An 88,385-nucleotide genomic window follows, 5' to 3' on the forward strand; every position below is an offset into this window, starting at 1 on the left:
TCTGCGGCGCAGGTGTCGACCGTCTTGTAGACCGGATGCACACCGAGCTCGGTACGCAGCGCACGCACACCGTCCTCACCGCCGAGTTCGGGACGCAGAGCGGCGATCTGGCGGTCGGACAGTCCGTGGTACTTCGCCTGACGCAGCAGCGCCTCGTCGAATTCGGCCGCCTCGCGGACCTGGACGCCGAGTTCGTGGATCTGCTGGAACTGATCGAGGAACCAGGGGTCGATCTTGGTGGCCTCGAAGAGCTGCTCGAGGGTGGCGCCCATCGCGAAGGCCTTCTCGATCCCGTACATCCGACCGTCCTGAGGAACGGACAGGTCCTTCAGCAGAGCGTCGAGGCTCTCGGCCTCGACCTCGGGGCCGGTCCAGTACCCCGCGCGCTTGGTTTCGAGCGAGCGCATCACCTTGCCGAATGCCTCGGTGAAGTTGCGGCCGATGGACATCGCCTCACCGACGGACTTCATCGTCGTGGTCAGCGTGCCGTCGGCACCGGGGAACTTCTCGAACGCGAACCGCGGTGCCTTGACGACCACGTAGTCCAGGGTCGGCTCGAAGCAGGCCGGGGTCTCGCGGGTGATGTCGTTGACGATCTCGTCGAGGGTGTAGCCGATGGCCAGCTTGGCGGCCATCTTCGCGATCGGGTAACCGGTTGCCTTCGATGCCAGTGCCGACGAGCGCGACACGCGGGGGTTCATCTCGATGACGACGAGGCGGCCGTCCGCAGGATCCATCGCGAACTGGATGTTGCAGCCACCGGTGTCGACGCCCACCTCACGCAGGATGTCGATGGAGAGGTCGCGCATCTTCTGGTACTCGCGGTCGGTCAGCGTCATGGCCGGGGCGACGGTCACCGAGTCGCCGGTGTGCACGCCAACTGGGTCCACGTTCTCGATGGAGCACACGATGACCACATTGTCGCGGCCGTCGCGCATGAGCTCGAGCTCGTATTCCTTCCAGCCGAGGATGGACTCCTCGATGAGGACGTTCGCCGTGGGCGAGGCGGCCAGCCCGCCGCCGGCGATCCGGGTCAGATCCTCGTCGTTGTATGCCAGTCCCGAACCCAGACCACCCATCGTGAACGACGGCCGGACGACAACCGGGAAGCCGAGCTCGGCAACGGTCGCACGGACCTCGTCCATCGTGTAGCAGACGGCCGACTTGGCGGATTCGCCACCGACCTTGGCCACGATGTCCTTGAACTTCTGGCGATCCTCGCCGCGCTGGATGGCGTCGAAGTCGGCACCGATCAGCTCGACGCCGTACTTGGTGAGAATGCCCTGATCGTGCAGTGCGACAGCGGCATTGAGTGCTGTCTGCCCACCGAGCGTGGCGAGCACGGCCTGGATGGGGTGACCCTGATCGGCCTCGCGGGCGAAGATCTTCTCGATGAATTCCGCGGTGATCGGCTCGACGTAGGTGGCGTCGGCGAACTCGGGGTCGGTCATGATCGTCGCGGGGTTGGAGTTGACGAGGCTGACGCGCAGTCCCTCCTCGCGCAGCACTCGGCAGGCCTGGGTGCCGGAGTAGTCGAACTCACAGGCCTGACCGATGACGATCGGGCCGGATCCGATGACCAGGACGTGGTTCAGGTCTGTGCGGCGTGGCATTACTTCTTCTCCTGAAGGACGCTGGTGAAACGGTCGAAGAGGTAGGCGGCGTCGTGTGGACCGGCCGCGGCCTCGGGGTGGTACTGCACGGAGAAGGCGCTTCCACTGATCAGTTCGACGCCTTCGACGGTGCCGTCGTTGGCGCAGGTGTGGCTGATCCGGGCGCGGCCGAAGTCGGTGTCGAACTCCTCGCCCGCTTCGCCCTCGAGTGCGAATCCGTGGTTCTGCGCGGTGATCGCGATGCGTCCGGTGGTGTGCTCGATGACCGGGATGTTGATGCCGCGGTGTCCGAACTTCATCTTGTAGGTGCCACGGCCCAGTGCCCGCCCGAAGATCTGATTTCCGAAGCAGATACCGAACAGCGGCAGCTCACGTTCGAGTACCTGCCTGGTCAACGCGACGCTGGTGTCCGCCGTGGCCGGGTCGCCCGGTCCGTTGGAGAGGAAGACACCGTCCGGGTTCAGTTCCAGAACCTGCTCGATGGTGGTGTTCGACGGCACCACGTGCACGCGGATACCGCGCTCGGCGAACATCCGCGGAGTGTTGGTCTTGATACCGAGATCGACTGCGACGACGGTGAACCGAGCATCACCGGACGGCTCGATGGTGTAGCCGGCTCCGGTGGTCACTTCACCGGCGAGGTCGGCACCGAGCATGGACGGCTGACCGACCACCTGCTCTAGCATCTCCTCCGAGGTGCCGAGCGCGTCGCCGGAGAACACTCCCGCTCGCATCGAGCCGCGGGTGCGCAGGTGCCGTACCAGGGCGCGTGTGTCGATTCCGGCGATGCCCACCACGTTCTGGGCCTCGAGCTGATCCTGCAGAGTTCCGGTCGAGCGCCAACTCGAGGTGCGGCGCGCCGGATCTCGCACGACGTAGCCGGCGACCCAGATCTTGTTCGGATCCTGGGCGCTGGCGGCTTCACCGTCCTCTTGGTTCCAGCCGGTGTTACCGATCTGCGGCGCGGTCGCGACGACGATCTGTCGGTGATAGCTCGGGTCGGTGAGGGTCTCCTGGTACCCGGTCATTCCGGTGCAGAACACGGCCTCCCCGAGGGTGCGCCCCTGTGCGCCGAAAGTGGTGCCGCGGAATGTCCGGCCGTCCTCCAGAACAAGAACTGCGCTGCTCACGCGGTTTCCTCCTTGGTTTCTCCGGTGGAACTCGCTGTCCACACCGGGTAGATCTGCTTGTCGTCGGCCCGGAAGCCGGTGTCTATCTCGGTCCCCGTCGGGAGCTCCCAGCGAATGACCAGGAGCCCGTCCTTGGTCATGACCTTGCCCGCCAACCCGCGTTCGGTGCGAATCGCGCGGATCGATTCCGCCGGAATCCAGATGGGAGATTCACCGTCTCGATCGAGCAGAATGCCCTTCTCGTATCGCGACAGTTCACCGGTGGCGCGGTGGCCGATGTCGCCGACGGCGATGCGGTCCTGCCAGCTCGGCGCGATGGTGCTGCCGACGTACAGGCCGGTGCTGGGCTCGATGTGAGTGGCACCCAGGTTCTCGGGCACGGCGGGGAAGTCACCGATTCGCTCTTCCTGGCGCTTCTGCCGTCCTCGCCAACCCCAGAAGATCAGCGCGATCATCAGCGCCCAGAACAGGATGAACCCGATGACGATGAGAACTCTGTCCACGGCTCTACTCCCCTGCCCTGTTCGCCACTGAACCTCTGTTTGCTACTGCGCCGTCGCGGACGGTGATTCGTCCGCGCAACACGGTCGTGGTCACCCTCGAGGAGAAGGTCATGTCCTCGAACGGCGTGTTGTGCGCGACGCTGGCCAGCTTCTTGCCCGAGACGGTCCAACTCGCATTCGGGTCCACCAGCGTGAGGTTGGCGATCTCGCCGACCTCGATGGGCCGTCCCTGATCGGCCAATCCGACGATCTGGGCGGGACGCTCGCTCATCACCCGCGCCACGCCGCGCCAATCGAGCAGTCCAGGAGTCACCATCGTGTCGACGACGATGGACAGTGCGGTTTCCAGCCCGAGCATCCCGGGACGGGCTATCGAGAACTCACAGCACTTGTCCTGTTCGGCATGCGGAGCATGATCGGTTGCCACACAATCGATCACACCGTCCGCGAGCCCTCGACGGAGGGCGTCGACATCGGACTTCTCGCGCAGTGGTGGATTCACTTTGTTGATCGCGTCGTACGTTTCCAGACGCGAATCGTCCAGCAACAGATGATGCGGGGTGACCTCGGCAGTGATCGAAATGCCCTGTCCACGAGCCCACTTCATCAACTCGACGGTGCCCGCGGTGGACGCATGGCAGATGTGCACCCGTGCACCCGCGTCTCGGGCGAGCAGGGCGTCGCGAGCGACGATCGATTCCTCGGCCGCGCGTGGCCAACCGGCCAGTCCGAGCCGCGCCGCGGTGGGCCCCTCGTGTGCGACGGCACCGACGGTGAGCCTGGGCTCCTCGGCGTGCTGAGCGATGAGAACACCGAGCGAACTGGAATACTCCAACGCCCGACGCATGATCAGTGGATCGTCGACGCAGTGGCCGTCGTCCGAGAACATCTTCACCCGGCCGATTCCCGCTGCCATCGTGGCCATCTCGGCGAGCTGCTTGCCCTTCAGACCGACGGTGATCGCACCGACCGGGTGGACGTCGACGAGGCCGACTTCCTGTCCCCGACGCCAGACGTGATCGGTGACCACCACCGAGTCGGCAACCGGATCGGTGTTCGCCATCGCGAACACCGCGGTGTAGCCGCCGAGAGCCGCTGCTGCCGAACCGGATTCGATCGTTTCGGTGTCCTCGCGGCCGGGCTCGCGCAGGTGCGTGTGCATGTCGACGAATCCGGGCAGCAGAATCTGGCCGCGGGCATCGACCACTTCGGCACCGTCGGCGTCGAGGTCCGAACCGATTCCGGCGATCTCTTCGCCGGTGATCAGAACGTCGGTTTCGGGGCCCTCGCCGAACAGCAGCACGCCGCGGAGTAGGACGGAGGTCGCAGGTGCGTTCACGACGCACCCCCGTCCGAACCGACCAGCAATCGGAACAGCACCGCCATCCGCACGTGAACTCCATTCGTAACCTGTTGCAGGACTGCAGTTTTCGGAGAATCGGCCACCGAGGACGCGATCTCCATACCGCGAAGCATCGGGCCCGGGTGCAGGACGACGGCGTGCTCGGGCAGCAGGTCGAGCCGGCGCTGCGAGAGCCCGTATGTGATCGAGTACTCACGAGCGGAGGGGAAGAACCCGCCGTTCATTCGCTCGGCCTGCACTCTGAGCATCAGCACCGCGTCCAGACCGGGCAGTTCGGCGTCGATGTCGTGCGAGACCCGCACCGGCCAGCCGGTCACTCCGACGGGCAGCAGGGTCGGTGGTGCGATCAGCACCACCTCGGCACCGAGCTTGGCCAGCAGGATCGCATTCGAGCGCGCCACCCGGCTGTGCAGGATGTCGCCGACGATCGCCACCCGACGGCCGGCGATGTCGCCGAGTCGTTGCCGAACCGTCAAGGCGTCGAGCAGGGCCTGGGTGGGGTGTTCGTGCGTACCGTCGCCGGCATTGATCACCGCAGGACCCCCTCCAGGAGTGGAGCCCGCGGAACCACCGTCGAGGCCGGCTCCTTGATCGGCGGTCCACTGGGCGATCTGGTGTGCAGCACCCGATGCCGGGTGTCGGACGATGAGGGCGTCGGCACCGGCAGCGCGCAACGTCATCGCGGTGTCGCGGAGCGACTCCCCCTTCGACACCGACGAGCTGCTGGCGCTGACGTTGATGACATCGGCGCTCATCCACTTGCCTGCGACCTCGAACGAGACGCGGGTGCGCGTCGAGTTCTCGAAGAACACCGTCATGATGGTGCGTCCGCGCAGTGTCGGTAGTTTCTTGACCTCGCGGCCGAGAAGCGCCTGCTCGAATCGTTCGGCTTCGTCGAGTATCTCGGTGGCCGATTCGGCCGTCAGGTCGGCGACCGAGAGCAAGTGCTTCATCGAGCGGATCCTCCCTCGGACAGGCTGACGCCGTCGCGGCCGTCGTGTTCGGAGAGCAGCACCGACACGTCCTCGGTGCGCGCTGTGGGGACGTTCTTGCCGACGTAGTCCGCACGAAGCGGAAGTTCGCGATGGCCGCGGTCTATGAGGACCGCCAGCTGCACCGCACGGGGGCGACCGAGGTCACGCAGTGCGTCGAGCGCGGACCGTACGGTTCGCCCGGAGAACAGTACGTCGTCGACGAGTACGACCAGTGCGTCGTCGACGCCGCCTGTGGGCACCGAGGTGCGCTCGAGTGGTCGGTGCGGCTTGTTCCGTAGATCGTCGCGGTAGAGAGTGATGTCGAGGGACCCGAGCGGAGGCCGCACGCCCGAAAATGCCTCGATACGTTCTGCGAGTCGTTCTGCCAGCGTGGTCCCACGCGTGGGGATACCCAGTAGCACCACCCGCGGCGAGTCCGCGGCGTCGAGGGCCGTCTTCTCGATGATCTGATGGGCCATGCGGGAGATGGTGCGTCCCACATCGGCCGAGGACAGCAATTCGCGAACGGCGGGGTTCGCGGACGAGCTTTCGGGCGCAGGCAAACTACGACCTCCTTCTCCGCCTCTCTGGACGGATCGTTAAAGGATGTCTGACAAGAACTGCGTAGAGCCTAGCAACGCTCTGCGAACCGAGACCAGCAGGCTCGCAGAGCGTTCGGTCACACGTGCGTCGACCGTGCGCTCACTGCTCGGCGTCGACCGACGCTTCACCGGACGCATCGGACTGCGTACGACTCGAGACGGCCGCGGCCGCGGCGCGTACCTGGGGCGCGACCAGGACGATCTGACCCAGCACGCCGTTGACGAAGCCGGGCGAATCGTCGGTGGACAGCTGTTTGGCCAGCTCGACGGCTTCGTCGACGGCGACGACCGGTGGGACGTCGGTGGCGTGGAACAACTCCCACACCGCAACGCGCAGGATGGCCCTGTCCACTGCAGGCAGACGAGTGAGCGTCCAGTCCTTGAGGTGATCGGCGATCACGCCGTCGAGGCGATCGAGATTCTCGGCTACGCCCTCGACCAAGGTCGAGGTGTATTCACTGACGGGAGCAATCGTGTCGTCGCCGCGTGCGAGTTCGATGCGCTCGGTGGTCAGGTTCACCGGGTCGACGTTGCGCGCCTCCGCCTCGAACAAGAAATCCACCGCCCGCTTGCGGGCCTTGTGACGCGCACCCAGCTTCTTCGCACCGGGAGCACCGTTCTGCGAGGCGGAGGATGTCGACTTCTTCGATGACACGTTAGGAGTTCACACGCCCGAGGTAGTTTCCGTCACGTGAGTCGACCTTGAGCTTGTCGCCGGTGTTGATGAACAGCGGCACCGAGATCTCGGCTCCGGTCTCGAGGGTCGCCGGCTTGGTGCCGCCGGTGGAGCGATCGCCCTGCAGGCCGGGATCGGTGTGCTTGACCTCGAGCTCGACGGTGACGGGGAGCTCGACGTACAGCGGAACGCCCTCGTGCATGGCGACCTGAACGCGCAGGTTCTCGAGCAGGAAGCGTGCGCCGTCACCGACGGTGGCCTCACCGATCGAGAGCTGGTCGTATGTGTCGGCGTCCATGAACACGTAGTCGCTGCCGTCGTGGTAGAGGTACGTCATGTCGCGGCGGTCGACCGTTGCGGTCTCGACCTTCACACCGGCGTTGAACGTCTTGTCGACGACCTTGCCCGAGAGCACGTTCTTGAGCTTGGTCCGCACGAATGCGGGTCCCTTACCGGGCTTGACGTGCTGGAATTCGATGATCGACCACAGCTGGTTCTCCAGGTTGAGAACCAGTCCGTTCTTGAAATCGCTGGTGGAAGCCACTTGCTTCGCGTCTCCTCAATCGTTTGTGCGCGTGACGCGCCGTCGGTCACGTGCGGGATTCGCTCCCGCCCGTGCGCTAGACGGACGTGAGTTCCTTGCTTGTCAGGGTGAGCAGTTCCGGACCCCCGTCGCGAACGACGAGTGTGTCCTCGATCCGAACGCCGCCGCGACCGGAGAAGTAGACACCCGGCTCGACGGTGACCGCTGCACCGCTCAGCAGTGTACCGGTGCTCGTCTTCGCGATTCCCGGCGCTTCGTGGATTTCCAGGCCGACGCCATGGCCGAGCCCGTGGAGGAAGTACTCCCCGTACCCTGCGTCCTCGATCACCGAGCGTGACGCGGCGTCGACCGAGGCGGTGGTCACTCCCGGTGCCAGGGCTTCGCGACCGGCAGTCTGCGACCGCTGCACCAGCTCGTACAGATCGCGCTGCCACTGCGCGGGAGTGCCGATGACGAAGGTTCGAGTCATGTCCGAGTGGTAGCCGCCGACGAGTGCACCGAAGTCGAGCTTGACGAAGTCGCCGTCGGCCAACACCGCATCGGTGGGCCGGTGGTGCGGGACCGCCGAGTTGGCACCCGCCGCAACGATGGTCTCGAACGAGATGGCATCGGCACCGTGGTCGAGCATCGCCGATTCCAGCTCGCGGGCGACCTCACGCTCGGTCCGGCCTGCCCGGATACCGCCCCCATCGATCAATCGAGCCAGGGCCTCGTCGGCGGCGCGGTAGGCGTCCCGGAGCAACCCCACCTCGAACTCGTCCTTGACCATGCGCAACGACTCCACGACACCCGGTGCACGCACCAACTCCGCAGCACCGTCGAGCTCGGACCACGCGCGATGGGCGTCGACGGTCACCACATGACTCTCGAAACCGATCCGGCCGCCGCTACCCGACACGCCCGATCGAAGCAGGTGTATCGCCGACGCCCGGTCGATCTCGGCCCGAAGATCCGGCACCTGCTCGGCCACCTGGGTGACGTACCGACCGTCTGTGCAGATGACCGTCCGATCCTCGTCACCGGCCGAATCGGCCACCGAGACCAGTAGCGCGGCGTTGGACCCGGTGAATCCAGTCAGATATCGCACGTTGAGAAGATCGGTGATCAGCATCGAATCGAGTCCGTCGGCGGCCAACAGTTCTCGTAGGGCACCACGACGGGCACCGAAATCGGCAGGCATGAGCCCGACATTACCGGTCGCCCCACAGGCTCCCCCTCCCTCGACCGGCTCGTCGAACTTGTGGGCCCCGACACACAAACTTCGACGTGCGGATATGCTGTGCCGCATGACTGGGTGGGCAGTGCGTGGCATAAGTATGGGATTGGTCAACGTCGTCGTTCGACTGCTGCTGGGGGCAGCAGTGTCGATGTGGCCGCTGAGCGGATCGGCACTGCGCTGGGTGGCATACGCCCTCGTGCTGCTCGTCATCATCGTGTGGGCCGGCATCGATGGAATCCGCGACCGGCGCAAGCATCCCGACCCCGAGGAGGGCGAGGACCTCACCATGGTCTGGCTCAAAGCCGCTGTGGTCGGTGGACTCCTCGGTGGTCTCCTGAGCTGGATCGTCGACTTCTTCGTCGATTTCAGCCTGGGTCAGAACGGTCTGGTCTTCGAGCTCACGTCCGGAGCCGCGTTCACGATTCTCACCATCTTCATCGGCGCGAGCGTCGCGGTGTTCGTGGGACGACAGATCGTCAACCGCGAGGCCAAGAAGAAGTTGGCCACCTCGGACGCCGAACGCGCGCACGACCGCCAGCTGGTCAACGCCGGCCAGGAGAACCGTTCGGGTCAGGCAGAGGCGACGCGGACCGAACCCACTCGGACCGAAACGCAGTGGGCTCCCGAGCACGGCGACGCCGACACCGAGGTGTTCTCGGCAGTGGACGCGGACGGCAAGCCGCGGCTGGACAAACGCGGCCGCCACGGCAGCGCCGACGGTTCCTGACTCCCCTACATCGACCTACGGGCGGTGATCGACGCTGTACGCGTCGATCACCGCCCGTTGTCGTCAGGCCCCGAGACGGGCCGACGGCGTCACAACATGATGGCCGACCCACCTGCGGCCGGGGCCTCGCGGCCGACCGCGGAGAATGCGGCGACGAGCAGTGCCGGATCCGGCCCCTCGAGACGGCCGGGCTTGGCCAGACCGTCCAGAACCACGAACCGCAGCAACCCGGCCCGGTTCTTCTTGTCCGTCTGCATGCCCTTCAGCAGATCCGAGAACGCGTGCTCGTCGTAGGTGACCGGCAAGCCGACCGATTCGAGAATCGAACGGTGGCGGTCGGCAGTGGCGTCGTCCAGGCGTCCGGCCAGACGTCCCAGCTCGGCCGCGAACACCAGACCGACCGACACCGCGGCGCCGTGACGCCAGCGGTACTGTTCCCGCCGCTCGATAGCGTGCGCAAGCGTGTGCCCGTAGTTGAGAATCTCGCGCAGGTTCGACTCACGCAGATCGGCCGCCACGACCTTCGCCTTGACCTCGACGGAGCGCCGAATCAACTCCGGTAGCACGTCGCCGGTCGGATCCAGCGCCGCGGCAGGATCGGCTTCGATGATGTCCAGAATCTTCGGATCGGCGATGAAACCGGTCTTGATCACCTCGGCCAGGCCCGAGACGATCTCGTTCTTCGGGACGGTCTCGAGCGTGGCCAGATCGATCAACACGGCGGCCGGTTCGTGGAAGGAGCCGACGAGGTTCTTGCCGGCATCGGTGTTGATGCCGGTCTTGCCGCCCACGGCCGCGTCGACCATGGCCAGCAGCGTCGTTGGGACGTGGACGATACGAACTCCGCGCATCCAGGTCGCGGCCACGAATCCGGCCAGGTCCGTCGCCGCTCCGCCGCCCAGACTGACGATGGCGTCGCTGCGAGTGAGACCGATTCGGCCGAGAACCTCCCAGCAGAACCCGGCCACGGCCAGATCCTTGCCGTCCTCGGCGTCCGGAATCTCGATGCGATGAGCGTCGATTCCCTTGTCCGCCAACGCCGCTCGCACTGCTTCCGCGGTCTCTGCCAGCGGAGGCTGGTGGAAGATCGCCACGGTGGCCGTTCCGGCGAGCTGGTCGACGAGATCCGTCAACAGACCTCGGCCGATGATCACCGGATACGGGTTGGCAGTCTCGACCTGGACGCGCACTGGCTCTGTCATCGAATCACCTTCATCTACTGGGGGTTTTTCTCGTTCGCACCGCGCCCGGGAACAGGGGCGATGGCGGTCAGCTTGGACACCAACTGGCCCACGACCCGAGCGGGGCTGCGACTGTCGGTACGCACGCGCACCGTGGCCACCGATCGATAGAGAGGTCGCCGATGGCGCATCAGTTCCTGGTACTTCGCACGCGGATCAGGACCGGCGAGCAACGGCCGAACCGTGTTCGCACCGGTACGCCGAAGCCCTTCGGCCACACTGATTTCCAGATACACCACGGTGTGCCCGGACAGTAGGGCGCGGGTCGCGGGCGACAGCACAGCACCACCACCGAGGGAGACGATCCCGTCGTGCGAGGCCAGAGCACCCGCGACTATCCGCTCCTCGATCTGCCGAAAGGCCGGCTCTCCGTCGTGCGAGAAGATATCGGCGATCGTACGACCGGTGTCTCGCTCGATGGCCACATCGGTGTCGAACAGGTCCAGGTCGAGAGCCTGTGCCAGCCGCCGACCGATCGTCGACTTGCCTGCTCCCGGCGGTCCGACGAGGACCGCGTACGGGGTCATCGTGGAGGTCGGGCGGCGGTGCCCTTCACGTAGTGGTCGACGTTGCTCGTCGTCTCCGCCAGCGAGTCCCCACCGAACTTCTCCAACGCTGCCTGCGCGACGACCAGGGCGACCATCGTCTCGGCCACGACACCGGCAGCCGGAACAGCGCAGACATCCGAGCGCTGATGAATGGCCACGGCCTCGTCGCCGGTCGTCATGTCGACCGTTGCCAACGCGCGCGGAACCGTCGAGATGGGCTTCATCGCCGCCCGCACTCGCAGTGCCTCACCGTTGGTCATACCGCCCTCGATGCCGCCTGCCCGGTTGGTCGAGCGCAACACACCGTCCGGACCGGGCTTGATCTCGTCGTGAGCGACGCTTCCGCGTCGACGCGCGGTCTCGAAGCCGTCCCCGATCTCGACCCCCTTGATGGCCTGGATTCCCATCAGTGCCGCGGCGAGTCTTGCGTCGAGCTTGCGTTCTCCGGAGACGAACGACCCGAGCCCGACGGGCAGACCGTGGACCACGACCTCGACGACGCCGCCGAGGGTGTCACCGTCCTTCTTCGCTGCTTCGATCTCGGCGATCATCGATTCTTCGGCGGCCTTGTCGAAGGCGCGCACCGGAGATGCGTCGATGGCGTCGAGGTCCGCGCCAGCGGGCGGCGGTCCGACATAGGGGTCGGATGCCCCGATGGAGATCACGTGGGAGACGACATCCACTCCGAACGCCTGCTTCAGGAACAGGCGGGCGACGGTGCCGATGGCGACCCGGGCGGCTGTCTCACGCGCGCTGGCGCGTTCGAGCACCGGGCGAGCGTCGTCGAAGCCGTACTTGAGCATCCCGGAGAAGTCGGCGTGGCCGGGCCGCGGCCGCGTCAACGGGGAGTTGCGCGCGAGATCCGCGAGCACTGCCTCGTCGACGGGATCGGCCGACATCACCTGCTCCCACTTGGGCCACTCGGTGTTGCCGACCTCGATCGCGACCGGACCACCCATCGTGCGTCCGTGTCGGACACCGCCGGTGAGGGTCACTTTGTCGGCCTCGAACTTCATGCGGGCACCTCGGCCGTAGCCGAGGCGACGGCGAGCGAGTTGAGAGGCAATGTCGTCCGAGGTCACCTCTACTCCCGCGACCATTCCTTCGAGAATGGCGACGAGAGCGGGTCCGTGGGATTCTCCGGCAGTTATCCAGCGCAGCACTCGAACATCTTTTCACGCCAGGGACGCCGCGGATGCCAGCAGGGTGGCCGCGCACATGGACGGGCCGTGCGGGATGCGGGCTCGCCTGTGCCCCAACGCCGCGGCGATCGACCCCACCACGGCAGTTGCCACCGGTGCCGACAGCGCGGCGATCGCCCATCCTCCCCCGCCGCCGACGCACGCGATCGAGCCGACCGACCAGGCGAGTTTGACGTCCCCCGCTCCGAACGCCGCGGGCGCGAGAAGGTGAACGACGAGGTAGATCGCGAACAACAGAGCACCGCCCAGCAGTGCCCTCGGCGAGCCGGTGAGAACGAGCGCGATCGTCACCACGAGCGCCCCGGGGACGGTCAAGGCGTTCGGCAACCGGCGTCGCTGCAGGTCGACCGCGCTGAGTGCGGCGAACCACCACGTCGTCACGCACAACGGAACCGCGTATTCGGTACCGCCGAATCGCCACCAGACCCATCCGGTACCGATCGCAGACAGCAGCGGCAGGAGCCGAGGGCTCCATCGGACCAAACATCGGCGCATCGCCAGCCCCACAACGGCACCGACCACGACCGCACCACACACGACAATCATGAGCGAAGGGTGGCACCACGGCAGCGATCGACTGTGACGAAAGCCCAGGTGGGAGATTGCCCTGTGGACAACTCGAACCCTGTGGACAATTCGCGGCCCGTGGACTACTCCGGCCCGTGGACTACTGCCGGCTCGAACTCACAACGCGGTGAACAGTGCGTTCCGCATGATCGCTCGCGGTGCGGGCCTGCCGGTGAACTGCTCCACCTGCCCGTACGCCTGATTGAGCAGCATCGACAATCCGCTGATGACGGTTCCACCGGCTGCGTCCACGGCAGTTGCGAGGGGCGTCGGCCACGGATCGTAGATGGCGTCGAGGACCAGGGGCGCCTGGGCGAGATCCGACGCGATGTCCGCGGCCCCGGCCGCGGGCACGGTGCTGACGAGCACAGCGGACTCCGCTGCGACGGTGGCGAGCCGAGGGTCGGTCATGTCCACGAACTCCGCGCGCATCCCCGCGGCGACGGCGCAGTCCAGTGTGTCTCGGGCGCGGTCGGCCGACCGCGCGACGACAGTGACCGCAGTTGCTCCGAGTCCGGCCAGCGCCACGATCGCCGGCCTCGACGTTCCTCCTGCGCCGACCACCGTCACGGTGCGACCGGACAGGGTCTCGATCCCGGCGTCGCGCAGTGCGCCCACGATTCCGTCGACGTCCGTGCAATCGGCGCGCCAGCCCGACTCGGTGCGGACCAGGGTGTTCGCCGAGCCGGCCAGAACTGCCCGCGCGGTGCGCTCGGTCGCGTACGCCAGAGCCGCGACCTTGCCCGGCATGGTGACCGACACGCCGACCCATTCGGGGCCGAAACCGTCGAGCAGGCCGGGCAGCTGCTCACCGGTGCAGTCGATGCGCTCGTAGGTCCAGTCGGCGAGGCCGAGCGCGCGGTACGCGGCACAGTGAAGCACCGGCGACTTCGAGTGTTCGACAGGGCTTCCGAGTACAGCGGCGCGCACGTCAGCGGCCGCTGTCGAGGAAGCCACCCTCGACCTTGGTGATGTTCGCCAAGTGTTCCTCGTAGCTGCGGGTGAACAGGGTTTCACCCGCCTGGTTGATGGTCACGAAGTACAGCCAGTCACCGTCGGCGGGCATCTCGACCGCCTGCACCGCACCGATACTGGGCGAGGAGATAGGAGTTGCCGGCAGCCCTTCGCTGGCATAGGTGTTCCACGGGGTGACGCGGGCGCGGTCGGCGTCGGTGGTGGCCACCTCGGTCGTGTCGAGCGAATAGTTGACCGTCGAGTCGAACTCGAGCTTCTGCGGCACCGCGAGGCGATTGAGGATCACCCGGGCCACCTTGCTGAAATCCTGCGGCAGCGACTCCCGCTCGACGAGCGACGCGGCGACGAGGGTGTCGTACGGAGTCAGCCCGGAGTTGGCACCTGCGGTGAGGATTCCGGTGTCCTCGTAGCGGGTCGCGCTCTCGGACACCAGCTGCTTCAGAATGTCGGTCGGAGCCGCGCTGGGATCGAAGTCCCAGGTTCCTGCGGCGATCAGGCCTTCGAGCTGGCGATCGCGGTCCGGGACTCCCTCGACGCGATCGGTGGCCCAGTCGGGCACGCCCAAGGCGGCCGGGTCGTCCACGGCTCCGGCCACATTGAGGTCGTCGTAGCTCACGCAGGTGGGGGTTCCACTGCCGGTTCGGTCCACGCAGCTGGCCTCGGAGATCAGGGTGTAGATGCCCTTCTTGACGGCACCGGTGTTCACGTCGCGCGCGTCGTGCAGCTGACGGCCCTCCGAGATCACCATGTTGCCCACCCGGGAGGCGGGGTCGACGAGTTCGTTCACGGCCTGCGAGGCAGGCACGTTGCTGGCGAGCAGATAGAAACCGGGTTGAACCGAAGTGATGGCATTGTTCAGGAGCGCCGCTTCGAGGAAGGCTCCCGAACTGGCGACCACACCCTTGTCCGCTGTCTGGGTACCGATCTGTTGCGCGGTGTCGTTGGGATGAACCTGAATCACCACGCCGTCCCCCGGTGAGCCCGCGGTGAAGTCGGCGTTCGGTGTCGTGCGATTGCCGAACTTGTTCACTGCGAAATACGCTCCTCCCGCAACGGCCACGACCAGTACGAGCCCGAGCACCAGAGCGACCAGGCGGCCGCGGCGCTTGCGGCTGGAGGCAGCTCGGTCCTTCCGGGTCGCGGCGCGGCTGCGGCCGACCTCCTGTGGCAACGCTCCGCGCTCGGCCTCGTGCTCGGGCTCCCGATCTGCGTCACGAGAGGACCGGGGATGCGGCTCCTGACGCTGCGGCGGGCCGTGCACAGTGCGGTGGAACTCGCTGCCCTCGTCCACGCGATAGCCGATCGGGTCGGTGTGCGCCTCGTCCGAGCGCGCATCTCGCCGGTCCCGATCGGACCCTTCGTAGTTCACTCGTCGACCTCCGTCGATCCTGAATTGTTCGCTGCACGATCCGATACGGCACGGCGCTCGTCGAGCCAGCCCTGCAGTATCGCGACCGCCGCAGCCTGATCGATCACCGATCGTTGGTTCTTGGCCCGCACTCCACTCTCCCGTAGCGCGCGCGATGCACTCACGGTAGTCAGTCGCTCGTCGGCCATCCGAATCGGCACATCACCCAATCGCCGGTGCAGGGAGCGGCCGAATTTCTCGGCTGCGTCGACGGCATTGCCGCGCTCTCCGCGCAGCGTCCGAGGAAGCCCGATGACGATCTCGACGGCCTCGTATTCGGCGACGATCTCCGCCACCCGCGCCACGTCCGGGGCGTCGGGACCCTTGATCTTCGATCGCGGCACGGTCTCGACCGGCGTGGCGAGTACACCGTCGGGATCACTCGAGGCGATACCGATGCGCACACTGCCGACGTCGATGCCGATACGACGGCCGCGGCCGGGATCGTCGACTCCTGGCCGATCGGGGCCGCGCCCCTGAGCTACCACGATCGTCAGTGGGTGGTGAGTTCGGTCAATCGAGCCCGGGCTGCGTCGATACCGGCTGGAATCCCGGCGACGTCCGATCCCGACCCCTGAGCCAGCTCGGGCTTGCCGCCGCCCCGCCCACCGATGCTCGGACCGAAGGCCCCCACCAGATCGCCTGCGGCAATACCGGCGTCCTGAGCTGCCTTGTTGGTCGAGACCACGAACGGGACCTTGCCGCTCACGGTGCCGAACAGCACCACCACGGCCGGATCCGCGCCCAGCCGTCCTCGGATGTCTGTGACCAAGGTGCGCAAGTCGTTGCCGCCGACGCCGTCCGGTGCCTGCGCGATGACCGCTCGCACGTCGCCGAATCGCTCGGCCTTGCCGACGAACTCCCCTGCCGAGGCCAGCACTGCGGCGGCCTTGACGGCGTCGAGTTCCTTCTCCGCGGCGCGCAGACGCTCGACCAGGGTCTCGATGCGGGCCGGAACCTCCTCGGACGGCACCTTGAGCGAGGACGCGATGCCGGCCAGCAGCGCGCGTTCCTTGGCGAGATAGCGGTACGAGTCGAGGCCGACGAAGGCTTCGACTCGGCGCACTCCCGAGCCCACGGACGATTCACCGAGAATGGTGACCGGGCCGATCTGCGACGAGTGCTGCACGTGTGTACCACCGCACAGTTCCATCGAGAACGGTCCGCCGATCTCGACGACGCGCACTTCGTCGCCGTAGTTCTCACCGAACAGGGCCATGGCGCCCATCTTCTTGGCACTGTCGAGGTCGGTGACCATGGTGTTGACCGCGAAGTCCGAGCCCACCGCGTCGTTGGCGACGTTCTCGATGTCGTCGCGCTGCGCGTCGGACAGCGCACCCTGCCACGAGAAATCGAAGCGCAGGTAACCGGGCTTGTTGAGCGATCCGGCCTGTGTCGCGTTGGGCCCTAGCACCTGTCGCAGTGCCGCGTGCACCATGTGGGTACCCGAGTGGCCTTGAGTCGCGCCCTTGCGCCACGCGTGGTCGACGTCGACGTGCACGGTGTCGCCCTCGGTGATCTGACCCGACTCGACCACCGACTTGTGCGTCCAGAGCTTCTTGGCGATCTTCTGCACGTCGTTGACCTTGACGCCGAGGCCGGGTGCGGTGATCGTGCCGATGTCGGCGATCTGGCCACCGGACTCGGCGTAGAGCGGGCTGCGGTCGAGGATGATCTCCACCGAGTCTCCCGCAACCGCGGTCGGAACGCGGACGCCGTTGGAGATCAGGGCCAATACCGTTGCCTCGGAACCGAGTTCGTCGAATCCGGTGAACTCGGTCGGCGAACCGTCGACGAAATCCTTGTAGACCGTGAGGTCTGCGTGTGCGTGCTTGCGGGCACGGGCGTCGTCCTTGGCCCGGTTGCGCTGCTCGGCCATCAGCGAGCGGAAACCGTCCTCGTCCACCGACAGGCCGGCCTCGGCGGCCATCTCGAGCGTCAGATCGATCGGGAAACCGTAGGTGTCGTGCAGCGCGAATGCCTCGGCACCGCCGATCTTCTTCGCACCCGACGCCTTGACTGCCTCCGCCGCTCCCTCGAACAGCCGCGAACCCGAGGTGAGGGTCTTGAGGAACGCCGTTTCCTCCCCCACTGCGACGGTCAGAATGCGATCGAAGTCGGTGACCAGATTCGGGTACGACTCGGCCATCGTGTCTCGTACGACGGTGACGAACTGCGCCATGGTCTCGTCGGGTGCGCCGAGCAGGCGTGCCGATCGGACGATGCGGCGCAGCAATCGGCGCAGCACGTAGCCGCGACCGTCGTTGCCGGGATTGACTCCGTCGGAGATCAGCAGCGCGGCGGTGCGGGCGTGATCGGCGATGACTCGGAAACGCACGTCGTCGTCGTGGTTGGCACCGTAGGCACGTCCCGAAAGTTCCTCGGCCTTGGCGATCACCGGTCGGACGAGGTCGGTCTCGTAGACGTTGTCCACGCCCTGCAGCAGGAAGGCGACACGCTCGACGCCCATGCCGGTGTCGATGTTCTGCTTCGGCAGCGGACCGAGGATCTCGAAGTCGTCCTTGCTGATTCCCTTGCCGCGTTCGTTCTGCATGAACACGAGGTTCCAGATTTCGATGTACCGATCCTCGTCGGCTTCGGGACCGCCCTCGGCACCGAACTCGGGTCCTCGGTCGTAGTAGATCTCCGAGCACGGGCCACAGGGTCCGGGAATGCCCATGGACCAGTAGTTGTCGGCCATTCCTCGACGCTGAATTCGCTCGTCGGGCAGACCTGCGATCTCCTTCCAGAGCTCGATCGCCTCGTCGTCGTCGAGATACGCGGTGGCCCAGATCCGCTCGGGATCGAACCCGTATCCGCCGTCCTCGACGCTGTCGGTCAACAGAGACCAGGCATGCCGGATGGCGTCCCGCTTGAAGTAGTCGCCGAACGAGAAGTTTCCTGCCATCTGGAAGAACGTGTTGTGCCGGGTGGTGATGCCGACGTTCTCGATGTCGAGGGTGCGCACGCACTTCTGGACGCTCGTCGCCGTCTTGTACGGCGGTGTCTGCTGACCGAGGAAGAACGGCACGAAGGGAACCATGCCCGCATTGACGAACAGCAGATTCGGGTCGTCGAGGATCAACGACGCACTGGGCACTTCGGTGTGTCCCGCCTTCACGAAATGGTCGAGGAAACGCCTGCGGATCTCATGGGTCTGCACGGATACAGGTTAGCGTCGTCGGACCCCGCACCGACTCGAGGGCCTATCGGCCTCGGATGATGCGGCGCAGTTTCCCCACCCTGGTCGCGATTTCCCGCTCGGCACCGTGCTCGGTGGGCTCGTAATAGTTCACGCCCACCAGTTCGTCCGGTGGATACTGCTGCCCCAGTACGCCGCCGGGACTGCTGTGCGGGTACCGATACCCGACGGCGTTCCCCAACCCTTGCGCTCCCTTGTAGTGGCCGTCGCGTAGATGCGGCGGCACCGATCCCGACTTGCCTGCAGCCACGTCGGCCATGGCAGCACCGAGTGCGCCGATCACGGCACCGGACTTGGGCGCAGTCGCCAGATGGATCGTGGCCTGCGCCAGCGCCAACCGCGCCTCGGGCATCCCGATCATCTGCACGGCGCTGGCAGCGGCGGTCGCCGTCTGCAATGCCGTGGGATCGGCCATCCCGATGTCCTCGCTGGCGTGCACCACGAGACGTCGCGCGATGAACCGCGCGTCCTCGCCTGCCGTGATCATCCGCGCCAGATAGTGCAGGGCTGCGTCGACGTCGGACCCTCTGATCGACTTGATGAACGCGCTGATGACGTCGTAGTGCTGATCTCCGTCGCGGTCGTAGCGCACGGCGGCCTTGTCGACACTGGCCTCGACCGTCGCGAGATCGAGCATCCCGTCGCTCGCGGCGCCCGCTGCCGCCTCGAGTGCCGTCAACGCCCGTCGGGCGTCGCCGGCCGCGAGACGCACCAGGTGATCCATCGCGTCCTCGGCGATGGTCACTGCACCGTCCAGGCCGCGTGGATCGTTCGCGGCGCGAGTGAGCAACAACTCGATGTCCTCGGATCCCAGCGGCTGCAACTGCAGAACCAACGACCGGGACAGCAGCGGCGACACCACCGAGAACGACGGGTTCTCCGTGGTCGCAGCCACCAACAACACGATCCGATTCTCGACGGCAGCGAGCAGTGCATCCTGCTGCGTCTTGGAGAATCGGTGCACCTCGTCGATGAACAACACCGTCTGCTCGCCCGAGAGCAGTCGGCGACGCGCGAGTTCGATGACGTTGCGTACTTCCTTGACACCGGCCGAGAGGGCCGACAGCGCCTCGAACTTGCGTCCGGTCGCTCCCGAGATCAGCGACGCCAGCGTCGTCTTGCCGGTTCCCGGTGGACCGTAGAGCATCACCGAGGACGCACCGGAGCCCTCTACGAGCCGGCGCAGCGGTGCGCCCGGAGCCAACAGATGAGACTGCCCCACCACCTCGTCGAGGCTCGTCGGACGCATACGCACCGCCAGAGGTGCGTCGGGCCTGACGTAGGTGGACGCCGGACGGGACTCGGCGATCATCGCCTCCGGGGGCGCGGGCGCGTCGAACAGTCCGTCGTCGCCCAACTCGTCGCTTCCCGAGATGTCCCCGCCGGATAAGTCACTACCGATGCCGCCGCTCACCCGTCGAACGCTACCGATGCGACCGGCGGATGCGCGAACGACGTCTTCCTCAGCGCTCCCACTTGGTGCGCAGAGCGGTGGCGACCGACGTCGCGTAGTCGGCGATATCGGTCTCACCGACGCGCGCGGCACTGTCTGCCAGCGCCGTCCACCGCGAGATCAGTGCCTGCGACCGCGGAACCGACAGGTGGTGAGCACGCGCCGCGGCGATGCGAGTGTGGTCGTCGGGCAGGAACCAGTAGGTGCTGAGCCACACCCAGATCAGACGTGCGTCGAGAATCTTGCTCGCCAGCGTGGTGTCGTCGGCCAACGCGGGCCATATGCCCACCACTTCCGAGCGCCACGCGTCGATCATCGCCTGCTCGCGAGCATGCGAGAGGTCGAAGCTGCACAGGCAACCGGGGAACGACGCCAACGCGTAGGTGATGTCGAGGGTGGCGTCACGAAATCCGCCCCACTCGTAATCGAGGAACCGCACGCCTTCGTCGTTGACGATGATGTTGTCGGGACACAGGTCGGACGGGCTGAAGGCGCGGAAGGCGCCATGCGCGAACAGCCGTCCGCTGCGAGAGACGCGATCGAGAATTGCATCCGGGGTCGTTCCGACGTCCAGAAGATCGGTCAGCAGCCCGGGGACCTCGGCGAGAGCGTCGGGTAACTGGGCGGAGATCCCGTCGGTGGAGTCGGGTTGTCCCACCCGTCGCAGCAGAGCGGCGAAGTCGTCCTCACGGCCGACGGTGGCGGCGTGCATGCGGCCGAGCGCCTGCGCCATGGCCATCAAGGAATTGGTCACCGCGGCTTCGTCCGAGTTGCGCAGCAGAGTGGTGATGGGACTGGCGTCGCCGAGATCGCTGAGCACCAGCAGTCTCGCGTCGAGGTCGTACGCATGCAGCTCGGGTCCGGGCCTGCTGTCCGTGGCCAGAGCGTTGGCGAACTGATACGACGCTGCCTCGCGCAGGAAGGCGCTGGAACCGGAGATGTCGGCGAGCTCGGCATGCAGTTCCGATTCGGCGGGCAGGTCCCGGACCTGCTTGATCACCAGGGTGCGGGGCAGCTGAAACGGGTTCTCGGACACTCGGACTCGCAACACGATCGCTTGGCCGCTACCCCCCAGATTCACCGGGTCGATCAACGTCACCGGAGCTCCGGTGCGTTTGGTGAGGAGTCGCTGGGCTGCTGCTACTACCTCTGATACAGGGTCTGCCAGTGTTGCGGTCATCGATATCCAAGCTACCCGTTCGGTGTGTTCTGCTGTGCCGTCTCGGTGACTACGAATGGAAAACGATTGTCCGTTTTGCGGCTTTTCGCACGTTGCATTCGTAGATTCGACCAGATGGTCGGTTACCCCCGAGCCACCGAAGTATGCCGGGTTCGCTACTGCGGTGCAACGTCCACCGATACGGCGATGGTGCTCTCCTCCGCTTCGGTGTAGATCACTCCGCGCAGGGGAGGCACGTCGGCGTAGTCGCGTCCCCACGCCACGGTCGCGTATCGCTCGTCGACCAGCTGATCGTTGGTGGGATCGAAGGCGAGCCACCGATCGTTCGGCATCCACACCGCAGCCCACGCGTGGGTCGCGTCGACACCGATCATCCGCTCCTTGCCGGGCGGAGGCTCGGTTGCGAGGTATCCCGACACGTACCGGGCCGCCAGACCCTGGGACCGCAAGCACGCGATCGCAAGGCGAGCGAAGTCCTGGCACACTCCCGATCTCGCGGCGAGGACGTCGACAACGGTGGTCGAGACCGTCGTCGAGCCGGAGAGATAGCGAAAATCGGTGAAGATCCGATGTGTCAGATCCACGACGACGTCCGCGAGGGGACGACCGGGCCAGAAGCTGGGGGCCGCGTAGGCGCGCACCTCGTCGGTGATCTCCGGAGTCGGCAGATCGAGAGCGAACTCCACGGCCGACGCACGGGCCGGATCCGCAGGCACGTTCGCACCGAACAGCGCCATCCGAGCCGACTCCCAGGATGCCGTCGCCGGCCACGAGGTCGTCTCGTCCGCCGGACGGGGATAGACCTCCACCAGCGAATCCGCCGTGACCACCAGCTTCTCGTGGTCGTGCGTGACGTGGAAGTACACGTCCTCGTTGCCGTAGACGTCCACGCCGAAGGATTGATCGGTGGGAGCCGGCTCCACCGTGACCGACTTCTCCAGACAGTGCTGCCCGTCCATGTCGCGCGGCGCGAGGAATCCGCGCCCGTAGGACGAGGTGACCCGGTCGGAATACGTGTAGGTGGTGATGTGCTTGATTCGGTACCGACGACTCATCACCGCACCCCGTTCGCAGTTCGGATGTTCGCGCTGCCCCACAGCGGCTGCGTGCCACCGGGCAACGACATGTGCGTGGCGAGGACGACGCGGGACAATTCCTCGAGCGAGTCGTGGATGCCGTCCACCAGCTCGAGCAACTCCACCCGCCTGCCGTTCGCATCGACCGATTCCAGATCGCCCGGGTCAACGCGCCGCAACCGCACCCGCATCTGCTCAACGAGCTGCTCGGGCCGCGACGTACCCGAGGCATCGGGCAACGAACCCAGGTCGTCCCGAAGCCGATCGAGCTGGTAGACCAACGCTCGCGGGTTGCCCTCGTCGAACAACAACAGTTGCGCGACGGCCGCCGGACGTGCGCGCCCGCTGTTGCGTCTGCGGTAGATCACCGAGGACTCGGCCGCGGAAAGCACCGAATCGATGACCGCTTGTTCGGTGGAGGGCGTGAGAGCGTGGCTCAGCGTGGCCGAGAGCAGCGCAGTCAGCTGCAGACCACGCTCGATCCGTTTGCCAGCATCCATCAGGTACCAGCCCGCATCTCGCACCATCGATTCCGATGCCAGGCCGGCCAGCGCAAGCAAGCCGCGCAACACACTCGACTGCGACGACGCCAATTGCGCACCGTTGTGAACCGGCGACTCGGCCAGCTCCTCGAGCGCGGTGTCGATGCGGTTCAGCACCGCCCAGGTGTCGTTCGAGAGCTGGTCGCGCACCGCGCGCGCCGCTTGCTGCATCCGATCCACCGATTGGGCCAGCGAACCCAGACGTCCCGTCGAGAGCATCAGCGAGCGCATTTCCACGCTCGCATCACTGCGGTTCTTCTCGTCGAGGAACCCCGGCCAGGTCCGCGAGACCTTCGTGACCGCTTCGAGAAGGATCGGCAGACTCTCGCTGCCTTCGAGCCACGGCATCGAGCGATAGTCCTGATTGCGTTCGCGCGCGGCGATGAGCAATCGAGTCATGTCCTCGGCACGCTCGCTGTAGCGGCCGAACCAGAACAGGTCGCCGAGCACACGCGGGGAACTGACGACATCGACGTTGGACGCGGCGTACTGCGGCAACTCCTCCACCGTGGCGGGCGGGGTGTGCGGAGCGGAGTCCGCCGGGGTGACCCGTTCCACCGACTTGACCCACACGTCCTTCGACGCCACCGTGATGAGCGGTTCGGTGACCGGTGCGGTGAGCACCACCTGCCCCAGGCCGCCGCGCATCGGCGTGTACCCGCCCCGCTGCGCAACCGTGAACAGCCGCATTCCCACCTGCGCCGGCGCCACCGACAACTGCGAACCCGAGCCACCGTCGATCGACGAACCGACCGGAGCCAACGAGAACTCGGGGACTTCCTGCCCTGTCCACTTCCACGGCTCGGCGAGAATTCGCTTCCACAGCTCCTCCGCGGCGACGTCGGTGAGATCGTGCCCCACCACCGTGCGACGTGAGGTGGTCGAGCGCAGCACCAGCGAACGCATCCGGCTTCCGAGGTGCGAGAGCTGATCCGGGTCGGCACCCCAGTAGGTCTGTACCGAACCGAGAATCAGATCCTCGTCCAGCAGGGCACGGCTCAACGCCGGAAGCAACGGAAGCAGAGCCGGGTTCTCGAGCACACCGCTACCGAGCGTGTTCACCACGCTCACGGCCCCGCGCCGCAGCACTTCGACCAGACCGACGACTCCCAGATGCGAATCCGGGCGCAGATCGAGTGGGTCGGCGAACTCGGCGTCGACCCGGCGCAGCACCACATCGACCCGCCGCAGCTTGCCGAGCGACCGCATCCACAGACAGCCGTCGCGGACCACGAGATCGGCATTCTCCACGAGCGGAAAGCCGAGAACCGTTGCGAGATAGGCCTGATCGAATGCCGTCTCGGAATGCGAACCGGGACTGAGCACCACCACGACCGGATTCTCCGCCGATGCGGGTGCCGCATCGCGAAGCGCCAGACGAACCGCCCGAGCGAACGTGGACAGCGGCCTGGGATTGCTGGCCTGGAACAACTCCGGCATCGCGCGCGACATCACCCGCCGATCGGCGAGCGCGTAGCCCACTCCCGACGGTGCCTGCGTGCGGTCGGCGACGACCCGGAATTCGCCGTCGGAACCTCGGGCGACATCGGCGGCATGCATGAACAGCTGATGCGGCCCCGGAACGGTGATCGCATGCGCCGTCCGCAGATAACCCGGGTTGCCGAAGACCAACTCCGGCGGAATCAACCCCCGACGAACGGTTTCCTGAGCACCGTAGATGTCGGTGAGCATCGCATCGAGCAACATCGACCGCTGAACCAAACCTGCTTCCAGACGGTCCCACTCGTCGGCCGCGACGACCAACGGAACACTGTCCAACCCCCACCGAACAGCACTGGGCAACGCCTCGCTGCCACCCGACGGAATCGGGTTGTAGGTGATGCCGTGGTCGTCGACCAAACGGCTCACCCGCGACTGCAACGTCTGCATGGCACCCGAGCCGGCCTCGCGCATACCGTCGACCAACTCCGCCCAGTGCGGACGGACGGAGTCGTCGGAATCGAGCATCTCGTCGAACCGATCGGCACGACCGGTCACGGCCTCACGCCGACCGCGATACGCGAGCCACGGCGACCCAGCACCACTCGAAACGTCTTCGTTCCTGCCGGCTCCACCCGAAACATCGTCGTTCCTGCCGGCTCCACTCAGGGTGGTATCCACGGGCACCATCGAGCCGTTGTTCCTTCCGTCGGTCGATCACACTCCGCCGCCGGGTGACTCCGCTGCCTGCGGAACCACCCGATACGCGTCGGACCGAGATCGCTACCGGTCGACTCGTTCTCCTGTGCAATCGCGCGTCAGGACGTGATGACTCCGGTCCGGCGCAGGTCGAGCATGCCGGGCGCGGACACATCGATCGCTTGGCGAGCGTGCATCTCGAGCAATCTTGCTACGTCCACCTTGCCCGAGGTGAACCCGCCCTCCTCGAAGCGGCCGTTGCGGCGTGCTTCGGCTTCCACCGAGTTGACCGGAGGCCCCTCGTACGAGCGACCGCCCGGGTGCACGACGTGGTACGAGCACCCGCCGACCGCACGTCCGGTCTGCATTTCCACCAGATCGAAACGCAGTGGACTCTGCACCTCGATCGTCGGGTGCAGAGCGCTCGGCGGCTGCCAAGCGCGATAACGCACGCCGGCGACCTGCACGTCCTGACGCTCGGTCCGCAACATCGGCACCGGCACCCCGTTGCACGTCACCATGTAGCGGCCCGCGTCGGCTCCGGCGACCTGAACTTGGATTCGTTCCACCGAAGAGTCCACGTACCGGGCGGTGCCCGAGGATGTCGATTCTTCGCCGAGGGTGTTCCATGGCTCGATCGCACCCCGCAGCTCGATCTCGGCGTCACCGACCACGGTGGTACCGATTCGAGGGAATCTGAACTCGGTGAACGGATCGAGCCAGCTGGTGTCGAAATCGATGCCGTGCTCGCGGAGGTCCTCGACGACACGACCGATATCGTTGATGACGAAGTGCGGCAACATGTACCGACCGTGCAGATTGGCACCGTGCCGGATGAGAGGTGCCTTCAGCGGGGTGTCCCAGAACCGCGAGACCATCGATCGCACGAGCAGCGACTGCACCATCGCCATCTGATGGTGCGGCGGCATCTCGAACCCGCGCAGTTCGAGCAGTCCCAGTCGTCCGCGAGTGGAATCGGGACTGTAGAGCTTGTCGATGCAGAACTCGGCGCGGTGCGTGTTGCCGGTGATGTCGGTGAGCAGGTGCCGCAGCGCTCGGTCGACGACCCAGGGCGACGCCGATCGGTCGGCCCCGGTCAGTCGCTCGATCTCGCTGAATGCGACCTCGAGCTCGTAGAGCGATTCCTCGCGTCCCTCGTCGGCGCGGGGAGCCTGCGACGTGGTGCCGATGAAGCGGCCCGAGAACAGGTACGACAGCGACGGGTGCCGCTGCCAGTGCGTCAGCAGCGAGACCAACAGGTCCGGCCGACGCAGAACGGGTGAATCCACCGGCGTCACGCCGCCGAGGGTGATGTGGTTTCCACCGCCCGTTCCACGAGTGGTGCCGTCGTTGTCGAATCCCTCTGTGCTCAAACGGGACTGACGCGCCTCTAGGTAGAGACGCTCCATCAGATCGTTCTGTTCCGCCCACGAGGAGGTCGGTTGCACGTTGACCTCGATCACACCGGGATCCGGTGTGACGGTGAGGGTTTGGATACGCGGATCGGACGGCGGACCGTAGCCCTCGATCACGACGGGCGTGTCGATGGTCGACGCCGCCTGCTCGACCCGCGAGACGAGATCGACGAAATCGTCCAACCGATCCATCGGCGGCATGAACACGTGCAGGACGCCGTCGCGAACCTCGGCGACCAGTGCGGTGACGGCGGTGCCACCCACCCCGGACGTCTCGTTCACCAACTGCGCGTAACGCGACTCGGCCGGGTTCACCGCACGCGGCGGTTGCTGGGTCAGCTGCGGTGTGGGCAGATCCGGCTTGGGCGCGGTGGGGTCTGCCGGGTTCTCGACGGGACCGCCGTCCCAGGAGATCGCGCGAAGTGGCAGCCGCAGGCCCGCGGGAGAATCGCCCTCCAGCAACACTATTCGGCCGCGGCGCAACTTCCAGTCCGAGCTCTCCCAGCCGGAGCCGTCCTCGGTGCGCGAGATGGGCAGCACGAATGCCGCAGGCTCGTCGGTACTCGCATCGAGCCGTTCGAGCAGTTTCTTTCTGGCATCAGCGGAATCGGCTCCCGGTTCGAGATCCTCGTCGTCGGCGGGCGGATCACCGTACGGCTGGCGAACCAGGTCCAACAGTTTCACCAACGGGTCCTCGTAGGCGGGACGCGCCTGTGAGGCGGGCAGTCCGAGCGCCTTGACCAACTCGTCGATCAATGCCTGCGACGCCGAATTGTCCACCGGCTCCGGGCGCAGGTCCTCCGCCAACCAGGGATCGGCGATCAGATCGGAGTCGTGCCACAGAGCTTGACCGTCGGTGCGCCAGAACAGTCCCACCTGCCACCGCGGCAGAGGTTCGCCGGGGTACCACTTGCCCTGGCTGCGCTGCACCAGACCGTCCGGTGCGTAGATGGTGCGAAGCCGTTCGGCGAGCACGCTTGCCAGCTTGCGCTTGTGCGGGCCGTCGGCCGTGGTGTTCCACTCGGGCGCTTCCTGATTCTCGATCGCGACGAACGTGGGCTCGCCGCCGACGGTCAACCGAATGTCCTGATCGAGCATCCGCTCGTCGATCTTCTCGGCTGTGGCCTTGATCGATTCCCACTGCTCGGCGGTGTACGGCAACGTCGTTCGCGGATCCTCGTGGACGCGGACGACGGTGTTCGAGAAGTCGAGTTCGGCCTTGCACTTGCTCGTCGCACCGGAGATGGCGGCGGCCGTCGACGGGTGCGGTGTGGCCGACAGCGGAATGTGGCCCTCGCCGGCGAACAGCCCCGACGTCGGATCCATCCCGACCCAGCCCGCACCGGGGAGGTAGACCTCGGTCCAGGCATGGAGATCGGTGAAGTCCTCCACCGGCCCGGACGGGCCGTCCAGCGACTTGACGTCGGAGGACAACTGAACCAGGTAACCCGAGACGAACCGCGCTGCCAGACCCATCTGACGCAGTACCGACACCAGCAACCACGCCGAGTCGCGGCACGACCCGACGGCGGACGTCAGGGTCAGATCGGGGGTCTGCACTCCGGGTTCCATGCGCACGGAGTACCCGACGTCGCCCATGACGGCTTGGTTTGCCATCACGAGAAAGTCGATGGTGCGCAACGACTCTCCGCGTTCGGTGACAGCCGCCTGCAGCTTCTCCACCCAGGCCGAGACAACCGGTCCCGGTCCGGATCCGGCCTTGCCCTCGTCCACCGGCCGTAGGTACGGCTCGAGGTCGGGCAGGTCGTGCTCTTCGTACGCGAAGCCGTAGTGCTCGGCCCATTCCTCGACGAAGAAGTCGAGGGGATTGATGGACGCCATGTCTGCGACCAGTCCGACGGTGATCGACAGGTGATCGGTTCGCTCGGGGAAGACCACCCGAGCGAGGAAGTTTCCGAACACGTCCTGCTGCCAATTGACGAAATGCTCCGCCGGCTCGATCTTCAGCGAGTACGCCTCGATGGGAGTGCGCGAATGCGGTGCCGGTCGCAGCCGAATTTCGTGCGGAAAGATCTTGACGGTGCGGTCGAATCGGTAGCTGGTGCGGTGTTCGAGTGCAACCTTGATGCCCACGGCGAGCCCCTCGTGATAGTCCCGGTATGGGTAGAACACCCAACCCTAGTAGGACCGGGCCCGGTGCGCTCGGCGAGAAATCGTGTCCGAAATGTACCGACCGGGCAGGTGTGTAGTGCTTGACACCCTCTTCGTGGTGGGGTTCGCTCGGCGAGAATCGAGTATTCGTTCGACGCACGCCACACTTTGCAACCAAAGGGAATCTCGTGAGCGACAATCCACCCAACGGACCGCAGTACGGCTCCGATCCGAACCAACCCCAGTACCCCACGAATCCAGCGTCCGGTTACCCACCGCCCGGCAATTACCCACCGCCCGGCAACTATCCGCCCCCGGGCAACTACCCACCGCCGCCGGTAGGCGGAAACGCCGGATTCGGACTGGGCTCGCAGTTGCCCGGCGGCGCGCAGCCCGGCAGCCTCGGATCACGTTTCGCGGCGCGCTTCGTGGACGGGCTGATTCTCGCCGTCGTCCAGTTCATCCTGTACGTGATTCTGCCGAGCGGGTTCTTCGGAACTTTCCTCCTGGGTCTCGTGTCCGCCGTCCTCGGTTTCGCATACTTCACGCTGCTCGAGTCCTCCCGCGGCCAGACCCTGGGCAAGCAGGCCCTCGGATTGCGCACCCTCGGCGCAGCGGGCGGATTGCCCACTCAAGCCGAGGCAGCCAAGCGCAACGCGTTCATGCTGCTGAACGTGGTACCGCTGCTGGGCAACGTTCTGGTGATCGTGGCGTACATCGTCATTGCGGTGACCATCAACTCCAGCCCGACCAAACAGGGCAAGCACGACGAGATCGCCGGCGGAACCCAGGTCATCAGCATTTCGTAACAACCCGTCCACGCACGAGCGGACCTCCGACATCAGGCGGAGGCCCGCTCGTCTGCGTTCACAGTGTTACGGGGTCTCGGTGCTCCGAACCACCCCACGCGTCCCGACCACAGACCAGGAGAACGACGTGAACGACGATCCGACAGACGAACCGCGACCCGGCCAGGGTTCCGATCCCGACCGACCCGAAACGCCGAACACTCCCCCGCCGAACACGGGAGACACCCCGCCGCCTGCCGGCGGTCAGTACCCGCCCCCGCCCGGAAACTACCCGCCCCAGGGCAACTACCCACCACAGGGACCACAGGGCGGCTACCCGCCTCCCGGTGGCTACCCACCCCCGCCCGGAAACTACCCGCCCCAGGGCAACTACCCACCACAGGGCGGCTACCCGCCTCCCGGTGGCTACCCACCCCCGACCGGGAACTACCCGCCCCAGGGCGGCGCACCCGGCAGCTATCCACCACCTCCCGGTGCGTACCCGCCGCCGCCCGGCAATTACGGAAACTACGGCAACCAGAGCTACGGGCAGGTGCCGCTCGGGCCCAATCCTGGTCGCCTGGATGTCGGTGCCGCGCTGAGCTACAGCTTTGCCAAGTCAAGGACAACGTCGGCCCGTGGCTCGCCATCACGGCCATCGTGTGGGCTGTCAGTGCTATCGGACTCGTTCTGATCTTCGCGTCGACGTTCACCGCGGCGATGGCAGCAGCCGACAGCGGTGACACGACGTTCACGACCACGACATCCGGGGTGGCCATCGTTGTCACGGCCATCGCCACGTTCGTGTCGTATTTCGTCAACGCCGCGTACGTTCGCGGAGCCCTGGACGAGACCGGTGCTCCCGAGAAACCGTCGTTCGGGCGGTTCTTTCAACTCACCAACGTCGGCCAGATCGCCGTCCTGGCGTTGATCTGGACCGTCGTCAGCGTGGTGCTCGGTTTCATCCCGTTCCTCGGAACGGTCCTTCTGATCGCGATCGGCTTCCTCGCGAACTTCGCCTTGACGTTCCTGATCGATCGCAACCAGTCGGCGATCGAATCCATCAAGTCGAGTGTCGACCTGACCGTCAAGAACTTCGGCCCGATGCTGCTGCTGCTACTTCTGTTGGCCGCGATCAACATCGGCGGCGCTCTGCTGTGTGGCCTCGGTCTGCTGTTCACCATCCCGATCTCGGTGATCGCGACCAACTACGCCTACCGCGTCCTGACCGGCGGTCCGCTGTCCCCCGCACGCTGACCCACCGCTCCTGAAAAAACTCCCCCTGCAGACGAATGTCCCCGTAGCGCAGTGCGTTACGGGGACATTCGTTTCGAACCTTCTAGGCCTCGGCTGGTTCTTCCTTCTTCTCCGGCTTGAAGTCGACGCCCGATTCCTTACGCTGCTGCGGCGTGATCGGTGCGGGCGCGTCGGTCAACGGGTCGATGCCGCCACCGGACTTGGGGAACGCGATGACCTCTCGGATGGAATCGACTCCGGCGAGCAGCGCGGTGATGCGATCCCAGCCGAACGCGATGCCGCCGTGCGGCGGTGCGCCGTACGAGAAGGCATCGAGAAGGAAGCCGAACTTCTCCTGTGCCTCTTCCTTGCCGATACCCATGATCGCGAACACCCGTTCCTGAATGTCCTTGCGGTGGATACGAATACTGCCGCCGCCGATCTCGTTGCCGTTGCAGACGATGTCGTAGGCGTAGGCCAGAGCAGATCCGGGGTCGGTGTCGAACGTATCCATCGACTCCGGCTTCGGAGAGGTGAACGCGTGGTGCACTGCAGTCCACGCACCGGATCCGACGGCCACGTCCCCACTGGCTGTGGCGTCGGACGTGGGCTCGAACAGCGGGGCATCGACGACCCACACGAACGCCCACGCCTTCGGGTCGATCAGGTCGAGCTTACGAGCGATCTCGCCGCGCACGGCACCGAGCAATCCACGGGATGCCTTGACAGGGCCGGCGGAGAAGAAGATCGCATCGCCGTTGTTCGCGCCGACGTGTGCGGCGAGGCCGTCGCGCTCGGCGTCGGTCAGGTTCTTGGCAACCGGTCCACCCAGCGTGCCGTACTCACCGACGAGAACGTACGCGAGGCCCTTGTGGCCACGCTGCTTGGCGAATTCCTGCCATCGGTCGAGCTGCTTCCGGGGCTGGCTCGCGCCACCGGGCATGACGACCGCACCGACGTATGGGGCCTGGAACACTCGGAAGGTGGTGTCGGAGAAAAAGTCCGTGCACTCGATCAGTTCGATCTCGAAGCGAAGATCGGGCTTGTCCGAACCGTAGCGACCCATAGCCTCGGCGTAGGTGATCCGAGGAATCGGAGCCGTGAAGTGATGCCCGACGAGCTTCCACAGCGATGCCAGGATCTCCTCGGCCAACAGGATGACGTCGTCCTGAGTGACGAAGCTCATCTCGACGTCGAGCTGAGTGAACTCCGGCTGACGGTCGGCGCGGAAATCCTCGTCTCGGTAGCACCGGGCAATCTGGTAGTAGCGCTCGATACCGCCGACCATGAGCAGCTGCTTGAACAGCTGCGGGCTCTGCGGCAGAGCGTAGAAGCTACCCGGCTGCAACCGCGCCGGCACCAGGAAGTCGCGGGCACCTTCAGGGGTGGATCGCGTGAGCGTCGGAGTCTCGACCTCGACGAACTCGTGGTGCGCGAGCACAGAGCGGGCGGCGGCGTTGACATGAGAGCGCAGGCGAATGGCATGCCCGGGGCCCTCACGACGCAGATCGAGGTAGCGGTACTTCAGACGCGCTTCTTCGCCCGGCTGGTCGTCGAGCTGGAACGGCAGCGGTGCCGCCTCGGACAGAACCTCGATCTCGGAGGCCTCGACCTCGATCGCACCGGTCGGGATCTCGTAGTTGGCGTTGCCCTCGGGGCGGCCCTCGACCTTGCCGGTGACCTTCACGACGTATTCGGCGCGCAGGCGATGGGCCTGCTCGAGTGCTGCTCCCTCACGGAAGACGACCTGGGACACACCGGACGCGTCGCGCAGATCGATGAAGATGACGCCGCCGTGATCGCGTCGGCGGGCCACCCATCCCGTCAGCGTCACGGTTCGGTCGACGTGCTCGGGGCGTAATGAGCCGGCGAGGTGGGTGCGCAGCACGGGTGTCCTTTCGAGAAAAATCCGCTGATCGTGTTCTTCGCTCACCGATCCTACGGAGCACATGACCGTAGAAGGAAACGAGATCGCGACGCGGCATGCGAAGCTATGGCCGACAGCAGCGATGTGCGTTCTCGCCACAGGGTGGGAGCTCGGCGGAGAGGAACTCGGGCATGACCTTCAGAGAAGGTTCGCGGATGGAGCGGGGTCGAGTCTCCGTCGGCGGCAGCGGTGGCGGCGGACGCGGTGGCAAACTCGCCATCGGCGGCGGTGCAGGCGGCCTGATCATCATCGTCATCGCGCTGCTCTTCGGCGGAGATCCCGGTTCGATTCTCAATCAGATCAGTGGCGGTGACAGCTCGGCGGGGCAGGTCGACTCCGGCACCTCGGGGACCCTCGAGGGCTGCGAGACCGAGGCGGACGCGAACAGCAAGATCGACTGCCGTATCGGATTCACGGTGTCGAGCCTGGACACCGTCTGGGAATCTCAGCTGCAAGCGCAGACCGGCGTCGCCTACGTTCAGCCCGGCGTGAATCTGTTCTCGGGAGCAACCAACACCGGCTGCGGCAACGCCACCAGCGCCGTCGGGCCGTTCTACTGCCCCGCCGATTCCACCGCCTACTTCGACACGAGCTTCTTCCAGGTTCTCGTCGACCAGTTCGGCTCCAGCGGCGGCCCACTGGCGCAGGAGTACGTGGTGGCCCACGAGGTCGGCCACCACCTGCAGAACCAACTGGGCGACATCGGCCGCGCGCAGGCCGATCCCCAGGGACCCGAGTCCGGTGGCGTCAAGGTGGAGTTGCAGGCCGACTGCTACGCGGGAATCTGGGCGCACTACGCAGCCGACACGGTCGATCCGGACACCGGGGTTCCGTTCCTCGAGCCGCTGACCACCACCGACATCGACGACGCTCTCTCTGCCGCGTCGTCGGTGGGCGACGACCGGATTCAGCAGGCATCCACCGGCAGCGTCAACCCCGAGGGCTGGACGCACGGTTCGTCTGCACAGCGACAGGCATGGTTCACCGCGGGCTACGAGACCGGGCAGGTCGCGGCCTGCGACACGTTCTCGGCACGCGACCTGAACAATCCCTGAACCCGAGGTAGTCAGAACGACGTAGTCAGAACAAGGTGAGGGCCGGCCCCGAGGTCACCGACGCTCGGGGTTCGGCAGGCTCGTTGACGGGCAGCGAGCGGGTCTGCTCTGGGGCGAACCCGTACTTGTCGAGCAACGGATCGATGCGGCCACGTAGCCACTGCTTGTACTCCGGAGTCACGTACGCCCCGTGCCCGTAGAGCTGACGGTACCGCCGCACCAACGCGGGGTGCTCCTTCACCAGCCAGCTCATGTACCAATCTTTGGTGCTCGAACGCAGATGCATCGGCAGGGCCGTCACGGTCGTCGCACCCGCCTCGGCCAGAGCACCGATGAGGCCGTCCAGTTGCTTGGCCCCGTCGGTGAGAAACGGAATGACCGGTGCCACCAGAACTCCGCACTCCAGTCCGGCGTCGCGGACCGCTCGAACGAGATCCAATCGCGCTCGCGGACTTGGGGTTCCGGGCTCGAGCTGCTTTTGCAGGTCGGCGTCGTGAATAGCGAGGCTGATGCTCACGTGCACGTCGACTTGCTGGGCGGCCAACGTCAACAGAGGTAGATCGCGTCGCAAGAGTGTGCCCTTGGTCAGAATCGAGAACGGAGTGCCGGATTCGGTCAGTGCCCGAATGATGCCGGGCATCAACCGATATCGGCCCTCCGCGCGTTGGTAGGGGTCGGTGTTGGTTCCCAGCGCCACCGGCTCACGCTTCCACGATCGCCGCGAAAGCTCCTTGCGCAGAACGGCCGCGACATTGGTCTTGACGACGATCTGCGAGTCGAAGTCGTTGCCGGAGTCCAGATCCAGGTACTCGTGCGTCGGGCGGGCGAAGCAGTATCGACATGCGTGCGAGCATCCGCGCATCGGGTTGACGGTCCACGAGAAGGGCACCTGCGATTCGCTCGGGACCTCGTTCAGGGCGCTCTTGCACAGCACCTCGTGGAAGGTGATGCCCTCGAACTCCGGCGTCTGTACGCTGCGGACCAAACCCGACCGCTCGAGCCCCGGTAGCGCCCCGTCGTCCGCGGCGTCGAGAGTCTGGCCCGCCCATCGCATGCACACAGTCGAACATTTGTTCTATGTCGTGTCAAGGCCGGCTCGCCCCGGCCGATCCCCGCTCGGGTGTGGTCATCGGAAGGCGATACCGTAGGCCCCCAGTCGATCCTAGGAGTGCACCGCCGTGACCGCCCCGAACACACCGACCCTCGAACCCATTCTGCGTCTCGGCCTCACACTCGGACCGGGAATCGACATCGGTTCGGTACCCGCGGGCGAGCGGGTCGTCACCACCGTGCTCGGCGGCGCAGCTCCCGGCCCCGACATCGAGGGGACTCTCGCAGCCGGATCGACCGTCGTCAGCGTGACGCGGCCCGACGGATGCACCGAGTTCAGCAGCGACCTCGTTCTGGAATTGGCGACCGGAGGCTACCTCTCGCTGGACTACCGAGGGGTTCAGTTCGGGCCTGCCGAGGTCATCGAAGCTCTGAACGATCCCGAGCGTGAAGTCGATCCCGCCACGTACTACTTCCGCGGCACCCTCCGCGTGTCGACCGCAGTGCCGAAGTTCACCTATCTCAACCGCGCACTCGTCGTCACGTCCGGATCCCGCTCGGCCGAAGACGTCGTGCTCGACGCCTTCCTGGTCACCTGATCTCGGTTCAGTCGAGCAACTGCGCAACCTCGCGGTCGGTCAGCGTCGCCTGCGGAGTTCGCCCTTTGCTGCGAACCAGTTCGACGGCGCGATAGAGCGGCCGCTGATCGAGTCCGGCATCGCGTGCCTCGGCACGCAGCTGATCCACCAGCACCGATGCGATCGCTGCGGCGGGCACCAGCTCGGTGGTCCACAGCGAGTCGGCGAGGCTGCGTAACGCGAGAATCGGCAGCTCACGGCCCCCGTCCCTGGTGTAGAGCGCAAGAGGAACGACGATATGCGTACGCCCGTCGTAGAGCCGCAGCGAGATCTGATCGATTCCGGCCGTTCGAATCGTCAGTTCGGCCGTCACCACCTCCGGCATCTTCAGCCGGCGCGTGCGCAACCCTCGCGCGCACAGTTGCGGGCCGTCGAGCCACACCCGTCGGCGCAGACCGAGCCAACCCGACAGCACTGCGGGACCGCCGACGATCACCCCGACGAGAACTGCAACCCACACCGGCGCGAACAGCGCCAGGACGACGGCGAGAAGAATCCCGATCACGGCCGACCCGACCATTATCTTGCGCAGGCGCGGTGCCAGGAACTCCACCGAGACCAGGTCGAGGGCTACCGGCCCCGCGTTGGACCGAGAGTCACCGGGCCGGGACTCACTGGGCAAGGCGCGCTCCGAGGGCGTCGACCACGTCGGCCATCGGAACGGTGTCCTGCTCGCCGTTCGAAAGGTCTTTCACCAGAACCGATTCCGCAGCCAGTTCCTGGTCACCGAGCATCAACGCGAACCGCGCCCCGGACCGGTCGGCGGCCTTCATGGCACCCTTGATCCCGCGATTGCCGTAGGCCATGTCCACGGCTATTCCTCGTTCGCGTAGCTGAGCCGCGATGTCGACGATCGCCAGCTTGGCGCCGGCACCCATCGGAACGCCGAAGACCTGGCATCGTGACGTCGCGCCCGCGGTCTTGCCTTCGGCGGCGAGGGCCAGCACGGTGCGATCGACGCCGAGGCCGAACCCGATTCCGGAGAGCGCCTGCCCGCCCAGCTGTTCCATCAGCCCGTCGTAGCGTCCGCCGCCGCCGATGCCCGATTGTGCGCCGAGCCCGTCGTGCACGAACTCGAACGTCGTCTTGGTGTAGTAGTCCAGGCCCCGCACCATCCGCGGGTTCACCAGGTACGGAACGTTCATCACGTCCAGGTATGCCAGCACTTCGTCGAAGTGTTCCTTCGCCGATTCGGAGAGGTGATCGAGCATCAGCGGTGCGTCTGCGGTCATCGCGCGCACCTCAGGGCGCTTGTCGTCGAGCACGCGCAGCGGGTTGATCTCGGCGCGCCGACGGGTGTCCTCGTCGAGCGGAAGCGCGAACAGGAACTGCTGCAACAGCTCTCGGTACTGCGGGCGACAGGTGTCGTCGCCGAGCGAGGTGATCTCGAGCCGGAATCCGGTGAGCCCGAGGGTCCGGAAACCGGCGTCGGCCACCGCGATGACCTCGGCGTCCAGCGCCGGGTCGTCGACGCCGATCGCCTCGACACCCACCTGCTGCAGCTGCCGGTACCGGCCGGCCTGCGGGCGTTCGTAGCGGAAGAAGGGCCCGGCGTAGGCGAGCTTGACCGGCAGCGCTCCCCGATCCAATCCGTGCTCGATCACCGCGCGCATGACTCCTGCGGTGCCTTCGGGACGCAGCGTCACCGATCGATCTCCGCGGTCGGCGAAGGTGTACATCTCCTTGCTCACCACATCGGTCGACTCCCCGACTCCGCGGGCGAACAGCCCGGTGTCCTCGAAGATCGGCAGTTCGATGTGGCCGTAGCCGGCGTTGCGGGCGGCGTCGAGCAGCCCCTCGCGGACGGCGACGAACTCGGCCGAGTTCGGGGGGAAGTAATCGGGGACGCCCTTGGGCGCAGAAAAGGCGGTCGGCTTGCTCACGTTCACAGCTTCCCTTGCTCGGGGTCGGTGAGTCCAACGAGGAACGGATTGGACTCACGCTCCTGGCCTATCGAACTCTGTCCGCCGTGCCCCGGGAGCACCACCGTGTCGTCACTCAGCGGTAGCAGCCGACTCGCGATCGATCGCAGGAGCTGATCATGATCGCCGCCGGGCAGGTCGCTGCGCCCGATCGATCCCGCGAAGAGGGTGTCCCCGGTCAGTGCCAACGGAACCGAGCCGTCGGGCCCGTCTGCATGGGCGAGGAACACGACCGATCCCTGGGTGTGCCCGGGGGTGTGCACCACCGTGAACTCGATTCCGGCGAGCTCGAGCCGGTGACCGTCCGTGAGCTCGATCACCTCGGCCGGTTCGTGGAACTCGAGGTCGCCCAGTACCGCCGCCAACGTCGGGCCCGTTCCCTTGATCGGATCGGCCAGCATGTAGCGGTCCTCGGGTGCGATGTACGCCGGGATGCCGTACTTTGCGCAGATCGGCTCCACCGACCACGTGTGGTCCAGATGACCGTGGGTGAGCAGTACTGCGGTGGGGGTGAGCGAGGACTGCGTCAGGAAGTCGATCAGCGGATCCGCGGCGTCCTGACCGGGATCGACGACGACACACTCGGACGCGTCGTCCTGGGCCAGGATGTAACAGTTGGTCTGAAACATGCCTGCGGGGAATCCGGTGACGAGCAAGACAAACGCTCCTAAAGGCTGAGGCCGAAGTACCGAGCAAGCTTAGTGTGGCCGCTCGCGTCGGGTCCCCCCAGCATGCTCTCAGGCAACAGTGGCAAACTCGCGTTGGCCGATTCTCGGCCGGTTACCACACGATCGGTCCGTGCAGCGAGCGGGCGAGGTCGTTTTTCGACAAGCGGGAGGAACACGAATTGCCCAGCAACGAGCAACGGCGCGAGGCTGCCAAACGAAAGCTCGAACGCCAACTCGTACGCCGCGCCGAGCGAGCGCGGCGTCGTAAGCAATTGACGATCGTCGGTTCCGTTCTCGGCGTCGTCGCGGTCGTGGCCGTCGTCTCGGTCGTGTTCGTGGTGACGCGCGGTGACGACGATGCGAGCACCGCGCAGGAATCGTCGACGTCGGCACCTGCCGATTCGATCATCGCAGCGGGACGCACCGAGCCGCTGCCGGAGACGGTGAACTGCTCCTATCCCGCTGCGACGCAGCCGGCGGCCAAGGAGAACACTCCCCCGCGCACCGACAACGTCCCCACCAGCGACGAGCCGCTGAGCTACAGCATGACCACGTCTGCGGGCAACATCGGTCTGACGCTGAACAATCCCGAGGCTCCGTGCACGGTCAACAGCTTCGTATCGCTCGCCAATCAGGGCTACTTCGACGGCACCACCTGCCATCGACTCACCACGGGCGCGGGCCTGCAGGTGTTGCAGTGCGGCGATCCCACGGGCACCGGCTCCGGTGGTCCGGGGTACCAGTTCGCCGACGAATTCCCCACCGATACGTATGCCGAAGGCGACCCCGCCGCACAGACCCCGATCGCATACCCGCGCGGAACGTTGGCCATGGCCAACGCAGGCCCGGGTACCAACGGCAGCCAGTTCTTCCTCGTCTACGGCGATTCCGAACTGCCGCCCGCCTACACAGCATTCGGCACCATCGACGAGACCGGACTCGCCACTCTCGACGCCATCGCGGCCAAGGGAGTGGAGGGCGGCGCATCCGACGGAGCGCCCGCCGAACCGGTCGACATCACGTCCATGCTGAGCGACCTGTGAACCGCACCTCGGCGCTGACGATCGCGGTCTCGGCCACCGCGCTGGTACTCGCAGGGTGTTCCGGTTCGACCGAACCGGCGGCCGCACCGACCACGACATCGTCGTCGACGACGACCACGACGACCGAAGCACCCGCGCCGCGTCCTGCACTCGACCTGTCCCGGTTCGGTGCGTTGCCGCCCGTGCCGCGGCCGACGACCGATACGGTGTCCTGCTCGTATCCGGCGGAGTCGCCGGCCGCCAAGGAGGTCGACGCTCCTGCGACCGACAACATCGACGTGTACGGAAACGTCGACGTGACGCTGTCCACCAATCAGGGTCCGATCGACATCGCACTCGACCGGACCCAGGCGCCGTGCACGGTCAACAGCGTCGTCGGCCTCGTCCAGCAGGGATATTTCGACGGCTCGCCCTGTCACCGCCTGACGACGTCACCGGGCCTCGAAGTGCTGCAGTGCGGTGACCCGTCCGGGTCCGGTCGAGGCGGGCCGGGATACACCTTCGCCAACGAGTACCCCACCACCGCGTACACCGACGATCCGGCGCAGGCCGAGAACCCGGTGGTCTACCCCCGCGGAACGTTGGCCATGGCCAATGCAGGCCCCGATACCAACGGCAGCCAGTTCTTCCTGGTGTACGCCGATTCGGTGCTGCCGCCGCAGTACACGGTGTTCGGCACCATCTCGGACGCCGGTCTGCAAACGCTCGACGCCATCGCAGCGGGCGGGGTCACCGGTGGCTCCGAGGACGGTGCACCGGCGAACCCGGTGATCGTGGAGTCCGCAGCCTGAGTTCGGGTCGGAAAGGCGAGAGGGTGAGCAGAGTATCTGCTCACCCTCTCGCCTTTCCGTGGACTGCCGCTCAGGCCGCAGACGTCAGGCGGTACACGTCGTACACGCCCTCGACGTTGCGCACGACGTTCAGCACGTGCCCGAGGTGCTTCGGGTCGCCCATCTCGAACGTGAACTTGCTGATCGCAACCCGGTCCCCCGACGTAGCGACGGACGCCGAGAGAATGTTGACCTTCTCGTCGGCGAGCGCCTTGGTGACGTCGGACAGCAGTCGATGACGGTCGAGTGCCTCGATCTGAATGGCGACCAGGAACACCGACGACGCCGACGGCGCCCACTGAACCTCGATGAAACGTTCGGACTGTTCCTCGAGCGAGCGTGCGTTGGTGCAGTCGGTGCGGTGGACACTCACCGATCCGCCACGGGTGACGAATCCGAGGATCTCGTCTCCCGGCACCGGGGTGCAGCACTTGGCGAGTTTCGCGACGACGCCCTCGGATCCGGTGACCAGTACGCCCGCGTCGCCGACCTGACGTGGTCGAGTCGGGATGGTCGACGGTGTCGACCGCTCGGCGAGCTCTTCCTCGACATCGCCGACGCCGCCGAGATGGGCGACCAGCCGCTGCACCACATGGCGAGCGGACACATGATTCTCGCCGACCGCGGTGTAGAGCGCAGAGACGTCGACGTACCGTAGCTCGTGCGCGATTGCCGACATGGACTCGGCATTCATCAAGCGCTGCAAGGGAAGTCCGCCTCGACGGACCTCCTTGGCGATGCCGTCCTTGCCCGCCTCGAGAGCTTCCTCGCGGCGCTCCTTGGCGAACCACTGGCGAATCTTGGTCTTGGCACGCGGTGAGGCGATGAAACCCTGCCAGTCCCGGCTCGGTCCGGCAGTGGCGGCTTTCGAGGTGAACACCTCGACCACTTCACCGTTGTCGAGAGTGCGTTCCAGTGCCACGAGTCGACCGTTGACCCGCGCGCCGATACAGCGATGCCCCACCTCGGTGTGCACCGCGTACGCGAAGTCGACCGGACACGATCCGGCGGGCAGGGTGACCACGTCGCCCTTGGGCGTGAAGACGAAGATCTCCTTGACCGCGAGGTCGTAGCGCAGCGACTCGAGGAACTCCCCCGGATCGGCGGCTTCTCGCTGCCAGTCGAGTAGCTGACGCATCCACGCCATGTCGTCGACCTCGGCATTGTCCTGCGAATGCTTGCCCTTGGTCTCCTTGTAGCGCCAGTGCGCCGCAATTCCGAACTCGGCTGTACGGTGCATGTCCCGCGTCCGGATCTGCACCTCGAGGGGCTTGCCCTCGGGTCCGATCACCGTGGTGTGCAGCGACTGGTACACCCCGTAGCGCGGCTGCGCGATGTAGTCCTTGAAACGGCCCGCCATCGGCTGCCACAGCGAATGCACCACGCCGACAGCGGCGTAGCAGTCGCGGATCTCGTCGCACAGGATGCGGACGCCCACGAGGTCGTGGATGTCGTCGAAGTCGCGGCCCTTGACGATCATCTTCTGGTAGATCGACCAGTAGTGCTTCGGGCGACCCTCGACGACGGCACTGATGCGCGACGCGGCGAGTGTCGCGTTGATCTCGGCCCGAACCTTTTCGAGGTAGGTGTCGCGGGACGGCGCACGATCGGCCACCAGACGCACGATCTCGTCGTACTTCTTGGGGTGGAGTATGGCGAACGCCAGGTCCTCGAGCTCCCACTTGACCGTGGCCATTCCGAGCCGATGGGCAAGCGGCGCAATGACTTCCAGCGTCTCTTTGGCCTTGCGCGCCTGCTTCTCCGGGGGTAGGAACCGCATGGTGCGCATGTTGTGCAACCGGTCGGCGACCTTGATGACCAACACCCGCGGATCCCGCGCCATCGCGATGATCATCTTGCGGATGGTCTCGCCCTCGGCCGCAGTTCCGAGCACGACCTTGTCGAGCTTGGTCACTCCGTCCACGAGATGAGACACCTCGTCGCCGAATTCCTCGGTCAACTTGGCCAGCGAATACCCGGTGTCCTCGACGGTGTCGTGCAGCAGCGCCGCAACCAGGGTGGTCGTGTCCATTCCGAGTTCGGCCAGAATGTTCGCCACGGCGAGCGGATGCGTGATGTAGGGATCGCCGGACTTGCGCATCTGCGAGGCGTGCAGCTCGTCGGCCACGTCGTAGGCCCGCTGCAGCAACGTCAGGTCGGCCTTGGGGTAGAGCTCGCGGTGCAGGCTGACGAGTGGCTCGAGCACCGGCTTGACCGCCGCGCTGCGTCCAGCGGTGATGCGGCGCGCCAGACGCGCCCGCACCCGACGCGACGCCGAGGTGGGGACAGGTGCCGAATTACGGGTTCCCGACGGAGCCTGCGCATCGTTCGCCACCGGGCCGTGGGGTACCGGAGTGTCGACGGCCGGGCTGGAATCACCGGACGCGGCCTCGTCTGTCGTGACGACGTCGACACCGGTCCGCTCGGTGACCCCGGTCTGATCGGCAACGGGCCGTTCGGGGACGGCAGGCCCATCGGGCAAGGGCTGATCGATGTAACGGGTCACTCTCATCACCTCCTGCCACACGTTCCGCGTTGTCGCCGGAATTATTCGGTCAACGCTTCGTGAAAGAGACTTTAGTCCTCATACTCGAACCAGGCAGCCGAGCGGGTAGCCACTGCACTTGTCGCGCCCACCCAGAACAGCGATCTCGAGAACCACAGCGGCTCCGGCGATCACCGCTCCCTGCTCGGCCAACAACCGAGCCGTCGCATCGACGGTACCGCCGGTCGCCAGTACGTCGTCGACCACCAGCACTCGCTTCCCGGTCACGTCGATCGCAGTCGGGATCTGCAATTCGGCGGTTCCGTACTCGAGATCGTACGACCGTGAATGCACCGGAGGCGGCAACTTTCCCGCCTTGCGCACCGCCAGCACACCGCACCCGAGTTCGAGGGCAACTCCGGCCCCCAACAGAAATCCCCGTGCGTCGATACCCGCCACCAGATCGACGTCCTCGAATCCCTGCGCCAACTCCGATACGACGCTGCGTAACGCCGGTCCGTCCGCGAACACCGGTGTCAGATCGCCGAAGCGCACACCGGGGACGGGAAAATCGTCGACCCACCGCGTCAGCCTGGCCACGGCAGCGGCCGCACCCACTGCACCGCCTGCATCGTTCATCGAAGAAGCACCCACCGATCCATGTTCCATCCGGCACCAGCGGCCGTCGGGTTGGGGACCACGTCCTGCATGCCGTCACTGACGACAGTCGTCCGCGGCTCGTTGTACAGGGGAAGCGACGGCATGTCGTTCCACAGGATGTTCTCGCCCTCGGTAGCCAGCGCCAGAATGCGCTCGGGATCGTCGGTCACCGCCAATTGATCGACGATGGAATCGATCCTGCCGTTGCTGTATCCGCCGACGTTCAGACCGATTCCCGTGCGCAGCCAATACCGTGCGGTCACCGCGGCAGCCGAACCCGACGGTCCAGGAAGCGATCCGCTGCTACCCAGAACGGCATCGACCGCCCCGGCCCGCAGGGCGGACGGTGTGAAGTCCGGCGAGCTCGCGTCCTCGACGGTGATGCCCGTGGCGGCACAATCGGCAGCCATGCGGCTCACCACCTGGGCGCGCCGCGCGTCCGGTCCCTTGTAGCCGACACGAACGGTCATTGCATTCTCGCCTGCGGCCTCCAGCTCTCGGCTCGCCTGGTCCAGGTCCGAGCGCTGGTAGCGATCACCCACCACCGCCGCGACCGACGGGTACACCAGCGTGTCGGGCTGGACGAGGCGAGAGTCGACGACACCCGAGCCGAGACCCGCATCTGCCGCCTCGGAACCGGGGTGACCCAGTGTGTCGAACAGATCCGATCTCGGGATGCACGCGGCCACTGCTCGACGTGCACTCGCCTCGCCCAGCACCCCCTGGGTCGAGAACGTCAACTGCTCGACGCCTCGCGACGGTTCCTCGGTGGTCGTGAATCCCTCGGTGGTCCCGAGATCGACGGCACCGGCACCGTGGTCGACCACGTCCAGCGAGCCGTCCGCGGACTTCGCCGCCAGGTCGGTGCCCTTGGGCCAGACGACCACCTGTTCGGTCTGAGGCGGGTTTCCCCACCAGGCGTCGTTCGCCACGAGCACGAGACCGTCCTCGGCGGAGTAGGACTCGACCCGGTACGGGCCGGCCGAGGGCAGCAGCGAGAGGTCGATCGAACCCGGTGTCAGGTTCCATCCGGTGTTCCAGAAGTCGGCGATGCGGCGCACCACGTCGTCGTCCTCGGCCAGGATGGGATCGACGACGTTCGGCACGCCTGCGGCCCGGGCCGCGACATGCGCCGGTAGCAGGTCGGTGGCACCGAACAGGGCTCGCCAGTTCTGGTAGCTGCGGCCGGATGCGAAGACGACGGTGGCTTCCTTGGCCCCCGGAACGCAATCGATGCGCTCGATGTCGGAGTACCCGGCCGTCGACGCCGCGTCGAACATGGGGCCGTCGGTGGCGAACCTTCCGCTGTTCGCCGCCCAGGCCAACACCAGGTCGTCGCAGGCCATCGGCGCACCGTCCGAGTACGTCGCGGCCGGGGCGATGGAGTACTGCACGGTCAGGGTGTCACCGGGTACCACCGACACTGTTCCGATGTCGTTGTCCGACAACGCATCTCCCTCGGGCCCGAGGTAGCTGAAGCCCACCTGCACCCGGGTGAACGCCTGTCGGGCTCCCGACGCCGCGCCGTCGACGGTTCTGGCGTTGTACGTGTTCACCACGTTGTCGAACGAGTAGCCGATCGAGGGCACCTTGTCCTCGGGCGACGAACACGCCGTGATGGACACCGCGCCGACACTCGCTGCCACCAGTGCCGCGATCCACCGTCGTTTCACGTGCACTCTCCGTCCCTGTCGAAGGTGGTCTACCGACGCTTCTTGTTTCGTTTCCCGGTGGGGCGGTTGCCCGGCTGGGGAGCAGAAGACTTCGGAGTGGCCACGCCGACAGCCACCGGCTCAGGAGCGAGACCGGCCGCGCGAGCCGCCGCCTCGGCGCGCTTGGAGTGGACCTTGCGGGTGTGGACTGCGACGGGGCCCCACTTCTCCTTGAGCGTCACCAGCAACGGAGTGGCGAAGAAGATCGACGAGTAGGCACCGACGATCATGCCCACCAGCTGTACCAGCGCCAGATCCTTGAGCGTGCCCACTCCGAGTAGCCACACCGCGATGATCATCAGTGCGATTACCGGGAGAACACCGATCACGGTGGTGTTGATCGAGCGCATCAGGGTCTGGTTGACGGCCAGGTTCGCCTGTTCGGCGTAGGTCTTGCGATGCAGGTTGAGGATGCCGCGGGTGTTCTCCTCGACCTTGTCGAACACCACCACGGAGTCGTACAGGGAGAAGCCGAGGATCGTCAGCAGACCGATGACCGTCGCAGGCGTCACCTCGAATCCGACGAGCGAGTACACACCTGCGGTCACCAGAAGGTCGAAGGCCAGGGCGGCCAGAGCCGCCAACGCCATGTCTCGCTCGTATCGGACCGCGATGTAGATACTGACGATGACCAGGAAGACCACGAGTGCGATCAGGGCTTTCTGGGTGATCTGGCTGCCCCAGGTCTCACTGACGTCGGACACGCTGATGGCGTTCGGGGTCGCGGTACCCGAGTTGTCCTGCGGCTGGAAGGCCTCGAACAACGCCTGGCGAAGGGTGTCCACTTCGGCGGGGTCGAGAGCTTCGGAGCGAATCTGCACCGTTGCTGCGGCACCCGAACCGACGGTCTGAACCGAGACCGGCGGCATGCCGAGCGAGTCGTCGTAGACGGTTTCGACCTGCTCGGTGGAGATGTTGTCGGCGGCGGGCAGCGCGATCCGGGTTCCGCCCTCGAAATCGATACCGAGGGTGAAGCCGCGGACGAGGAAGCTCAGCAGGCACACCAGCACGATGATGCCGGTGAGGATGTAGTAGAACCGGCGACGACCGACGATGTCGAAGGCACCGGTGCCGGTGTACAACCTGGACAGCCAGCTGTGCTTGGGCTGGGTGGATTGATCGACGCCCGAATCGTCGAGGGGCGATGGGGTCGACGTGGTCGTGTCCGACATGTCATGCCTCCTTCGACGGCGCAGTGCCGGTCTTGACGGCGAGTGCCTTGTTGGCTGCGCGCTTGCGTTCGAGCGCGATCTGCTGGACGGCGCCGAGACCGTTGACCGACGGCTTGGACCAGAACGTGGATTTCGACGCCAGGTACACCAGTGGCCAGGTCACCAGCACCACGACGATGATGTCCAGGATCGTCGTCAGGCCGAGGGTGAACGCGAAGCCACGGACCTGACCCACAGCGAGCACGTACAGCACCGCGGCGGCGATGAAGCTGACCGCGTTGCCGGACAGGATCGTCTTGCGTGCGCGTGCCCAACCACGAGGAACCGCCGAGCGGAAGCTGCGGCCCTCCCGGATCTCGTCCTTGATGCGCTCGAAGAACACCACGAACGAGTCCGCGGTCATACCGATACCGATGATCAGGCCTGCGATTCCTGCCAGGTCCAGCGTGAAGCTGATCCATCTGCCCAACAGAACGATGATTCCGTAGACGACGAGACCGGCCAGCGCCAACGACAGCGCGGTGAGCAGCCCGAGGGCACGGTAGTAGAGCAGGCAGTAGACCAACACCAGCGCCAGTCCGATGGCACCTGCGAGCAGTCCGGCTTCGAGCGAGGCCAATCCCAGTGTGGCCGAGACAGTTTCAGCCTCGGAGGACACGAAGGACAGTGGCAGTGAGCCGTACTTGAGCGTGTTGGCCAGCTCCGAGGAGGTCTGGGCATTGAAGTTACCGGTGATCGAGGTGGCGCTGCCGGCTGGGGTGGCCCCCTGGATGACCGGCGCACTGATCACCTTGGAGTCCAATACGAACGCAGCCTGCTTCTGCAGGTTGGCCGCGGTGAACTGAGCCCAGGTGTTCGAGCCCTCCGTGTCGAACGTCAGGCTCACCTGGAACTGTGCCTGCTGACTGTCGAACCCGGAGGTCGCGTCGGATATCTGCTGACCGTCGATGATCGTCGGACCGAGTAGATAGACGGCCGTTCCATCGGTCGAGCATGCAACGAGGGGAAGAGCAGGATCGTCGTTGCCTGCGAGCGGGTCGGCGGCGTTGCAGTCGAGGGACTGCATCGCGAGTTGTTGGACCTGCTGGTCCTCGCTCTGCCGCAGCGCCTTCGCGTCGGCGATCTCCTGGGCGGCACGATCGGCGTCGGACAGAGAAGCGTCGGTGGCGGGGTCCTCGGCCGGTGCGTCGGTGGCCGGTGCCTCGCTAGCGGGTGCATCAGTGGCGGGGGCGGGAGTCGGATCGACCGCAGACGGATCCTGCGCCGGGAACACACGTTGCTGCGGAGTGGCCGGATCTGCGGGTGCAGCCGGGTCCGCCGAAGCAGCCGGGTCTGCCGGTGCAGCAGGATCGACCGGCGCGGCCGGGTCGGCCGGGGTCTGCTGCGTGCCTGCACCCTCGCCCGTCGACGGAGCAACGGATCCGATCACGGGACGGATGAACAGTCGCGCGGTCTGCCCGAGGGTGCGGGCCTGGGAGCTGTCGTCGCCGGGCACCGTGATGACGAGGTTGTCGCCGTCGATGACCACCTCGGAGCCGGAGACACCGAGACCGTTGACGCGGGTCTCGATGATCTGCTGCGCCTGCTGCAAGCTGTCCTGCGTCGGTGCGTTGCCGTCGGGGGTGCGCGCGGTGAGTGTCACGCGCGTGCCGCCCTGCAGGTCGATTCCCAACTTCGGCGAGGGGTCTTTGTCTCCGGTGAAGAAGACCATGGCGTACACCGCTGCCATCAGCACCGCGAAAACGGCGAGATAGCGGGCGGGTTGCACCGGTCCGCTGGAAGGTGCCACGGTGTGTGTTTCTCCTCTGAGGCGATGGAAAATGTCGGTTCCTGCAGGGCCTGGCGGCCCGCTGTGTCAGCGGTGAGCGGTGCGATTGTGCACCACATCGGTCACCGCAGAGAAAACCGCTGCCGGATACTGTCTCCGACAGCGGTTGTCGATCACATCGAGCTCACTCTTTTTCGAGCCTCTTCGCCGTCTGCTCGACGGTCTCGTCCGGCCGGGCCGCGTCTGTCTTGCTCAGCGACGGTCCCGCGGTGTTGTTCGAGCCGAGGGCCGCGATGTCCGCATCGGTGGTGGCGTCGATGTCGGTGTCGTCGAACTCGGAATCGTCGGGCAGCACCTCACGCACGACTGCGCGCGACCACGTGGTGATGACGCCGTCGGCGATCTCGAGGTCGATCGTGTCGTCCTCGACCAGGACGACGCGGGCGTACAGACCGGCGGTGGTGACGACCTCGTCGCCGATCTTCAGCGAGTCCTGCATTTCCGTGGTCTTGGCCAACACCTTCTTCTGTCGACGCGCATTGAGAAACAGCGGTACCAGAAGGGCCACGATCAGCAGCGGAAACAGCAAATCCATCGGAAGGTCAGTCCTCGAAGTCGGGTTCGATATACGTCATTGTCTCGTGCGAGAACGCCGCCGGTGCGGGCCTCGCAGCTACCCAGTGTGCCATTACCTGGAACCGGTCCGGTCCGTTCGTGTCCTGTTGTGCCCGATTCATTCGAATAATCCCTGCTGGACCTCCGAGGATCGGACCGAAATCCCACCCACTGCGAGGTCCGGTGGCGGTGTCAGACCGAGGTGTTGCCACGCAGCAGCGGTCGCCACGCGCCCGCGGGGGGTGCGGGCGATCATTCCGGCACGCACCAGAAACGGCTCGCACACTTCCTCGACCGTCGACGGTTCCTCGCCGACGGCGACGGCCAATGTCGATACACCTACCGGCCCGCCGCCGAAGCTTCGGATGAGCGCGCTGAGTACCGCGCGGTCGAGTCGGTCGAGCCCGAGCTTGTCGACGTCGTAGACCACCAGGGCGGCCTTCGCGGTGTCCTGGGTGACGGTGCCGTCGCCGCGCACGTCCGCATAGTCGCGAACTCGCCGAAGCAGTCGGTTTGCGATTCTGGGGGTGCCGCGCGAGCGCCCGGCAATTTCCGCGCAGCCGTCCCGGTCGATCGGTACGCCCAGAATTCCCGCCGACCGCATGAGGATGCGCTCGAGTTCGCTGGGCTCGTAGAAATCCATGTGCGCCACGAATCCGAAGCGATCTCGCAGCGGCCCGGTGAGCGCACCCGACCTGGTGGTGGCACCGACAAGGGTGAACGGTGCCACCTCGAGTGGAATCGACGTCGCTCCCGGCCCCTTGCCGACGATGACGTCGACGCGGAAATCCTCCATGGCCAGGTACAGCATCTCCTCGGCCGGACGAGCGATGCGATGGATTTCGTCGATGAACAGCACGTCCCCCTCGACCAGGTTGCTGAGCATCGCCGCAAGATCGCCCGCCCGCTCGAGCGCCGGACCCGACGTGAGCCGCAGCGAGGTTCCCAGCTCCGCGGCGATGATCATTGCCATGCTGGTCTTACCGAGTCCCGGCGGACCGGACATCAGGATGTGATCGGGGGTGCCGCCGCGCATCTTGGCACCCGACAACACGAGCTGGAGCTGCTCCCGCACGCGCGGTTGACCGATGAAATCGGTGAGATTCTTCGGACGCAGACTCGTCTCGACATCCAGATCGTCGGACATCGCGTCCGCACCGACTTGGGATTCGCCGAACTGCTCGTCCTCGGTCACCCGGGCCTACCTGGACTTTCCGAGGTACGCCAGCGCAGACCTCAACGCGGTCGAGGTCGTGGCCTCGGGCTGCTGGGCGAGCACCGCGTCGGTGGCTTCCTCGGCCTGCTTGGTGGGGAATCCGAGACCGATCAGCGCTTCGACGATCTGGTCTCGCATCGAGTTGCCGGCACCGGACCCCGGCACGGCTGCGCTTCCGGCGCGTCCGACCACCGCGTCGACCTTGTCGCGCAACTCGACGACCATCCTCTCCGCGCCGCGCTTGCCGATACCGGGCACCCTGGTCAGAGCTCCGATATCACTGTCCGCCAACGCAGTTCGCAGCGCATCGGGCTCGTGTACGGCAAGAGTCGCCATGGCGATTCGCGGGCCGACGCCGGTCACGGTGAGGAGCAACTCGAACAGCTCACGCGACTCCTTGTCGGGGAACCCGTACAGCGTCTGCGAATCCTCGCGCACGATCATGGTCGTCAGGAGGGTCGCTTCGCTCCCCCGGTGCAGCGTGGCCAACGTCGCCGGAGTGGCGTTGACCCGGTACCCGACGCCCGCGGCCTCCAGCACGGCGTGATCGAGCGCGATGTCCACCACCGAACCCCTGATCGACGCGATCATCGTGCGCCCGCCTCCTTCTTGGCCATTTTCTCGATCCTGCGTGCCACGACGGCGCGAGCCTTGCGCTCCTCGGCCAGACGCGCGTCGTACTTGCGTTTCTGCTCGGCGGCCATGGCTTCGGCTTTCGCCATCCGGGCGATCATGGGTGCTCGCCAGCAGTGACAGATACCGAGGGCCAATGCGTCGGCCGCGTCGGCGGGAGTCGGTGCAGTCTGCAGTCCGAGAATGCGCATGACCATGGCGGTCACCTGAGCCTTGTCGGCCGAACCGTTGCCCGTGACGGCCGCCTTGACCTCACTGGGAGTGTGAAAGCAGACGTCGACGCCACGCCTGGCCGCTGCGAGGGCGATGACGCCACCGGCCTGGGCCGTGCCCATGGCCGTACGAACGTTGTGTTGAGCGAACACTCGCTCGATCGCCACCACCGAGGGCTTGTGGGTATCGAGCCAGTATTCCGCGGCCTCGGAAATCCGCAAAAGACGCTGCGCGAGGTCCATGTCCGCGGGCGTTCGCACCACATCGACATCGAGCGCGACCACCGTTCGGCCCACACCGCCCTCGATCAGACTGAGCCCACACCTGGTGAGACCGGGGTCGACACCCATCACCCGCACGCCACCACACCTTCCGCTTACGAACTGTTGTTCGATAGCGTAGCGGAGCCCACCGTCGGATCAGGGATACGACACCCGGTCGATCACGTCGTCGGATGCGAGTGGCATCAGTCCTCGGCGTCGAGCTCGGCCATGACCTCGTCGGAGAGGTCGACGTTGGACCACACGTTCTGGACGTCGTCGCTGTCTTCGAGTGCATCGATGAGCTTGAACACCTTGCGTGCACCGTCCGCGTCGACCGGGACGTTCACCGACGCCTGGAAGCTCGCCTCGGCCGAGTCGTAGTCGATTCCGGCCTCCTGCAAAGCGGTGCGCACGGCGACCAGGTCGGTCGGCTCGCTGACGACCTCGAACGTGTCGCCGTTGTCGTTGACTTCCTCGGCACCGGCTTCGAGAACGGCCATCAGGACGTCGTCCTCGCTCTGACCGTTCTTCTCCAGGGTCACCACGCCCTTGCGCGAGAACAGGTACGACACCGAACCCGGGTCGGCCATGTTCCCGCCGTTACGGGTCATCGCGACGCGAACCTCGCCTGCGGCTCGGTTGCGGTTGTCGGTGAGGCACTCGATGAGGATGGCGACACCGTTGGGTCCGTAGCCCTCGTACATGATGGTCTGCCAATCGGCCCCGCCGGTCTCTTCGCCTGCACCTCGCTTGCGCGCCCGCTCGATGTTGTCGATGGGCACCGAAGTCTTCTTCGCCTTCTGAATGGCGTCGAAGAGCGTCGGGTTGCCGGTGGGGTCACCGCCACCCGTGCGGGCCGCCACCTCGATGTTCTTGATGAGCTTGGCGAAAGACTTGCCACGTCGGGCGTCGATCACCGCCTTCTTGTGCTTGGTGGTGGCCCATTTTGAGTGGCCGCTCATGCGATAGGGCCCCTTCCTGCTCGAAATCAGTGTTGTCGACTTTACTCGCCCGGTACCGCGCTCGGCACCGACCGACCGTCGAAGGTTCTAGCGGCTGCGCACCATGTCGACGAAGAGTGCGTGCACTCGATCGTCGCCGGTGACCTCGGGGTGAAAACTCGTCGCGAGAACGGAGTTCTGGCGAACGGCCACCACGCGTCCGGCGGCCGGTCCGTGCGGCACGGTGGCGAGCACCTCGACGTGCTCGCCCACCCGCTCGACCCACGGCGCGCGAATGAACACCGCCCGCACCGGCCCACCGTCGATACCGGTGACGTCGAGGTCGGTCTCGAACGAATCGACCTGACGACCGAAAGCGTTGCGCCGCACGGTGATATCGAGGCAATCCAGATGTCGGGCGTCGGGCCTGGTGTCGAGAATCTCGGACGCCAGCAGAATCATGCCCGCACAGGAGCCGTAGGCGGGCAGTCCCTCCGCCAACCGCGCGCGCAGCGGGTCGAGGAGCTCGAACACGCCGAGCAGGTTGCTCATCGTCGTCGATTCCCCGCCGGGGATGATCAATCCGTCGATCTGCGCCAGTTCGGCGGGACGCCGCACTGTGACTCCGCGCGCACCGCTCGACTCGAGCGCAGCCAGGTGTTCGCGAACGTCGCCCTGCAGCGCGAGAACACCGATGGTCGGAGCGGTCACTTGCGGCCGAAGGGATCGACATGAGGCGCGTCGGGGTCCCGCTCGTAACGCATCAGCCCTTCTTGCACCACCGCGGCAACCATACGTCCGGACGTGTCGAAAATTCGCCCCTGAGCCAGTGCCCGGCCGAAATCGGCCGAGGGCGACGTCTGGTCGTAGAGCAACCATTCGTCTGCCCGGAACGGCCGCAGGAACCACAGCGCATGATCGAGCGAGGCGGTCTGGGTGACGGCGTCCGGGTGCGGCACCTTGGCGGAGCCGATCAACGTCATGTCGCTCATGTATGCGAGGGCGCAGACGTGGAACACCTGATCGTCGGGCAACGTATCGCGATAGCGGAACCACACACGTTGCTGCGCAGCGAAACTGGGATGCTTGACGGTCTGGTCATCAGGAATGAGACGGATGTCCCATTCCGACCACTCCTTGTAGTACGAGTGGTCGTATTCGGCGAGGGTGGTGGGATCGGGCAGGCTGTCCGGTCCGACGACCTCGGGCATGACGTCCTGGTGCGAAATGCCGTCGTCGTCGCCGTGAAACGAGGCAGACATCGTGAAGATCGCCTTGCCGTGCTGAATTCCGGTGACGCGGCGTGTGCAGAACGACCGGCCGTCGCGGATCCGATCGACCATGAAGACGGCCGGTTCGTTCGGATTGCCCGGACGCAGAAAGTAGCCGTGCAGCGAGTGCACACGAAACTCGGGAGCCACTGTGCGCACCGCCGCGACGAGCGCCTGGCCCGCCACCTGACCGCCGAACGTACGGGGCAACCGAGAAGGGAAAGTCCGTCCCCGATAGATGTCGTTCTCGATCCGTTCCAATTCGAGAATGTCCTCGATGCTGGCCATGGCTGGTGTCCACCTTTCTGTGACAACGGCTCAGGCTAACAATGGATGGACCAGGCAAGATGGTCGGTGTGGGTCAACCGATGCCGATATTTCCCGATCTTCTCGTGGAGTCGATCGTCGATTCGTGCCCGGACGGTGCCCGCTCGATCGTCGTGATCGACGGTGCCGATGCCGCGCGACCGGTCGACTTCGCCACGCGCACAGCCGAACACGCCCGCTCTCGGGGCCGTCCGGCTGCCGTCGTCGACCTGCACGACTACGTCCGACCTGCGTCCATTCGATTCGAGTACTCGCGAACCGACGAATTGAGCTATCGCACACTGTGGTTCGACTACGACGCCTTGGTTCGAGAAGTCATCGCCCCACTGGGACCCGGTGGCGGAGGTCACTTTCTACCGCGACTGTGGGATGAGGCCACCGACCGCTCGGCTCGGGCCCGCACCACCTCGGCGGCGGCGAATCAGATCGTCCTGATCGCGGGCCCCATGCTGCTCGGCCGGGGATTGACCGTCGACCTGTCGGTGCACCTACGCCTGTCCGCGAACGCTTTACGCCGCAGAACGAGCGCCCCCGATCAGTGGACCTGCGCCCCGTTGCTCGAGTACTACGAGAGCCTCGACGGCTCGGCCGAGCGGCCGGATCTTCTGGTCCGATGGGACCATCCCGACCGCCCGGCACTCGAACGCTACTGACGCAGAACCGTCACCAGCCACGCTCGGCGAGACGGTGTCCGACGGGGAGGTCGTCGACGTTGATGCCGACCATGGCCTCACCGAGACCGCGGGAGACCTTGGCGAGCACATCGGGGTCGTCGAAGAACGTGGTGGCCTTGACGATCGCCTCGGCGCGCTCCTTGGGGTTGCCGGACTTGAAGATTCCCGATCCGACGAACACGCCCTCGGCACCGAGCTGCATCATCATCGCTGCGTCCGCGGGAGTGGCGATGCCACCGGCGGTGAACAGTGTGACGGGCAGTTTGCCGGCCCGGGCGACCTCGACGACGAGGTCGTACGGGGCCTGCAGTTCCTTCGCCGCCACGTACAGCTCGTCCTCGGGAAGTGAGGTGAGGCGACGGATCTCGTCGCGAATCTTGCGCATGTGCGTCGTCGCGTTCGAGACGTCGCCGGTCCCGGCCTCGCCCTTGGAGCGAATCATGGCCGCTCCCTCGGTGATTCGACGCATCGCCTCACCCAGGTTGGTGGCACCACAGACGAAGGGAACGGTGAAGTTCCACTTGTCGATGTGGTTGGCGTAATCGGCCGGGGTGAGCACCTCGGACTCGTCGATGTAGTCGACGCCGAGGCTCTGCAGGATCTGCGCTTCGACGAAGTGGCCGATGCGGGCCTTCGCCATCACCGGGATGCTGACCGAGGAGATGATGCTGTCGATCATGTCGGGATCGCTCATCCGCGACACCCCACCCTGAGCGCGAATGTCTGCGGGGACGCGCTCGAGGGCCATGACGGCAACCGCTCCGGCGTCTTCGGCGATCTTGGCCTGATCGGCGGTGACCACGTCCATGATGACGCCGCCCTTGAGCATCTCGGCCATCCCCCGCTTGACGCGCGCGGTGCCGATTCCGTTCTCGCCCGAACCGCCTTCGGCAGATCCAGCGGGTGTAGTGGATGCGTGTGGGGTACTCAAGCCGACTCCTGTGTTCTGGGCACCGTTCGTGGCGCACCGGACTGATATGTGCAACTACGTCCATCCGCGCAATCGATCACGCGCGGCGCGAAGTCGCGCCCAGAACTGTAGGCCTCCTGGCGACGGTTTCCCATAACCACTTCATGATTGCTGGACTGCTCGAAAAGGGTCCAGATTGCTAGCGGATAGCGCGCACGTCCGGGTCGCCGCGTCGAGCGAGAGCCACGTTCACCTCGTCCAGCAGTTCCGCGAGGTCCTGGGGATAGACGTTCTCGCCGACAGCGCTGAGCGCACGGATGTCGGCCTCGGTGCACCACTGATGGCCGGTCACGGTGCGGCGCTCGAAATCGGTGAACCCGGCGCTGTGCGGCTCGAACTCCTGCGTTCGGATCGCGAAGAACAGTTCCTCGGAACGGATCAGGGTTCCGTTGAACGGGAACGTCGCAACCCGTCGCCACAGTGGACCGCGCAGATCTGCCGCCGCGACGTTCAGGCCGGTTTCCTCGTGCACCTCGCGCACCGCTGCTTCGCGGAGCGACTCGCCCTTCTCCACTGCCCCACCGATGGTGAACCAGAAGAAGGTGTCGGGCACCGTCGGATCGTGTCCGCGCAACAGCAGAACGCGGCCCCGTTCGTCGAGCAGCACCACCCGAGCGGATGTTCGCTGAGTGGCTCTGTTCTCGCTGCCGAACGTCGCGGCAGCAGACCGCTCGGCGATCTCGAAATACGACGGCAGGGCCGCGGTACCGCCCAGATGCAACCACCGGACCGGGCGTCTCACCCGCAGCGCCAGAGTGTCACGGACGGCGTCGTTGTGGAAGCGCCGTGCGATCAGGACGCGGGCCTCGGCGTCGGCCAGTTCGGCGACCAGTTGCGGGGGCAGGGCATTCGGCTCGACGACGGCAAGAGCCATGGACACCGCGTTCTCGGCCTCTTCCCGCTGCGACCGGTCGGCGCGTTCGGCCCGATCGGCCAGTGCGGCGAGTTCTCTGCTCGCCGAGGCCGTGTCGCGGGTGGCAGCGGACACCGCTCGCGCGACGACGGCGCGGCGGGCCAGTGCTGCATCGAGTGCCTGCCAGGCAAGGTCGGTACGCACGTGCAAGCGGTCCAGTCGGTTCGCCGTGCCGTACGCCCACAGGCCGACGACGAGAATCAGTACCGCGACCAGACCGAGTACCAGGATCGTGAGCGCCGAGAGGGTCATCAGTTCGCCGCCCGCACTTTCTGGCCCCCGAGGGTGACGGTTTCGTAGACCCGCAGGATCTGCTCGGCGACGACGGGCCAGTCGTAGGCGGCCACGGCGACCGAGGCGGCATCGACGAGTCGAGCACGAACGGCGTCGTCGGAGAGGATCGCGGTCACTGCGGCGGCGACGGCATCGGAATCGTCGATCGGAACCAGCAGTCCGCAGGTACCGTCCTTGAGCACCCGCCGGAATGCGTCGAGTTCGCTTGCCACCACCGGAGTTCCGGCGGCCATGGCCTCGACGAGGACGATGCCGAAGCTCTCACCGCCGAGGTTGGGTGCGCAGTAGACGTCGGCGCTGCGCATCGCCGATGCCTTGGTCGCATCGTCCACCTGCCCCAGGAACGTCAGGTGCGAGGCGAGTGCGCCTGCGTCCTTGCGGAGCTTGTCCTCGTCGCCGCGGCCGACGATGAGGATCTCGATGTCGGGATGGGATTCGACGAGGGTGGGCAGTGCCCCGAGCAGGACCGCCATTCCCTTGCGTGGTTCGTCGAAGCGGCCGAGGAAGAGCACCGTGCGACCGGCACGTGGATAGCCTTCCAGCACAGGGGCGTCGGCGAAGGCAGGAACGTCGACTCCGTTGGGGATCTCGACGGCGTCGGAGCCGAGGGCCTCGACCTGCCAGCGTCGGGCGAGTTCCGAGACAGCTATACGTCCGCTGATCTTCTCGTGATACGGCCGCAGCACACCCTGAAAGGTGCTGAGCACCAAGGACTTCGTCGTCGAGGTGTGGAAGGTTGCCACGATCGGTCCGTCCGCGGCCTTGAGCGCCAACATCGACAGGCTGGGCGCGTTCGGTTCGTGGATGTGCAGCACGTCGAAATCGTTGTCGGAGATCCACTTACGGATTCGGGAATACGTGATCGGCCCGAATCGAAGCCGCGCGACGGATCCGTTGTAGGGAATGGCGAGCGCCTCGCCCGCCGACACCACGAAATCCGGCAACTCGACGTCGTCCGACGCCGGAGCCAGGACACTGACGCGATGACCGCGTTCGATGAACACCTCGGCCAGCTGCTGAACGTGCGCCTGCACTCCACCGGGAACGTCGAACGAGTACGGGCACACCATACCGATCTTCACGCGCCCTCGATTCGGGCACGTCGCTCGGCCGACCAGTCGCTCATCCACAACGGTTGCAGCATGTGCCAATCCGCCGGATGCGCTCGGATGCCGGCAGCGAAATGATCGGCCAACGTCTGGGTGGCAGGACCGACTCCGGCCGAGACGTCCACTGCAGGCGAAATGTCGAAGCCCCAGCCGTCGCCGTCGAAATAGCCGTGTACCGGCAACAGCGTCGCTCCGGTGTCGATCGCGAGTTTTGCGGCACCGGCGGGCATCCGGGTCGGTTCACCGAAGAAGGTGACCGGCACTCCGTGCTTGGCGAGATCTCTCTCGCCGAGCAGGCAGACCACCTTGTTCTGGCGCAGTCTCTCGGACAATGCGAGAAGCGGCGGTTGCTCGCCGCCGCTGAGCGGAAAGATCTCGAAGCCCAGGCTCTCCCGATAGGCGACGAATCGCTGGTACAGAGATTCCGGCTTCAGCCGTTCGGCGACGGTCGAGAGCCCACCGTGCGTGCGCACCAGCCACATTCCGGCCATGTCCCAATTGCCGCTGTGCGGCAACGCCAGCACCACTCCCTTACCGGCGGCGAGTGCACCCTCGAGATGTTCCTTGCCGTTCACGCACCGATCGATGACGGCGGCCTGCGCAGCCAGATCCATCGACGGCAACCGAAACGCCTCGCGCCAGTAACGGGCGTAGGAGCGAACGCTGTCGCGGATCAGCTCGTCGGGCACCTCGGCGGGAGTGGTCCCCAGGACTCGAGCGAGATTGCGACGCAACTGGTCCGGGCCACCGCCTCGCGTCGCTGCGAAGTCGGCACCGCGATCGAACAGGCGTCGCGCCACCGGCTCGGGTAGAGAACGGACGAGTCGCCAACCGGCCGCGTAGCCCGCGTCGCTCGCCCTGTCGGAGAGATTCACGACGCGGCCACGTCGCCGTCGCCGGATGCCGGTGCCACCGGAGGCACGATGATGTCGCGAGCACCCTCGGATCCGCGGACCGCGAGAACGCGCTGGAACACGGTCACGACACTGAGCACGGCGAGAATCCACATCGCCGGGTAGATCACGCTGTCCAACCACGGAATGTCGAAATGCCGTCCGACGCCGGTGAATCCGGCGCCGACGAGCACGATGACCAGGCGATCGGGACGTTCGATCCACCCCCCGTCGGCCGAGAGTCCGCTGGCCTCGGCGCGTGCCTTGGCGTACGAGATCACCTGGGAGGTGACCAGACAGATCAGGGTGGCAACGAGCAGTAGTTTGTCCTGCTCGGAGTACACCGCCCACCAGGCCAAGCCGCCGAAGATCGCACCGTCGGCCACTCGATCGCACGTCGCGTCGAGGACGGCACCGTATTTGGTGCCACCGCCCCGTGCCCGCGCCATGGCCCCGTCGAGCATGTCGAACAACACGAACAGGGTGATGACGACCGAACCCCACCACAGGTAGCCGGCGGGGTACATCGTGACCGCGGCCGTCACGGTGACGACGGTGCCGATGATCGTCACGGAGTTGGGGGTCAGCCCGGTGCTGTTGAGGGCACGCCCGAGCGGGGCGGTCACCTTCGACACCGGCGCACGGCCGAAAATGCTCAGCACGGCGCGTGCTCCTCTCGCCTGTGGTTCATTCGTTCCAGGCCGACGCGAGCAGGGCCCGAGTGTCACGGAGCAACTGCGGCATCACCTTCGCACCGCTGATCACGGTGATGAAGTTCGCGTCGCCGCCCCACCGGGGCACGATGTGCTGATGCAGGTGCTCGGCCAGCGATCCGCCCGCGGCAGCACCGAGATTGAGTCCGACATTGAAGCCGTGCGGACGTGACACTCGCTTGATGACGCGAATCATCTGCTGCGTGAATGCCATCAACTCGGCGCTCTCCGCAGGTGTGAGGTCTTCCAGTGCCGCGACGCGGCGGTACGGCACGATCATCGCGTGGCCGGGGTTGTAGGGGTACAGGTTGAGTACCGCGTACACCGATTCGCCTCGTGCGACGACGAGTCCGTCCTCGTCGCTCATCTTGGGAATGTCGGAGAACGGCTCGTTCGACTTCGCCGAGCCCTGCGGAGCCTCGGCGATGTAGGACATCCGGTGCGGTGTCCACAGTCGCTGCAGCCGATCGGGCTCACCGGCCCCGGTGACGACGATCGACTCGTCCTGTTCCGACATGATCAGCTCACTCCTGCGGGGTCGGTCTGCACGAGCTCGGCGGTCGGTGATGCGTTGTTGCGCTGAGAGATCCAGTCGGTCACGACCGTGATCGCCTGCGCCACCGGGACGCCGTTGACCTGGGTGCCGTCCCGGAATCGGAAGCTCACGGCTCCGGCTTCGACGTCGCGTTCGCCGGCGAGAAGCATGAAGGGGACCTTCTGCGCCGTCTGGTTGAAGATCTTCTTCTGCATCCGGTCGTCGCTGGCATCGACCTCGGCGCGCACTCCCCGCTTCTTCAGCTCGTTCACGACCGCGAACAAGTGATCCTGGTAGACCTCGGCAACCGGGATACCGACGACCTGGACCGGTGCGAGCCAGGCCGGGAACGCGCCTGCGTAATGCTCGGTGAGCACCCCGAAGAAGCGCTCGATGGAACCGAACAGAGCCCGGTGAATCATCACCGGGCGTTCCTTGGTTCCGCCCGAGCCGGTGTATTCGAGCTCGAAGCGCTCGGGCAGGTTGAAGTCGAGCTGAATGGTCGACATCTGCCAGGTACGCCCCAGCGCATCCTTGGCCTGCACCGAGATCTTCGGTCCGTAGAACGCGGCACCACCCGGATCGGGCACCAGGTTCAGGCCCGACGCCGCCGCCACCTCGGCGAGGGTGTTGGTTGCCTCTTCCCAGACCTCGTCGCTGCCGACCGACTTCTCCGGGTTGCGAGTGGAGAGTTCGAGGTAGAAATCGTCGAGGCCGTAGTCCTTGAGCAGCCCGAGCACGAATTCGAGGGTGCTGGTGAGCTCGCCGCGCATCTGCTCGCGGGTGCAGAAGATGTGCGCGTCGTCCTGGGTCATGCCGCGCACACGGGTGAGACCGTGGATGACGCCGGACTTCTCGTAGCGGTAGACCGAGCCGAACTCGAACAAACGCAACGGCAGTTCTCGGTACGAGCGGCCGCGGGAACGGAAGATCAGGTTGTGCATCGGGCAGTTCATCGGCTTGAGGTAGTAGTCCTGGCCGGGCTTGCGCACGTCACCGTTCTCGTCGAGCTCGGCGTCCAGGTGCATCGCCGGGAACATGCCGTCCCGGTACCAGTCGAGGTGACCCGAGACCTCGTAGAGATGGCCCTTGGTGATGTGCGGGGTGTTGACGAACTCGTAGCCCTCTTCGATGTGCCGCTGCCGCGAGTAGTTCTCCAGCTCGTTCCGGATGATGCCACCCTTGGGGTGGAACACCGGCAGACCGGAGCCCAGTTCGTCGGGAAAGCTGAACAGGTCCAGCTCGGAGCCGAGCTTGCGGTGATCGCGACGCTCCGCCTCGGCCAGCAGTTCGAGATGCGCGTCGAGCGCTTCGGTGGATTCCCACGCAGTTCCGTAGATGCGCTGCAGTCCGGCGTTGTCCTGATTGCCGCGCCAGTACGCAGCCGAACTACGGGTGAGCTTGAACGCGGGCACGTACTTGGTGGTGGGGATGTGCGGTCCGCGGCACAGATCGCCCCAGATCCGCTCGCCGGTCCGGGGATTGAGGTTGTCGTAGGCGGTCAGCTCTCCCCCACCGACCTCCATGACCTCGGGATCGTCGATGCCGGACTTGTCGTCGATCAGCTCGAGCTTGTACGGCTCGCCGGCCAACTCCTCGCGGGCCTGCTCCACCGACTCGTACACCCGACGCGAAAAGCGCTGTCCGGCTTTGACGATCTGCTTCATCTTCTTCTCGAGTGCCGTCAGATCCTCGGGAGTGAACGGCTGCTTCACGTCGAAGTCGTAATAGAAGCCGTCCTTGATGAACGGTCCGATGCCCAGCTTGGCGTCGGGAAAAAGCTCTTGAACGGCCTGCGCCAACACGTGCGCGGCCGAATGCCTGATGACGCTTCGTCCGTCCTCGGTGTTCGCCGGAACGGGTTCGACCTCGGTGTCGCCCTCCGGTGCCCACGACAGGTCACGGAGCTTGCCGTCGGGATCGCGTACCACGACCACAGCGTCGGGTCCCTTGTTGGGCAGGCCGGTCTCGCGGAGCGCCGTACCTGCCGTGGTTCCGGCCGGCACCATGATGCGGGCGGGCGAAACGGCGGCGACAACGGGCATGCTCACAGCGATGTACTCCTCGATCGGTTCTTCTGGCCAGGAAGGCCTCCGACAGCCTATCGGCAACGGTCCACTCGATTGGCCTCAGCGCGACGGGTGACGTCAGATCGGGCTCTCGAGCCACGTCCACTCGAGTCCGATCCAGCCCCCGACCAACGCGAACGTGCCGAGCAGCCACAGCGTTGCCAGCACGACGACCGTGGTGAACAGAACTCCGAGACCCTTGACGAACATCGATTGCTTCGAGAACCACGCCATGAACGCGTCGTATCTCTTGCGGACGAACCGCAGCGCACTCTTGGCCCAGGCGAATTCCGACGCCAGGATGCCCAGGCCGGCAAACACGATCAACCAGCCGGGCCCCGGGTAGGGAATGGCGAGTACACCCAGCACCAACACCACTGTTCCGACGACACCGACCGTGATTCGGTACGCGAGATCGAGGGACTTGTTCTCGGCGATGCGCGCCCGGAAGCGACGGTGGTTCACCTTTGCTGTGTCCATCGGACCCTGGTCGGCGACGGCCTGCGGCTTCGATTCTTCGGTGCTCACCGGCTCAGGTTACCGGCCTCGAACGCAAGAAGGCCCGCACCGACGGGCGGTGCGGGCCTTCTTTTCTGTGGTCCCGGCTGGGATCGAACCAGCGACCTTCCGCGTGTGAAGCGGACGCTCTCCCACTGAGCCACGGGACCGAACGAGGCAAAACATTAACACGAGGTGCCGCGACGAACCGAATCGCCTGCCCGATCACCGAATTCGTCCACGGACTGCCTCCGCAGGGCTCCCATCGCCTCTGCTTTCACATCTTTCACAGCGCCGATCGTTCGAATTCCGGGGCTGACCACGAGATTTGTGAGTTTCACTCCCGTTGGGTTAATGTTTTCCCCGCACCACGGAGACAACAACTGCCCAGCAGTGAGCGCCTCCGGGGTATGCGGATGTGGCGCAGTGGTAGCGCATCACCTTGCCAAGGTGAGGGTCGCGGGTTCGAATCCCGTCATCCGCTCGAGGGTCTCGACCCATGGTGGAGTGGCCGAGTGGTGAGGCAACGGCCTGCAAAGCCGTGCACACGGGTTCGATTCCCGTCTCCACCTCGCTAGTGCATCGGTCGCAAGACCGTTGCGAGGACACGCGCGATTAGCTCAGCGGGAGAGCGCTTCCCTGACACGGAAGAGGTCACTGGTTCAATCCCAGTATCGCGCACCACAGCAAGACAAATCAGGCCCCCTTTCGAGGGGGTCTTTTTTGTGCTTCACGAATCAATTGTGGTGATTCGCGCCATAGAAGTGCACAGTGGAGACGACGCACACACTTCGATGGAAGGACACACACGTGTCGGACGATGCTCAGAGCGAACCCACAGTCGACGACGCCACCCTGGAGGAGGCGAAGAAGTCCGTGGAGGGCCTCGACGATCGCTATCGACCCGGTGCCCGGCCCACCGTCGCACTGCCGGGAACCAACGGCACCGTCGCCGGGACCGCCTTCGCGGACATGGTCGACGACAACGGCGAGATGGTGGACGCCGATGACCGGGAGTCCACCGACTCCGACGGCTCAGACGGCTCTGCTGACACCGATCACGCCGACACCCAGGAAAAGGTAACGTCCTCGAACGATGCCTGAACTCGATGGTCCCGACGCCCCCGCCGACATCGATCTCGGCGGGGGCGTCGCATTTCTGCACACACCCTCCATACCGTCACGAGGCGGCCTCGCTCTCACGCACGGTGCGGGCGGCAACTGCGAGTCGCCGCTGCTGCAGCGCATCGCGTCGGCATGGGCGGCAGCCGGATTCACGGTCCTGCGTTTCGACCTTCCGTTTCGAGTACGCAAACCCAAGGGGCCGCCGCACCCGTCGAGGGCGGCCGAGGATCGGCTCGGAATCGCGTCGGCCGTCGACCGCCTCCGCGCCGAGACCTCTGGATTCATCGCATTCGGTGGGCATTCCTACGGTGGCAGGCAGGGCTCGATGATCGCGGCCGAGCGACCGGGTCTCGTCGACGGACTCGTCCTGACCTCCTATCCCCTACACCCGCCGGGCAAGCCGGACAAGGCTCGTACACAACACCTTCCCGAACTTCGAACACCGACGGTGGTGGTGCACGGCACGAAGGATCCTTTCGGCACCACGACCGAATTGAGCGCTGCGCTCGCGCTCGTGCCGGCCCCCACCGAGCTCGTCGACATCGAGGGCGCGGGCCACGATCTTGCTCCGATGAAGTACGACGCAGCGACGAAAACCCTTGCCGGAGCCGCCTCGCTGTTCGGTGCCCCGACGTCCGATTCGTCGGTTGTCGTCCCGCTCTTCGACCCGTCGCGCTGAAGTGGTCTACTAAGGCATGCCGACCTGGGGATGGTTCATCGTGGCGTTGGTCCTCGTCGATGCTGCAGTGCTCGCGGCGTGGCTGTTGGCCCGCAAGAAGCCAGGCTCGTCCCCGGAGACCTCGCGCAACATCAGGCTCATCGGTCTCGACGAGAGCGCCCGCGCAGACATTCATTCGCTACTGGCCGCGAACAAGAAGGTTCAGGCCATCAAGGTCTTTCGTGAACGAACGGGTGCCGGACTCGCCGACGCGAAGAGCGCGATCGAGAGCGTCCAACGCGGCGAGCCGTTTCCGTCCTCCGCCACCATCGTCGACGCCGCACAATCCGGTCCGACACCCTGGGACGATCTGATCCCGCGATTGCAGTCACTGAAATCCGAGGGTAAAGCGATCTCTGCCATCAAACTGCTGCGCGACCGAACCGGGCTGTCGTTGCGCGATGCCAAGAACGCGGTCGATCTGCTGTGACCGTGCGCGTGGCAGCACGTGCCGATGCACGTCGCGTCGCCGAAGTGGCCGCGTCGACCTTTCCCCTCGCCTGCCCGCCGGGAACCCGGCCCGAGGACATCGAGCAGTTCGTCTCGAACGTGTTGTCGGCCGAGCACTTCGAGAACTACATCGCCGACGCAACCAGAACGGTGCTGATCGACGAGACAGCCGATGCCGACGTCGTGGGCTACGCGATGCTCGTATCCGGGCCGCCTGCGGACCCCGGAATTCGCGCGACACTCTCGCCCGAGCCCACCATGGAAGTCAGCAAGCTCTACGTGCAGCCGACCCAGCACGGCAGCGGGGCCGCGGGGCGATTGATGTCGTCGTCACTCGACCATGCACGCCACTCCGGTTGTGCGACAGCATGGTTGGGCGTCAACCAGCAGAACGTGCGGGCGCAGAAGTTCTACGCCAAACACGGATTCGAGATCGTGGGCACCAAGACGTTCGTCGTCGGCGTCCAGACGCACGACGATTACGTCATGCAGGTGAGGCTGTGACGACCGCTCAGCCGACTGCAGCGAAACGAGACAGTGCCAGCAGACGCGAGGTGGCGCGCAGGTACTTCTTGCGGTAACCGCCGGCCAGCATCTCCTCGGTGAAGATCTCGTCGAGCTTGCCGCCCGAGGCCGTCACCGGGATGCCCGCGTCGTACAGGCGGTCGGCGAGGACCACCAGGCGCAGAGCGATGGCCTGATCCGATGCCGGGTGCACGTTCTTCAGGAACACTGCCGGAATGCCGTCGAGCAACTTGCCGTAGCGGGAGGGGTGCAACGTGCTCAGATGCGCCAGCAGCTCGTCGAAATCGTCCAGGGTTGCACCCTCGACGGTATCGGCGCGGTCGATCAGCTCGGACTCCGAGGTGGGCTCGGGAGCCGGAGGTAGATCGCGGTGGCGGTAGTCGGGACCGTCGACCCGGATGGACTCGAAGATGGAGCCGAGTTTCTTGATCTCCCGCATGAAGTCCTCGGCGGCGAAGCGCCCCTCACCGAGCTGCCCGGGCAGGGTGTTGGACGTCGCGACGATGGATACCCCGCGCTGCGAGAGCTCGGAGAGCAACCGCGAGACCAACATCGTGTCGCCGGGATCGTCGAGCTCGAACTCGTCGATGCACAGCACGCTGTGGCTCGAGAGTTCCTCGAGTGCCTTGTTGAAGCCGAGAGCACCGACCACGTGGGTGAGTTCGACGAACGTGCCGAACGCCTTGGGCTCGGGAACGCTGTGATAGATCGAGGCGAGCAAGTGAGTCTTGCCGACACCGAAGCCGCCGTCGAGGTACAGGCCTGCACCGATGGCCGGGGTCTTCTTACCGAAGAGACCGCGCTTGCCCTTGCCGCGGATCTTCTGCACCTTGCTCGCGAACTCCTCGGCCTTCGCAACCGCAGCAGCCTGCGTCGGCTCCTTGGGGTCGGGAATGTACGACGAGAAACTGACGTCGTCGAACATCGCCGGCGGGACCATCTGCGCGATCAGCTGATCGGATGGAACCACGGGATTTCGGTCGACAAGGCGTGCGGGCATTTGCCGAGCGTAACGACGTGGTCTGATCTCTCTCATGCAGCTTCTCCATATTGGGACCTACTTCACATCGGAGCAGGCACCCGAGTCCGTGCCCAGCGTCGGATCGACACTCGACGACGATGCCGTCCGCGCCCTGCACGCGTATCCCACCGACGTGGACCGACCGTGGATTCGCACGAACTTCGTCGCCAGCATCGACGGATCGGTGACCGCGAACGGTAAGTCGGCGGGCCTGGGAACCCCCGCCGACGCCCGCCTGTTCGGCATCCTGCGAGAACTGTGCGACGCCGTCCTGGTCGGTGCCGGAACCGCGCGCGCCGAGAACTACGGCGGCGTCTCGCTGTCCACCGAAGCGAAGGCACGTCGAGTAGCGGCCGGGCTGGCACCGGTTCCGACGATCGTCGTGGTCACCGCCTCCGGTTCGATCGACGCGGACTCTCGATTGATCACCGACACCGAAGTGCAGCCGGTGGTGCTGACCTCGGCGGCGGCGGACGGCTCGAAGGTGGCCGCGCTTCGGGCAGCAGGAGCGACGGTGATCGAGGTGACCGGCGAATCGGTCTCGACCGGCGACATCGTCGCGACACTGAGCGACCTCGGATTTCGCCGCATCCTGTGCGAGGGCGGACCGGGACTGTTCGGACAGCTCGTGTCCGACGGGGCGGCGGACGATCTGTGTCTGACGATCTCGCCAATGCTGGTCGCCGGCGAGGCGGGTCGTATCGCCCACGCATCCGACGCCGCCGACGCGCCGATGCACCGGGTACACGTTCTGGGCGATGCCGACGGAACGCTGCTCACGCGCTGGGTGCGTCGGCCATGAGCAGTGCGCGGCCCGGCATCGATCGAAAAGTCGATAGCCTCGCACGGTGACGCAGAAATCAACGTTGCTCGCCGCGGTCCTCGTCCTCGCCACGATGTGCGCGGCCTGTGGTGCCGGCCCGTCGATCCGACCCGACGTCGCGGTGGAACAACGCTCACCCGGTCAGCCCGCCGAGTCCTCGGCAGAAGCGCCACCGGAACCGGTCGCACTTGCCGTTCCGGCCACCGATCTCGCCTGGGCCGACTGCACCGCAGCCACACTCGGGACGTTCGGGCTCACCGCCACCACTCCCGGCCTGACACTCGAATGCGCAGAATACGAAGCCGACGTCGATGCGAGTGGACAGATGTTCGGCACCTTCGCCGTCGGTGCATTGCGTGCCCGCCTCGATCGGACGCCGGCCGATGCGGGCCCGCTGGTGTTCACCTCCGGCTCCGATCGGTCCTCGACGGCCACGTTGGCCACGATGGCCGCCGGTCCGCTCGCGACGCTGCTCGAGGCTCATCCCATCGTCGCGGTGGATCGACGCGGCATCGGCCGATCCACTGCCGTGGACTGCATCGACGCAGAGACAAAAACGGAGGTCGACGCGCTGGGGCAGTTCACCAGGTCCGATGCCGACACGGTCGACCGCGCCGTCGACGCCGGTCGTGACGCCACGATCGAGTGCACCGACACGTTGCAACCGCAGGAACTCGCGTTCGGAACCACCTACGCGGCGGACGATCTGGACCGCCTGCGGCAACTCTGGGGTGTGGAACAGATAGGCCTGATCGGATCGGGCAACGGCGCGCTCACCGCGTTGGCCTACGCAGCGAAGTTTCCGGCCAACATCTCGCGTCTGATCCTCGATTCACCGACCGGAGTCGGCGCCGACCAGATCACGTTGGCCGAGCAACGGACACAGGGCAAGGAAGCAGCCTTCGCGGCGTTCGCGCAGCGATGCGTCGCGCTGAACTGCTCCCTCGGCAGCGATCCGACGGCGGCCGTCGCCCAGCTGCTCCTACGCGCCGCCGGTGGCGAATTCTCGCCGCTGTCCACGCACGAGATTCTCGACGGCATCACCTTCGCCCTGGCATCCACCGCAGGCGACGCGTCGTCCCGCGCCACCGGGCTCTCCACCGCCCTGTCCTCGGCCGCCGGGTCCGACACCACCGCGCTGGCCGCGCTCGCCGAGCGGGGTCGGAACGCCTACGGCACCGACGGTCAGTTCGTGTCCCGGTGCACGGACGGCCAACAGTGGCCGTCGCCGCAGGGCGTTCGCGACCTGTCGTCGCAGTGGACCGACCGCTATCCGATCTACGGCACCGACGCTGCCCTGACGGCTCTACTGTGCTCGTCCTGGCCGACTGCGCCGTCGACTCCGCTGCCCACCTCCCTGGACGTCCCGGTGTTGGTGCTGGCCAACGCAGGCGATCCGATCGTCGGCAACGGCGGGCTGTCCTCGGTCACCGGGTTGGTCGGGGCAACCGGTGCGGCCGTCGCCTCGGCCGCGTGGCAGGGCAGCGGGCATCCGAGTCTGGGCGGATCTCAGTGTCTGCAGGGCGCCGCGGTGAACTACGCACGCGACACCGCGCTTCCGACCGACGGCACCGTCTGCCCCGCCTGAGTCGGGTACGCATCGCGGGGTGTCCTTCGCCGGTGCGGTGACCGCCTCGGGTACCGTTCCCGGGTGTCACTTAGCTTTCTGGAGCCGCGGTCAGGGCGGACGACCGCCGAGGTAATCAAGTACGCCCTGTGGCCGATCGCCATCATGACCGTCATCCAGCGCGTGGTGATCAAAGCCGTCAACGGAGACATCACCAACGATTTCAACCCGGTGTACAGCGCCGCCTTGGCATTCCTCAACCGCCAGCCGGTGTACACGGCGAACTTCGACTCGGTCGATCCGCACTACCTGTATCAACCGAGCGCGACGATGCTGCTCTCCCCCATCGCCGTCATCGACCCCGAGCGATCCCGCTGGCTGTTCATCATCGCCAGTACGGTCGCGATACTGCTGGCCCTGTACATCTTGTTGCGCATCTTCGGATTCCGGCTCGATTCGGTCGCGGCCCCCGCGCTGCTGCTGGCCGCCTTCGTCAGCGAAACAGTGACCAACACGTTGGTGTTCACCAACTTCAACGGCTTCGTACTCCTCGGCGAGGTTGCTTTCCTCGGGTTCCTCCTCCAGCGCAAGGACCTGTCGGCCGGTGTCGCCATGGGGCTGACTCTGGCGATCAAGCCGATGCTCGCCCCGCTGCTGTTGCTGCCGCTGATGACGCGTCAATGGAAGGTCTTCATCACCTCGATCGCCATCCCCGTCGTGATGATGGCCATCGCCTGGCCGCTGTCGGTGGATCCGATGAACTTCATCGACCGGACACTGCCGTATCTGCTGCAGACCCGCGACTACTTCAACAGCGCCGTCGTCGGTAACGGCCGGTACTACGGTGTTCCCGAACTCCTCACCCTCGGAATCCGAGCGGTTCTGGGAATCATGGTTCTGATCTCACTGTGGCTGCTCTACCGATACTGCCGCGAGGACCGTCTGTTCTTCTTCGCGACCACCTCGGGCTTGATCCTCACCGCACACTGGTTGTTGGGCTCGCTGGGTCAGATGTACTACTCCATGATGCTGTTCCCGCTGCTGATGACCGTCGTGCTGAAGAACTCGCTGCTGCGCAACTGGCCCGCCTGGCTCGCGATCTACGGGTTCATGAACTACGACCGATGGCTGTCGGGGCGCTGGATCGAAACCGGGCGCGCCTTGGACTACCTGCGCACCACTTTCGGTTGGGCCCTGCTCATCGTCGTCATCTTCGGCGTGCTCGTCGGACGCTATTTCGCCGCCCGAAGCGAAGGACGACTCGACGACGGAATCGAACCGAGCTACCTGCTGCCGAGCGCTCCACCTGCGAAAACGGCATAGCCCGACAAATCGTATTAGCGTGTGAGCATGAGTTCAGCTACCGACAACAATTCTGCCCCTCCCGTCCAGCTCACCGACGCACAGTGGCGCGAGAAGCTGACCCCCGAGGAGTATGCGGTGCTGCGGCAGGCAGGCACCGAACGCCCCGGCGTAGGCGAATACACCGACACCACCACCGAAGGTATCTACGAGTGCCGCGCCTGCGGAGCCGAATTGTTCCGCAGCACCGAGAAGTTCGAGTCCCACTGCGGCTGGCCGTCCTTCTTCGACCCGGCCGACAGCGACGCCGTCATCCTGAAGGAAGACACCACGCTGGGAATGCGCCGCATCGAGGTCGTCTGCCGCAGCTGCCACAGCCACCTCGGGCACGTCTTCGAGGGCGAGGGTTACCCCACCCCGACCGATCAGCGGTACTGCATCAACTCGATCTCGTTGACGCTCAAGCCCGCATCCTGATCGGACAGGACACTCGGATGTCGCCGCGCTGAACGCGCCACGAGCTACAGATTCGTCGAAATGGAGCCCAGACCGGTAAATTTACCTTTGATTACCTATGCATAAGGTAAATTTGCTGTCATGGCCACTTCGATCAAGACATTCTGGTGGCGTCAGGTAAAACTCACCGGCGTCAGACCCAATTTCGGCGACGAATTGACGCCCGAACTGGTGAAATCACTGTTCGGGCAGAAATGTTCCTGGCGTCGTGCGAAGCGAAGCGACATGATCGGGGCAGGTTCCACTCTCGAAATGGTCCAGCTCATGCAGGCGCGGAAGGATCTCAAGGTCTGGGGTTCGGGATTCATGCTCAGCGAGACTGCCCACGAAAAAGACTTCAGCTACCCCGACTTCGACTTCTACGCTGTGCGCGGGCATCTGTCATCGAATCGCATCAAGTCCGAGCGCAAGGTCGCGGTCGGGGACCCCGGGCTGTTGGCGAACAGGGTCTATTCACGCTCCCCGCGGGTACCTGGTCGAATCGGTCTCGTCTACCACTGGGTGCACAAGAAGGATCCCGTAGTGCTCGCGCTTGCGCGAGAAAAGAACGTGACGTTGATCGACCCGTCCCGAAAGCCGGCCAAGGTCATCGCCGACATCACCGCATGCGACTTCGTGATGTCCACGAGTCTGCATGGCTTGATCGTCGCTGACTCCTTCGGCATCCCCAACGCGTGGATAGAGCTGACGCAGGATATCGGCGGCAACGGATACAAATTCGACGACTACTACTCCGTTTTCGACCGAGAAGCAGTTCAGCATTCGTCGGACCTCGCGCGCGATCACGACAAGATCGCGCAGCTTCGCAGCGAATATCGACCGGTCCCGAATCTGACGGAAATCCAGGACAATCTGATCGCCGCTTTTCCGTTCGCGCCGCGCTGTACGGCCTGAATTCAGCAGACCGACAACGAAGCCGAACATCGCGCGCCGCGCTCGTTCACCGTCGAGCGTCCTATTACGACGGTGCATACTGTGAGTATGCGCACTTTCACTTCACCAGAGCAGATCAAAGCGGCCGTGGGGGAAGACCTCGGCACCAGTGACTGGCTGCAGATCACCCAGGAACGCGTCAACACCTTCGCCGACGCCACGGGCGATCACCAGTGGATCCACGTCGACGTCGAGCGGGCGAAGAAGGAAAGCCCGTTCGGCGCACCCATCGCCCACGGATTTCTGAGCCTGTCCCTGGTATCGATGCTCAACTGGCAGATCTACACCATCGAGAACACCAAGCTCGGAATCAACTACGGCTCCAACAAGGTTCGCTTCATCAACCCGGTGAAGGTGGGTGCTCACGTGCGCCTGCAGACCACCCTCGTCTCCGTCGAAGAGGTATCGGGCGGGGCGCTACAAATGGTGACGGCAGGAACGTTGCAGATCGAGGGCGAGGACAAGCCGGCACTGGTCGCCGAGATCATCTCTCGGGTCGTGTTCTGAACTCGGACCGAGCAGGTGGATCGAACGCGGTGATCGGCGGCAACGGCTTGTCGTAGCGTTCGATCTCCACCAGCACGTGCTGGCCGGTGCAGCCGCGCGCGAGCGCCGACGAGCCCTCGTCCGCGGTGAGCACGTTCACGCTGCCGTGCACGCACATCGAATCGGGATCTGCCGGATCGAGCGGGTCGTACCAGGCCCCAGTGGACAACTGCACGACGATTCCAGCATGGCGTCGTCGACAACCACACCGGCCAAGCACGAGCCGCGGTCGTTGAACACCCGTACGACATCGCCGTCCGACACTCCCCTGGCCCCGGCCGCCGACGAGTGCATTCGTATCGGCTCTCTACCCTCGATCTTCGAGTTACGGCTCACCGCGCCGTGATCGAGCTGACTGTGCAGCCTGGTGCGCGGCTGGTTGGCGATCAGGTGCAACGGAAACTGCTGGGCGCGTGGTCCACCGAGCCATTCCTGCGGCTCGAACCACATCGGATGCCCACGGCAGTCCTCGTAGTCGAACCCAGCCACGGTCGCCGAGAAGATCTCGATCTTTCCACTGGGGGTGCGCAGCGCGTTGCCCACCGGGTCGCGTCGAAAATCCTCGAAGAACGTCAGATCGTCCTCGGTCTTCATCCGAAACGAACCCTCGCGACGGAAATTGTCGTACTCCGGAGTATCGACGCCCCCGGCGCGTAGATATCCGCGCCACTGCTCGTACAGATGCTCGAGCCACTGCTGCGAGCTACGCCCCTCGGTGAACTGTCGACCCGCACCGAGTTTCGTCGCCAACTCCGCGAACGTGTCGTAGTCGTCGCGGGAGTCCGCGTACCGCGGGGCGGCCGGCTCCATCGCGACGAGCAAGGGATCGTTGCGTGTGCAGCTCAGATCCGATCGTTCCAACGACGTCGTCGACGGGACCACGATGTCGGCGTGCTTGGCCATCGGTGTCCAATACGGGTCGTGCACAACGACGGTGTCGGGCCTACCGAGAGCGCGACGCAGCCGTCCCAGATCCTGATGGTGGTGGAACGGATTTCCGCCGGCCCAGTAGACGATCTTGATATCGGGGTAGGTCAATCGTCTACCGTCGTAGTCGAATTCGGCACCGGGATTCAGCAGCATGTCCGAGACCGCGGCGACCGGAATCAGGTCGGGAACGGGATTGACACCTTGCGGCAAGGTCGGCAACGGATACGGAACCGGTGCCAGACCCGGCTCGTTCATCGACCCGTAGCCGTGCCCGAATCCCCCACCCGGAACACCGATCCGGCCCAGCATCGCCGCGAGTGTCACGCCCATCCACGGGGCCTGCTCACCGTGTCGCGTTCGCTGCAGTGACCAGGTGACCGTCACCATCGTGCGTTTCGACGCCATCTCCCGGGCGAGTTCCGCGATCACGGCGGCCTCGATGCCGCAGATCGCCGACGCCCACTGCGGTGTCTTGGGAATTCCGTCCGTGATGCCGAGCAGATATCGCTCGAACTCGGGGTATCCCTGGCAGTACTTCTCCAGAAACTCTGTGTCGTGGAGCTTTTCGTCGGCGAGCACGTGAGCCAGAGCCAGCATCATCGCCACGTCGGTACCGGGCCGCGGGGCGATCCAGCGCGCGTCGCCGTTCATGTCGTTGCGGAGCGGACTCACAGTGACGATCTGCCCACCGCGGGCGCGCATCGCGTCGAGCGAATCGACGGTCGGATGATCCGACGTACCGCCGTGATTGATGCCGGTGTTCTTCACCGGAACTCCGCCGAACGCCACCAACAACTCGGTGTGGGCGGCGATCACGTTCCAGGAGGTGGAGCGCGAGAACATCTTCCAATGCGCACCGAGGACGTGCGGCATGATGACCCCGGTCGCGCCCAGTGAGTAGCTGTGGACCGATCGCGTGTAACCGCCGATGCAGTTGAGAAAGCGATGCACCTGACTCTGCGCGTGATGGAAGCGTCCGGCACTCGCCCACCCGTACGACCCGCCGTAGATGGCCTTGTTGCCGAATGCGTCGACGACCCTGCGTAATTCGGCTGCCAGCAGATCGGTGAGCTCGTCCCACGAGACGTCGACGAACTCGTCGCTGCCACGGGTGTCGGTCGGCCCCGGCCCGTGCTCGAGCCAGCCCCGGCGCACCGCCGGTGACGTGACACGGGATCGATGAGTCACCGAACCGACGAGGTTGCCCAACACCGGGGAGGGATTGCTGTCCGTCGACTGGGGATGGACTGCAGTGACATCGCGTCCGTCCGACTCGGCGCGGAACATGCCCCAGTGGCCCATGTGCTGGACTCCGGCCACGCCAGTCATCGAACCACTCCGGTCATCGAACCACCCCGGTCATCGAATTCCGAACTCGCGCAGCGCCTTCAATAGTGCATCGGGCCGCTGCGACGTCGGCGCCGGATCGACGAGAGCGAAGTGGCATCCGATCTCTCGTGCCGCACCGTCGGCCTCGTCGCTGTCGCCCACCATCAGCGTCACCGCGGGGTCCACACCCAACGCCGTCAGTGCGTGCCGGAAGATCTCGGGCTGCGGCTTGACGTGACCGACCTCGAACGAGAGCACGAATTCGTCGACGAACCTGTCGAGACCGCGATCGACGAACGCGGGACGGATGTCGAAGGCGATGTTGCTCAGGACGCCGATCCGAATCGATTCGGCAGCAAGCTTTTTCAGCACTCCTTCGGTATCCGGGTACGGCGTCCAAGAATCTGCGTCGATCACGCGACCGTAGACGGATTCTGCGTGCACCGGATCGGTGACACCGGACTGCGCGAGCACATGCAGATAGGCCTGCCGGTGCAGGGCCGGATCGAGGTCTCGGTTTCGCCACGCATGACGCGTCGCATCGTCGAACTCGACCGTCTCCCCCACCGGTGCCGTCATACGGCGCATCAGTTCCGCCGCTCCCGCACCGTCGACGGGGGTGCCGTCGGCGTCGTTGATCCCGTCGAACCACGAGGGGTGCTCCTCGAGCCTGAACAACGTGCCCGAGAAGTCGAACAGAACGGCCTCGATCGCGGGTGCGCCCGTCGTCGTCACGGCAGGGATTCGACGAGCGCGTCCACCTCGACCCGAGGGCCGGTGAAGAACGGGGTCTCCTCGCGTACGTGGCGCCTCGCCTCGGTGGCCCGCAGGTCGCGCATCAGGTCCACGATGCGATCGAGCTCCGGAGCTTCGAAGGCCAGGATCCACTCGTAGTCGCCGAGTGCGAACGACGGCACGGTGTTCGCACGCACGTCCTTGTAGTCGCGTGCGGCCTTGCCGTGATCGGCGAGCATCGTGCGACGCTCGTCGTCGGGCAGCAGGTACCAATCGATCGACCGGACGAACGGGTAGACGCAGATGTACGCGCCCGGATCCTCGCCGGCGATGAAGGCCGGGACATGGCTCTTGTTGAATTCGGCGGGTCGATGCAGCGCGGTGTTGCTCCACACCGGGGTGCTCGCCTTGCCCAGCGCGGTGGTGCGACGGAAATCGGAGTACGTCGCCTGGAGGTCCTCGATGCGCTCGGCGTGCGTCCACACCATGAAGTCGGCGTCGGCGCGCATACCGGCGATGTCGTACACCCCGCGCACCGCGACACCCTTGTCTTCACGACTTTCGAAGAACACCTTCGCCTCTTTGGCGGCCGCGGCCCGATCCTCGCCGAGAACGCCGGGCGTGACCTTGTAGACCGAGAACATCAAGTAGCGAAGAGTCGAGTTGAGCGCTGAGTAATCGAGGCGTGCCATGGCCCTATCGTGCCACTTCGATCAGACGGGCGGCAGCGGTGGTGGCGGACGCAATACACGCGGGCACCCCCACACCGCGCTGCCAGGCCCCGGTGACCTCGAGACCGGGTAGGTCCGCGACTCCTGCCTCGATGGCGGCGACGCGATCGAGGTGCCCCGGCGCGTACTGCGGTAGGCCTCCCGGCCAGCGCTGCACGGTCGCAGCGATCGGCTGCGCATCGATATTCGCCACCGTCGCGAGATCCGCGAGTGCGATCTGGATCGACTCCGCGTCGGATCGGTCCGACGCCGTCGTGTCACCGAAGCGGCCGAGCGAGGCCCGCAGCAGTACCGCGTCACGTTCGGCCAGGTGCGGCCACTTGCGGCTCGACAGGGTGAATGCCTTCACATCCAAGCCCGCGTCGGTGGCCACCAGGATTCCCGAATTCTGCGGCAGCTCGGTCGTCTTGGGAAAGGCGAGCGCGACGACGACCGAGGACGCGAGCTCGATGTTCCGCGCGGCCTGCGACGCCGCGGGCACCACCTCGGCGAGGAGGCGACCGAGAATCGGCGCCGGGACCGCCAGCACCACTCCCTCGACACGTCCGACGCCGTCGACGAACCATCCGCCGGACTCGCGGCGGATCTCACCGACGCCTGCACCGACCACCGTCCGGGCATCGGTTGCAGCGACGAGGGCATCGAGCAACACCGCGTAACCGTCGCGCAGCCCGCCGAACACCGGCCCCGGCGACGGGGTGGGCAGCGCTGCCAGCACTGCCTCGGTCAGGTTGGCTGCTCCACCGTCCAACGCGGCAGCCAACGTGGGCAGTGCCGCACGGATGCCGATGGAGCTCGACGAACCGGAGTACACGCCGCCGAGCAGCGGATCGACCGAACGGCTGACCACCTGGGAGCCGAACCTGGTGCCCACGAGATCGGCCACACTGACGTCCGAACCCGCGGTCCAGGCGAACGGCCGAGAGGTCTCGGTCTCGATGAGGTGCAGATCCTCGGGGTCCACCAGATCCCGTACCGAATCGGCGGACGACGGGATGCCCATCAGAGTGCCGACCGGGAGCGCGTGAGTTCGACCGCCGGAATAGACGAGCGGACGGACCGGCGCCGGGTAGACCAGCTGATCCGACAGACCGAGCTCGGCGAGCAGAGCGGGCACTTCGGGACGTCGACCGATGAATGCCTCCGCACCGACGTCGAGCGAGTCCGCGCCGACCGCGGTGGTGCGCAGCGTGCCGCCGAGACGCGACGATGCCTCGACGACAGTGATCTCGGCACCCGGCCCGCAGGACTGCCGAAGGCGATACGCCGCGACGAGGCCGGAGATTCCGCCGCCGACCACGGCGTACCGCCGAACCGTCACAACGAATGCACCAGCGAGACCACCCGGGTCAGAATCTCCGGATCGGTGTCGGGGAGCACTCCGTGGCCCAGGTTGAACACATGTCCGCGAGCACCGGCCGCCAGCGCGCGATCCGCCTCGGCGGTGATTCGTCGAACCTCTGCCTCGACCGCATCCCAGCCGGCGAACAGCACCGCCGGGTCGAGATTTCCCTGCAGCACCTTGCCGCCGCCTACGCGATGCACGGCGTCGTCGAGTGGGATTCGCCAGTCGACACCGACGACGTCGGCACCGGCTTCACCCATCGCCCCGAGCAACTCGCCGGTTCCGACGCCGAAGTGGATCTTGGGTACACCGGCCGAGGACACGGCGTCGAACACGCGCGTCGAATGCGGCAGCACGTACTCGCGGTAGTCGGCGAGCGACAGCGCACCCGCCCAGGAGTCGAACACCTGCACTGCGTCGACGCCTGCGGCGAGCTGAGCCTGCAGGAAGGTGATCGTCGTGGTGGCCAGTGCGTCGAGCAGGGCGTGCCAGGTCGCCGGATCGGACCGCATGAGCGCCTTGGTCTTCTCGTGATTACGACTCGGGCCGCCCTCGACCAGATACGACGCGAGAGTGAACGGTGCGCCCGCGAAACCGATGAGCGGTGTACCCGCGAGCTCACGGGTGAGGATCCGCACCGCATCCGCCACCGGCTCCACCTGATCCGAAGTCAGGATCGGCAGTGCGGCCACATCGGCAGCCGACCGCACCGGCTGCGCGACGACCGGCCCGGTGCCTGCGACGATGTCGAGATCGATACCGGCGGCCTTGAGCGGAACGACGATGTCCGAGAACAGGATTGCCGCATCCACGTCGTGCCGACGCACAGGTTGCAGGGTGATCTCGGCCACGAGGTCGGGTCGGAAGCACGAGTCCAACATGCCGATGCCGGCGCGAATCTTGCGGTACTCCGGCAGCGATCTACCGGCCTGGCGCATGAACCACACCGGCCGACGCGAGGGAGCTCGACCTGCGATCGCGGCCAGGAACGGCGCGTCCGGGAGTTCTCGACGGGCGGGGGCTGTGGCGTGCGGTTCGGCGTTCATCGGGTTCCATGCTGCCACGCGCGAGGAAAGCTCCTGCCACCAAGGGCGACACACCGACTTCGGTTGCATCACGGCCCGGCGCGCCTCCGCGTCCAGGCAACGTGACGCGTCTAACGTCCGATGACGTGACCGAACCCCAATCCACCGCCGAACCTGCGCCGTTCCGCGCCGCCATCGACGCGATGCATCGGGCTCAGGTACACCCGGCGATCGAAATCGGTCCGATCCGGCCGCCGCAGCGTCTCGCCCCCTACAGCTACGCGATCGGGGCCGAGGTCAAGCATCCGGAATCCGACCAGATCGACGAACAGAGCGACGGCGACGCCTTCGGCCGCCTGATCCTGCTGTACGACCCCGACGGTGCCGAGGCCTGGAACGGCACCCTCCGACTGGTCGCGTACATCCAAGCGGACGTGGACGAATCCCTCGCCGACGATCCTCTGCTCCCCGAGGTCGGCTGGAGTTGGCTGGTCGACGCACTGGAGTCGCGGTCGGAGCCGCTCAACGCACTCGGCGGCACGGTCACCTCGACCAGCTCGGTGCGCTACGGCGACATCGCCGGGCCACCCAAGGCCCACCAGCTCGAACTACGCGCCTCGTGGACGGCCACGTCCGAGGACCTCTCGACGCATGTCGAGGCGTTCTGCGAGGTGCTCGCCTACGCCGCCGGTTTGCCGCCCGCGGGCATCACCACCCTCGGCCAGCGCAGTTCCAGCCGGACATAGTGGGCGGTCCTTCCACCCGCAGGGCTTAGAGTCACATCTCATGTCAGCCGAGAGTTCTCCCGAGACCACGCCGGACGACGAGGCGAACGAGCCTGTCGCCGTTCCGCTACTGGCCCCGGCTGACGGCGTACCCGACGTGGTCGACACGCCGGACGCCGTGCGCTCGGCTGCAGCCCTTCTCGCATCGGGTCACGGCCCCCTCGCCGTCGACGCCGAACGCGCGTCGGGCTTCCGCTACTCTCAGCGCGCCTACCTCCTGCAGTTCCGTCGCCGCGGCGCAGGCACGGTTCTGCTCGATCCGATCCCGGTCACCGGCGACCTCGCTCCGCTCGCCGAGGTGATCAACCCTCTCGAGTGGGTACTGCACTCCGCAGATCAGGACCTGCCGGGACTCGCCGAACTCGGCCTGGTACCGGCCACGCTCTACGACACCGAACTCGCAGGCCGCCTCGCCGGATTCGATCGAGTGGGGCTCGGAGCCATTGTCGAACGCACCCTCGGACTGGCCTTGCAGAAAGGCCATGGAGCGGCCGATTGGTCCACCCGGCCGCTACCCGACACCTGGCTCAACTACGCAGCACTCGACGTCGAGGTTCTGCTCGAACTGCGCGACGCAATGGCCGAAGAGCTCGAACAGCAGGGCAAAACCGATTGGGCCGCACAGGAATTCGCCCACATCCTCACCCTTGGGCCACCCAAACCCAAGACCGACAGGTGGCGTCGGACATCGGGGATCCATGCGATCAAATCTCCCCGCACTCTTGCTGCCGTTCGCGAATTGTGGAGCACACGAGACGAACTGGCGGCCAAGCGCGACGTGGCACCGAGCCGGGTGTTGCCCGACTCGGCCATCGTGGCGGCCGCAACGGCGGACCCGAAGTCGGCGCGCGAGCTCGAGCAGCTACCGGTCTTCGGCGGTCCCCGTCAGCGCAGATCGTCCCGACTGTGGGCCTCGGCCCTGACCCGTGCGCGGGCGCTCCCGACGTCGGAATTGCCCTCGATGGCAGCGTCTTTCGACGGTCCACCCCCGGTCAATCGGTGGGCTCGCCGCGATCCCGATGCGGCATCGCGACTAGCCGACGTACGAGCAGCGATGACCGAGCTCAGCGAATCGGTGTCGGTGCCGGTCGAGAATCTGTTGATGCCGGATCTGCTGCGCCGCCTGGTGTGGGATTGGCAGAGGCCGGTCGATCCCGACGTCGACCCGGCCGAGCTGATCGAGGCCCGACTGGCCGACGGCGGGGCCCGGCCCTGGCAGCGAACGCTGGTGGTGCCGGTACTGACGAAGGCACTGCACCCTTCTCAAGTTACCGACGGGTAATACCCGCTACAGTAGGGGTCGCGTCCGGGCACCCGGGCGAGTCGTCCGCATCTGTCGGGAGGATCGAAAAGCGTGTCTGTACCCGCGTCCACCAGCTCACAGAGGAATGTTGTCTTCGTCGACGGCATCCGTACCCCGTTCGGCAAAGCAGGCCCCAAGGGCATGTACGCCGACACTCGCGCAGACGACCTCGTCGTCAAGGCAATCCGCGAACTCCTTCGCAAGAACCCCAATCTCCCTCCCGAGCGCATCGACGAGGTCGCGATCGCCGCGACCACGCAGACCGGTGACCAGGGCCTGACCATCGGCCGTACGTCCGCACTGCTCGCCGGCCTCCCCCGCAGCGTCCCCGGATTCGCGATCGACCGCATGTGCGCAGGCGCGATGACCTCGGTGACCACCACCGGGTCGGGCATCGGCTTCGGCCAGTACGACGTCGTGATCGCAGGTGGCGTCGAGCACATGGGCCGCCACCCGATGGGTGAGGGCGTAGACCCCAACCCACGTTTCCTCGCCGACAAGCTCGTCGATCCCAGCGCGCTGGTGATGGGCAACACCGCCGAGAATCTGCACGACCGGTTCCCGAGCATCACCAAGGACCGCACCGACGCGTACGCCGTCGCCAGCCAGAACAAGTACGACGCCGCCAAGAAGGCCGGCTTCATCGCCGACACCCTTGTGCCCGTCGCCACCAAGTCCGCCGCAGGATGGGGCCTGGCCACCGAGGACGAGCCGCCTCGCCCTGGAACCACCGTCGAAGACCTCGCCAAACTCAAGACGCCGTTCCGTCCCGCCGGTCGCGTCACCGCAGGCAACGCCGCAGGACTGAACGACGGTGCCACTGCCGCGATCCTTGCCGGCGAGGACACCGCGCACGAACTCGGCCTGAACATCGGCATGCGCATGGTGGGCTTCAGCTTCGCCGGCGTCGATCCCGCCGTCATGGGCATCGGACCGGTCCCCGCGACCGAAAAGCTCCTCGGCCGAACGGGATTGAGCATCGACGACATCGGCCTGTTCGAGATCAACGAGGCCTTTGCCATCCAGGTGCTCGCCTTCCTCGAGCATTACGGCATCGCCGACGACGATCCACGCGTCAACCAGTGGGGCGGTGCCATCGCGTGTGGCCACCCCCTCGCATCCTCGGGTGTTCGCCTGATGACGCAGCTGAGCCGCCAGTTCGCTCAGCAGCCCGACGTCCGCTACGGCCTGACGACCATGTGCATCGGTCTCGGCATGGGCGGCACCGTCATCTGGGAGAACCCCAACCACGCTGACTATTCAGGAGCGAAGGCATGAGCGACATCACCACAGCGTTCAGCGACGAGGTAGTCACGAACGCGTTCACGAAGCTTGTCTCCGTACCGGGGCTCGACGGCTCCATCGCCCTGGTGACCTTGGACAACGGCTTCGATCACACCAAGCCGTCGACCTTCGGTCCCGGTGGACTGGCCAAGTTCGACGCCGCCCTCGACGAGGCGTTCGCAGCGAACCCGGTGGCCATCGCCGTCACCGGCAAGCCGTTCATCTTCGCCGTCGGTGCCGACCTCAACGGGGTGCCGAACATCAAGACCAAGGACGAGGCGCTGCAGATCGGGCAGCTCGGCCACAAGGTCTTCCGACGCCTGCGCGAGTCGACCGTTCCGACGTTCGCCTTCATCAACGGTGCCGCACTCGGCGGTGGCCTCGAAGTGGGACTGCACTCGCACTACCGGACCGTCGCGGAGAATGCCGCCGCGCTCGGCCTGCCCGAGGCCTTCCTCGGCCTGGTACCCGGCTGGGGCGGAACTCAGTTGCTGCCCAACATCATCGGAGCCTCCAACGCCGTCACCGTCGTCATCGAGAACGCACTGAACCAGAACCGCGTCCTCAAGCCGCAGCAGGCACTCGACCTCGGTATCGCCGACGCGCTCTTCGGCGGAGCCGACTTCCTCGAGCAGTCCCTCGCGTGGGCTGCTCAGGTCGTCAAGGGCGAGATCACCCCTGCCCGACCCGAGATCGACCGCGGGCAGGCCTGGGACGACGCCATCGCCCGCGCCAAGGGCATCGTCGCGGGCAAGACCAACAACTTCGCCCCCGGCCCCGTCGCCGCGGTGGAGCTGCTCGAGCTCGCCAAGAGCACCGACATCACCGACTCTGCCTCACTCGACAAGGCCTTCGCGGCCGAGGACGAGGCCCTGTCCACGTTGTTGGTCAAGGACGAGCTTCGCGCCGGGCTGTACGCCTTCGATCTGGTGCAGAAGCGCGCCAAGCGTCCCGCCGGTGCACCCGACAAGTCGTTGGCGCGCAAGATCTCCGGCGTCGGCATCGTCGGTGCCGGCCTGATGGCCAGCCAGCTCGCACTGCTGTTCGTTCGGCAGCTGAAGGTGCCGGTGATCCTCACCGACATCGATCAGGAGCGCATCGACAAGGGCGTCGGCTACGTCCACGGCGAGATCGACAAGCTGCTCGGCAAGAAGCGCCTGTCCCCCGATGCCGCAAATCGGTTGAAGGCGTTGGTGTCCGGCTCGATCGACAAGTCCGCGTTCGCGAACACGGATTTCGTCATCGAGGCCGTGTTCGAGAACCTGGACGTGAAGAAGAAGGTGTTCGCCGAGGTCGAGGAATTCGTCTCTGCCGAAACGATCCTCGCGACCAACACGTCTTCGCTGTCGATCACCAAGATGGCTGCAGACCTGAAGCACCCCGAGCGCGTCGTGGGCTTCCACTTCTTCAACCCCGTTGCGGTCCTGCCACTGCTCGAGGTCGTCAAGGGTGAGAAGACCGATGACGCCACTCTCGCAACGGCATTCGCGACGGCCAAGACACTGAAGAAGTCGGCGGTGTTGTCGGCGGATCTTCCCGGATTCGTCTTCAACCGTCTCGTCACTCGCGCGTCGAACGAGATCATCAGTGCGATCGACGAGGGCACCCCGTTCGATGTCGCCGACGGCGCTGTGGGCGAACTCGGCATGCCGATGAGCCCGCTGACGTTGCTGGCACTCGTCGGACCGGCCGTGGCACTGCACACTGCCGAAACCCTCGCCGAGGCATACCCGGAGCGGTTCAAGGACTCCGCCGGGTTCCGCGCTCTCGTCGAGGCGAAGAAGCCGGGTGTGTGGACCTACGGACCCGAGGGCCAGGTCGTCGATCCCGAGGTCGCCGCACTCTGGCCGCAGGGCGATTCGCCGTCGACCGCCGAGCAGGTGCTCGAGCGCACCCGCAACGCGATCGCCGACGAGATCAAGATCATGCTCGACGAGGGCGTCGTGGCAGCAGCCGAGGACATCGACCTCTGCCTGCTCCTCGGCGGCGGATTCGGCTTCTGGAACGGCGGCATCACTCCGTACCTCGACCGTAGTGGGGCCTCCGAGGCCGCCACCGGTCAGCGCTTCCTCGCACCGGGCGTAGCCAGCGTCTAGCACTGCCCGCCGAGTTCGAGGTCGTGGACGGATTTCTCCGGATTTTCGTCCATGACCTCGAACTCGGCTTTTTCGTGTCGAGATAAGGTCTGACCCGATGAACAGCGAACGCAGTCGGTTGATCGGAATCGGCTACCGCATGCTGGGTTCCTACAGCGACGCCGAAGACGCCGCCTCCGAGGCTCTCGTTCGCTGGTACCGACTCACCGACGCCGAACGTGACGCCATCGACGTCCCGGCGGCGTGGCTCACCCGAGTGGTAGGTCGCATCTGCCTCGACGTACTGAGTTCTGCTCGCGCTCGACGCGAGAACTACGTCGGTCAGTGGTTGCCGGAACCGGTCCCCGGCGCCGATTCCCGCGACGCGGCCACGATGGACCCGGCCGACCGAGTAGTGCAACAGGATTCGGTGACCCTCGCGCTGCTCGTCGTGCTCGAGTCGCTCGGTCCGGCGCAGCGAGTCGCCTTCGTACTGCACGACGCGTTCGCCGTCCCGTTCGACGAGATCGCCACCGTCCTGGATCGATCACCGGCCGCCTGCCGCCAACTCGCCTCTGCCGCACGAGCTCACGTGCATTCCCGTCACCGCTCCGTCGCCGACCCCATCGACCACGACCGCGTCGTGCGGGCTTTCGCGTCGGCCTCGGCGGGCGGAGATCTCGCATCCCTCGTCTCGGTGCTCGCGCCCGACGTCGCCCTCGTCAGTGACGGCGGCGGCCACGTCTCGGCGGCCCGCAACGCCGTCCTCGGATCCGATCGAGTCGCTCGATTCGTTCGCGGCATCACCGCCAAGTCGACCGACCTCGAGTGGTCCATCGAACCCGTCAACGGCCTGTCGGGCATCGCGATGAGGCGCGACGGCGTGGTGTTCGGCGTCATCGGGTTCGACGTCGCCGACGGCGTGGTCTCGAGCGTCTGGATCGTGCTCAATCCGGACAAACTCCGCCACTGGGTCTGATGCACGCATACATTCGTCGCGGCTGTGTCGTCAGAGAGTAGAGGCCCGCCACATGCGGTCCGATCAACTCTCGAGAAACAGGTGGATACACGATGAAGCTAGCCGTAGCCGGGGGAACCGGAACAGTCGGAGTGCACGTGGTCGAGGTTGCGCGTGAACGCGGCCACGACGTGGTCGTTCTGTCGCGATCTGCGGGTGTGGATCTCGTCACCGGGGCAGGACTGTCCGACGCCATGGCCGGAGTCGAGGCGGTCGTGGACGTCGCGTCGACGCGGACAGTCTCGGCGAAAGAGTCGACGGCGTTCTTCGCCGCCGTCACGCGAAACCTGCTCGACGCGGAGAGCGCGGCCGGTGTCGGCCATCACCTGGCGCTGTCGATCGTCGGAATAGACAAGGCACCGCACGGCTACTACGCCGGCAAGGTGGAGCAGGAGAGCCTCGTTGGTGCTGGAGCAGTGCCCTGGACGATCCTTCGAGCCACCCAGTTCCACGAGTTCGCCGGCCAGATCCGCGCGCAGGCGTCGTTCGGTCCGGTGAGCATCATCCCGAAGATGGTCTCGCAACCGATCGCGGCCCGCGAGGTCGCCGAACGACTGATCGACCTCGCGGAGCGGTCCCCGGCAGGTCGGGTCGCGGATCTCGGTGGACCACGTGAAGAACGCATGGCCGAGATGGTGCGGCGCTACGCACGGGCCATCGGTGCGCGCGGCCTGGTGCTCGAAGTCCCGATCCCCGGCGCGTACGGTCGCGCGATGCGAGACGGAACGCTGGTCACCACGACCGAGTCGGATCACGGTCTCCAGACCTTCGATCAGTGGTCGGCCGCCCAGGCGCACTAGCCATCTGCCGCCGAACTCGAAGCTGTGGACGACTTTCGGCAGTTTCCCGTCCGCAACTTCGAGTTCGACAGCCGGAATATCGGACAATTCACCTTTTTCGGCGAGCCGATTCCTGTACGCCACGAATATCGAGTCGATTTCGCTCCCATTCCGTCGGTGCGAGGACGATGATGGCGATCGACCACCAAGGATGCTGGTTCACCTCGAAAGCTGGGTCACGTGATGACGCAATCCACCGATCGGCACACTGCCAAAGTCATCGGAGTCACGATTGCCGCCGCTGTCGGCGGTTTCCTGTTCGGGTTCGATTCGTCCGTCGTCAACGGCGCGGTGGACTCCATCCAGGAGAACTTCGCACTGTCGTCGTTCGTCACCGGCTTCGCGGTGGCCATCGCACTTCTCGGTTGCGCGGTCGGTGCCTGGTTCGCCGGCCGGCTCGCCGACAGCTGGGGCCGAAAGAAGGTGATGCTGCTCGGTTCCGCACTGTTCACCATCTCGTCGGTGGGATCCGGGTTCGCGTTCAGCGTCCCGGATCTCATGCTCTGGCGTGTACTCGGCGGCCTCGGCATCGGCATCGCATCGGTGATCGCGCCCGCATACATCTCGGAGATAGCCCCGGCCCGCTATCGAGGTGGATTGGCCTCGCTGCAGCAGCTGGCCATCACCATCGGAATCTTCGCTGCGCTGCTGTCGGACGCGGTGCTGCAGAACGCCGCAGGCGGACCGTCGAACGACCTGTGGTTCGGACTCGAGGCCTGGCGGTGGATGTTCCTGGTCGGCGTCGCACCGGCACTCGTCTACGGCTTTCTCGCCACGCTGATCCCCGAGTCGCCCCGATACCTCGTCGGAAAACATCTCGACGAGGAAGCGGCCCGCATTCTGGGAGACATCACCGGGGAGGTGAACCCGAACGAGAGGGTGAAACAGATCCGACTGACCTTGCGTCGGGAATCGAAATCATCTTTCGCCGATATCCGTGGACCGAAGTTCGGGCTGCAACCGATCGTCTGGGTCGGTATCACCATGGCCATCCTGCAGCAGTTCGTCGGAATCAACGCGATTTTCTACTATTCGACGACTCTGTGGAAGTCCGTCGGCTTCAGCGAGAATCAATCGTTCGTCACCTCGGTCATCACTTCGGTCATCAATGTCACGATGACATTCGTCGCCATCTTGTTCGTCGACCGATTCGGCCGACGAAATCTGCTCATGATCGGCTCGATCGGAATGTTCGTCGGCCTCGTACTCGCGGCCGTCTCGTTCAGCCAGGCAGTGGGTAGCGGGGACCAACTCGAATTGCCGTCGCCCTGGGGCCCTGTGGCTCTCGTCGGTGCCAACCTTTTCGTCGTGTTCTTCGCCGCAACCTGGGGCCCGATCATGTGGGTGATGCTCGGAGAGATGTTCCCCAACCGAATGCGAGCAGTCGCACTCGGTATCAGTACTGCCGCGAACTGGATTGCCAACTTCGCCATCACACTCGCGTTTCCGCCGTTGTCCGACACAATCGGACTCGGATTCATCTATTCGTTCTTTGCGTTCTTCGCGATCGTGTCCTTCTTCTTCGTCAAGTACAAGATCAAGGAAACCAAAGGAATGGAGCTCGAGGACATGGAGATCTGACATGCCGATGTTCGTCGTCGAATACGCGTACACCCCCGAGACCTCCTCGGGCCGTGACGATCACCGCACCGATCACCGCGCCTGGTTGCGAGAACTCGAGCGCCGCAAGATCCTCCGATCGTCGAGCCCGCTCGCCGATCACAGTGGTACCACGATGATCGTCGAAGGCACCGACAAAGCAAGTGTGGAGCGGATGTTCGCACACGACCCCTTCGCCCTGGCCCATCTGATAGATCGCGTTCAGATCGAAGAATTGGTCGCTGGGACGTAACGGATCGTCGAGTCCTTGCGCAATCCTGTCGCCGCTACCGCCAGAACGATCACGTAGACAACGCAATACGCGTTCCGCAGTCCTCCGTCGAGAATCGGCGATACGGACTGCATGAACGTGCCGATCACCACCACATCGGCCTGAGTGCGATACCAGGCCACGAAAGGCGCTGTGGCGGCGAGTATTCCGAGAACACGGAGGATGCGGTGTCGTGTGCTCGACCGCGAACACGCGTCGAGTCCGATCACCAGCAGCGGAACGCACCACACCCAGTGATGGCCCCAGGAGAACGGCGAAACCATCGGGGCCGTGAGACCGCACAGCGTCATCGCCAGCAGTGTTCTACCCGCCCGGTGAGCTCGATACGAGACCCACATCCCCGCGGCAAGGACGAGCACCGCCACCGGCAACCACACCAACACAGGCGGATGCTCGGTTCCCCACGCCCGCGCCACCATCCCCCGAACCGACTGATTCGCGGGAGACGTGGTCGACCCCACCCGGTCCGAAGCGAGGATCGCGGAGGTCCAGTAGCGCCACGCGTCGGAAAACACGACCACGAACCCGATCAGCACCGTGACAAGACCGGTGACGGCCGCGGTCCATGCCGTTCGCCACTGCTTCTGCACGATCGACATGACGACGAACAGGCCCGGCGTCAGCTTCAGACCGGCCGCAATTCCGACACCGAACCCTCGGAACCTACTGCCCTCGGGCCTACCGAGATCCCACAGCACCAACGCGAGCAACAGCAGATTGATCTGGCCCAACCACAGCGACATGCGCACCGGCTCGAGCCACGAGCAGCCCACTGCAAGAGCCACACTCACCACCTTGGTCCGCGTGCAGTTCTCGTAACCGAGTCGACGCCAACTGAGATGGACCACTCCGTAGAGCAATACGACGTTGGATATGTTCACCAGCAATCCGGTGGCGGTATCGGACAGCAAGCCCAGAGGCGCGAACAGCACCGCGGCGAACGGCGGATACGTGAACGGCAGCGTGCCGAACAACGAGAACGAGTACAGCCCTTCGCCACTGAGCACGGTTGCGCCGCCGTGCCGGTAGACGAGAGCGTCGACACCGTTGCCGAACAATCCGTACAACGAGTCGAACGACAGCAAACGATCGTGAGCGGCGAATGCCACCACACCGATCACTGCCGACATCGCCACGAACCAACGCGAATGTCGTCGCTCCACCCCGTCGTTCCGGGAATCCAGAGCAGGAGCGTCATCCACGCATTCGACGGCCGCCCAGTCGGAGTCACCGGCGCCGAGAGCCGGATCGACTCGGCTGTCCGAGACGTCGGTTCTACCGTCGAAGACGAGGGTCATGGACAAAACATGCCAGTCGTCCCGGTTTGTCCAGCCACGACACACCAGTCACACAGGTCACATATTCGCAAAGAAAATGTCGGCTGGGTCGACAAGGTTTTCACCTGACCGCTAGTGCATTGTGAGCTATCGAAACAATCTGTGGATCCGACACCGGAAGCAGGCAATGAATTTCCGAACCGTGTTCGCTGTCGTCACCGTCGTGGCATTCGGTCTCTGCCTGCGTCTGTTGTTCGGCAGCACCTCTGCCCTCACCTCGGATATTGCAGCGTTCTACTCTGCCGACTCCGTCTCGATGGCGCTGTTGACGACGGGACCGGTGATCATCCTCGGTGTGTGCGCGGCCGTGGCGGGACTGTCTGAATAACGGTTGATCCGGTCCTTGGTTCGACACGCCGAGCTCAGCTTGGTGGGAAGGATCGACGATGACCGAAACACTGGATCCCATGGCAGCGACCGAGGTGGATCAGAAGCAGTTGGCCGAGCAGCTCCTGGCGCAAGCCAAGGAGCAGGGCGTGGAGTTGATGGGCCCGAACGGGCTCCTCAATCAGCTCACCAAGAATGTCCTCGAGACCGCGTTGGATGCGGAGATGACCGAGCACCTCGGCTACGAAAAACATGATGCTGCTGGCCGCGGCAGCGGCAACTCCCGTAACGGCACTCGCTCGAAGACGGTGCTTACCGAGATCGGGCCGGTGGAGATCGAAGTCCCGCGGGACATCGATTCCTCCTTCGCGCCGCAGATCGTGAAGAAGCGTC

82 protein-coding genes, 4 tRNA genes and 1 pseudogene (1 of these 87 running past the window's edge) are annotated in these 88,385 nt (G+C 65.7%); 32 read left to right on the plus strand and 55 right to left on the minus strand.

The genetic code is table 11. The features are described 5' to 3' along the window. From carB to QM590_RS06095, 9 genes are all read right to left on the minus strand, one after another. Nucleotides 1-1,613: the start of a carbamoyl-phosphate synthase large subunit gene (gene carB, locus QM590_RS06055; RefSeq protein ID WP_269594167.1), read on the minus strand. Its footprint begins 1,729 nt before the window's first position; 1,613 of the gene's 3,342 nt are visible here — the first part of the coding sequence; its start codon is at nt 1,611-1,613; its stop codon lies beyond the left edge, outside the window. Then, nucleotides 1,613-2,743: a glutamine-hydrolyzing carbamoyl-phosphate synthase small subunit gene (gene carA / locus QM590_RS06060; protein WP_269594168.1), complete on the minus strand. Its 1,131-nt coding sequence runs from the start codon at nt 2,741-2,743 to the stop codon at nt 1,613-1,615. Before carA ends, carB begins: the two co-directional genes overlap by 1 nt. After that, nucleotides 2,740-3,246, minus strand: a complete 507-nt coding sequence (locus QM590_RS06065; protein ID WP_269594169.1) for a PH-like domain-containing protein — start codon at nt 3,244-3,246, stop codon at nt 2,740-2,742. The genes carA and QM590_RS06065 overlap by 4 nt, the downstream gene beginning before the upstream one ends. Nucleotides 3,247-3,250: 4 nt before the next feature. Continuing rightward, nucleotides 3,251-4,585: a dihydroorotase gene (locus QM590_RS06070; protein WP_269594170.1), complete on the minus strand. Its 1,335-nt coding sequence runs from the start codon at nt 4,583-4,585 to the stop codon at nt 3,251-3,253. After that, nucleotides 4,582-5,562, minus strand: coding sequence for an aspartate carbamoyltransferase catalytic subunit (locus QM590_RS06075; RefSeq protein ID WP_269594171.1), 981 nt, complete (start codon nt 5,560-5,562; stop codon nt 4,582-4,584). Before QM590_RS06075 ends, QM590_RS06070 begins: the two co-directional genes overlap by 4 nt. After that, a complete protein-coding gene (gene pyrR / locus QM590_RS06080; protein WP_094641904.1) occupies nt 5,559-6,146 on the minus strand; it encodes a bifunctional pyr operon transcriptional regulator/uracil phosphoribosyltransferase PyrR in 588 nt (195 codons plus the stop codon). The genes QM590_RS06075 and pyrR overlap by 4 nt, the downstream gene beginning before the upstream one ends. A 139-nt stretch (nt 6,147-6,285) precedes the next feature. Continuing rightward, nucleotides 6,286-6,840, minus strand: a complete 555-nt coding sequence (gene nusB / locus QM590_RS06085; protein ID WP_149405846.1) for a transcription antitermination factor NusB — start codon at nt 6,838-6,840, stop codon at nt 6,286-6,288. A 1-nt stretch (nt 6,841) separates the two neighbouring features. After that, a complete protein-coding gene (gene efp / locus QM590_RS06090) occupies nt 6,842-7,405 on the minus strand; it encodes an elongation factor P (protein WP_027496978.1) in 564 nt (187 codons plus the stop codon). 76 nt (nt 7,406-7,481) lie between these two features. Continuing rightward, nucleotides 7,482-8,585: a M24 family metallopeptidase gene (locus tag QM590_RS06095; RefSeq protein WP_269594172.1), complete on the minus strand. Its 1,104-nt coding sequence runs from the start codon at nt 8,583-8,585 to the stop codon at nt 7,482-7,484. Nucleotides 8,586-8,691: 106 nt separating this feature from the next. On the opposite strand from QM590_RS06095, the gene QM590_RS06100 reads away from it, so the two are divergent. Continuing rightward, on the plus strand, nt 8,692-9,351 hold the full coding sequence (locus tag QM590_RS06100; RefSeq protein ID WP_269594173.1) for a B-4DMT family transporter: 660 nt from the start codon (nt 8,692-8,694) through the stop codon (nt 9,349-9,351). 89 nt (nt 9,352-9,440) lie between these two features. Here QM590_RS06100 and aroB read toward each other — a convergent pair whose 3' ends face one another. From aroB to QM590_RS06165, 13 genes are all read right to left on the minus strand, one after another. Continuing rightward, on the minus strand, nt 9,441-10,553 hold the full coding sequence (gene aroB, locus QM590_RS06105) for a 3-dehydroquinate synthase (protein WP_094641909.1): 1,113 nt from the start codon (nt 10,551-10,553) through the stop codon (nt 9,441-9,443). A gap of 14 nt (nt 10,554-10,567) precedes the next feature. Next, a complete protein-coding gene (locus QM590_RS06110) occupies nt 10,568-11,119 on the minus strand; it encodes a shikimate kinase (protein WP_269594174.1) in 552 nt (183 codons plus the stop codon). Next, entirely contained in the window at nt 11,116-12,303 is a 1,188-nt protein-coding gene (gene aroC, locus QM590_RS06115; protein WP_094641913.1) for a chorismate synthase, read from the minus strand. Before aroC ends, QM590_RS06110 begins: the two co-directional genes overlap by 4 nt. Before the next feature lie 12 nt (nt 12,304-12,315). Next, complete coding sequence (locus QM590_RS06120; protein ID WP_269594176.1) at nt 12,316-12,888, minus strand: prepilin peptidase; 573 nt, start codon at nt 12,886-12,888, stop codon at nt 12,316-12,318. 138 nt (nt 12,889-13,026) lie between these two features. Beyond that, entirely contained in the window at nt 13,027-13,839 is an 813-nt protein-coding gene (locus QM590_RS06125) for a shikimate dehydrogenase (protein ID WP_269594241.1), read from the minus strand. Nucleotide 13,840: 1 nt separating this feature from the next. Further along, entirely contained in the window at nt 13,841-15,253 is a 1,413-nt protein-coding gene (locus QM590_RS06130) for an endolytic transglycosylase MltG (protein WP_269594177.1), read from the minus strand. Beyond that, complete coding sequence (ruvX, locus tag QM590_RS06135; protein WP_269594178.1) at nt 15,250-15,780, minus strand: Holliday junction resolvase RuvX; 531 nt, start codon at nt 15,778-15,780, stop codon at nt 15,250-15,252. Before ruvX ends, QM590_RS06130 begins: the two co-directional genes overlap by 4 nt. 5 nt (nt 15,781-15,785) lie before the next feature. Beyond that, nucleotides 15,786-18,455, minus strand: coding sequence for an alanine--tRNA ligase (gene alaS / locus QM590_RS06140; protein WP_269594179.1), 2,670 nt, complete (start codon nt 18,453-18,455; stop codon nt 15,786-15,788). Nucleotides 18,456-18,498: 43 nt separating this feature from the next. After that, nucleotides 18,499-19,908 carry a replication-associated recombination protein A gene (locus QM590_RS06145; protein ID WP_411741281.1) on the minus strand — a complete coding sequence of 470 codons (1,410 nt, stop codon included), beginning with the start codon at nt 19,906-19,908 and terminating at the stop codon, nt 18,499-18,501. A gap of 49 nt (nt 19,909-19,957) precedes the next feature. Continuing rightward, nucleotides 19,958-21,127: a protein kinase family protein gene (locus QM590_RS06150; RefSeq protein WP_269594180.1), complete on the minus strand. Its 1,170-nt coding sequence runs from the start codon at nt 21,125-21,127 to the stop codon at nt 19,958-19,960. A 155-nt stretch (nt 21,128-21,282) separates the two neighbouring features. Then, nucleotides 21,283-22,182 carry a transglutaminase family protein gene (locus QM590_RS06155; protein WP_149405854.1) on the minus strand — a complete coding sequence of 300 codons (900 nt, stop codon included), beginning with the start codon at nt 22,180-22,182 and terminating at the stop codon, nt 21,283-21,285. Beyond that, entirely contained in the window at nt 22,182-24,713 is a 2,532-nt protein-coding gene (locus QM590_RS06160) for a circularly permuted type 2 ATP-grasp protein (RefSeq protein ID WP_411741290.1), read from the minus strand. The genes QM590_RS06155 and QM590_RS06160 overlap by 1 nt, the downstream gene beginning before the upstream one ends. A 290-nt stretch (nt 24,714-25,003) precedes the next feature. Further along, nucleotides 25,004-28,393 carry a transglutaminase family protein gene (locus QM590_RS06165; protein ID WP_269594243.1) on the minus strand — a complete coding sequence of 1,130 codons (3,390 nt, stop codon included), beginning with the start codon at nt 28,391-28,393 and terminating at the stop codon, nt 25,004-25,006. Nucleotides 28,394-28,599: 206 nt separating this feature from the next. Between QM590_RS06165 and QM590_RS06170 the strand changes: the two genes are divergently transcribed. The 3 genes from QM590_RS06170 to QM590_RS06180 all read left to right on the plus strand — a co-directional run bounded on the left by QM590_RS06170 (nt 28,600) and on the right by QM590_RS06180 (nt 30,456). Then, nucleotides 28,600-29,220: an RDD family protein gene (locus QM590_RS06170; protein ID WP_269594182.1), complete on the plus strand. Its 621-nt coding sequence runs from the start codon at nt 28,600-28,602 to the stop codon at nt 29,218-29,220. A gap of 127 nt (nt 29,221-29,347) precedes the next feature. Continuing rightward, entirely contained in the window at nt 29,348-29,893 is a 546-nt protein-coding gene (locus tag QM590_RS06175) for a hypothetical protein (protein ID WP_269594183.1), read from the plus strand. Next, nucleotides 29,860-30,456 carry a hypothetical protein gene (locus QM590_RS06180; RefSeq protein WP_269594184.1) on the plus strand — a complete coding sequence of 199 codons (597 nt, stop codon included), beginning with the start codon at nt 29,860-29,862 and terminating at the stop codon, nt 30,454-30,456. Before QM590_RS06175 ends, QM590_RS06180 begins: the two co-directional genes overlap by 34 nt. 82 nt (nt 30,457-30,538) lie before the next feature. Here the strand turns inward: QM590_RS06180 and aspS are convergent, their stop codons facing one another. Beyond that, the gene (gene aspS, locus QM590_RS06185) at nt 30,539-32,323 is read right to left on the minus strand and encodes an aspartate--tRNA ligase (protein ID WP_269594244.1); all 1,785 of its coding nucleotides are present in this window, start codon (nt 32,321-32,323) and stop codon (nt 30,539-30,541) included. A 170-nt stretch (nt 32,324-32,493) separates the two neighbouring features. Here aspS and ypfJ point away from each other — a divergent pair, with 170 nt between their 5' ends. Next, the gene (gene ypfJ / locus QM590_RS06190) at nt 32,494-33,417 is read left to right on the plus strand and encodes a KPN_02809 family neutral zinc metallopeptidase (RefSeq protein WP_269594185.1); all 924 of its coding nucleotides are present in this window, start codon (nt 32,494-32,496) and stop codon (nt 33,415-33,417) included. A 25-nt stretch (nt 33,418-33,442) separates the two neighbouring features. Here ypfJ and QM590_RS06195 read toward each other — a convergent pair whose 3' ends face one another. After that, nucleotides 33,443-34,471: an Rv2578c family radical SAM protein gene (locus QM590_RS06195; protein WP_269594187.1), complete on the minus strand. Its 1,029-nt coding sequence runs from the start codon at nt 34,469-34,471 to the stop codon at nt 33,443-33,445. Nucleotides 34,472-34,595: 124 nt separating this feature from the next. Between QM590_RS06195 and QM590_RS06200 the strand changes: the two genes are divergently transcribed. Beyond that, nucleotides 34,596-35,066: a DUF3237 domain-containing protein gene (locus tag QM590_RS06200; protein ID WP_269594188.1), complete on the plus strand. Its 471-nt coding sequence runs from the start codon at nt 34,596-34,598 to the stop codon at nt 35,064-35,066. A gap of 7 nt (nt 35,067-35,073) precedes the next feature. Here QM590_RS06200 and QM590_RS06205 read toward each other — a convergent pair whose 3' ends face one another. From QM590_RS06205 to QM590_RS06215, 3 genes are read right to left on the minus strand one after another with little or no spacing between them, the layout of a single operon-like run. Then, a complete protein-coding gene (locus QM590_RS06205) occupies nt 35,074-35,727 on the minus strand; it encodes a hypothetical protein (RefSeq protein ID WP_269594189.1) in 654 nt (217 codons plus the stop codon). Then, nucleotides 35,717-36,988 carry a histidine--tRNA ligase gene (gene hisS / locus QM590_RS06210; RefSeq protein WP_269594190.1) on the minus strand — a complete coding sequence of 424 codons (1,272 nt, stop codon included), beginning with the start codon at nt 36,986-36,988 and terminating at the stop codon, nt 35,717-35,719. The genes QM590_RS06205 and hisS overlap by 11 nt, the downstream gene beginning before the upstream one ends. A gap of 2 nt (nt 36,989-36,990) precedes the next feature. Beyond that, nucleotides 36,991-37,683 (minus strand): MBL fold metallo-hydrolase, encoded by a 693-nt coding sequence (locus QM590_RS06215; RefSeq protein WP_094641933.1) that lies wholly within the window; start codon nt 37,681-37,683, stop codon nt 36,991-36,993. 191 nt (nt 37,684-37,874) lie between these two features. On the opposite strand from QM590_RS06215, the gene QM590_RS06220 reads away from it, so the two are divergent. Beyond that, a complete protein-coding gene (locus tag QM590_RS06220; RefSeq protein ID WP_094670240.1) occupies nt 37,875-38,738 on the plus strand; it encodes a peptidylprolyl isomerase in 864 nt (287 codons plus the stop codon). Further along, nucleotides 38,735-39,529 (plus strand): peptidylprolyl isomerase, encoded by a 795-nt coding sequence (locus tag QM590_RS06225; protein ID WP_269594191.1) that lies wholly within the window; start codon nt 38,735-38,737, stop codon nt 39,527-39,529. The genes QM590_RS06220 and QM590_RS06225 overlap by 4 nt, the downstream gene beginning before the upstream one ends. Before the next feature lie 70 nt (nt 39,530-39,599). Here the strand turns inward: QM590_RS06225 and QM590_RS06230 are convergent, their stop codons facing one another. From QM590_RS06230 to QM590_RS06285, 12 genes are all read right to left on the minus strand, one after another. After that, complete coding sequence (locus QM590_RS06230; RefSeq protein ID WP_269594245.1) at nt 39,600-41,903, minus strand: RelA/SpoT family protein; 2,304 nt, start codon at nt 41,901-41,903, stop codon at nt 39,600-39,602. Between the two features lie 249 nt (nt 41,904-42,152). Next, nucleotides 42,153-42,692 carry an adenine phosphoribosyltransferase gene (locus QM590_RS06235; RefSeq protein ID WP_149405864.1) on the minus strand — a complete coding sequence of 180 codons (540 nt, stop codon included), beginning with the start codon at nt 42,690-42,692 and terminating at the stop codon, nt 42,153-42,155. Further along, a complete protein-coding gene (locus QM590_RS06240; protein ID WP_269594192.1) occupies nt 42,689-44,392 on the minus strand; it encodes an ABC transporter substrate-binding protein in 1,704 nt (567 codons plus the stop codon). Before QM590_RS06240 ends, QM590_RS06235 begins: the two co-directional genes overlap by 4 nt. A gap of 23 nt (nt 44,393-44,415) precedes the next feature. Beyond that, entirely contained in the window at nt 44,416-45,597 is a 1,182-nt protein-coding gene (gene secF / locus QM590_RS06245; RefSeq protein WP_269594193.1) for a protein translocase subunit SecF, read from the minus strand. Nucleotide 45,598: 1 nt separating this feature from the next. Next, nucleotides 45,599-47,386: a protein translocase subunit SecD gene (gene secD, locus QM590_RS06250; RefSeq protein WP_269594194.1), complete on the minus strand. Its 1,788-nt coding sequence runs from the start codon at nt 47,384-47,386 to the stop codon at nt 45,599-45,601. A 163-nt stretch (nt 47,387-47,549) separates the two neighbouring features. Beyond that, nucleotides 47,550-47,960 carry a preprotein translocase subunit YajC gene (yajC, locus tag QM590_RS06255; protein WP_269594195.1) on the minus strand — a complete coding sequence of 137 codons (411 nt, stop codon included), beginning with the start codon at nt 47,958-47,960 and terminating at the stop codon, nt 47,550-47,552. Nucleotides 47,961-48,098: 138 nt separating this feature from the next. Next, nucleotides 48,099-49,127, minus strand: a complete 1,029-nt coding sequence (gene ruvB / locus QM590_RS06260; protein WP_052047563.1) for a Holliday junction branch migration DNA helicase RuvB — start codon at nt 49,125-49,127, stop codon at nt 48,099-48,101. 54 nt (nt 49,128-49,181) lie between these two features. Continuing rightward, nucleotides 49,182-49,787: a Holliday junction branch migration protein RuvA gene (gene ruvA / locus QM590_RS06265; protein ID WP_068050592.1), complete on the minus strand. Its 606-nt coding sequence runs from the start codon at nt 49,785-49,787 to the stop codon at nt 49,182-49,184. After that, nucleotides 49,784-50,401, minus strand: coding sequence for a crossover junction endodeoxyribonuclease RuvC (ruvC, locus tag QM590_RS06270; protein ID WP_037189428.1), 618 nt, complete (start codon nt 50,399-50,401; stop codon nt 49,784-49,786). Before ruvC ends, ruvA begins: the two co-directional genes overlap by 4 nt. 107 nt (nt 50,402-50,508) lie before the next feature. Next, nucleotides 50,509-51,267: a YebC/PmpR family DNA-binding transcriptional regulator gene (locus tag QM590_RS06275; protein ID WP_094641944.1), complete on the minus strand. Its 759-nt coding sequence runs from the start codon at nt 51,265-51,267 to the stop codon at nt 50,509-50,511. Nucleotides 51,268-51,354: 87 nt separating this feature from the next. Next, nucleotides 51,355-51,957: a pyridoxal 5'-phosphate synthase glutaminase subunit PdxT gene (gene pdxT, locus QM590_RS06280; protein ID WP_094641946.1), complete on the minus strand. Its 603-nt coding sequence runs from the start codon at nt 51,955-51,957 to the stop codon at nt 51,355-51,357. Continuing rightward, nucleotides 51,954-52,805, minus strand: coding sequence for an acyl-CoA thioesterase (locus QM590_RS06285; RefSeq protein WP_094669040.1), 852 nt, complete (start codon nt 52,803-52,805; stop codon nt 51,954-51,956). The genes pdxT and QM590_RS06285 overlap by 4 nt, the downstream gene beginning before the upstream one ends. 59 nt (nt 52,806-52,864) lie before the next feature. On the opposite strand from QM590_RS06285, the gene QM590_RS06290 reads away from it, so the two are divergent. Beyond that, complete coding sequence (locus QM590_RS06290) at nt 52,865-53,497, plus strand: nucleoside/nucleotide kinase family protein (RefSeq protein WP_269594196.1); 633 nt, start codon at nt 52,865-52,867, stop codon at nt 53,495-53,497. A gap of 10 nt (nt 53,498-53,507) precedes the next feature. Here QM590_RS06290 and pdxS read toward each other — a convergent pair whose 3' ends face one another. The 9 genes from pdxS to QM590_RS06335 all read right to left on the minus strand — a co-directional run bounded on the left by pdxS (nt 53,508) and on the right by QM590_RS06335 (nt 61,682). Beyond that, nucleotides 53,508-54,449, minus strand: a complete 942-nt coding sequence (gene pdxS, locus QM590_RS06295) for a pyridoxal 5'-phosphate synthase lyase subunit PdxS (protein WP_082899040.1) — start codon at nt 54,447-54,449, stop codon at nt 53,508-53,510. A 178-nt stretch (nt 54,450-54,627) separates the two neighbouring features. Further along, the gene (locus tag QM590_RS06300; protein WP_269594197.1) at nt 54,628-55,653 is read right to left on the minus strand and encodes an NUDIX hydrolase; all 1,026 of its coding nucleotides are present in this window, start codon (nt 55,651-55,653) and stop codon (nt 54,628-54,630) included. Continuing rightward, nucleotides 55,653-56,777 (minus strand): glycosyltransferase family 4 protein, encoded by a 1,125-nt coding sequence (locus tag QM590_RS06305; RefSeq protein WP_269594198.1) that lies wholly within the window; start codon nt 56,775-56,777, stop codon nt 55,653-55,655. The genes QM590_RS06300 and QM590_RS06305 overlap by 1 nt, the downstream gene beginning before the upstream one ends. Further along, nucleotides 56,774-57,679 (minus strand): phosphatidylinositol mannoside acyltransferase, encoded by a 906-nt coding sequence (locus QM590_RS06310; RefSeq protein ID WP_068050598.1) that lies wholly within the window; start codon nt 57,677-57,679, stop codon nt 56,774-56,776. The genes QM590_RS06305 and QM590_RS06310 overlap by 4 nt, the downstream gene beginning before the upstream one ends. After that, nucleotides 57,676-58,359, minus strand: a complete 684-nt coding sequence (gene pgsA / locus QM590_RS06315) for a phosphatidylinositol phosphate synthase (RefSeq protein ID WP_068050599.1) — start codon at nt 58,357-58,359, stop codon at nt 57,676-57,678. The genes QM590_RS06310 and pgsA overlap by 4 nt, the downstream gene beginning before the upstream one ends. Before the next feature lie 25 nt (nt 58,360-58,384). Then, nucleotides 58,385-58,927, minus strand: a complete 543-nt coding sequence (locus QM590_RS06320) for an ATP adenylyltransferase (RefSeq protein WP_032397953.1) — start codon at nt 58,925-58,927, stop codon at nt 58,385-58,387. A gap of 2 nt (nt 58,928-58,929) precedes the next feature. Beyond that, nucleotides 58,930-60,990, minus strand: a complete 2,061-nt coding sequence (thrS, locus tag QM590_RS06325) for a threonine--tRNA ligase (RefSeq protein WP_149406036.1) — start codon at nt 60,988-60,990, stop codon at nt 58,930-58,932. Nucleotides 60,991-61,092: 102 nt separating this feature from the next. Further along, nucleotides 61,093-61,494, minus strand: a complete 402-nt coding sequence (locus QM590_RS06330) for a TIGR02611 family protein (RefSeq protein WP_269594246.1) — start codon at nt 61,492-61,494, stop codon at nt 61,093-61,095. Between the two features lie 116 nt (nt 61,495-61,610). Continuing rightward, a tRNA-Val gene (locus QM590_RS06335) sits at nt 61,611-61,682 on the minus strand. A 242-nt stretch (nt 61,683-61,924) separates the two neighbouring features. Here QM590_RS06335 and QM590_RS06340 point away from each other — a divergent pair. The 7 genes from QM590_RS06340 (at nt 61,925) to QM590_RS06370 (ending at nt 64,309) form a co-directional block, all read left to right on the plus strand. Continuing rightward, nucleotides 61,925-61,996, plus strand: a tRNA-Gly gene (locus QM590_RS06340). A gap of 17 nt (nt 61,997-62,013) precedes the next feature. Continuing rightward, nucleotides 62,014-62,084 (plus strand) — tRNA-Cys (locus tag QM590_RS06345). A 37-nt stretch (nt 62,085-62,121) separates the two neighbouring features. Further along, nucleotides 62,122-62,196: transfer RNA gene (locus QM590_RS06350), tRNA-Val, on the plus strand. A 126-nt stretch (nt 62,197-62,322) separates the two neighbouring features. Continuing rightward, a complete protein-coding gene (locus QM590_RS06355; RefSeq protein ID WP_269594199.1) occupies nt 62,323-62,616 on the plus strand; it encodes a hypothetical protein in 294 nt (97 codons plus the stop codon). Next, complete coding sequence (locus QM590_RS06360) at nt 62,609-63,316, plus strand: alpha/beta hydrolase family protein (protein ID WP_269594201.1); 708 nt, start codon at nt 62,609-62,611, stop codon at nt 63,314-63,316. Before QM590_RS06355 ends, QM590_RS06360 begins: the two co-directional genes overlap by 8 nt. Nucleotides 63,317-63,332: 16 nt before the next feature. After that, nucleotides 63,333-63,785, plus strand: coding sequence for a hypothetical protein (locus tag QM590_RS06365; RefSeq protein WP_269594202.1), 453 nt, complete (start codon nt 63,333-63,335; stop codon nt 63,783-63,785). Beyond that, the gene (locus QM590_RS06370) at nt 63,782-64,309 is read left to right on the plus strand and encodes a GNAT family N-acetyltransferase (protein WP_283278995.1); all 528 of its coding nucleotides are present in this window, start codon (nt 63,782-63,784) and stop codon (nt 64,307-64,309) included. The genes QM590_RS06365 and QM590_RS06370 overlap by 4 nt, the downstream gene beginning before the upstream one ends. Nucleotides 64,310-64,316: 7 nt before the next feature. Here the strand turns inward: QM590_RS06370 and zapE are convergent, their stop codons facing one another. After that, nucleotides 64,317-65,330 (minus strand): cell division protein ZapE, encoded by a 1,014-nt coding sequence (gene zapE, locus QM590_RS06375; protein WP_094641984.1) that lies wholly within the window; start codon nt 65,328-65,330, stop codon nt 64,317-64,319. 34 nt (nt 65,331-65,364) lie between these two features. On the opposite strand from zapE, the gene QM590_RS06380 reads away from it, so the two are divergent. The 6 genes from QM590_RS06380 to QM590_RS06405 all read left to right on the plus strand — a co-directional run bounded on the left by QM590_RS06380 (nt 65,365) and on the right by QM590_RS06405 (nt 70,999). Next, a complete protein-coding gene (locus tag QM590_RS06380) occupies nt 65,365-66,153 on the plus strand; it encodes a pyrimidine reductase family protein (protein WP_269594204.1) in 789 nt (262 codons plus the stop codon). 46 nt (nt 66,154-66,199) lie between these two features. After that, the gene (locus QM590_RS06385; RefSeq protein ID WP_269594205.1) at nt 66,200-67,762 is read left to right on the plus strand and encodes an alpha/beta hydrolase; all 1,563 of its coding nucleotides are present in this window, start codon (nt 66,200-66,202) and stop codon (nt 67,760-67,762) included. A gap of 63 nt (nt 67,763-67,825) precedes the next feature. After that, entirely contained in the window at nt 67,826-69,064 is a 1,239-nt protein-coding gene (locus tag QM590_RS06390) for a glycosyltransferase family 87 protein (RefSeq protein ID WP_068050607.1), read from the plus strand. 27 nt (nt 69,065-69,091) lie between these two features. Next, a complete protein-coding gene (gene msrB / locus QM590_RS06395) occupies nt 69,092-69,520 on the plus strand; it encodes a peptide-methionine (R)-S-oxide reductase MsrB (protein ID WP_269594206.1) in 429 nt (142 codons plus the stop codon). 120 nt (nt 69,521-69,640) lie between these two features. After that, entirely contained in the window at nt 69,641-70,453 is an 813-nt protein-coding gene (locus QM590_RS06400; protein ID WP_269594207.1) for a polysaccharide pyruvyl transferase family protein, read from the plus strand. A gap of 87 nt (nt 70,454-70,540) precedes the next feature. Next, the gene (locus QM590_RS06405) at nt 70,541-70,999 is read left to right on the plus strand and encodes a MaoC family dehydratase (protein ID WP_045195371.1); all 459 of its coding nucleotides are present in this window, start codon (nt 70,541-70,543) and stop codon (nt 70,997-70,999) included. Here the strand turns inward: QM590_RS06405 and QM590_RS06410 are convergent. The 5 genes and pseudogenes from QM590_RS06410 to hemE all read right to left on the minus strand — a co-directional run bounded on the left by QM590_RS06410 (nt 70,977) and on the right by hemE (nt 77,154). Further along, nucleotides 70,977-73,270: pseudogene (locus QM590_RS06410) on the minus strand (molybdopterin-dependent oxidoreductase). The gene QM590_RS06405 and the pseudogene QM590_RS06410 sit on opposite strands and share 23 nt — an antisense overlap. Nucleotides 73,271-73,327: 57 nt before the next feature. After that, a complete protein-coding gene (locus QM590_RS06415) occupies nt 73,328-74,032 on the minus strand; it encodes an HAD family hydrolase (RefSeq protein ID WP_269594208.1) in 705 nt (234 codons plus the stop codon). After that, on the minus strand, nt 74,029-74,724 hold the full coding sequence (gene hemQ / locus QM590_RS06420; RefSeq protein WP_068050615.1) for a hydrogen peroxide-dependent heme synthase: 696 nt from the start codon (nt 74,722-74,724) through the stop codon (nt 74,029-74,031). Before hemQ ends, QM590_RS06415 begins: the two co-directional genes overlap by 4 nt. A gap of 4 nt (nt 74,725-74,728) precedes the next feature. Continuing rightward, nucleotides 74,729-76,084: a protoporphyrinogen oxidase gene (locus tag QM590_RS06425; RefSeq protein ID WP_269594209.1), complete on the minus strand. Its 1,356-nt coding sequence runs from the start codon at nt 76,082-76,084 to the stop codon at nt 74,729-74,731. Then, nucleotides 76,081-77,154, minus strand: a complete 1,074-nt coding sequence (gene hemE, locus QM590_RS06430; protein ID WP_269594247.1) for a uroporphyrinogen decarboxylase — start codon at nt 77,152-77,154, stop codon at nt 76,081-76,083. Before hemE ends, QM590_RS06425 begins: the two co-directional genes overlap by 4 nt. 125 nt (nt 77,155-77,279) lie before the next feature. Here hemE and QM590_RS06435 point away from each other — a divergent pair, with 125 nt between their 5' ends. The 8 genes from QM590_RS06435 (at nt 77,280) to QM590_RS06470 (ending at nt 86,289) form a co-directional block, all read left to right on the plus strand. After that, the gene (locus QM590_RS06435) at nt 77,280-77,879 is read left to right on the plus strand and encodes a DUF3000 domain-containing protein (RefSeq protein WP_149405878.1); all 600 of its coding nucleotides are present in this window, start codon (nt 77,280-77,282) and stop codon (nt 77,877-77,879) included. A 40-nt stretch (nt 77,880-77,919) separates the two neighbouring features. After that, nucleotides 77,920-79,200 (plus strand): HRDC domain-containing protein, encoded by a 1,281-nt coding sequence (locus tag QM590_RS06440; RefSeq protein WP_269594210.1) that lies wholly within the window; start codon nt 77,920-77,922, stop codon nt 79,198-79,200. A 72-nt stretch (nt 79,201-79,272) separates the two neighbouring features. After that, complete coding sequence (locus tag QM590_RS06445) at nt 79,273-80,499, plus strand: thiolase family protein (protein WP_068050622.1); 1,227 nt, start codon at nt 79,273-79,275, stop codon at nt 80,497-80,499. Continuing rightward, nucleotides 80,496-82,601, plus strand: coding sequence for a 3-hydroxyacyl-CoA dehydrogenase NAD-binding domain-containing protein (locus QM590_RS06450; protein ID WP_269594211.1), 2,106 nt, complete (start codon nt 80,496-80,498; stop codon nt 82,599-82,601). Before QM590_RS06445 ends, QM590_RS06450 begins: the two co-directional genes overlap by 4 nt. 97 nt (nt 82,602-82,698) lie before the next feature. Then, nucleotides 82,699-83,559 (plus strand): RNA polymerase sigma factor SigJ, encoded by an 861-nt coding sequence (sigJ, locus tag QM590_RS06455; protein ID WP_269594212.1) that lies wholly within the window; start codon nt 82,699-82,701, stop codon nt 83,557-83,559. A 92-nt stretch (nt 83,560-83,651) separates the two neighbouring features. After that, entirely contained in the window at nt 83,652-84,398 is a 747-nt protein-coding gene (locus QM590_RS06460) for an SDR family oxidoreductase (protein WP_269594213.1), read from the plus strand. A gap of 222 nt (nt 84,399-84,620) precedes the next feature. Beyond that, entirely contained in the window at nt 84,621-86,018 is a 1,398-nt protein-coding gene (locus tag QM590_RS06465) for a sugar porter family MFS transporter (RefSeq protein WP_149405882.1), read from the plus strand. Nucleotide 86,019: 1 nt separating this feature from the next. Further along, a complete protein-coding gene (locus QM590_RS06470) occupies nt 86,020-86,289 on the plus strand; it encodes a YciI family protein (RefSeq protein ID WP_149405883.1) in 270 nt (89 codons plus the stop codon). Here the strand turns inward: QM590_RS06470 and QM590_RS06475 are convergent. Beyond that, a complete protein-coding gene (locus QM590_RS06475) occupies nt 86,259-87,626 on the minus strand; it encodes a glycosyltransferase 87 family protein (RefSeq protein WP_269594214.1) in 1,368 nt (455 codons plus the stop codon). The two genes, QM590_RS06470 and QM590_RS06475, sit on opposite strands and share 31 nt — an antisense overlap. A 166-nt stretch (nt 87,627-87,792) precedes the next feature. Here QM590_RS06475 and QM590_RS06480 point away from each other — a divergent pair, with 166 nt between their 5' ends. Together QM590_RS06480 and QM590_RS06485 are read left to right on the plus strand one after the other, a co-directional pair. After that, the gene (locus QM590_RS06480; RefSeq protein WP_269594215.1) at nt 87,793-87,993 is read left to right on the plus strand and encodes a hypothetical protein; all 201 of its coding nucleotides are present in this window, start codon (nt 87,793-87,795) and stop codon (nt 87,991-87,993) included. Nucleotides 87,994-88,051: 58 nt separating this feature from the next. After that, a partial coding sequence (locus QM590_RS06485; protein WP_502942409.1) for a transposase occupies nt 88,052-88,385 on the plus strand: 334 nt, incomplete at its 3' end.

The organism is Rhodococcus sp. IEGM 1372 (assembly GCF_030056835.1).
Classification (GTDB): domain Bacteria; phylum Actinomycetota; class Actinomycetes; order Mycobacteriales; family Mycobacteriaceae; genus Rhodococcoides.

Excerpts from the sequence above, each read along its gene's own strand:
- QM590_RS06075 (WP_269594171.1), bottom strand. The coding sequence starts at position 5,562 with ATGAAGCACTTGCTCTCGGTCGCCGACCTGACGGCCGAATCGGCCACC.
- QM590_RS06095 (WP_269594172.1), bottom strand. The coding sequence starts at position 8,585 with ATGCCTGCCGATTTCGGTGCCCGTCGTGGTGCCCTACGAGAACTGTTG.
- QM590_RS06100 (WP_269594173.1), top strand. The coding sequence starts at position 8,692 with ATGACTGGGTGGGCAGTGCGTGGCATAAGTATGGGATTGGTCAACGTC.
- aroB (WP_094641909.1), bottom strand. The coding sequence starts at position 10,553 with ATGACAGAGCCAGTGCGCGTCCAGGTCGAGACTGCCAACCCGTATCCG.
- QM590_RS06110 (WP_269594174.1), bottom strand. The coding sequence starts at position 11,119 with ATGACCCCGTACGCGGTCCTCGTCGGACCGCCGGGAGCAGGCAAGTCG.
- QM590_RS06120 (WP_269594176.1), bottom strand. The coding sequence starts at position 12,888 with ATGATTGTCGTGTGTGGTGCGGTCGTGGTCGGTGCCGTTGTGGGGCTG.
- QM590_RS06150 (WP_269594180.1), bottom strand. The coding sequence starts at position 21,127 with ATGACCGCAACACTGGCAGACCCTGTATCAGAGGTAGTAGCAGCAGCC.
- QM590_RS06155 (WP_149405854.1), bottom strand. The coding sequence starts at position 22,182 with ATGAGTCGTCGGTACCGAATCAAGCACATCACCACCTACACGTATTCC.
- QM590_RS06160 (WP_411741290.1), bottom strand. The coding sequence starts at position 24,713 with ATGCTCGATTCCGACGACTCCGTCCGTCCGCACTGGGCGGAGTTGGTC.
- ypfJ (WP_269594185.1), top strand. The coding sequence starts at position 32,494 with ATGACCTTCAGAGAAGGTTCGCGGATGGAGCGGGGTCGAGTCTCCGTC.
- QM590_RS06195 (WP_269594187.1), bottom strand. The coding sequence starts at position 34,471 with ATGCGATGGGCGGGCCAGACTCTCGACGCCGCGGACGACGGGGCGCTA.
- QM590_RS06235 (WP_149405864.1), bottom strand. The coding sequence starts at position 42,692 with ATGAACGATGCAGGCGGTGCAGTGGGTGCGGCCGCTGCCGTGGCCAGG.
- secF (WP_269594193.1), bottom strand. The coding sequence starts at position 45,597 with ATGTCGGACACGACCACGTCGACCCCATCGCCCCTCGACGATTCGGGC.
- yajC (WP_269594195.1), bottom strand. The coding sequence starts at position 47,960 with ATGGATTTGCTGTTTCCGCTGCTGATCGTGGCCCTTCTGGTACCGCTG.
- ruvB (WP_052047563.1), bottom strand. The coding sequence starts at position 49,127 with ATGTCCGACGATCTGGATGTCGAGACGAGTCTGCGTCCGAAGAATCTC.
- ruvA (WP_068050592.1), bottom strand. The coding sequence starts at position 49,787 with ATGATCGCGTCGATCAGGGGTTCGGTGGTGGACATCGCGCTCGATCAC.
- QM590_RS06275 (WP_094641944.1), bottom strand. The coding sequence starts at position 51,267 with ATGAGCGGCCACTCAAAATGGGCCACCACCAAGCACAAGAAGGCGGTG.
- QM590_RS06285 (WP_094669040.1), bottom strand. The coding sequence starts at position 52,805 with ATGGCCAGCATCGAGGACATTCTCGAATTGGAACGGATCGAGAACGAC.
- QM590_RS06290 (WP_269594196.1), top strand. The coding sequence starts at position 52,865 with ATGGTCGGTGTGGGTCAACCGATGCCGATATTTCCCGATCTTCTCGTG.
- QM590_RS06300 (WP_269594197.1), bottom strand. The coding sequence starts at position 55,653 with ATGACCCTCTCGGCGCTCACGATCCTGGTACTCGGTCTGGTCGCGGTA.
- QM590_RS06320 (WP_032397953.1), bottom strand. The coding sequence starts at position 58,927 with ATGTCGGAACAGGACGAGTCGATCGTCGTCACCGGGGCCGGTGAGCCC.
- thrS (WP_149406036.1), bottom strand. The coding sequence starts at position 60,990 with ATGCCCGTTGTCGCCGCCGTTTCGCCCGCCCGCATCATGGTGCCGGCC.
- QM590_RS06330 (WP_269594246.1), bottom strand. The coding sequence starts at position 61,494 with ATGGACACAGCAAAGGTGAACCACCGTCGCTTCCGGGCGCGCATCGCC.
- QM590_RS06360 (WP_269594201.1), top strand. The coding sequence starts at position 62,609 with ATGCCTGAACTCGATGGTCCCGACGCCCCCGCCGACATCGATCTCGGC.
- QM590_RS06365 (WP_269594202.1), top strand. The coding sequence starts at position 63,333 with ATGCCGACCTGGGGATGGTTCATCGTGGCGTTGGTCCTCGTCGATGCT.
- zapE (WP_094641984.1), bottom strand. The coding sequence starts at position 65,330 with ATGCCCGCACGCCTTGTCGACCGAAATCCCGTGGTTCCATCCGATCAG.
- QM590_RS06380 (WP_269594204.1), top strand. The coding sequence starts at position 65,365 with ATGCAGCTTCTCCATATTGGGACCTACTTCACATCGGAGCAGGCACCC.
- msrB (WP_269594206.1), top strand. The coding sequence starts at position 69,092 with ATGAGTTCAGCTACCGACAACAATTCTGCCCCTCCCGTCCAGCTCACC.
- QM590_RS06400 (WP_269594207.1), top strand. The coding sequence starts at position 69,641 with ATGGCCACTTCGATCAAGACATTCTGGTGGCGTCAGGTAAAACTCACC.
- QM590_RS06405 (WP_045195371.1), top strand. The coding sequence starts at position 70,541 with ATGCGCACTTTCACTTCACCAGAGCAGATCAAAGCGGCCGTGGGGGAA.
- hemQ (WP_068050615.1), bottom strand. The coding sequence starts at position 74,724 with ATGGCACGCCTCGATTACTCAGCGCTCAACTCGACTCTTCGCTACTTG.
- hemE (WP_269594247.1), bottom strand. The coding sequence starts at position 77,154 with ATGAACGCCGAACCGCACGCCACAGCCCCCGCCCGTCGAGAACTCCCG.
- QM590_RS06440 (WP_269594210.1), top strand. The coding sequence starts at position 77,920 with ATGTCAGCCGAGAGTTCTCCCGAGACCACGCCGGACGACGAGGCGAAC.
- QM590_RS06450 (WP_269594211.1), top strand. The coding sequence starts at position 80,496 with ATGAGCGACATCACCACAGCGTTCAGCGACGAGGTAGTCACGAACGCG.
- sigJ (WP_269594212.1), top strand. The coding sequence starts at position 82,699 with ATGAACAGCGAACGCAGTCGGTTGATCGGAATCGGCTACCGCATGCTG.
- QM590_RS06460 (WP_269594213.1), top strand. The coding sequence starts at position 83,652 with ATGAAGCTAGCCGTAGCCGGGGGAACCGGAACAGTCGGAGTGCACGTG.
- QM590_RS06465 (WP_149405882.1), top strand. The coding sequence starts at position 84,621 with ATGACGCAATCCACCGATCGGCACACTGCCAAAGTCATCGGAGTCACG.
- QM590_RS06470 (WP_149405883.1), top strand. The coding sequence starts at position 86,020 with ATGCCGATGTTCGTCGTCGAATACGCGTACACCCCCGAGACCTCCTCG.
- QM590_RS06475 (WP_269594214.1), bottom strand. The coding sequence starts at position 87,626 with ATGACCCTCGTCTTCGACGGTAGAACCGACGTCTCGGACAGCCGAGTC.
- QM590_RS06480 (WP_269594215.1), top strand. The coding sequence starts at position 87,793 with ATGAATTTCCGAACCGTGTTCGCTGTCGTCACCGTCGTGGCATTCGGT.